This is a genomic window from Pseudomonas sp. WS 5078, from assembly GCF_012985745.1.
In the GTDB taxonomy this organism is placed as follows: domain Bacteria; phylum Pseudomonadota; class Gammaproteobacteria; order Pseudomonadales; family Pseudomonadaceae; genus Aquipseudomonas; species Aquipseudomonas lundensis_A.
Map to the genome: position 1 here is coordinate 341242 of NZ_JAAQWX010000002.1, position 115343 is coordinate 456584.

General features: G+C 58.5%; 100 protein-coding genes, 1 pseudogene and 1 riboswitch (2 of these 102 only partly in view). Of the genes and pseudogenes, 51 read left to right on the plus strand and 50 right to left on the minus strand.

What is annotated here, in order from left to right; genetic code table 11:
* Together HBN68_RS04800 and HBN68_RS04805 are read right to left on the minus strand one after the other, a co-directional pair.
* On the minus strand, positions 1-779 hold the 5' portion of the coding sequence (locus HBN68_RS04800) for a PQQ-dependent sugar dehydrogenase (protein ID WP_169962929.1). The gene continues 364 nt to the left of window position 1, outside the view; 779 of the gene's 1143 nt are visible here — the first part of the coding sequence; its start codon is at positions 777-779; its stop codon lies beyond the left edge, outside the window.
* Positions 780-797: 18 nt separating this feature from the next.
* A complete protein-coding gene (locus HBN68_RS04805; RefSeq protein ID WP_169962930.1) occupies positions 798-1133 on the minus strand; it encodes a hypothetical protein in 336 nt (111 codons plus the stop codon).
* Positions 1134-1423: 290 nt separating this feature from the next.
* On the opposite strand from HBN68_RS04805, the gene HBN68_RS04810 reads away from it, so the two are divergent.
* Positions 1424-3898, plus strand: a complete 2475-nt coding sequence (locus HBN68_RS04810; RefSeq protein WP_169962931.1) for an autotransporter outer membrane beta-barrel domain-containing protein — start codon at positions 1424-1426, stop codon at positions 3896-3898.
* On the opposite strand, the gene HBN68_RS04815 is transcribed toward HBN68_RS04810, so the two are convergent.
* The 5 genes from HBN68_RS04815 to HBN68_RS04835 all read right to left on the minus strand — a co-directional run bounded on the left by HBN68_RS04815 (position 3881) and on the right by HBN68_RS04835 (position 7103).
* On the minus strand, positions 3881-4417 hold the full coding sequence (locus tag HBN68_RS04815; protein ID WP_047274694.1) for a hypothetical protein: 537 nt from the start codon (positions 4415-4417) through the stop codon (positions 3881-3883). The genes HBN68_RS04810 and HBN68_RS04815 overlap by 18 nt on opposite strands.
* A 191-nt stretch (positions 4418-4608) precedes the next feature.
* Positions 4609-4926 carry an acid-activated periplasmic chaperone HdeA gene (gene hdeA / locus HBN68_RS04820; RefSeq protein ID WP_094994480.1) on the minus strand — a complete coding sequence of 106 codons (318 nt, stop codon included), beginning with the start codon at positions 4924-4926 and terminating at the stop codon, positions 4609-4611.
* Positions 4927-5245: 319 nt separating this feature from the next.
* Positions 5246-6283 (minus strand): zinc-dependent alcohol dehydrogenase family protein, encoded by a 1038-nt coding sequence (locus HBN68_RS04825; protein ID WP_169962932.1) that lies wholly within the window; start codon positions 6281-6283, stop codon positions 5246-5248.
* A gap of 147 nt (positions 6284-6430) precedes the next feature.
* Positions 6431-6802 carry a hypothetical protein gene (locus tag HBN68_RS04830; RefSeq protein WP_262373428.1) on the minus strand — a complete coding sequence of 124 codons (372 nt, stop codon included), beginning with the start codon at positions 6800-6802 and terminating at the stop codon, positions 6431-6433.
* A 25-nt stretch (positions 6803-6827) separates the two neighbouring features.
* Positions 6828-7103 carry a DUF2798 domain-containing protein gene (locus tag HBN68_RS04835; RefSeq protein ID WP_094994482.1) on the minus strand — a complete coding sequence of 92 codons (276 nt, stop codon included), beginning with the start codon at positions 7101-7103 and terminating at the stop codon, positions 6828-6830.
* 129 nt (positions 7104-7232) lie between these two features.
* Between HBN68_RS04835 and HBN68_RS04840 the strand changes: the two genes are divergently transcribed.
* The 4 genes and pseudogenes from HBN68_RS04840 (at position 7233) to HBN68_RS04850 (ending at position 12182) form a co-directional block, all read left to right on the plus strand.
* On the plus strand, positions 7233-8165 hold the full coding sequence (locus HBN68_RS04840) for a LysR family transcriptional regulator (RefSeq protein WP_094994483.1): 933 nt from the start codon (positions 7233-7235) through the stop codon (positions 8163-8165).
* 149 nt (positions 8166-8314) lie between these two features.
* Positions 8315-10123: a GGDEF and EAL domain-containing protein gene (locus tag HBN68_RS04845; RefSeq protein WP_169962933.1), complete on the plus strand. Its 1809-nt coding sequence runs from the start codon at positions 8315-8317 to the stop codon at positions 10121-10123.
* Between the two features lie 256 nt (positions 10124-10379).
* Positions 10380-10575: pseudogene (locus HBN68_RS22110) on the plus strand (site-specific integrase); the annotation flags it as partial.
* Between the two features lie 20 nt (positions 10576-10595).
* Positions 10596-12182, plus strand: coding sequence for an ABC-F family ATPase (locus tag HBN68_RS04850; protein ID WP_094994485.1), 1587 nt, complete (start codon positions 10596-10598; stop codon positions 12180-12182).
* A 93-nt stretch (positions 12183-12275) separates the two neighbouring features.
* On the opposite strand, the gene HBN68_RS04855 is transcribed toward HBN68_RS04850, so the two are convergent.
* Both HBN68_RS04855 and HBN68_RS04860 read right to left on the minus strand, forming a co-directional pair.
* Positions 12276-13307, minus strand: coding sequence for a dienelactone hydrolase (locus tag HBN68_RS04855; RefSeq protein ID WP_169962934.1), 1032 nt, complete (start codon positions 13305-13307; stop codon positions 12276-12278).
* A 173-nt stretch (positions 13308-13480) separates the two neighbouring features.
* Positions 13481-14092, minus strand: a complete 612-nt coding sequence (locus HBN68_RS04860; RefSeq protein WP_094994487.1) for an FMN-dependent NADH-azoreductase — start codon at positions 14090-14092, stop codon at positions 13481-13483.
* A gap of 127 nt (positions 14093-14219) precedes the next feature.
* Here HBN68_RS04860 and HBN68_RS04865 point away from each other — a divergent pair, with 127 nt between their 5' ends.
* Entirely contained in the window at positions 14220-15128 is a 909-nt protein-coding gene (locus HBN68_RS04865; RefSeq protein WP_169962935.1) for a LysR substrate-binding domain-containing protein, read from the plus strand.
* On the plus strand, positions 15125-15484 hold the full coding sequence (locus HBN68_RS04870; protein WP_249275387.1) for an MmcQ/YjbR family DNA-binding protein: 360 nt from the start codon (positions 15125-15127) through the stop codon (positions 15482-15484). The genes HBN68_RS04865 and HBN68_RS04870 overlap by 4 nt, the downstream gene beginning before the upstream one ends.
* A gap of 17 nt (positions 15485-15501) precedes the next feature.
* Here HBN68_RS04870 and HBN68_RS04875 read toward each other — a convergent pair whose 3' ends face one another.
* Complete coding sequence (locus HBN68_RS04875; protein ID WP_094994527.1) at positions 15502-15900, minus strand: DUF1294 domain-containing protein; 399 nt, start codon at positions 15898-15900, stop codon at positions 15502-15504.
* Between the two features lie 35 nt (positions 15901-15935).
* Positions 15936-16766, minus strand: coding sequence for an undecaprenyl-diphosphate phosphatase (locus tag HBN68_RS04880; protein WP_169962937.1), 831 nt, complete (start codon positions 16764-16766; stop codon positions 15936-15938).
* A gap of 290 nt (positions 16767-17056) precedes the next feature.
* Between HBN68_RS04880 and HBN68_RS04885 the strand changes: the two genes are divergently transcribed.
* Positions 17057-18691, plus strand: a complete 1635-nt coding sequence (locus HBN68_RS04885; RefSeq protein ID WP_094994490.1) for a methyl-accepting chemotaxis protein — start codon at positions 17057-17059, stop codon at positions 18689-18691.
* A 70-nt stretch (positions 18692-18761) separates the two neighbouring features.
* On the opposite strand, the gene HBN68_RS04890 is transcribed toward HBN68_RS04885, so the two are convergent.
* The 5 genes from HBN68_RS04890 to HBN68_RS04910 all read right to left on the minus strand — a co-directional run bounded on the left by HBN68_RS04890 (position 18762) and on the right by HBN68_RS04910 (position 25273).
* Positions 18762-20078 (minus strand): TolC family outer membrane protein, encoded by a 1317-nt coding sequence (locus HBN68_RS04890; protein WP_262373449.1) that lies wholly within the window; start codon positions 20076-20078, stop codon positions 18762-18764.
* 61 nt (positions 20079-20139) lie between these two features.
* Entirely contained in the window at positions 20140-21471 is a 1332-nt protein-coding gene (locus tag HBN68_RS04895) for an HlyD family type I secretion periplasmic adaptor subunit (protein ID WP_169962941.1), read from the minus strand.
* Positions 21468-23222, minus strand: coding sequence for a type I secretion system permease/ATPase (locus HBN68_RS04900; RefSeq protein WP_169962943.1), 1755 nt, complete (start codon positions 23220-23222; stop codon positions 21468-21470). Before HBN68_RS04900 ends, HBN68_RS04895 begins: the two co-directional genes overlap by 4 nt.
* Before the next feature lie 154 nt (positions 23223-23376).
* Positions 23377-23772, minus strand: coding sequence for an AprI/Inh family metalloprotease inhibitor (locus HBN68_RS04905; RefSeq protein ID WP_169962945.1), 396 nt, complete (start codon positions 23770-23772; stop codon positions 23377-23379).
* Between the two features lie 58 nt (positions 23773-23830).
* A complete protein-coding gene (locus HBN68_RS04910) occupies positions 23831-25273 on the minus strand; it encodes a serralysin family metalloprotease (protein WP_169962947.1) in 1443 nt (480 codons plus the stop codon).
* A gap of 818 nt (positions 25274-26091) precedes the next feature.
* On the opposite strand from HBN68_RS04910, the gene HBN68_RS04915 reads away from it, so the two are divergent.
* The 5 genes from HBN68_RS04915 to HBN68_RS04935 all read left to right on the plus strand — a co-directional run bounded on the left by HBN68_RS04915 (position 26092) and on the right by HBN68_RS04935 (position 31281).
* Positions 26092-27117, plus strand: a complete 1026-nt coding sequence (locus HBN68_RS04915) for a LacI family DNA-binding transcriptional regulator (RefSeq protein ID WP_169962949.1) — start codon at positions 26092-26094, stop codon at positions 27115-27117.
* A gap of 75 nt (positions 27118-27192) precedes the next feature.
* Positions 27193-27975, plus strand: coding sequence for an AP endonuclease (locus tag HBN68_RS04920; protein ID WP_169962951.1), 783 nt, complete (start codon positions 27193-27195; stop codon positions 27973-27975).
* The gene (locus HBN68_RS04925; RefSeq protein ID WP_169962953.1) at positions 27968-28927 is read left to right on the plus strand and encodes a sugar kinase; all 960 of its coding nucleotides are present in this window, start codon (positions 27968-27970) and stop codon (positions 28925-28927) included. The genes HBN68_RS04920 and HBN68_RS04925 overlap by 8 nt, the downstream gene beginning before the upstream one ends.
* Before the next feature lie 54 nt (positions 28928-28981).
* Positions 28982-30277, plus strand: coding sequence for an MFS transporter (locus HBN68_RS04930; RefSeq protein WP_169962955.1), 1296 nt, complete (start codon positions 28982-28984; stop codon positions 30275-30277).
* A gap of 20 nt (positions 30278-30297) precedes the next feature.
* The gene (locus HBN68_RS04935) at positions 30298-31281 is read left to right on the plus strand and encodes a D-glycerate dehydrogenase (RefSeq protein ID WP_169962957.1); all 984 of its coding nucleotides are present in this window, start codon (positions 30298-30300) and stop codon (positions 31279-31281) included.
* Here HBN68_RS04935 and HBN68_RS04940 read toward each other — a convergent pair whose 3' ends face one another.
* Genes HBN68_RS04940 through HBN68_RS04955 form a run of 4 tightly spaced genes read right to left on the minus strand, consistent with a single transcriptional unit; the run spans position 31282 to position 35057 of the window.
* Positions 31282-32361: a polyamine ABC transporter substrate-binding protein gene (locus tag HBN68_RS04940; RefSeq protein WP_094994499.1), complete on the minus strand. Its 1080-nt coding sequence runs from the start codon at positions 32359-32361 to the stop codon at positions 31282-31284. It lies immediately after the preceding gene.
* A 54-nt stretch (positions 32362-32415) separates the two neighbouring features.
* Positions 32416-32757 (minus strand): cupin domain-containing protein, encoded by a 342-nt coding sequence (locus HBN68_RS04945; RefSeq protein WP_094994500.1) that lies wholly within the window; start codon positions 32755-32757, stop codon positions 32416-32418.
* 26 nt (positions 32758-32783) lie between these two features.
* Positions 32784-34190, minus strand: coding sequence for an FAD-dependent oxidoreductase (locus HBN68_RS04950; protein ID WP_169962959.1), 1407 nt, complete (start codon positions 34188-34190; stop codon positions 32784-32786).
* A 48-nt stretch (positions 34191-34238) separates the two neighbouring features.
* Complete coding sequence (locus tag HBN68_RS04955; RefSeq protein ID WP_094994502.1) at positions 34239-35057, minus strand: nuclear transport factor 2 family protein; 819 nt, start codon at positions 35055-35057, stop codon at positions 34239-34241.
* A 258-nt stretch (positions 35058-35315) separates the two neighbouring features.
* Between HBN68_RS04955 and HBN68_RS04960 the strand changes: the two genes are divergently transcribed.
* Positions 35316-35594: a DUF1652 domain-containing protein gene (locus tag HBN68_RS04960; protein WP_094994503.1), complete on the plus strand. Its 279-nt coding sequence runs from the start codon at positions 35316-35318 to the stop codon at positions 35592-35594.
* Positions 35595-35737: 143 nt separating this feature from the next.
* Here the strand turns inward: HBN68_RS04960 and pssA are convergent, their stop codons facing one another.
* Both pssA and HBN68_RS04970 read right to left on the minus strand, forming a co-directional pair.
* Positions 35738-37081, minus strand: a complete 1344-nt coding sequence (pssA, locus tag HBN68_RS04965) for a CDP-diacylglycerol--serine O-phosphatidyltransferase (RefSeq protein WP_094994504.1) — start codon at positions 37079-37081, stop codon at positions 35738-35740.
* Positions 37082-37168: 87 nt separating this feature from the next.
* Positions 37169-38305: a glycerate kinase gene (locus HBN68_RS04970; protein ID WP_169962961.1), complete on the minus strand. Its 1137-nt coding sequence runs from the start codon at positions 38303-38305 to the stop codon at positions 37169-37171.
* Positions 38306-38501: 196 nt separating this feature from the next.
* On the opposite strand from HBN68_RS04970, the gene HBN68_RS04975 reads away from it, so the two are divergent.
* Positions 38502-39557 (plus strand): tetratricopeptide repeat protein, encoded by a 1056-nt coding sequence (locus HBN68_RS04975; RefSeq protein ID WP_169962963.1) that lies wholly within the window; start codon positions 38502-38504, stop codon positions 39555-39557.
* Between the two features lie 171 nt (positions 39558-39728).
* A complete protein-coding gene (locus HBN68_RS04980; protein WP_169962965.1) occupies positions 39729-41402 on the plus strand; it encodes a response regulator in 1674 nt (557 codons plus the stop codon).
* A gap of 22 nt (positions 41403-41424) precedes the next feature.
* Here HBN68_RS04980 and HBN68_RS04985 read toward each other — a convergent pair whose 3' ends face one another.
* The 5 genes from HBN68_RS04985 to HBN68_RS05005 all read right to left on the minus strand — a co-directional run bounded on the left by HBN68_RS04985 (position 41425) and on the right by HBN68_RS05005 (position 47976).
* On the minus strand, positions 41425-41802 hold the full coding sequence (locus HBN68_RS04985) for a response regulator (protein ID WP_047274461.1): 378 nt from the start codon (positions 41800-41802) through the stop codon (positions 41425-41427).
* Between the two features lie 68 nt (positions 41803-41870).
* Entirely contained in the window at positions 41871-43067 is a 1197-nt protein-coding gene (locus tag HBN68_RS04990) for a hybrid sensor histidine kinase/response regulator (protein ID WP_169962967.1), read from the minus strand.
* On the minus strand, positions 43061-43663 hold the full coding sequence (locus HBN68_RS04995) for a chemotaxis protein CheB (protein WP_094994509.1): 603 nt from the start codon (positions 43661-43663) through the stop codon (positions 43061-43063). Before HBN68_RS04995 ends, HBN68_RS04990 begins: the two co-directional genes overlap by 7 nt.
* A complete protein-coding gene (locus HBN68_RS05000) occupies positions 43663-44478 on the minus strand; it encodes a protein-glutamate O-methyltransferase CheR (protein WP_169962969.1) in 816 nt (271 codons plus the stop codon). The genes HBN68_RS04995 and HBN68_RS05000 overlap by 1 nt, the downstream gene beginning before the upstream one ends.
* Positions 44479-47976 carry a response regulator gene (locus HBN68_RS05005; RefSeq protein WP_169962971.1) on the minus strand — a complete coding sequence of 1166 codons (3498 nt, stop codon included), beginning with the start codon at positions 47974-47976 and terminating at the stop codon, positions 44479-44481.
* A gap of 257 nt (positions 47977-48233) precedes the next feature.
* Between HBN68_RS05005 and HBN68_RS05010 the strand changes: the two genes are divergently transcribed.
* The 5 genes from HBN68_RS05010 to cobM all read left to right on the plus strand — a co-directional run bounded on the left by HBN68_RS05010 (position 48234) and on the right by cobM (position 51072).
* On the plus strand, positions 48234-48593 hold the full coding sequence (locus HBN68_RS05010) for a response regulator (RefSeq protein ID WP_094994512.1): 360 nt from the start codon (positions 48234-48236) through the stop codon (positions 48591-48593).
* Positions 48594-48628: 35 nt separating this feature from the next.
* Positions 48629-48844: riboswitch (cobalamin riboswitch) on the plus strand.
* A 94-nt stretch (positions 48845-48938) separates the two neighbouring features.
* Positions 48939-49127 carry a CbtB-domain containing protein gene (locus tag HBN68_RS05015; protein ID WP_094994513.1) on the plus strand — a complete coding sequence of 63 codons (189 nt, stop codon included), beginning with the start codon at positions 48939-48941 and terminating at the stop codon, positions 49125-49127.
* A gap of 11 nt (positions 49128-49138) precedes the next feature.
* Positions 49139-49840, plus strand: a complete 702-nt coding sequence (locus HBN68_RS05020) for a CbtA family protein (RefSeq protein ID WP_094994514.1) — start codon at positions 49139-49141, stop codon at positions 49838-49840.
* Complete coding sequence (locus HBN68_RS05025; RefSeq protein ID WP_094994515.1) at positions 49837-50250, plus strand: cobalamin biosynthesis protein; 414 nt, start codon at positions 49837-49839, stop codon at positions 50248-50250. The genes HBN68_RS05020 and HBN68_RS05025 overlap by 4 nt, the downstream gene beginning before the upstream one ends.
* Positions 50251-50325: 75 nt before the next feature.
* Entirely contained in the window at positions 50326-51072 is a 747-nt protein-coding gene (cobM, locus tag HBN68_RS05030; RefSeq protein WP_094994516.1) for a precorrin-4 C(11)-methyltransferase, read from the plus strand.
* 94 nt (positions 51073-51166) lie between these two features.
* Here the strand turns inward: cobM and nfuA are convergent, their stop codons facing one another.
* A complete protein-coding gene (gene nfuA / locus HBN68_RS05035) occupies positions 51167-51751 on the minus strand; it encodes a Fe-S biogenesis protein NfuA (protein WP_094994517.1) in 585 nt (194 codons plus the stop codon).
* 110 nt (positions 51752-51861) lie between these two features.
* On the minus strand, positions 51862-54159 hold the full coding sequence (locus HBN68_RS05040) for a fatty acid cis/trans isomerase (protein ID WP_169962973.1): 2298 nt from the start codon (positions 54157-54159) through the stop codon (positions 51862-51864).
* Positions 54160-54312: 153 nt separating this feature from the next.
* Between HBN68_RS05040 and metH the strand changes: the two genes are divergently transcribed.
* Together metH and HBN68_RS05050 are read left to right on the plus strand one after the other, a co-directional pair.
* Positions 54313-58023 (plus strand): methionine synthase, encoded by a 3711-nt coding sequence (gene metH / locus HBN68_RS05045; protein WP_169962975.1) that lies wholly within the window; start codon positions 54313-54315, stop codon positions 58021-58023.
* Positions 58024-58186: 163 nt separating this feature from the next.
* Positions 58187-58408 (plus strand): DUF2970 domain-containing protein, encoded by a 222-nt coding sequence (locus HBN68_RS05050; RefSeq protein WP_094994520.1) that lies wholly within the window; start codon positions 58187-58189, stop codon positions 58406-58408.
* On the opposite strand, the gene HBN68_RS05055 is transcribed toward HBN68_RS05050, so the two are convergent.
* Positions 58396-59487 carry an ABC transporter substrate-binding protein gene (locus HBN68_RS05055; RefSeq protein ID WP_094994521.1) on the minus strand — a complete coding sequence of 364 codons (1092 nt, stop codon included), beginning with the start codon at positions 59485-59487 and terminating at the stop codon, positions 58396-58398. The genes HBN68_RS05050 and HBN68_RS05055 overlap by 13 nt on opposite strands.
* 482 nt (positions 59488-59969) lie before the next feature.
* Here HBN68_RS05055 and HBN68_RS05060 point away from each other — a divergent pair, with 482 nt between their 5' ends.
* Together HBN68_RS05060 and HBN68_RS05065 are read left to right on the plus strand one after the other, a co-directional pair.
* Positions 59970-61628, plus strand: a complete 1659-nt coding sequence (locus HBN68_RS05060; protein WP_094994522.1) for a nitrite/sulfite reductase — start codon at positions 59970-59972, stop codon at positions 61626-61628.
* A complete protein-coding gene (locus HBN68_RS05065; protein WP_169962977.1) occupies positions 61612-62106 on the plus strand; it encodes a DUF934 domain-containing protein in 495 nt (164 codons plus the stop codon). The genes HBN68_RS05060 and HBN68_RS05065 overlap by 17 nt, the downstream gene beginning before the upstream one ends.
* 50 nt (positions 62107-62156) lie before the next feature.
* Here the strand turns inward: HBN68_RS05065 and HBN68_RS05070 are convergent, their stop codons facing one another.
* Together HBN68_RS05070 and sohB are read right to left on the minus strand one after the other, a co-directional pair.
* Positions 62157-67274 (minus strand): NEL-type E3 ubiquitin ligase domain-containing protein, encoded by a 5118-nt coding sequence (locus tag HBN68_RS05070; RefSeq protein ID WP_169962979.1) that lies wholly within the window; start codon positions 67272-67274, stop codon positions 62157-62159.
* Between the two features lie 169 nt (positions 67275-67443).
* Entirely contained in the window at positions 67444-68466 is a 1023-nt protein-coding gene (sohB, locus tag HBN68_RS05075) for a protease SohB (RefSeq protein ID WP_094992877.1), read from the minus strand.
* 206 nt (positions 68467-68672) lie between these two features.
* Between sohB and HBN68_RS05080 the strand changes: the two genes are divergently transcribed.
* The 5 genes from HBN68_RS05080 (at position 68673) to HBN68_RS05100 (ending at position 73018) form a co-directional block, all read left to right on the plus strand.
* Entirely contained in the window at positions 68673-69386 is a 714-nt protein-coding gene (locus tag HBN68_RS05080) for a histidine phosphatase family protein (protein ID WP_169962981.1), read from the plus strand.
* A 55-nt stretch (positions 69387-69441) separates the two neighbouring features.
* Positions 69442-69756 carry an SCP2 sterol-binding domain-containing protein gene (locus tag HBN68_RS05085; protein WP_047274420.1) on the plus strand — a complete coding sequence of 105 codons (315 nt, stop codon included), beginning with the start codon at positions 69442-69444 and terminating at the stop codon, positions 69754-69756.
* Positions 69757-69956: 200 nt separating this feature from the next.
* Positions 69957-71024 (plus strand): phosphotransferase family protein, encoded by a 1068-nt coding sequence (locus tag HBN68_RS05090; RefSeq protein WP_094992879.1) that lies wholly within the window; start codon positions 69957-69959, stop codon positions 71022-71024.
* Between the two features lie 23 nt (positions 71025-71047).
* Positions 71048-71815 carry an SDR family oxidoreductase gene (locus tag HBN68_RS05095; protein ID WP_094992880.1) on the plus strand — a complete coding sequence of 256 codons (768 nt, stop codon included), beginning with the start codon at positions 71048-71050 and terminating at the stop codon, positions 71813-71815.
* A 93-nt stretch (positions 71816-71908) separates the two neighbouring features.
* On the plus strand, positions 71909-73018 hold the full coding sequence (locus HBN68_RS05100) for a Gfo/Idh/MocA family oxidoreductase (RefSeq protein ID WP_169962983.1): 1110 nt from the start codon (positions 71909-71911) through the stop codon (positions 73016-73018).
* Here HBN68_RS05100 and HBN68_RS05105 read toward each other — a convergent pair.
* The 14 genes from HBN68_RS05105 to HBN68_RS05170 all read right to left on the minus strand — a co-directional run bounded on the left by HBN68_RS05105 (position 73015) and on the right by HBN68_RS05170 (position 87959).
* Complete coding sequence (locus HBN68_RS05105; protein WP_094992882.1) at positions 73015-74088, minus strand: nitronate monooxygenase; 1074 nt, start codon at positions 74086-74088, stop codon at positions 73015-73017. The genes HBN68_RS05100 and HBN68_RS05105 overlap by 4 nt on opposite strands.
* The gene (locus tag HBN68_RS05110) at positions 74088-74990 is read right to left on the minus strand and encodes an enoyl-CoA hydratase (protein WP_094992883.1); all 903 of its coding nucleotides are present in this window, start codon (positions 74988-74990) and stop codon (positions 74088-74090) included. The genes HBN68_RS05105 and HBN68_RS05110 overlap by 1 nt, the downstream gene beginning before the upstream one ends.
* Before the next feature lie 17 nt (positions 74991-75007).
* Entirely contained in the window at positions 75008-75805 is a 798-nt protein-coding gene (locus tag HBN68_RS05115; RefSeq protein WP_094992884.1) for a ketoacid CoA transferase, read from the minus strand.
* Positions 75806-75816: 11 nt separating this feature from the next.
* Entirely contained in the window at positions 75817-76692 is an 876-nt protein-coding gene (locus HBN68_RS05120) for a CoA-transferase (protein WP_094992885.1), read from the minus strand.
* Positions 76693-76702: 10 nt separating this feature from the next.
* Entirely contained in the window at positions 76703-77593 is an 891-nt protein-coding gene (locus HBN68_RS05125) for a VOC family protein (RefSeq protein WP_169962985.1), read from the minus strand.
* A gap of 153 nt (positions 77594-77746) precedes the next feature.
* On the minus strand, positions 77747-78691 hold the full coding sequence (locus HBN68_RS05130; RefSeq protein WP_169962987.1) for an OB-fold domain-containing protein: 945 nt from the start codon (positions 78689-78691) through the stop codon (positions 77747-77749).
* A gap of 5 nt (positions 78692-78696) precedes the next feature.
* Positions 78697-79908, minus strand: coding sequence for a thiolase family protein (locus tag HBN68_RS05135; protein WP_169962989.1), 1212 nt, complete (start codon positions 79906-79908; stop codon positions 78697-78699).
* Positions 79909-79981: 73 nt separating this feature from the next.
* On the minus strand, positions 79982-81652 hold the full coding sequence (locus HBN68_RS05140; RefSeq protein WP_094992889.1) for a DUF1302 family protein: 1671 nt from the start codon (positions 81650-81652) through the stop codon (positions 79982-79984).
* Between the two features lie 81 nt (positions 81653-81733).
* Positions 81734-82819 (minus strand): MBL fold metallo-hydrolase, encoded by a 1086-nt coding sequence (locus tag HBN68_RS05145; protein ID WP_094992890.1) that lies wholly within the window; start codon positions 82817-82819, stop codon positions 81734-81736.
* A complete protein-coding gene (locus HBN68_RS05150; protein WP_169962991.1) occupies positions 82812-84674 on the minus strand; it encodes a long-chain-acyl-CoA synthetase in 1863 nt (620 codons plus the stop codon). Before HBN68_RS05150 ends, HBN68_RS05145 begins: the two co-directional genes overlap by 8 nt.
* The gene (locus HBN68_RS05155; protein WP_094992892.1) at positions 84671-85744 is read right to left on the minus strand and encodes an alkene reductase; all 1074 of its coding nucleotides are present in this window, start codon (positions 85742-85744) and stop codon (positions 84671-84673) included. Before HBN68_RS05155 ends, HBN68_RS05150 begins: the two co-directional genes overlap by 4 nt.
* A gap of 9 nt (positions 85745-85753) precedes the next feature.
* Entirely contained in the window at positions 85754-86383 is a 630-nt protein-coding gene (locus HBN68_RS05160) for a nuclear transport factor 2 family protein (RefSeq protein ID WP_169962993.1), read from the minus strand.
* Between the two features lie 46 nt (positions 86384-86429).
* Positions 86430-87203 (minus strand): SDR family NAD(P)-dependent oxidoreductase, encoded by a 774-nt coding sequence (locus HBN68_RS05165; RefSeq protein WP_094992894.1) that lies wholly within the window; start codon positions 87201-87203, stop codon positions 86430-86432.
* Between the two features lie 21 nt (positions 87204-87224).
* Complete coding sequence (locus tag HBN68_RS05170) at positions 87225-87959, minus strand: 3-oxoacyl-ACP reductase family protein (RefSeq protein WP_169962995.1); 735 nt, start codon at positions 87957-87959, stop codon at positions 87225-87227.
* A gap of 310 nt (positions 87960-88269) precedes the next feature.
* Here HBN68_RS05170 and HBN68_RS05175 point away from each other — a divergent pair, with 310 nt between their 5' ends.
* The 20 genes from HBN68_RS05175 to HBN68_RS05270 all read left to right on the plus strand — a co-directional run bounded on the left by HBN68_RS05175 (position 88270) and on the right by HBN68_RS05270 (position 109153).
* Positions 88270-89601 (plus strand): MFS transporter, encoded by a 1332-nt coding sequence (locus tag HBN68_RS05175; protein WP_169962997.1) that lies wholly within the window; start codon positions 88270-88272, stop codon positions 89599-89601.
* Positions 89602-89618: 17 nt separating this feature from the next.
* Positions 89619-90446: an alpha/beta hydrolase gene (locus HBN68_RS05180; protein WP_094992897.1), complete on the plus strand. Its 828-nt coding sequence runs from the start codon at positions 89619-89621 to the stop codon at positions 90444-90446.
* A gap of 26 nt (positions 90447-90472) precedes the next feature.
* The gene (locus HBN68_RS05185; RefSeq protein WP_094992898.1) at positions 90473-92602 is read left to right on the plus strand and encodes an FAD-dependent oxidoreductase; all 2130 of its coding nucleotides are present in this window, start codon (positions 90473-90475) and stop codon (positions 92600-92602) included.
* Positions 92603-92664: 62 nt separating this feature from the next.
* Positions 92665-93018, plus strand: a complete 354-nt coding sequence (locus tag HBN68_RS05190) for a VOC family protein (RefSeq protein ID WP_094992899.1) — start codon at positions 92665-92667, stop codon at positions 93016-93018.
* 595 nt (positions 93019-93613) lie between these two features.
* Complete coding sequence (gene arnC / locus HBN68_RS05195) at positions 93614-94627, plus strand: undecaprenyl-phosphate 4-deoxy-4-formamido-L-arabinose transferase (protein WP_094992900.1); 1014 nt, start codon at positions 93614-93616, stop codon at positions 94625-94627.
* The gene (arnA, locus tag HBN68_RS05200) at positions 94624-96615 is read left to right on the plus strand and encodes a bifunctional UDP-4-amino-4-deoxy-L-arabinose formyltransferase/UDP-glucuronic acid oxidase ArnA (RefSeq protein WP_169962999.1); all 1992 of its coding nucleotides are present in this window, start codon (positions 94624-94626) and stop codon (positions 96613-96615) included. Before arnC ends, arnA begins: the two co-directional genes overlap by 4 nt.
* On the plus strand, positions 96615-97499 hold the full coding sequence (gene arnD / locus HBN68_RS05205; RefSeq protein ID WP_094992902.1) for a 4-deoxy-4-formamido-L-arabinose-phosphoundecaprenol deformylase: 885 nt from the start codon (positions 96615-96617) through the stop codon (positions 97497-97499). Before arnA ends, arnD begins: the two co-directional genes overlap by 1 nt.
* Complete coding sequence (gene arnT, locus HBN68_RS05210; protein WP_169963001.1) at positions 97496-99148, plus strand: lipid IV(A) 4-amino-4-deoxy-L-arabinosyltransferase; 1653 nt, start codon at positions 97496-97498, stop codon at positions 99146-99148. The genes arnD and arnT overlap by 4 nt, the downstream gene beginning before the upstream one ends.
* Positions 99145-99489: a 4-amino-4-deoxy-L-arabinose-phosphoundecaprenol flippase subunit ArnE gene (gene arnE / locus HBN68_RS05215; RefSeq protein WP_169963003.1), complete on the plus strand. Its 345-nt coding sequence runs from the start codon at positions 99145-99147 to the stop codon at positions 99487-99489. The genes arnT and arnE overlap by 4 nt, the downstream gene beginning before the upstream one ends.
* A complete protein-coding gene (gene arnF / locus HBN68_RS05220; RefSeq protein WP_094992905.1) occupies positions 99486-99893 on the plus strand; it encodes a 4-amino-4-deoxy-L-arabinose-phosphoundecaprenol flippase subunit ArnF in 408 nt (135 codons plus the stop codon). The genes arnE and arnF overlap by 4 nt, the downstream gene beginning before the upstream one ends.
* On the plus strand, positions 99890-101263 hold the full coding sequence (locus tag HBN68_RS05225; protein WP_094992906.1) for a UDP-glucose/GDP-mannose dehydrogenase family protein: 1374 nt from the start codon (positions 99890-99892) through the stop codon (positions 101261-101263). The genes arnF and HBN68_RS05225 overlap by 4 nt, the downstream gene beginning before the upstream one ends.
* A 74-nt stretch (positions 101264-101337) precedes the next feature.
* The gene (locus tag HBN68_RS05230; protein WP_169963005.1) at positions 101338-102945 is read left to right on the plus strand and encodes a glycosyltransferase family 39 protein; all 1608 of its coding nucleotides are present in this window, start codon (positions 101338-101340) and stop codon (positions 102943-102945) included.
* A 70-nt stretch (positions 102946-103015) separates the two neighbouring features.
* Positions 103016-103579, plus strand: a complete 564-nt coding sequence (pnuC, locus tag HBN68_RS05235; protein ID WP_094992908.1) for a nicotinamide riboside transporter PnuC — start codon at positions 103016-103018, stop codon at positions 103577-103579.
* Complete coding sequence (locus HBN68_RS05240; protein WP_094992909.1) at positions 103576-104100, plus strand: AAA family ATPase; 525 nt, start codon at positions 103576-103578, stop codon at positions 104098-104100. Before pnuC ends, HBN68_RS05240 begins: the two co-directional genes overlap by 4 nt.
* A 324-nt stretch (positions 104101-104424) precedes the next feature.
* A complete protein-coding gene (locus HBN68_RS05245) occupies positions 104425-104886 on the plus strand; it encodes a hypothetical protein (RefSeq protein ID WP_094992910.1) in 462 nt (153 codons plus the stop codon).
* Between the two features lies 1 nt (position 104887).
* Positions 104888-105451, plus strand: coding sequence for an adhesin (locus HBN68_RS05250; protein WP_094992911.1), 564 nt, complete (start codon positions 104888-104890; stop codon positions 105449-105451).
* A 67-nt stretch (positions 105452-105518) separates the two neighbouring features.
* Positions 105519-106280: a heme utilization protein gene (locus tag HBN68_RS05255; protein WP_169963007.1), complete on the plus strand. Its 762-nt coding sequence runs from the start codon at positions 105519-105521 to the stop codon at positions 106278-106280.
* Positions 106281-106340: 60 nt separating this feature from the next.
* The gene (locus HBN68_RS05260) at positions 106341-107021 is read left to right on the plus strand and encodes a C39 family peptidase (protein WP_094992913.1); all 681 of its coding nucleotides are present in this window, start codon (positions 106341-106343) and stop codon (positions 107019-107021) included.
* Between the two features lie 46 nt (positions 107022-107067).
* The gene (locus HBN68_RS05265; protein ID WP_094992914.1) at positions 107068-107814 is read left to right on the plus strand and encodes a hypothetical protein; all 747 of its coding nucleotides are present in this window, start codon (positions 107068-107070) and stop codon (positions 107812-107814) included.
* Between the two features lie 46 nt (positions 107815-107860).
* The gene (locus HBN68_RS05270; protein ID WP_169963009.1) at positions 107861-109153 is read left to right on the plus strand and encodes a hypothetical protein; all 1293 of its coding nucleotides are present in this window, start codon (positions 107861-107863) and stop codon (positions 109151-109153) included.
* Positions 109154-109215: 62 nt separating this feature from the next.
* Here the strand turns inward: HBN68_RS05270 and HBN68_RS05275 are convergent, their stop codons facing one another.
* On the minus strand, positions 109216-110541 hold the full coding sequence (locus tag HBN68_RS05275; RefSeq protein WP_094992916.1) for a sigma-54 dependent transcriptional regulator: 1326 nt from the start codon (positions 110539-110541) through the stop codon (positions 109216-109218).
* A 344-nt stretch (positions 110542-110885) separates the two neighbouring features.
* Between HBN68_RS05275 and HBN68_RS05280 the strand changes: the two genes are divergently transcribed.
* A complete protein-coding gene (locus HBN68_RS05280; RefSeq protein WP_094992917.1) occupies positions 110886-111152 on the plus strand; it encodes a hypothetical protein in 267 nt (88 codons plus the stop codon).
* An 85-nt stretch (positions 111153-111237) separates the two neighbouring features.
* Here the strand turns inward: HBN68_RS05280 and HBN68_RS05285 are convergent, their stop codons facing one another.
* The 3 genes from HBN68_RS05285 to cobN form a co-directional block, all read right to left on the minus strand.
* On the minus strand, positions 111238-111792 hold the full coding sequence (locus HBN68_RS05285; RefSeq protein WP_346010200.1) for a VWA domain-containing protein: 555 nt from the start codon (positions 111790-111792) through the stop codon (positions 111238-111240).
* 110 nt (positions 111793-111902) lie between these two features.
* On the minus strand, positions 111903-112910 hold the full coding sequence (locus HBN68_RS05290; protein WP_094993004.1) for an AAA family ATPase: 1008 nt from the start codon (positions 112908-112910) through the stop codon (positions 111903-111905).
* 13 nt (positions 112911-112923) lie between these two features.
* A protein-coding gene (gene cobN / locus HBN68_RS05295; protein ID WP_169963011.1) for a cobaltochelatase subunit CobN crosses the window boundary here: on the minus strand, positions 112924-115343 show its 3' portion. Its footprint extends 1351 nt past the window's final position; 2420 of the gene's 3771 nt are visible here — the last part of the coding sequence; its start codon lies off the right edge, out of view; the stop codon is at positions 112924-112926.

Here is a 115343-nt window from a genome sequence, read left to right on the forward strand (position 1 = left end):
TAATTGTTGCCGCGTTCGATCAGGTTGATTTCGTCCCCGCCTTTTGGCCCATGCTCATGGGTCCACAACGTGCCGGTCCAAGGGTTTAACGCAGCACCCTGTGGGTTGCGATGCCCATAAGACCAGATCTGCGGGCGTACATTGGCCTGGCCTACAAACGGATTGTCATCCGGCACACGCCCGTCCGGATAAATACGCACGACTTTGCCTTGCAGCTTGTCGAGGTCTTGGGCTGTCGGACGCTGATTGTTTTCGCCCAATGCGATGAACAGGTAGCCGTCCCGATCAAACACCAACCGAGAGCCGAAATGGTTACCCGTTGATAGTTTGGGTTCCTGTCGGAAGATCACCTGAAAATTGCTCAATTTCGTCAAGTCGTCCGACAACCGCCCTCGGCCCGCCACGGTGCCCGCCGTACCGCCGTCACCCCCACCTTCGGCGTACGTCACGTAGACCATTCGGTCTGTGCGAAAGTCAGGTGATAGCGCGACGTCCATTAAGCCGCCCTGCCCCTTCGCCCATACCTCGGGCACGCCTCCCAACGGCGCAGACAATTGACCATCAGGGCTGACAACCCGCAGATTGCCAGGCCTTTCGGTCACCAGAATGCCCTGTTTTTCCGGCAAGAATGCCAATGCCCACGGATGACTGAGCCCCCCGACGACTTTGTCGACAGTGACAACGCCTTCTTCAGAGGTGAAATTTCGGGCGTGGGCCATCATCGCTGCGGTGAGTAATGATGTGGCACACAGCGCTGCCAGCAGGGTTTTCCTCAGCATCTGTCGCTCCTTGGGTGATTAACGCGCGTTTTGCCGTTGCAGTGACGGCGCCGTGGGCTTGAGTGTCGCGGGCGGTGTCGTGGGGCGCGGATATCCGTTGCGGATCTGGCCATTTTCAAGGGTAGGTACGGACGGCGCTGGCAAGGTAGTGGCTCCGCGCACGGGGGGAGCGCTGGAGGTGCTGCCCTGGCGGCTATTGGGGTTGATACGGCGCAAGGTGTTGTCAACTGGCGGGGGGCTGGTGACGATCGTGTTCTGCGCCAAAGCCGCATCAACAACCCGTGGCTCGGCGTGTGCCGTTACGCCACAACTGACCAGCATCTGCAAAAGACCACAGTAAATGATGGGTTTCATGGTGCGTTCCTTATGCCGTATTCAGTCACCGTTGGATCGCATTTGGGTCAGCGGGTTCGCTTTAAAACGTCGGAATTATTGCGCTTCCCCTGAGTACCTCTGATGCGCAGTGACGGATTGCGGACCTCAATCACCTAGCCTGTCAGTAAACAACGCGAGAAAAATCGCCACAAGCTGTCACTTTTGACAGCTTATCCGGGGGTTTCATTGGGTTTATAACCACATCTACTTCGACCGGCCGCCGTGACGGCGCATGTAGATGGATCCATTAAATACTCAGGAGGGTGCCCATGACCCGCAGTCGTACGTGCCAACTGTTCGCCTTTTCGGTGCTGAGCCTTGCCTTGCACGACGCCCACGCTGCCTGCAGCTTCAGTCCGACACCGGGCGATGACAGCTATGTATGTGACAGCGACAGTGCGCCATCCTTGATCGACTTGTCTGGGAATAACGCCCTGACCCTGCCCGCCAACAGTTCCGGCACTATCAATGGCCCCGTCACGTTTGGAGCGGGCGCTGATCGCATCACTGTCCACGGCGGCTTGATCACCGGGGCCGTCATTCAGGGCGATGGCATTGACGATTTTGTGATGACGGGCGGGCAGGTCCAGTCGCTGGCACAGGGTGATGGGCGGGACACATTCCTGATGACCGGCGGCACCATCGTGGGCGCTTTCGAAGATGGGGATGTGGCAAAAATGACGGGCGGGAGTATCGGCCGGGTTGACATGAAACTGGACAACAACATCTTCGACATGTCGGGCGGAAACATCACCGGCAACCTGGTCACAGCATTTGGCAGAGACACCATCATCCTGTCCGGTGGCAGCATTGGCGGCAATATCAGTGTCAGCGGTGGGGATGATTCCGTCACGGTCACCGGCGGCACGGTGGGAGGGGAAATCCGGCTAAGCGTTGGCGACGACCGCTTTGTCTGGCGCGACGCAGGGACCCTCAAGGGCGCTGTGCTGATGGGCGACGGCAACGACACGGCGGTGTTGGGCAACCTCACCGAAACACTCTTGTCTTCCACCCCGGCCATCGATGGCGGGCCGGGGGCAGACAAGCTGAGCGTCGAAAACAGCAGCCCTGAAAGCGGCGCACGTTATATCAACTGGGAAACCATCAACCTCGCACAGACTTCTAGCCTGACACTCAACGACACCCTGACGCTGGGCGACAGCACCACGGGGACTGGCGTTCTCACCCTCGATGCCACCAGCCGGATCGGCTCCAGCCCAGGCGTAATTAACGCCTATGCCAGCGGGCAAAAAGTCAGTGTGAATAACGCCGGGTTGATTGACCTCACCTCCAGCGGTACGTCGGTGACCGATCAGTTGACCATCGCAGGCAACTACACGGGCGACGGCGCGCGACTCAACCTGCAAAGCGTTTTGGCTGGCGACAACGCCCCCTCGGACAGGCTGATCGTTTCCACGGGCACTATCAGCGGCACCACCTCAATAAACGTGACCAATGCCGGCGGTATGGGCGCGCTGACGACTCAAAACGGTATTCAAGTGGTTGAAGCCAATCAGGGTGCCGTCAGCAGTGCAGGCGCGTTTACATTGGGCCGCCCCCTTTCGGCAGGCGCCTATCAGTATTACCTGTTCAAAGGCGGGGTGACGGCGGGCAGTGAAAACAGTTGGTACCTGCGCTCCAGCGTGGTGGCACCGTCAGCGGTCGCAGCTGTGCCGCAACAGCCAACGCCAGAACAACCCACCCCCCAACAACCCCTGCCCGTGCCTCCTCCAACCCCCGCGATGGGCACCCCGCCCCTGCCGGTTGCGGCACCCGGTGAAAGCATCGTCTTGTACCGGCAGGAAGTGCCGCTGTATGCCGTGGTGCCCCCTGTGGCTGCTTTATTGGCCCAAACTACGCTGGGCACGTTTCATGAGCGTCAGGGTGATCAGAACCTGCTGAGGGAGGACGGTGCCCTGCCCGGCGGATGGGTGCGTGCCTTTGGTAACTCAATGCGCCAGAGCTGGTCAGGTACTGTTACACCCAGTTTCGACGGCTCAATCAATGGCTATCAGGTCGGTCATGACCTTTATGGCTATAGCCATGCCAACGGCTACCGGCAGCGCGCTGGCCTGTTCGTCAGCCATGCACGACTAGACGGCGATGTTCGAGGGTTCAATCTGGGCTTTAAGGACAACAAGGCCGGCGATGTTCGACTGGACGGCGACAGCCTTGGCGCTTACTGGACATTGATCGGTCCGCAGTCCGCCTACCTAGACGTAGTGGCCTTGGGTACCCGTTTTGATGGACGCAGCCGTTCAGAACGAGGCGTCAAACTGGATCTGGACGGCCATGGTGTCAGTCTGTCGGTAGAAGCCGGTTACCCCCTCGCCCTTACTGATCGCTGGAAAATCGAACCTCAAGCTCAAATCATCGGCCAACGGGTGAAGATGGACAGCGCGCAAGATGGCATTTCAAACGTGGGTTTCGACACCCAGGACTATCTGAAAGGCCGTGTAGGCGCACGTCTAAAAGGCGCTTATGAAATCGCCAACGTGCCCGTCGAACCTTACGTACGCACCAACCTGTGGCGCAGCTTCGGCGGCAATGACACCACCCGTTACGACGCGCAACCGGTAACCCGCACGGACCACACCTCCAGCACCATGGACATTGGTGCTGGCATCGTCGCCCGGCTTCATCCCGGCGTCAGCGTGTATGCAAGTACCGATTACAGCGCCAACATCGACAGCCGTAACCAAGAAGGACTCAGCGGGTCCCTGGGTTTACGGGTGAGTTGGTGAATCAACGTGGCGGTAATCCTCGGGGCCGATTTCAATCACCGTGGATTGCTTGGCCTCGTCAAGCAGCGCCTGACGACAGACTTGATAGCAATCCTCAATGTGGTCGTTGCCGACCATTTTCATGACCCCAAAGCTGATGGTAGCTGCCACGGCCTGTCCAACCAAGGGAATGAAGCGAGTGATGGACTTGGTGGCGACTTTGACGCCCATCTTGCGCAGCAGCGACATCACCAGGGTCCGGCTGACAAACTTGCCGATAATCTCGCTGCCGATGCCCGAAGCCGCTACGACGATCAGTCGTTTGGAGCGCGTATCCAGTTGCTCGATTTGCTGGGGTGTAAGCCCGAACTTGCTGTTAATGGCGGGTAGCATTTCCACCAGCAAAGCCACATCGGTGCCGATGTCGAGCCCGGGGATGGGGACGGCCGCAGCACCCGCAGAGACCGCAGAGCGCTTGGTGACCATGGACTTGCATTCGTCCCGAATGCGATCAAGCTCGGCCAATGACCTGATTAACATAAGATTCCCCTGACAAATAAAAACGCATGCGGGCAGTCTACTACGGGCTGAACCCGCTGAAGACCGGCTGCAAGGATGTAGAACGTCAGCAGCCAGAGAAATTCAAAGAAGATTGAGTGCGCGGGGCGCGAATGCTACGGGCAGGCACAAGAGGGAAAGCCTGTACTCACAGCAAGTACAGGCCGGGACTGTTACATGTCTTTTTTAACTTTCGACCATTCTTCCTTGAGTTTTTGCACGAAGCTGGCTTTCTTGTCCTTCTCGCAAGCCGTGACGATCAGTGGGGTAATTTTCTCGACACCTGCAACGTCGAGCACTGCATCTTCAACCTTGCCGGACTTATTGACTGCTTCGCCCAACCCCACTGCGGTGGGTCGGAAGCTTTCATCAACGGCCAGGAAACTTTCACACGTCCACTGAGAGACAGGTTGTTTGGTATCAGCAGCCTGCGCCAGTGTCGACAGTGCAACCAAGCTTGCAGTACCGAGAATCAGGAGGTGCTTTTTCATATGAATAATTCCCTATTATCAAATTGGCAATGACGTTAGTTCCGCCGCATGGAACATAGTTGTGGTTGGGGAACCTGTCAAAAAAACGCGTCACAAAACCCGCCTTCTAACACTGTTTTGAATTAAATAAGCGCTGTAAATCAACAAGTTAAAGAAATAACCAAAACTGTATAAATCACGTCTTTCATCTGACTTGGCCGGACTTTTCGAAAGCGCACACATGCCATGCCGTGAGCCTGATTTACACAGGCTCACGGCGCTGCCTCATTCACCCAAACAGCCCTGCTTATTAACGGCAACAGGCACCTGAAGGTTTAAATTATTGCGAAAGAATGACTTTCATGGCTTTTTCCTTGGCGGCGTTACCGAAGACTTCGTAGGCGTGAAGAATGTCGTTAAGTGCAAAGCGGTGAGTAATCAGTTTCCCCGCGTCAACTTTGCCGGACTGCACCGTTTTCATCAGCAGTGGTGTGGTGTTGGTATTCACCAGTCCCGTTGAAATAGTGATGTTCTGAATCCATAACTTTTCAAGGTGCAACTCAACACTTTTACCGTGCACCCCGACATTGGCTATATTGCCTCCCGGCGCGATCACTGACTGACACGTGTCAAAAGATGCCGGGATGCCGACAGCCTCGATGGCGACATCCACCCCCACCCCGCCGGTCAATTCAAAAATCCGCTCAACGGCGTTTTCCGTCTTGATATCGATGACGTGGGTTGCGCCAAACCGCTTGGCCACTTCAAGGCGGTTACTGTCTGCGTCGACCATGATTAATTGGCCGGGGGAGTAAAACTGGGCCGTTAATAACGCTGCCATGCCCACTGGGCCCGCCCCGACAATCACCACGCTGTCGCCCGGTTTGACCTTGCCAGCGAGCACGCCGATTTCAAAGCCGGTCGGCAGAATGTCACTCAACATCACCAGCGCTTCTTCATCGGCGCCTTCAGGCACGGGATACAGGCTGTTATCGGCATGGGGGATTCGCACGTATTCGGCCTGCGTGCCGTCGATCAGGTGCCCGAGGATCCAGCCACCGTCGGCGCAATGGGAATACATCTGACGCCGGCAGTTCGGGCAACTGCCGCAGGACGTTACACAGGAAATCAGCACATGGTCGCCGGGTTTGAAATTACGGATGGCCGGACCAACGGCTTCGACTACCCCGACCCCTTCATGCCCGAGCACGCGGCCGGGGGTCACTGCCGGCACATCGCCTTTAAGGATGTGCAGGTCTGTGCCGCAGATGGTGGTGTGCAAAATTCGCACAATGGCGTCGGTGGGTTTATCGATAACGGGCTTGGGGATGTCGGCCCAGGCTTTTTCGCCGGGGCCTTGATAGGTGAGCGCTTTCATAGTGGCTTTCCTTTATCCGAATTGAAATCTGTTGCACCCGTCCTGACGGGCAGGAGGACCGGGTGCCCAAACGTCATGCGGACCAGTAAAGCAGTCTTTGGCCGTTATGCCGTTGCCGCAGGTCATAAAACCTTGGCGCCATAGCGATCAACGCTGTGGCGACACCGAAAAGTCTGTTTCGCCTCTGGCATCCGAGCGCATCTCAACCGTGTAGGCCTTGGACACCCCGCACCCGGTCACGTCCCAGGTTTCGCTGGCGCGCTCCACTGCCCCTGATGGCAATTGATGGATCCCTGTAATGGAGGTGTTTACCGCGTCAATAGAGCGGCATTGCGTCATGGCCGAAAATAGCAGCTCGACGTTTTTCATCACATCCTGGCGCAGCACTGGATCGGTAACGGATTGCCCGGAAAATTGCGGATTATGGGCACAGCCTGTTAAAGCAACCGCCGCGAAAGCGCAATGAAGGATGGCGAAGCGATGTTTGCCCTGCATGTTCACTCCTTGAAACGGCTCCATGCCGTGCGTCAAGCAATAGCACATATCAGCGCTGGGGATGAACCGTGAGGGCCACCAACTTCCCCACCACGGGGCGAACCACCAGAATGCACAGGAAGGCCACGGGCATGGCCAATCGATACGCGTGCAAAGCATTACTAAGGTAGTTCGGCCCTATTCCGGAATTGGCCGCCGTAATCACCAACGACATCAAGAACGCCATGATAGACGACATGTAAAAGGCGAACACGTACGGCGTGGCGCGAGCCGTCAACCGTGAGGGTTTAAACATAAGGGTGTAGGAGCGGGATTTTGAATTCATGGTGTGCCTCTGAGGATTCTGTACCGGAGCAGTGACGCACCTTACCAACACACCCGCCTGTTCAGTAGACGGCCTGGCGTGCATGCTTTATAAACAAAAACTTACGAATCGATACGCAGGGATGTGCACATGAACCTGTTGGCTGCCATCGACAGCTTTATCAAAGTGGTTGAGACAGGCTCGGTGGTAGGCGCAGCCAAGCGACTGGGCGTGAGCGCTGCTGCCGTGAGTCAAACCCTCAATCGGCTTGAAGCCCACCTCGGCACACGGCTTTTGCAGCGCACCACCCGCAGCATGGCGCTGACCGAACGTGGTGCACTGTATTACGCAAAGGTGCAGCGCATTGCCTTTGATCTTGAGTCGGCTCAAGCCGCTATCACCCAGGCTGACGAAGACTTACAAGGACGTCTGTGCGTTGCCTCTACATCGGCGTTCGGCCGCCATGTATTGGCCCCGCTGATTGCAGAGTTCGCCACCCGCTACCCGCGCCTTACCCTCGAACTGTGCACCACGGACGGCAAAATCAATCACATTCAAAGCGGTTTTGACGTGAGCCTGCGCATCAGGCCCCAACTGGAAGATGGCATCGTGGCGCGCAAGTTGGTCTGCGTTCCGTTTATTGTGTGCGCGGCCCCGGCCTATCTGGAGCGTGCAGGCTGGCCAGAGTCGTTCAATGCGCTGGCCCATCATGCCTGCCTGGGTTTTCGGTATCCCCTGGACGGGCGTTTTCTGCGCTGGGGATTTTTCAGCGAGGGTCAGCATCAGTACGCAGCACTAAATATCACGGCCATCAGTGACGACATTGATGCACTCGCTCAAATGGCCATTCACGGCGCTGGCATTGCGCGCCTCGCTGAATTCGTGGCCAGACCTTACATCGACGCTGGCCAGTTGATCCCGTTGCTGCAACGCACGCATGCCCCCAGCGAGTCCTACGCCGAGCCATTGGACATTTATGCCTGCGTGCAAAGTCGAGAAGCCATGACCCCTAAAGTCAGGGCCTTTCTGAGCTACCTGGATGAAGCCCTCACACACCGATGGCCGTCACTTACAGCGCCCTGACGGGCAACCACTGGATGACGCGAGAACGGCAGCCGCCACTGTCCCTTGCGCCCAGCCAACGGCGCGTTGTTGACAAAAGTCATCGCCTTTGCTCTGGGGTCACGGTAATTTATGAACCTTGTACAAGTCGCGGGTACGGAGCGAACGTGATGGATGAGCATGCAGGGCTGGATCCGTATGAACTCAGGCGTCTCAGGCGTGTAGCCGAGCTTTGTCCTCCTCAGGAAGCGGCAGACGAGGTGTTCGACAAAATAGTCGCCATGACCTCTGCTTACTTCCACGTGCCCATTGCATTGATCTCCATCGTAGAAGAACACCGGCAATGGTTCAGGGCGTATGTCGGGCTCGACAGGCGCGAAACCCCGCGAGACTTGTCTTTTTGTGCCCATACCCTTACGCACAACACGCTCTTTGAGGTCCTCGATGCCACTCAAGATCCCCGTTTCGACGCTAACGAGCTGGTCTCAGGCAGCCCATATATTCGTTATTACGCCAGCGCCCCGCTGATAACGGCTGAAGGGTTTAACCTGGGAAGCCTTTGCATTATCGACACGTGCCCCCGAGCGCCAATGAGCTCGGCCCAGAAGGCCATGTTGTTGGATTTTGCAGAGCTGACCATGATGCGAATTCTGAGCGTCCGTTCGCGCAATTTTGTTGATCAACCCACCGGGCTCTTCAATCGCCTGCGCTTTGAAGAAGATATTCGGCAATCCATCGCCAGTGATAAAAAGTGCCAGGTGTATTCAGTCGACGTGATCGCCCCCCAATCACTCAACGATGTGGTCAAAGCGCTGGGGTATAGCTTTGCGCAGGACCTGATACTGGCCATCAAAGCACGGTTGCAACACCTCATACCGGCCGGCACGCTGCTTTATAAAATTAGCCCGACCCGTTTCGGTTTCATTCTTGGCCAACACACCTGCATAGACAGTGTGTGCCAAAAAATCATTGACGACTTCAAAACGCCAGTTGAGTGCCAGCATATCCCCATCCTGATGCAAATCGGGATGGGGGTGCTGCCCATCGTTGACGCATCGCAAAAAGATCAAGACTGGTTACGGCTCGTTGTCAGTGCTGCGGATCTTGCCAGGGACCAGAACACAGGCTGGTCGCTCTATGAGCCTAAACTGGACGCAGCGCAACGCCGTGCTTTCATGATTTTGAGCTCGCTTAATGAAGCCCTTTGTAGCGATCATCAACTCAGCCTGGTGTATCACCCAAAAATAAAACTGCCCGATTTGGCCTGTGACAGTGTTGAAGCCCTCATAAGGTGGAACCATCCCACGCTAGGCGCGATCGGTCCTGCGGAGTTCATTGCGCTGGCTGAAAAGACCGCTTTGATGCAGTCCATCACTTTTTGGGTTTTAGACGCACTCATCCAGCAAGCACGCGCATGGGCGTCTGAAGGTTTACAGATACGCATTGCGATGAACGTGACGGTGAGCGACTTACAAGACACCAAGTTTGTCGACACGATAGAAGACGCCATCACAACAGGACGCCTCGCGCCCCACATGATCGAGCTGGAACTGACTGAAAGCATTTTGATGTCAAAACCCGCGTCCGTCATGCACGAACTGGAGCGCGCGCGAACGTTGGGCCTGCACATCGCCATTGATGACTTTGGCACGGGCTACAGCAATTGGGCGTACCTGCGAAAACTGCCTGCGCAGACGGTCAAACTTGACCAGTCGCTGGTCAGGACACTTCTGACCAGCCCTCAAGACCGACGCTTGGTTAAAACACTGATCGAGCTGGCCAAAGGATTGAATTACCGCGTGGTGGCTGAAGGCGTTGAAAATCACGATATTTTGCGCCTGATCACCGAGTGGGGTTGCTCAGAAGCTCAGGGGTATTTGATCACCCACCCCCTAACCGCCAGTGAACTTGCACAGTGGTTAGGCCAGGGAGGATTCAACCCCAGCCATGCCCTAGCCGTGCGGGCCAGCCCCGGTTGAACCGGGCGCAGCACGAAATCGGTGGGTAATAAACACGCGCTGAAGTGTCAGGCTTTCAAGCCCTGCGCGCCCTACCAATAAACCCCTAAACTGCCACGGCATCAGAAGGCTGAACGGGACACAACAGGCGTGCCAATGCTTATCCCCTGTTCAGCCACCTTCCCCCGTTGTAAAACCTGAACGATCGCGTTTTCCAGGCAATCAACGATTGCCCCTTGAAAACTGGGTCTTGCGCGACCGGCCGCAGTGCATCTGGCGTCCCACCTATGCGACAATGCGCGGCATGTCTGGCATGAAACCCCGCATTCATTTCTCAGCAGCTTGGCCACAGTGTCCCAATGTTGCTGTCGACTTATGCGCGTTGGATCGACTCAAGCCCCGACCGGCGTGAGCCTGAGTCACTCCAAATGGGTACCACTTGTTGGGCCCCAGCCCAAATACGCGCTCTCTAAGCTATTGATAGGTAAAGTAATTGATCTCCACAGCTAACATCACGATGCAATTCGGCGCCAAGCCGCTTTTCGAGAACGTTTCAGTCAAGTTCGGCGCAGGCAACCGTTATGGTTTGATCGGTGCCAATGGTTGCGGCAAGTCCACTTTCATGAAAATCCTCGGTGGCGATCTTGAACCGTCGGGCGGCCAGGTGATGCTCGAGCCGAATGTGCGCCTGGGTAAGTTGCGTCAGGATCAGTTCGCGTACGAAGAATTCACCGTGATCGATACCGTGATCATGGGCCACGAAGAGCTGTGGAAGGTCAAGGCTGAGCGTGACCGTATCTACTCGCTGCCTGAGATGACTGAAGAAGACGGCATGGCGGTCGCGGAACTCGAAACCGAGTTTGCTGAAATGGACGGTTACACCGCTGAATCCCGTGCGGGCGAATTGCTGCTCGGTCTGGGCATTGGCATCGAACAGCACAACGGTCCGATGAGCGAAGTCTCGCCGGGCTGGAAACTGCGCGTTTTGTTGGCTCAGGCACTGTTTTCCGATCCCGAAGTGCTGCTGCTCGACGAACCGACCAACCACCTGGACATCAACACCATCCGCTGGCTGGAAAACGTGCTTACCCAGCGCAACAGCCTGATGATCATCATCTCCCACGATAGACACTTCCTGAACAGTGTTTGTACCCATATGGCCGACCTGGATTACGGCGAGCTGCGCCTGTTCCCGGGCAACTACGATGAGTACATGACGGTTGCCACGCAGTCCCGTGAGCAACTGCTGTCGGACAACGCCAAGAAGAAAGCCCAGATCAACGAACTGCAATCGTTCGTGAGCCGCTTCTCGGCCAACGCCTCCAAAGCCAAGCAGGCAACCTCCCGTGCCAAGCAGATCGACAAGATCCAGCTGGCCGAGGTCAAGCCTTCCAGCCGTGTGAGCCCGTTTATCCGCTTTGAGCAGACCAAAAAGCTGCACCGTCAGGCGGTCATCGTTGAGCACATGGCCAAAGGCTTTGACGGCAAAACGCTGTTCAAAGATTTCAGTTTCACCATTGAAGCCGGCGAGCGCGTCGCGATCATTGGGCCGAACGGTATTGGTAAAACCACGCTGCTGCGCACACTGGTTAACGAACTTACTCCGGATGCGGGCACTGTGAAGTGGACCGAAGCCGCTGAGTTGGGTTACTACGCCCAGGACCATGCCCACGACTTTGAAGATGACATGACCCTGTTCGACTGGATGGGTCAGTGGACACAAGGCGAGCAAATGGTGCGTGGCACCTTGGGCCGCATGCTGTTCTCCAACGACGAGATCCTCAAGTCGGTCAAAGTGATTTCCGGTGGTGAGCAAGGCCGCATGCTGTTCGGCAAGCTGATCCTGCAAAAGCCTAACGTTCTGGTGATGGACGAGCCGACCAACCACTTGGACATGGAATCCATCGAAGCCTTGAACCTCGCCCTGGAAAACTACCCGGGTACGCTGGTCTTCGTCAGCCACGACCGTGAGTTCGTGTCCTCGCTGGCCACGCGCATTATCGAGCTAAGCCCAAGCGGCGTGATCGATTTCAGCGGTACATACGATGACTACCTGCGCAGCCAGGGTGTGGTGTTCTGATTTCAGGCCTCCCCTGATTGAACCGCGTCGTGCAGAAAACCCGTCCCCGTGACGGGTTTTCTACGTCTGAGGCCCTCGCGGACGCTCACCTCATCACGGGTCTGCCGTGCGCAATCCAGTGTGGGAGCGGCTCCTTAATGACTGGCGAAAAAAACGCCCGGCTTCATAGATAAGATCACGGTGAACGTCTTCGCGGTCGACACCCTCGGCATCGGTACACAAACCGGGCATGGTCGCCATCTGCTCATCCGTGCAGGGCGCCATAAACACAAAGTGCCCGGCGCCCGGTATGATTTTGAACTCGGGCGCAGTGGGTAATTTACGGGCAAGCGCATCAGAATTTTTGTCCGGAAAGACCAGTTTGTCGCCATCCCCGCTGTAAAGCAGCACGGGCACATGGACCTCGGACAGGGTGTCTCTCCCGAACATCAAGCTCAGCGGTGCCAGCAACAACAGCGCCTGAACGCGAGCATCCGCCACCGGAACAAGATCATCCCGGTCTGCAATCAATTCACCCTGCCTGGTACACGCATCGCGATCCCCCGGCCGTTCCTGGCAATAGCGCCGTAGACGCTCCAGATCAGGCTGCGCACCGCCCAGGATCAGCGCCGTCTCCCCCCCGGCTGAATAGCCAATCACCCCGACTTCATCAGGCACTGCATACCGCGACAGGCGCCTGTCACGCAGCGTCGCGTCGATCGCGGCGGATATCTGCATCGGCCTGCCATACAAGTTACTCAACGTGCCCAGGCGGCTGTGGTCCTTATAGTTGTCACCGGGGTGCAGCACCGCCACCACGACAAACCCTTTGCGCGCCAATGCCGTGGCCACGTCATGCAACGCCAGCGGCGTACCGGTGTTGCCATGGGAGAGCATCAACAATGGATAACGGCCCGTCGCTATGCGGGCGTTTTGGGTTGCATCAATTTGATAAGTGCCAATCCTGCTGCGCCCTTCTTTACCCGTTGATGGATAGAAGGCGATGGCATGCATCGGCCGTTCATCCAGCGGATCGAGAAACGTAAGTCGATGAAACCCGACACTCCAGTGGAGGGACGGCTCGGCCTGCACCGCCCAAGGGCTGCAAAACAAGAAAAGCATGAGAAGTGCACGCGCACGCACCATGATCGCTCACCGTTGAAGGCGTTTCGCCGGTATGCCTCAGGCCTGAACCCGAGTAGGTGTGGAATGCACGGTTCAGGCCAGGCTTTTGGCTCAACATGCAAAAAACTCCGTACCCGGGCCATTTGCTGACAGCCAGAATACAGAGTTTAGGGGGTGGCGCCGTGCCCGAAAGCTTACGCTGCGCTGAACAAGTCTTCAGTAATGTGCGCCTGAGCATCGTTCATGGCTTTGTTGCGAACGTCATCGCCATACGCCAGCCCGTGGGCACGAACGAACTGAACATCGGTGATGCCCATAAAACCGAGCATGACCTTCAAGTAGTCTTCATGCGCAAGCCCGGTAGGCTGACCGGCGTGCAAACCGCCAGAAGTCGACACCACAATCACTTTTTTATTGCCGCACAGGCCTTCAGGGCCGGCGTCGGTGTAGCGAAATGTCTGACCGGCGACAGCGATGCGGTCAATCCATGCCTTGAGTTGGGTCGGAATAGTGAAGTTGTACATGGGCGCTGCAATGACCACGGCATCAGCGGCCAGAAACTGTGTCAGGGTATCGGCGCTCAGTTGCGCTTCGTGCGACTGCGCAGCATCGCGAAGTTCAGCCGGAGTACCGGCAGCCACCAGCGTAGCGGCTGAAAAGTGCCCGATGGCTTCGGCCGCCAGGTCGCGATAGCTCACTTCAATGCTCGGATCAGCCGCTTTCCAGGCATTGACCACGGCGCGACTCAGCTGTCGCGAAGCCGAGTTGTCGCCCAAGATGCTCGAATCGATATGCAAAACGTTCATGATGATCTCCAGAGGTGAGGACCGCCGCCCGGCGATCAAGTGGTGTGGATGCTACCCATGAAAGCAATCGACGATAAGTCGCGCCTCATGCGATAGTTCGTCCCACCTGTAGGACAGTGAGCACTTCATGCAAGACCTGAACGATCTGTATTACTTCGCCAAAGTGGTGGAAGCCGGTGGATTTGCTGCGGCGGGACGCGTATTGGGGATTCCGAAATCCCGGTTGTCGAGGCGCGTGGCCGAACTTGAAGAACGCCTTGGCGCGCGCCTGCTGCAACGCACCACCCGTCAGCTCAAGCTGACAGCCGTAGGAGAGCGTTACCTGCGCCACTGTCAGGCGATGCTGCTGGAAGCGGAAATGGCAGACGAAGCTGTGGCCAGCATGTCCAGCGAACCGCGTGGCCCGCTGCGGGTTTCATGCCCTGTCGGGCTTGCCCATGAGTTCATGCCTGAAGTCATCAGCTCCTTTTTACACACCTATCCTCATGTGCAGCTAGAAATGATGCTGCTCAACCGCCGTGTGGACCTGATCACAGAGGGCATTGACGTGGCCCTGCGTGTGCGTGAGCTGGGGGACGAAGACCCGCTGCTGGCCACCCGCCGTCTGCGCCAGGCGCAAACCGTGATGGTCGCCAGCCCTGCATTTGCCCGGCAATGGCCAATCGAACACCCGGACGACTTGAAGGCAATACCCGTGCTGGGCGCGCTTGAAGCCGACCGCATGGTCCACTTGCGCATGCTCGATGAGCTGGGCAGCCGCTGTGACCTGGTACTGGAGGCGCGCTTGGGCATTGATGATTTTATCGTGCGCAAAGCCTGCACCCTGTCGGGCCTGGGCTTTACCGTACTGCCCATGATGTATTGCGAGCAGGAGTTGCAATCCGGCCAACTTGTACAGCTACTGCCCAACTGGTCATTACCGGGGGGTTGGTTACATGCCGTCTACCCGCATCGTCGTGGGGTGATGCCCGCCGTTCGCGCCTGGATGGAACACTTGGTTGAATCGTTCGAACGCTGTGGAGATAAGCTGCTATGAGCACCGACAGGATGAACAGGGAAGAGATTGCTGATTTTTGCCGTGGCTTGCCTGGTGTCAAGGAAGACATCAAGTGGGGAGGTGTGCAGGTGTTCTACGTTGACCAGAGCAAGATGTTTGCGCTGTTCAACCTGAATAAGGACGGGCTGTCGTTCAAGGTCGATCACACATTGTTTCTGGGCTATGTCGATCGGCCCGGCATACGCCCCTCCCCGTATTTGGCACGGGCGTACTGGATCAACATGCAGCCCCCCTACCCCATGGGCGCCGAGGAACTGCAAGACGCGCTGCGCCGCTCCCACCAACTGGTGGTGGCCAAACTGCCGAAAAAGCGCCAGATCGGGTTACTGCTCTGACGCGTTTTCATTCGGAGCTAAAGGTCCAGCAGGGTCATTTTCAAAAACAGCACATCGATCCAGATCGCCTGATGCACTGCCACAATCAGCCAGAACCAGAGTTGAAAGGAGACCTTGCGCGTCTTGTGCCGCAACAGTTGCTGCGCCACACACGCGCCGGGCCAGCCACCCAACAGTTCAACGCCGTGCAATACCTTCTCCGGTGTGCGCCACTGGCCGGCTTTGGCCTGCTGCTTGTCATACCAGTACAACCCGAAGGCCAGCATACTCATGACCAGATAAATCAGTAACGGTACGCGGCTGACACCGGTAACGAATAACGTTGCCGCGCCGCCCACCGGCAAGGCGCACAGCGCTGCAAAGAGGACCAGTTTTACCTTCAACCCACGGATCGGGCCGTTGCCACGCTCAGGCATGCCCACGTATTCGCGACGCTCTCGGACTGATTTGTTCACGCAGAAGCCGCCGTCCAGTTAATCCAGCCAAACTGCCAGGTGGCGAGAATCAACATCCCGAACGCGATGCGGTACCAGGCAAATGCCGCGTAACTGTGGTTGGAAATAAACTTCAACAACGCACGCACAGCAATCATTGCGAACACAAAAGAGGTCACAAAGCCAATCGCGAACACGGGCACGTCGTCAGGCTGAAACAAATGGCGGTATTTGTAACCCGAGTACACCGCCGCGCCGACCATCGTCGGCATTGCCAGAAAGAATGAAAACTCTGTGGCCGCCTTGCGCGATAACCCGAACAGCAAGCCGCCAATAATCGTAGAACCCGACCGCGAGGTGCCGGGGATCATGGCCAGACACTGCGCAAAACCGATCTTCACCGCGTCTTTCCACGTCATGTCATCGACCGTTTCGGCGTGAATAACGTGCGGGCGACGTTCGGCCCAGAGCATGATCACCCCGCCAATCACCAGCGCCGCAGCCACAGTGATGGGGTTGAACAGGTACTCGTGAATCGTGTCGGCAAAGATGATGCCCAGCACCACAGCAGGCAACACAGCGATCATCAGGTTGACGGTAAAGCGGCGTGCATTGGGTTGGGTGGGCAACCCGGTGATGACATCCAGAATTTTGCGCCGGAACTCCCAGACCACGGCCAGGATGGCACCGAGCTGAATGATGATGTTGAACGCCATGGCTCGCTCACCACCGAAATTGAGCAAGTCTGCGACGATGATCTGGTGGCCTGTACTGGAGATTGGCAAAAATTCCGTCAGGCCTTCTACCACGCCGAGTATCAACGCCTGTGCGGCAGTCCAAAGATCCATTGTTCCCCCATAAAGCCCCGCATCGTGCCGGGCTGATTATTGAAAAGTAAGTGTCTGCAACCGCTGCCGCGGGGTGGGTTACAACTGTGGATTTTCGCCAGTGCGATGTGAAAAAAGTGTCGGAAATCAAGAAACTTACAGGTTTTCCCGTTTCGGCCGAGATCCTATCAGACACATTCGCTTTTCGCTGCTATGACATTAGACCCAAGTCGCATGGGCCGAGTCGTTAAAGCATGCTTGGATGCCAGTCAGTGTCGACTACAAGAAGAAAAACAAGGAGTGACCGTTCTATGAATACCTTACGCAAGTTGTCTATCAGCCGTCGGTTGTGGCTGATTTTGCTCGTGGCCATGGCCATGCTTCTGGCGTTGGGTTTGTTGATGCTCAAGCAGATCCATGACGACCTCTATCAGGGCAAAGTGCAGAAGACCCAACACGTCGTACAGACCGCCAGCGGCATCCTGAACTACTACCATGGGCTCGAAACCGCTGGCAGCCTGAGCCGCGACGCCGCTCAGCAGCAGGCGTTAGGTGTCATCAGCCAATTGCGTTACGACCACGACGACTACTTCTGGATCAACGACCTGCGGCCTTACATGGTCATGCACCCCACCAACCCCAAGCTCGATGGCAAAGACCTCACCGCGATCAAGGACCCGGACGGCTTTGCGATTTTCAGCGAGATGGCGTCACTGGCTAAAGCCAAAGGCGCGGGCATGGTGGATTACCGCTGGCCTAAACCGGGCTCTGAAGCCCCGGTGCAGAAAACCTCCTACGTGCAATTGTTTGAACCTTGGGGCTGGGTCCTCGGCTCCGGTGTGTACATCGATGACATGCAGGCCGAGTTCTGGGGCCAGGTCTGGAAAGCCTGCGGGGTCGGGCTGGGCATTGCGCTGATCATGGCCGTGCTGGTAACTGTGATCGCCCGCAGTATCGTGCGCCCTCTGGATGAAGCCGTTCAGGCCATGGCCAACATTGCCAGCGGCGAGAGCGACCTGACCCGCAGCCTGGACACCCATGGTCAGGATGAAGTCACCGCACTGGCTCAACACTTCAACGGGTTTGTTGCCAAATTGCGCAATGTGGTGAGTCATTTGCAGTCAACGGCTACGGCGCTGGATCAGTCGTCCACACAAATGGGACACGATGCCAGCGAGGCCCAGCAGCGTAGCCTGCAACAGGCCTTGCAGATGGATCAGGTCGCCACGGCGATCAACGAAGTCACTTATGCCGTGCAGGATGTGGCCAAAAACGCAGAGCATGCGGCCAGTGAAATGCGCGGGGCGCAGGATCAGGCCCAACAGGGCCAGCACAACATTGACAGCAGCTTGCAGCAAATCGACGACCTGTCCGGCACGATCAATCAGGCCGTGGACGTGATCCGAACGCTGGCCTCGCAAACCAGTGACATCAGCACAGTGCTGGAAGTGATCCGCTCGATTGCCGAGCAAACCAACCTGCTGGCCCTGAACGCGGCCATTGAAGCCGCGCGTGCGGGTGAGCAGGGTCGCGGTTTTGCGGTGGTGGCGGACGAAGTGCGTTTGCTGGCGCAGCGCACACAAAAGTCGACCGCCGATATTCAGGCCATGATCGAGGGGCTGCAAAAGCACTCTGAAGCGGCCGTCAACGTCATCGCCAGCAGCAGCCGTGCGTCTCAATTGACCATCGAACAAGCGACGCAGGCCGGGCAAAGCTTGAGCAGTATCGGTCAGGCGCTTAACAACCTGAACGGCCTTAACGCGTCGATTGCCAGTGCAACGCTGCAACAAGCCCATGTGGTAGAAGACATCAACCAAAACGTGACACAAGCTGCGGGCTTGTCGCAAAGCACTGCGCAGGCAGCCGAGCAATCAAGTATCGCCAGCCTGCACCTCAAGGAGCTGAGCGTGCAACTGGGTCAGTTATTGCGCCAGTTCAAGGTGTAGACACCAGCGCGGCGCAGGGTGTCCCTGCGCCGCTTTCCACACGCGTTGGCCCTTGAGCCGCTCATCGTCATTAGTGCGCCTGCCGCATGTCCCCACGGGGCACAAAGGCCTCATCGACCCGTGCCAGGTCCTGCTCACGCAAGGTGCCCGCGTAAAAATGCAATTTGGTCCACGCCAGCAAGTAGTCATAGCGCGTCTGCGCCAGATCGCGTCGCGTGCTGTAAAGCTGCTGCTCTGCGTTCAGGGCATCGAGGTTGACCCGCTCTCCCCCAAGAATGCTTTGCCGGGTTGAGACCACGAGTGCCTCGGCCGAGGTCAGGGCTTTCTGATACGCCCGTAATTTGCTGACCCCCGACTGACACGCGTTGAACTGGCGCCGCAACTCGATCAGCGTCTCCCGGGTTTTACCTTCCAGCTCGTATTCGACCTGGGACAGGTTGCTGCTGGCTTGACGCACGGACGCCGATACACCACCGCCTGAATACAGGGGCAGGCTAATTTCAATGCCAATGGTGTTGGTGTCATAGCGCTGGTTGTACGTGTTGCCGCTTTCAGACTCCATTTTGCGCACGCTGGCGTAGGCATTGAGTTTTGGCAAGTGTCCGGCACGGTTGCGTTCAACCTCGTAACGCGCAACGTCCAGTGCTTCGCGCTGGGAGGCCAGCACGGGGTTATTGGCCAGCGCTATGTCGTGCCAAGTCGAAAACTGAGCGGGCTCCAGCGCGAAGGTGCTGAAGCTGTGGGCTAAAGGGGTTAACTGATCGATGTCCACGGTTGGCTGACCAATCAGGGCGCCCAGCTCGCGCAACGCAGCGTCCTGCTCATCCTGAGCCTGAATTTCTTCGGCGGTGGCCAGTTCGTAGCGTGATTCTGCTTCAAGAATGTCGGTACGAGTGCCTTCACCCTGTCGAAACATGTGCTCGTTTTGTCGGAATTGTTGCTCGTAGGCTTTTTTCTTTGCGCGAGCATTCTCGATTTGGTCCTGCGCAAACAAAGCCTGGGTGTAGTGGGTCAAGACGCGCACCAAAAGTGCCTGACTCTTGCTGCGAAACGTCTCGTTGGCGAACAGCGATTGCGCGACCCCCTTGCGGTAGTTGGCGTAAGCCTCGTAGTCAATCAAGGGCTGCTGGAGCATGAACGTCGAACCATAGCTGTTGTAGTTGCGGTCCTCGTGGCGGTTGCCCTTGTCATTAAAGTACGTGGCTTTGGAGTTGTTACGCCCCTTATTGTAGTTGTACGACAACTTGGGCAGCAGCCCCGCGCGACCGATGATGCGGTTTTCCAGCCCAGCGTCGCGTTCCTGAATCGCCCCGAGAAACTCGGGATCGTTGCGCAACGCTTGTTCATACACCTGAAACGGACCCATTGCCTGCGCGCTGGCAACCATTGCCGCCCATAACGCCCACCCCAGGCACACTTTTGAAGCTGCTTTCATACGTCGCAATTTCCTATCGCTCAGTCAACGCAGAACCTGCGCGATCCAACAGTGGTTTGAACAGGTAATTGAGCAGCGAACGCTCGCCCGTGCGTACAAACATTTCAGCCGGCATGCCAGGTTTGATCACCAGGCCGTTGAGTTTTTCCAGCGCCTGGTTGCTCACTGAACTGCGCAGCACGTAATACGGCATGCCGGTTTTCTCATCCAGCAACTGGTCGGCCGAGACCAGGCTGACTTCGCCCGAGACCCGGGGCGTACTGCTCTGATTGAATGCGGTGAACAGAATGTCCACCGGCAGCTCACTGCCCACCCGATCCACCAGATTCACTGGCAGGCGCCCTTCGACTTCCAGCCGCGTCCCTTGAGGCACGATTTCCAGCAAGGTTTCACCGGCACGGACCACCGCGCCTTCGGTATGCACCCCCAAATTCACCGCAATACCGTCAGCCGGCGCGGTAATTTCACTGTGCTGAAGGTCAAACCCGGCGGACGCCAATTGCTGTTCAAGGGTCAGGCTCTTGAGCTGCGCGTCGGCCAGTTGGGTGCGAACTTCCTTTTGATATTCGTCGATGTGTTGCGCCAGTTTGAGACGCGACTCAAGGATGCCTTGCTCGATGCGCCCGCTTTCCCCGGTGTTTTGCGCCATGTCTTGTTGTACTTGTGACAACTGACGTTCGTACTCCATCAGGCGGTTGCGCGGGATGTAGCCGTTTTCAGCCAGCGGCCGCAGGTTGATCAACTGCTGACGCAGGGAGTCGGCTTGGGCTGCCAGATCTCCCCGCGCACGGCGCATGCCGGCTAATTGTTGGGTGGCGCCTTCGATGCTGGCCTTGAGCCCGGACTGTTCGCGGGCGAAGGCTTCGCGACGGCTACTGAACAGCTGCTGCTGACCTTCCAGCACCAGCGCCAGCCGTGGGTCCGGGTCGCGGCTCAACTCGGGCGGGAAACTCACATGCTGCAAGTTGTCACGCTCACTTTGCCAACGTGCCGTGCTGGCCCACGCCATGCGGTACTGCGCGCGTAACGATTGCACATCGGCTTCGACCTGGGTCCGGTCCAGCCGAAACAGCGGTTCACCCTGATGCACCGCCTGGCCCTCGCGCACCAGAATTTGACTGACCACGCCCGCGCCCAATGACTGGACGGCCTTGCGTTTACCTGACACCACGACTGTGCCCTGCACCGGGATACCTTCATCCAGCGGCGCAAGGCTGGCCCAGGCAAAGAAACTGCCGGCGCCGACCAGGGTCAGGATCCAGCCCATGCGCACGTAAAACCCGGCGCCACGTTCCGCTGGTTGCGGCTGTTGTTGATTGTTCATGGTGCGTGCGTCCTTGCTCATGCGCCGCTGCTGCGCGCTTGTGCCTGATTCGGGGGTTGGATGCTGGTGGCGGCAGCCTGTTGTTGCTGAGCGCCAGTCAGAGCCTTGAGCACCTCGGCGCTCGGCCCGAACACCTGCGTGCGGCCTTCGTTGAGCACCAGCAATTTGTCGGCCTGCGCCAACGACGCAGAACGATGCGTCACCAGCACCACGGTGCAGCCTTGCGCCTTGAGCTGGGCAATGGCACGGGTCAGCGCCGCGTCGCCCACGGCATCCAGGTTGGAATTGGGTTCATCGAGCACCACCAGACGCGGACCGCCATACAACGCGCGGGCCAGCGCCACCCGCTGCTTCTGGCCGCCGGACAAGCCGCTGCCGTCGTCTCCCAGCAGGGTGTCGTAGCCTTGCGGCAGGCGCAGGATCATCTCGTGCACCCCGGCTTGCTGTGCGGCCGCCACCACCTGTTGCGGGTCGGCGTCACGGAACCGCGCAATGTTGTCAGCGATGGAGCCGCTGAACAGTTCAATGTCTTGGGGCAAATAGCCGATATAGGGCCCCAGCTGGTCGCGGTTCCATTGGTGGATATCCGCGCCGTCCAGACGCACCGTGCCCGCCAGGGTCGGCCATACACCGACGAGCACCCGGGCCAGTGTCGACTTGCCGGAACCCGAGGCCCCGAGCACACCCAACACCTCGCCCGCCTGCAGACTGAAACTGACCTGATGCAAGGTCGGCAGGCGGACGCCGGGAGGCGCCGCGCTGACCTGTTCAAAACTCAGGTGCCCGTTGGGCGCAGGCAACGCCATGTTCTCTTGCACAGCGGGATGCTCGCGCAACAAATTGTCCAGCCGCTGATAGGCCAGCTTGGCGGAACTCCACTGTTTCCAGACCGCAATCAGTTGATCGATAGGGCTAAGCACACGGCCCATGAGAATTGAACCGGCGATCATCATGCCTGCGCTTATGTCGCCTTGAATCACCAACAAAGCCCCCAGCCCCAACACCAGCGATTGCAGGCACAAGCGCAAGGTTTTACTCACCGAGCCAATGACTGCGCCCGTGTCGCTGGCGTTGTTCTGCTCGGTCAGGAAACGTGAGTGCACGTTGAACCAACGTTTGCGTAAAACACCCAGCATGCCCATCGCCTGAATGGTCTCGGCATTGTGCAGATGGCTGGTGGCCAACTGACTGGATTGTTGCGAATACACGCTGGCCTGGCTGAGAGACTTACGGGTCATGACTTCATTGACACAGGCCAGCGCGATCAACACGGCTGCACCCGCCGTGGCGAACACACCCAGCCAGGTGTTGAACAGATAGATGACAAACAGGTACACCGGAAACCACGGCGCATCGAAAAAAGCGAATAATGCCGGGCCGGTGACAAATTGACGAATCAGGGTCAGGTCGCCCAACGCCTGACCGGCATGGGCCTGACCGCTGAACAGGTTGCGCTCAAACGCTGCACGGTATACCTGCTGGTTGAAACGGCGTTCCAATTGGCTGCCGATGCGTATCACGATAAAACTGCGAACGGTTTCCAGCGTGCCGATAAAGATAAAAAAACCCACCACCATCAAGGACAGCATCGCCAGCGTGGTGGTGTTCTGTGATGACAACACCCGGTCATACACCTGAAGCATATAAATAGAAGGCACGAGCATCAGGATATTAATCAGGGCCGTAAAACACCCGACACTGATGAGAATTTTTTTATAGTCGGCCAATACATGTATCAGGGGCGCGACGGGACTGCTTTTCAGCCGCTTCATGAATCTTCCTTGATCAATAAACCACGTCCACAGGCACGGGCGAGTGTCTGTCAGCAGCCCTCGTTGCCGCTCACTGTTTTTATGTGTTCAAGCCTGATCCGGTCTTTACAGGAATAACTGATCCGGCCTGAATAACTTCATTCGCGTGATCGCATTAATTCACACTTTGTAAGTGCGCCCTTTTCATTATCAGGGTCTTTGCACCGTCCACTGCACCTTCGTAGCGACCCGCTTCACGCAACGCCAAGAACAATGACTGTGTTCCGTCCTTTGCGATTAACAAGATGCCGTCAGGCGTGGGCGACCAGGTGGTCGGCGTTCGGCCCAACCAGGCATGTAAACAACGCGCCTGCGCACTGAAGGTGCGGTCTTTTTTCAATTTAACCGTGCACGCGTCCTGCTCGGCCCCTTGCAGATAAAACGTCCAATTGCCCGCCACTTGCGCGGGGCTTAATAACATCAGCGAACTGGCCATGGCGCTCTCTGTGGTTGTAAACAGCACTGCAACTACGCAGGCCATTGCTTTTATGAAGCGGTTTGCAGTGTTCATGAGACCTCGGCGTAGTGCCAGAAGGCAGCGCTTGCGCGCTGCCCGTTTACCGACAGCCTTACGCAACGATGTCGTAAGTTGCCACCTGCCCGACCGTGGTAATCAGGAAGTCGGCTACGCCGTGCCCGCTAAAGTCCACCTGCAGCGAGCCGGCATTGCTGGCCTGGTTATAGCTGACGACCGCATCACCCGCCTGACCGGTGAACGCATTGACGAAATTCAAACCACTGAGATGAGTAATCCCTGTGAGATCGATTTTGTCGAGACCGGTCTGGAAATCCATGAGGGTGTCGGCCGCCTTAGGGGTCGAATCAGACACTTCACGGTACACAAACGTGTCCGAACCGCTGCCGCCCCACAGCTTGTCAGCCCCGCCACCGCCGTAGAGGATGTCGTTGCCGGCACCGCCCTTGAGGATGTTGGAGACGGCGTTGCCCAGCAACAAGTCGTTGCCCGAACCGCCAATGGCGTTTTCGATGGTCACACCTTGAGCGATGGATACGTTACCGGTCATGCCGCCAACGTCAGAGAACGAACCTGCGGCCAGGTTGATTTTCTGATTCTGGCTGAAACCCGAGAAGTCCAGGGTGTCATTCCCACCGCCATCCCACACCGAAAAAATCAGCTTGTCAGTGGCCGATGTGGCGCTGTAGTAGTCGCGGTCAGCCGTGGCGTTGAACCCGTAAACGGTGTCACCGGCGCGGGTTTCCATGTTCGCGCCGTACAGCTTTTGCACCGCGGCAATGTCATCGAGCAGTGGCGCCGAGGCGTAGGCACCTTCACCGGTCTTGGTGAACACTTGGCCGGTGTTCTTCTCACTCCAATAGCTCATCACGCTGTAAGCACGGGTATCTTCGCCATACACAGCATCGCGGTAGCTGGGGTTGCCATTACCCGCGTTGTAGTCGCCAGGGTGTGACAGGCCCAGGGTGTGGCCGATCTCGTGGGTCAGGGTCTGGCGACCGTAGTTGCCTTCACCCGGAGTTTTATTGACCTCGTAGTCCTTGTTGATCAAGTACCACGACTCGCCTTTGCGCGAGCTGTTCGGCAGGTAGGCAAACGCAGCCCCACCGTTACTGGCGCTGAAGTTGGCGAAGGTCATGTGACCATCGTCACCCCGGGCGGCAGGACCTTCAGTGAAGGTCACTTTGGCCACATCGGCCCATGATTCCAGCGACAGCTTGGCCTGTTCTTTTTGCAACGCGGAAAACGTACTGAATGTACCCAAACCGCGGGAGGCATAGCCCGGAGGTGGAGACGTGAGGAAGGTGTACGACAGATTGATCACACCGTCACCATTGAGGTCGTACCAGCTGGCGCCACTGCGGGTCAGTTGGTCAGCGGCTTGATCGACCGTAAACGATGGTTTGCCATTGACCAGGTGATTACCGCGGTCATAGAAATGACTGAAATTATCCACCTGGGTGAAGGCAGAACTGGTGCCGTTGGCCGCAAACGTCTGGTTGACGGACAGCGCTGCTTTCTCTTTAAGTTTCGACATGTAAACAGTTCCTTGTTTAGCAGTAGAAAAGTTTTAAACAGACAGAGACGATCCCATGGCGAGATCGTCCTATCACTCGCCGTATAATGGCCGGGCGAAATTGACACACTTCGAAATATTCAGTCCAGCACTTTTTTGACGTCAATTAACGACCTTTCTGTAAGTAGCCGAAAACATTGAGTGTTTTGCTGAAAGGTTTTTCCTTAAACATGCAAAGACTATGGCTATATTCGCAGTAGGAATATCACTACAAACAAAATGATGCATTAAAGTTCATGGTATGACCAACCGGTCACTTCAGGTTTATATAAACTTTTCGTCCACTCGTTCGTCTTACAAAGTTGGCCAGACGTTAACCCGCAACCGTGTAAGTGTTTGCCGATCAAAAGTCACTCGTCATATCACAACACACTCCCGGACGGAGTAAACGCTCGGGTGGCCATCCTGAACTCCACGCGTCGCTTTCTTATATACGTCGCTTATTTGAAAGTTTCAGACGCATCCACTGTTAACGATCCTCCACACATCTGGCCAATGTCAGCCCTGCATTTCATCAATAACTGTAAGCCGTCATTTAAATGCGATTAAGCCCGCCTGTTGGCCATTGACTGACGTGCGACGGCCAAGGAACTGATGCAGAACGGGTTGACTGAAGACGATGTGAGCCGTAGTCGCTTTGCCGTCACATGACGTGACCCGCCGACGCGTTCTCCTACAAACGGCACTTGACGATCAGAGGTGATTTGAGTTTTCCTGAAACCGGTTTCAGGCCCAGTGCCGAGATCGCCTGCGATAACACCAATAAAAGGTTTCAGGCCGTGAACAGTTTTTCAGCCGCTCAACGCTCCCGTGTCACCATGCTTGATGTTGCCCTGCACGCCGGGGTGTCCAAGGCCAGCGTTTCCCGCTTCATCGGCGAGGACCGTGCATTGCTCTCCGAAGCCACCGCGCAACGGATCGAGCGCTCGATCGAGGCGCTGGGCTACCGTCCCAATCAAATGGCGCGCGGCCTGAAACGCGGGCGTACGCGCCTGATCGGCATGCTGGTCGCGGACATTCGTAACCCCTACTCCATCGCGGTCATGCACGGCGTCGAAACCGCCTGCCGTGAGCACGGTTACAACCTGGTGGTATGCAACACCGACCGCAGTGATGAGCAGGAAAGCCAGCACCTGGCCGCTCTGCGGGCTTACAACATCGAAGGTCTGATTCTTAACACCCTTGGTCATCAGCCTGACGTTCTGCAGGCGCTGCACCAGGAAATGCCCATCGTACTCATCGACCGTAAGGTCGAGCAGTTGTATGCGGATCTGGTGGGGCTCGATAACGCCGGAGCCGTGCGCACCGCGCTAGAGCACCTGCAAGCGCAAGGTTACCGCGACCTGCTAATGGTCAGCGAACCGGTTGATGGCACCAGCTCGCGTCTGGAGCGCATCGCCAGTTTTAATGCGCAACTCAACGACCGCCCTTCACTGCAAGGCACGCGGGTGGAAACCGGCCCCCATCTGCAGTCTCGCATCCAACACTTTCTGGAGACCCCCGGCAGTGGCCCCAAGGCGCTGTTTTGCGCCAATGGCGTGGCCGCGCTGGCAGCCACTCAGGTGCTGCGTGACTTGAACCGCCATCTGTTTGAAGACATTGGCCTGATTGCTTTGGATGACCTTGACTGGTTCCCGTTGGTGGGCACCGGCATTAGCGCCTTGGCGCAACCGACCCAAGCCATCGGCGCCAGCGCCTTTGAGTGCCTGCTAAAGCGCTTGCGGGGCGACACCGCAGAACCTCTAGTCCTGGATTTTCCTGCGCAACTCATCGTGCGTGGCTCTACCCGACGCATTAACCCCTGACAGTTGTGCCATGACGCAATCCGATTGGCAGTCCTTAACGAATAAAAATGAAACCGGTTTCAGAGGTTAATAACAATGAACACATTCCCCGTTTCCATCAGCCTGTCGAGCTACGGAGCTGACCTGGTTCGCCAGCGTGGCCAAGGCAGTTTTATTGACTTACTGGCCAATGCCGGTGCCCGGCGCATTGAGCTGCGCGAAGAACTGCTGACCGACGAAGACCCGGCGTCCTTCGCTGCAGCGGTGGTGAGACAGGGGATGGAATGCGTGTACTCATCGCCGCTCGAACTGTGGGAGGCAGGACAATCTCGGCCTAATCCTCAATTGCTGGCGACCTTGCGCAAGGCCCATGCGTTCGGTGCGGCCTGGCTTAAGGTCTCTCTTGGCTACTACACCGAACATTGCGATTTGTCGAACCTGGCAGCCTGCCTGAGCCAGCAATCGGTCAACCTGTTGGTGGAGAACGACCAAACGTCCCAGGGCGGACGTATCGAGCCTCTGCTGCGCTTCTTCGACGCAGTGGATCAACTGCAAGCCCCCATCAGCATGACCTTTGATATCGGCAACTGGCAGTGGCAGGACCAGTCCGCCAGTACCGCTGCCCGCTTACTGGGCCGTCATGTCACCTATTTGCACTGCAAAGGCGTCGCCCGGCGTCCGGATGGCAAGTTGATTGCTACGCCGCCAACGGCCACCGACCTGCAGATGTGGGAGCAATTTCTACCGCATATGCAGCCCGGGCTGACGCGCGCGGTGGAATACCCCCTGCAGGGCAGTGACCTGCAATGGCTGACGAAAGTCCATGTCGACACACTCGCTACGCTAGGCGCAGCGCAACGGGAGCTGAGCCATGTCTAAAGTCGATGTGTTGTCGTTTGGTGAAACCATGGCCATGTGGGTGGCTGAAGAGACCGGCGATCTGGCGCAAGTCGAACACTTTCACAAGCGTATTGCCGGGGCCGACAGTAACGTCGCCATCGGGCTGGCGCGACTGGGGTTCAATGTGGCGTGGCTCAGCCGGGTAGGCGCTGACTCGCTTGGGCGGTTTGTGCGTGCCACCTTGCAAGCCGAAGGCCTGAATTGCCAGCATGTGGAAACCGACCCGCAGCACCCGACGGGCTTTCAGCTGAAGTCCCGGGTGGACGATGGCAGTGATCCGCAAGTGGAATACTTTCGCCGCGGCTCGGCGGCCAGTCATTTGAACCGCAGCGCCATCACCGCGCAACTGCTCAGCGCAGGCCACTTGCACGCCACGGGCATTCCCCCTGCCCTGTCAGCCAGTTGCCGCGAATTGTCGTTCGCGCTGATGCAATCGATGCGCGCGGCCGGGCGCACGGTGTCGTTCGACCCCAACCTGCGCCCGTCTCTGTGGGCCAGCGAACAGCAGATGATCCGCGACATCAATGCCCTCGCCGCCCATGCCGACTGGGTGTTGCCGGGCTTGAGTGAAGGCCGCTTGCTCACCGGTCGCGATGACCCGGCAGACATTGCCCGGTTTTATCTGGATCAAGGCGCAGAGGCGGTCATCATCAAGCTGGGCCCTAAAGGTGCCTATTACCGCACCATGGACACCGAAGGCTTCGTGCCAGCAGTGCCGGTGGACGTGGTGATCGATACCGTCGGCGCCGGCGATGGTTTTGCAGTGGGCGTGATCAGTGCCCTGCTGGAAAACCTCGGCTTTGAACAGGCGGTGCAACGTGGCAACTGGATTGGCAGCCGCGCCGTGCAAAGCCGTGGCGACATGGAAGGACTGCCGACCCGCGCCGAGTTGGAGGGCCGTGGCCTGACCGAATCTGTATTACCTGCCTAACGTGCTGCACCCGTGACCTGCTGCGACAAAAACAACAAGCTCAGGAGCTACGCCATGCAATCGCTAACACTCGCTGCCCGCCGGTGGTGGTACATCATGCCGATCGTATTCATCACCTACAGCCTGGCCTATCTGGACCGCGCCAATTACGGGTTTGCCGCCGCCTCCGGGATGGCCGAAGACCTGCACATCACCCCCGGCCTGTCGTCGTTGCTGGGGGCGCTGTTTTTCCTCGGTTATTTCTTTTTTCAGGTGCCGGGGGCCATTTACGCGCAGAAGAACAGCGTCAAAAAGTTGATTTTTGTCAGCTTGATCCTCTGGGGCGGACTCGCCACGCTCACAGGTGTTGTGTCCAACGCCTACAGCCTGATCGCCATTCGCTTCATGCTCGGTGTGGTGGAAGCCGCCGTCATGCCCGCCATGCTGGTCTATCTGTGCCACTGGTTTACCCGCGCCGAACGCTCCCGGGCCAATACGTTTCTGATTCTCGGCAATCCGGTGACCATGCTCTGGATGTCAGTGGTGTCAGGCTACTTGGTGCAGCATTACAGCTGGCGCTGGATGTTCATCGTCGAAGGTTTGCCCGCAGTAATCTGGGCGTTCATCTGGTGGCGACTGGCCGATGACCGCCCTGGCGAAGCCAAGTGGCTCAGCACTCAGGAAAAACAGGACCTGCAAAGCGCGCTCGATGCCGAGCAAGTCGGCATGACCCCGGTGAAGAACTACGCCGCGGCCTTCCGCTCGCCCAAAGTCATCCTGCTGGCCTTGCAGTTCTTCTGCTGGAGCATCGGCGTCTACGGGTTTGTCCTGTGGCTGCCGTCGATTCTCAAGCAAGGCGCGCACATGGACATGATCGAAGCGGGCTGGCTTTCGGCCCTGCCGTATCTGGCCGCCGTCATCGCCATGCTCGGCGTGTCGTGGGGGTCGGACAAACTGCAAAAACGTAAGCGTTTTGTCTGGCCGCCGCTGTTGATTGCCTCTTTTGCGTTCTACGGTTCCTACGCATTGGGTGCAGAGCACTTCTGGTTGTCCTACACGCTGCTGGTGATTGCCGGGGCATGCATGTACGCACCCTACGGCCCTTTCTTCGCGATCATCCCGGAAATCCTGCCATCCAACGTAGCGGGCGGGGCCATGGCCCTGATTAACAGCATGGGCGCGCTCGGGTCTTTTTCCGGCTCCTACCTGGTGGGTTACCTGAACAGCGAAACCGGCTCACCGGGGGCGTCTTACCTGTTGATGAGCGGCGCGCTGCTGATCTCGGTCGTGCTGACGTTAATGCTGAAACCCACGGCCAAAGACCCACTCGCGCCGACAGTCAGCGCCACGTCGCGTCTGGCTCATTCTTGAATTTAACGTTGGTGATTACTTTGAAAAAACATGTCGTGCTCTACAAAACGCTGTCCGCGCCCTTGATGCAGCGCCTGCAAGATCGCGCCGAGGTCACGCTGATTGAACGGCTGGACGCTCAAGGGCTGGACCAATTGCGCGCCGCTTTACCCCAGGCTCACGGGTTACTGGGGGCCAGCCTGAAACTGGACGCGCACTTACTGGCCCTGGCGCCCAGGCTTGAAGCCATTGCCAGTGTGTCCGTGGGGATCGACAACTACGACCTGGACTACCTCAACGCGCGCCACATTCTGTTGACCAACACCCCGGACGTGTTGACCGAAACCACAGCCGATACGGGGTTTGCACTGATTCTGGCCAGTGCCCGCCGCGTGGTGGAGCTGGCAATTCGTGTGCGCAATGGGCAATGGCAAAAAAACATTGGGCCGGAACATTTCGGCACCGACGTGCATGGCAAAACCCTGGGCATCATCGGCATGGGCCGCATTGGCGAGGCGTTGGCACAGCGGGGACATTTTGGCTTCGGCATGCCGGTGATCTACCACAGTCACTCGCCAAAACCGGCTGTCGAGGCTCGATTTGGCGCCCGCTACCGCAGCCTCAATGCGCTGCTGCACGAGGCGGACTTCATTTGCCTGACGCTGCCACTGACCGCAGAAACCCAGGGCCTGATCGGCGCAGAGCAATTCGCACTGATGCGTCCAGACAGTATTTTTATCAATATTTCACGGGGCAAAGTGGTTGATGAAGCCGCGCTCATCCACGCATTGCAACGGGGACAGATTCGTGGCGCCGGGCTGGATGTGTTTGAGCGCGAACCGTTGGACCCAACTTCGCCTTTACTGACGCTGGAGAACGTTGTGGCCACCCCGCATATCGGGTCGGCCACCATTGAAACCCGTGAAGCCATGGCCCGCTGCGCCGTGGACAACCTGCTGGCAGCTTTGGACGGGCTGCGCCCGCCCAATTTGGTCAACCCGAGCGCATTGCAACCGGCTCGCTGATCATCCCCCAGCCTTGATCCGGGTCCACAGGCGTGTGCGCACCCGGTCAATGTTGAGCGGCATGGCTTCCAGGGCAAACAGCGTTTGCAGCATTTGCGGCGTCGGGTACACCGTGGTGTCAGCCTTGATCTCGGGGTTGACCAGCGCATCGGCCTGCAGGTTACCGTTGGCGTAATGCACGTAATTGCTGATGCCCGCCATTACGTCCGGCTGCAGCAGGTAATTCATGAAGCGGTAGGCCGCTTTTTCATCCGGCGCATCGGCGGGCATGGCCACCATGTCAAACCAGATGGCAGCGCCTTCTCGTGGGATCGAATAGCCGATATCGACGCCATTGTTGGCTTCTTTGGCGCGGGTTTGGGCTTGCAGGATGTCCCCGGAAAACCCCACGGCAACGCAGATATTGCCGTTGGCCAGATCGCTGGTGTACTTGGAGGAATGGAAGTAGCTGATATAAGGACGGACCTTCATCAGCATGGCTTGGGCCTTTTTATAGTCCTGCGCGCTTTTGCTGTGGTGGGGCAGCCCCAAGTAGTTAAGCGCAGCCGGTAAGACTTCCGGGCCATTGTCTAGAATCGCCACCCCGCACGTGCTGAGTTTTTCCATGTTTTCGGGCTTGAAGATCAAATCCCACGAGTCAACAGGCGCGTTGTCGCCCAACACGGCCTTGACCTTCGCGACGTTGTAGCCGATCCCCGTACTGCCCCACAAGTAAGGGAAACCGTGTTCATTGCCGGGGTCATTGACTTGCAGCGCCTTGAGCAACGCCGGGTTAAGGTTCTTCCAGTTCGGTAATTGGTCCTTATCGAGCTTTTTCAGCGCCCCGCCTTGGATCTGACGCGCCATAAAGTGGTTGGACGGAAACACCACGTCATAGCCGGACTTACCCGTCATCAACTTGCCGTCCAATGTTTCATTGCTGTCGTACACGTCATAGCTAAATGCAATGCCTGTCTCACGCGAGAAGTTTTTCAGTGTGTCGGGGGCGATGTAGTCAGACCAGTTGTAAATTTTTACAGTCTCGGCCGCCTGGCACAGCGAGCCAGCCACTATCAGGGGCAACAGGGCGATGCGGATCATGATTCGATTCCTTGCGTATTGTGTGTCGCTGTTTTTATGGGCAGGGTTCGGTGATCAAAGGATCAAAACATACGTTTTGCGCACGGTCTGCTGAATGTCCCAGACCCCCGTGCTGTTGGCAGGCAACATCAAGGCATCGCCCGCTTCTATGTGAATAATTTCCCCGCCATCGGGAGTGAACGTGCAGCGTCCTTGAATGAAGTGACAGAACTCTTGCGCCACGATTTGCCGCCGCCAGCGTCCTGGCGTGCAGGCCCAGATCCCGGTTTCAACGCCGTCGGTGCGCTCGACACACGTCACCGAGGTCTCGGCCACCGGGGTGCCAAGGGGCACGGCCACAGGTGAGGATGCATGCAACGCAACGTGGGCGGTGTTTTTGAAGTGAGTGATGCTCATGGATATATCCTGATGGGGCCTAAGGGTTACTGCATAAAACCTTCCATCACACTGGCCAGGCCACTGGCGAACCTGCGCCGCCAAGGGGCTGCCTCAGGGTTGGCGAGCGTCTGGTCTTCGTAGACAAAACTGCGGATAACGGCGTTGTAACCCAGCCAGCGGCAAGGCTCGGGTTCCCATGCCTTGAGCGCGCCAAGGCCGCCAGCGGTCAGCACCCAGGGCTGCTGCACTTCAAGGGTGTCACGCTGCAAGATCAGGTCCGCGAGGGTGCGCCCGCCCAAATGGCTCGCGCCCACGCCCTCCCCGCCGTAACCACCGGACAACGCGATGCCGTGTTGCCGGTCACAGAGCATGTGCGGTTGAAAACGCCGCGCCATGCCCAGGTTGCCACCCCATACGTGGCTGATGTGCACATCCTTGAGCGCCGGAAAAAGCTCCGCGAAAAGGTAACGGCGCACGTCGATTTCGCCCTGACTGAGGTTAAAGTCATGACGCAAACGACCACCAAACTGATAGCCGCCCCGGGCGCCAAATACCAAGCGGTTGTCTTGGGTGCGTTGCCCGTAGGTCACTTGACGACTGTTTTCGCTGAAGGCCTGACCTGCCGACAACCCGATCTCATCCCAGACCGCCTCGGGCAGGGGGGCCGTGGCGACGATCAGGCTCTGCACTGGCAATTGATAACGCCCCAACGGCGCCAGCGTGTTGGCGAAGCCTTCCACTGCCGGAACGACCCAGCGCGCCTTGACCTGTGCCTTGGCGGTGCGCACACGGCCGGGTTGCCACCCCGTCACCGGGCTTTGCTCGAAGATCTTCACGCCCATGCGCTCAACGGCACGGGCCAATCCGCGCACCAGTTTGGCGGGCTGAATCGTGGCTATGTGCGGCGTAAAAATCGCCCCGTAGGGGCTCGCAATGCGCAGTTGCTGCGCCAGCTCAGCCGGATCCAGCCAACGGTAGTCCCCGTCACTCAGGCCCTGAGCGTGAAGTTTCGTCAAATAGTGACGCAGGGTAACTTCCTGTTCCCGATAGCGTGCGGCACAGAACAGTGCCCCGCCTTTGCGGTAATGGCAGTCGATGCCTTCGCGCTCAATGACCTGGTTGACTTCATCAGGAATGCCATGCAGCAAGGCGTAAGACTGGCGTCGCTGCTCGATGGACAGGTTGGCAAGCAAGCGGTCTTCGCCCAACAGGTTGCCCATCAGCCAACCGCCGTTGCGCCCGGAAGCACCGAAGCCAGCCGTTTGCGCTTCGACAATGGCAATACTCAGTTCAGGTGCGTGGCGCTTGAGGTAATACGCGGTCCACAAGCCGGTGTACCCGGCCCCCACAATCACCACGTCTACGTCCAGATCGTGCTCGAGCGATGGGCGTGCTGTCAGGTCGTCCGCGAGTTGGTCCATCCACAAACTGATTGAGCGCCAAGCTGGCATTGCGGTCTCCACACTGTCTTCAGAATGGAGCGATCCTAGCGCCTGATCTCAAACCGAGTCTTGCGCGCGTGCCCGCAAAGAAATTTGCCGCGCATAAGCCTTGGGTGATTGCCCGGTGTGCTGGCGAAAACAACTGTAGAACGCCGACAGCGAGTTAAAGCCCGCAGCAAAGGCCACCTCATCCACTTTAAGCGGCGAATCGGCGGCGGCCATCGCGGTCAGCACGTGGCGCAGACGTGCCTGATTCACATAGCGATAGAAGCTTTGTCCCAGCACCTGATTGAGCAAATACGACATCTGGTTGCGCGTATAGCCACAGGCTTTGGCGACGTGTTGCAGGTCCAGTGCTGGGTCAAGGTAAGGCTGCTGGCGATCAAAGTAGGTTTGCAGGTCCCGGGCCATGAAACTCAACTGCCGCGCAGACAGGCCAAGACGACTGACCGCAGGTCTGATGGGGGTTTGCCCGGTAGCGTGTTGAGGGGATTCATGCACCAGCGAAGCGTATTCATGGACCTGCCAGATCAACCCGTCGCGCACCGTGATGGCTTCACTGGCCCTGAAGGACACCAGCCCCTGGCTGCCACGCAGCGTGATGCGGTACTGGATGAATGCCGTATTGCCATCCAGGCGAATACGGTCACTGTGCTCCAGCGCCTCATCCGCTTCGCGTGGCATGGAGAGGTGAACGTAGTCACGCAACTCCTTAAAGCCCATCACCCGGTTCTGGAAAAAATCGTGGTAAACGACCGAGGGGTGATACAGCGCCATGACCCCGTCAAGATCGCGGTGTTTCCAGCACAGGTGGTAACGCATTACCGTCTCGCCCGTGGCGCGGGTCTGCTCGGGGCCGTCATCTGGGGCAAACATGGCAAGGCTCACTGAAATAAAACACAGAGTGCCGAGTTTATGAACGGGCTTCAATGGTCAAGCACAGCCGCGCAGAACACGGCTAAAACGCTTCACTGCATGATTTACATCAAATCCCGGTGAATCAATGTGCCCGCTGGGCACAAAAACCTTATCGTGGCGGGCGCACGGTGCTAGGTTTGAACACGAAACGCTCGCAAATACACACGGTCGGGGCAATTGGCGACCGTACAAACACTGAGCAAAAGGAAGCGCTCGATGAATCCGGTGAGCAATACCGCGAAAGTTACCTTTCCCAACGCGTGTCAGTTGATGCGCTGGCATTTCCATCCCATGGGCTTCGAAGCCACCATGGACGCCCCGCGCAGCATGATCGCGCGTCTGTTTGACCGGGCCAGCGGCGAGACCGTCATCGCCATCGCTGGCATCCCGTGCGCCACCGTCATGACCACCACGGAAGTGGCACGCATCATTCAGTGCGTCGAAGACGAGCTAGAAAGCTTCGTCCCGCCGCTGGCATGGCAAGCATTGGCCTGATTCAAGCCCCTGTGTGACACGCTTTCGCGAACGTATCTGTTCGCGAACCAGCGCTTTTACTCTCCCCATCCGAACACATATGCCGTCCTTGCACCGCAGCGCTTATGGGCGATCCGGGCAAGGGCCTGGGCGTGCACGAGCGATCAGAGAATCCGGTAGAGCAGCCGCTCGATCCGCACACGGCTAACCCGGCGCAGGAACTTGGCCACTGCTGGCGGGTAATCGGTAAGGGTTTCCAACTGCTTGAACGAATCAATACGCGTGGTATGGGCGAAGATCGCGTCCAGTTCTTTGCGGCGCGGTTCGAGCAACTCGCGGCGTGGATCATCGATCAATAAGCCATTTTCAAGGTCCAGCCTGAACGCACGCGGATTCAGGTTATTGCCGGTGAGCAAGGTGTAGCGATCATCCACCCACATACCCTTGAGGTGGTAAGTGTTGTCGCCGTCGCGCCACAGGTGCAGGTTCAACAAGCCGCTGTCGATCATGGCCTGGTGGCTCTTGGCAAAGCGGCGCAAGCTCAGTTCATACAAATACGGCAACGCCGCAATCACCTTGAAGGGCTCGCTGGGCGGGATGTAAAAGTCGTTGGCCGTCTTGTCGCCCACCACGATATCGATGCGCACGCCGCGCTCCAGCGCGCGATTGATTTCGCGGGTCACGGGCAACGGCAGATTGAAATACGGCGTGCAAATGGTCAGTTGCTGTTGGCTACTGGCGATCAGTTCACAGATCACCCGGCTCAACGGGTTGTTTTTGCCTACGCCCAATAAAGGGCTTACGGACAAACCAAAGTGGCCGACAGTGCCTTGACTGGTGTCGTAGCTGGCTTTTTTCAGGCGACTTCGCAAGTCACCGATGGCCGAGCGCAGGCTGCGCGTGCTCGGTAAAGTCGGCAGGTCCAGACGATGCACCGCCTTGGTTTCAATCAAGTCGTGCTGGATAAAGCGCTGCATCGAATCGGCCAGCGGCTTGTTGTTGAGCACGTGATAGCGATCGAAACGGTACTTGTCGAACTTATGCAGGTAAACGTTATTGAGACTGGCACCGCTGTAGATCACACAGTCATCGATGATGAAGCCCTTGAGGTGCAGCACACCGAACAACTCGCGGGTTTGGACGGGCACACCGTAAATGGGCACCCGGGTCTCATGGGCTTGCGTCTGGGCCTGGTACCAGGCGGCATTACCGGGCTGTTTGCCCGCGCCAATCAGCCCGCGCTGGGCACGCAGCCAATCCACCATGACCACGATTTCAAGTTCGGGACGGGCCGCTTTGGCGGCGTGCAAGGCATCGAGGATTTCCTGACCGGCTTCGTCCTGTTGCAAGTACAACGCCACCAGCGTGATGCGCTGACGGGCATTGGCGATGTGCTCCAGCAGGCAACGACGAAAATCGGCCGCACCGGGCAAAATGCTGAAGGCATCGGCGGACAACGGAAAGCTGCGCAACTTGGGCAGCAGAGAGCGTTTGAAGAGCGACGGCATAGGGCTCGCTAAGGGTCGAATGCGAATAACCGCGAAGCTTACACGATTCTGTGTTTCAACCAGTAACCTCGCATTCAGCCCCGCACCTTATTGGCGACCCAGGCTCCACAAGCGCGCAATGTCCCGCGCCCGATCAGTCAATAACTGCGACGCATGGGCGCAGGCGTACTCCAGTGTCATAGGGCCACTGGCCACGGCAAACGCGGCATGAATACCGTGCGCGTACAACGCCTGATACCCCTCCCCCAATGTCCCGGCCAACACCACAACAGGTACGCCATTGCTGCGGGCGATGCGCGCAACCCCGAAAGGTGTTTTACCGCGCAGGGTTTGCGCGTCAAAGCGGCCCTCGCCCGTAATCACTAGCGCAGCGCCTTGCACCGCCTCATTCAGGCCGACCAGCTCGGCGACCACGTCAACACCGGCCCGAAACTGCGCGCCAAAAAACGCTTTGGCAGCGAACCCCAGACCGCCCGCAGCCCCTGACCCCGGCTCGTCACGCACGTCGTTGGGCAGCACCTCGGCGCAGTGGTCGGCAAAATACCCCAACGCTTGATCCAATTGCTGCACCTGGGCCGGGGATGCCCCTTTTTGCGGCCCGAAAATCGCTGAAGCCCCGTGCTCACCACACAAAGGATTGTTAACGTCCGCGGCGATTTCAAAGCGCACGTCGGCCAGGCGTGGGTCCAGCCCTTGCAGATCGATGCGTGCCACCTGCGCCAGCGCCAGACCGCCTCGCGGCAGCTCACGGCCTTGTGCATCAAACAGCCCCAACCCCAGCGCCTGCAAGGCCCCCGCACCGGCATCATTGGTTGCACTGCCGCCAATGGCCAAGATAATGCGTTGGGCGCCCGCCTCCAGCGCGGCTTTGATCAGTTCACCCGTGCCATAGGTGCTACTGACGCAGGCATTGCGCTGTTCAAGCGCCACCAACTGCAAACCGCTGGCTTGCGCCATTTCGATAATCGCGGTGCGGCTTTCCGGCAACCAGCCCCAGTTGGCATGAGCCGGCTCGCCCAGTGGCCCTTGCACCTGATGACAGCGCAACTGGCCATTACCGGCCGCCACAATGGCATCGACCGTGCCCTCGCCGCCATCGGCCATGGGGCATTTGATCAACTGCGCATCGGGGAGCACGTCGGCCAGACCGGCAGCAATCGCCTCAGCGACTTTTTCGGCACTCAGGCTGTCTTTGAACGAGTCAGGGGCAATGACGATTTTCATTGGGCGAATCTCCAGTTCTTATGTCAACCATGCTGCCAGTATCGGCGTGCAAACACGCCAGGCCGCTGCACAAGGGATTACGGGCTTTGTTGTACATTTTCACAAGCCGGGCGCCTTGAACCGGACAAGGGTTTGACTCGCACGCTGCACTGGCCGAAGCTGGTGTTCACTACGCACGCCTGCTTCTGGAATTTGCATGCTAAAGCCCCACCGCTACTTGTTGCTCAGCCTAGCTTCTGCCGTCGTTGCAACCTGCCTATGGGTCTGGATGCGCCCTGCGGCGACCGTCACCACAACAAGCGTCAATCACAGTTACACGCAAGCCCTGGAGCAAGCACACAATGGCGAGCCTGGCGCTGCCCGTGTGCTCTACCAGCAATTGGCCCGCACCGATTTGTCTGACATCCGCCGCGCCAGCCTGCACGCCGAACTGCCCAACTATCCCAGCCCGCAAGCCCTGAAACTGGCCGATGCCGACTTGCATAACCCTTCCGCACTGGTACGCGAAGCGGCCATCCAGAGCATTGTCGGGCTGGTGCCGGGGGCGCAACGCACGCTGCTGCTTGGCCCGATCCTGGATGATCCGGAGCAAAGCGTACGGTTTGCCGCCGCCAACGCCTTGTTGGGCCTGTCCCCGGACGAGCAAGGGCTGTATTTCGGCCCGCTGCAGCAAGTGATTGACGAATATGAACGCACGCTCAAAACACAGCCTGAGAGTGCGCAGGCACAAGGGCAGCTTGCACGTTTGTACTTGCACGAAGGTCAGTTGGACGAGGCGCAGGCCGCACTGGAAAAAGTCACCCGCCTTGAGCCGGACAACCTGAAAGCCGTGGTCGCACGCGTGGACCTGCTGGATAAACGCGGCCAGAGCGACCGCGCACGCGAGTTGCTGGCCCAGCAGCTTGAGGCCCACCCCGACTCGGCTTACTTGCAACATGCACTGGGCATCTGGCTGCACAATCACGGGCAAACCGAATACGCACTGCTCGGGTTGGCCAAAGCCGTCGAACTCGAACCTGACAACAGCGACTATCGCTACAAGCTGGCCGTTGCCCTGCACGACTTGAACCAACTCGAAGCGGCGCAGCGCCAGCTTGAAGAGCTGCTGCAACGCCAACCCGCCAATCGCAAGGCACGGGTGCTGTTGATCCGTTATTGGAAGGAGTCGGGGCAATTGCAAAACGTGCAGGTGCTGCTCGCCCAACTTGAACAGCAAAACCCCGATGACCCGGCTTTGCAGCAGGGGTTATGACCCCTCTTATAACGCCCGACACCGTTTTATCAACCTCATTTGCACTTCAAATAGATGCATTTGAATATAAATTTCAAAACGTTGAACCGCCACGGTAGCGCAGGGTCAAGACCATATAGCCGCTCAAATGCGGGTAATTTATGAGTCGAGTATCAAGAGGCGGGAAATTCTGTGATTGCATTGGGACCCACCGAGGAGCGCGCCCTGATTCTCACGTGCCCCGGGCTGGAAAGGTCGGTTGATGTGCAGCAACTGACCTCAGGCGGCGTAAACAGTGTTGAACTGGCGTGCATGGACCACCTCCACCCGGCCTTGGAACAAGGTGCGGGATTGTTGATTTTCGAGGCCAACTCCCAACAGCTCGATGCGTTCGAGCAACTGCGTAATGTGCTGGTGAGACAACCCGATTGGTCGGACCTGCCGATCATCGTACTGACCGCTGAACCTCAATGGCCTGATGTTCAAATGACCCGCCTGAGCGAGCAACTGGGTCATGCCCTGTTCGTCGCCTCGCCCTGGTCAGCGGCACAGTTACTGTGCCTGTCTAAAAACGCCTTGCGCACACGCAAACAGCAATACGCCGCCAGAGACAGCGCACGCGCCCTGACCGAACGTGAAGTATTTATTAAGAACACGCTGCAACAGATTGATTTAGAAGTAGAGAATCGCGTCAAAAAAGCACTGCAGCACAACGATGACATACGCCATGCGCAAAAAATGGAAGCCGTCGGACAACTCACCGGAGGCATTGCCCACGACTTGAATAACATGCTGGCCGGGATCATCGGCAGTATGGAGCTGCTGCGGCGCAAGGTGGCCCGGGGCAAACTCGATGATCTGGATCGTCTTATCGACATGGGCGTCAACTCTGCCAATCGTGCTGCGGGGCTCACACATCGATTGTTGGCGTTCTCGCGCCGCCAGTCACTGGACTCCAAACCCACCATGATCAGCGAGTGGCTGCTGGCACAACGGGCCCTGCTGGAGCAAAACCTCGCTCCGGCCACCCGGCTCACCCTTGAAGCCGATGACAACCTGTGGATCGCTGACGTTGACCCGCAGCAATTGGAAAACGCATTGCTGCACCTGGTGTCCAATGCCCGCGATGCCATGCCCGAAGACGGTCACCTCACCCTCAAGACCTATAACCTGCAGGTCGATACCGCTTTCAGTGAAGCTAACGGGCATTTCACGCCCGGTGATTACATTGTGCTTAGCGCATCTGACAATGGCTGCGGCATGCAAGAAAGCACGCTTAAACGCGCCTTCGACCCGTTTTTCACCACTAAACCCATCGGCCAGGGCACCGGCTTGGGACTGTCGATGATTTACGGGTTCTGCAAACAGTCACGCGGCCATGTACGCATCAATAGCCATGAACGCAGCGGCACCACTGTGGAACTGTTCTTGCCTCGCTGTAACGGCAGCAGCGCAGAGCTGAGCGCCCAAGGCCTGTCACAGGCAGAAACCGCAGCCAATGCCGAAAAAACCCTGCTGGTGGTTGAAGATGACAACGCCGTGCGCAATCTGGTGATCGAAGTGCTGCGTGAACAAGGCTACACGGTGCTCAGCGCCGAGGATGCGAACGCTGCCCTGCCGATTATCGAATCGGCGCAAGCCATTGATTTGTTGATCAGCGATGTGGGGCTACCGGGCATGAACGGCCGCCAACTGGCTGAGATCAGTCGTCAGGCACGCCCGGATCTGCGCGTGCTGTTCATCACCGGTTACGCACAGCATGCGACTGCGCGTGGCGGCTTTCTGGATGAAGGCATGCAGTTGATAACCAAGCCCTTCACCTTTGACCTGCTGACGGCCAAGGTGAATGAGATGTTGCAGGTCTGAATCCGCTTTAATTAAAGAGGATTCAGACCAACTGGTTCTGAATGATTTCTTTGAGCTTATCCAGATCGAACGGCTTGCCCAAAATGGGCGCCTTGCGCGTAATGGGGCTATCAGTCTCGCGTATTTCCTGCGGGTAGCCGCTGATAAAAATCACTTTAAGATCCGGCCGAAGCTTTACCGCAGGCTCAGCGATCTGTACCCCGGAAATACCGCCCGGCAACCGGAAATCCGTGACCATCAGGTCCAGGTGCGGCTTGCTGGCCAGAATTTCAAAGGCTTGTTCACCGTTTTCAGCCTGTAATACGCGATAGCCTTCACCTGACAAATAGGCGGACAAGACCATCAGGATCGAAGGGTCATCTTCGACAATCAGAACCACATCTTGTGCATCTTCACTCATGGGGGAAACCTTAATTGCTGCAAATGCTGCCAATACGACCATGGGGTCGGCCATAGGTTGCGGCTAATTTACGCGTTTTGCGCCAATGGCAGGCTGACCCGGAATACAGCACCCTCACCCAAGGCACTTTGTACGGTGATTTTGCCGCCATGGGCCGCCACAATCTGCTCAGAGATGAACAACCCAAGCCCCAGCCCAGCCACTGCGTGCTTGGCTGAAACCCGCTCAAACTGCTGAAAGATGCGTTGCTGGTTCTCTTCGCTGATGCCAATGCCCTGATCGCGGACTTCCACGATAGCGTTTTGGCCTTCGACATAAACTGAAACATCAATCGGGCTCTTGGCCCCATAGCGCAACGCATTGGTCAGCAGATTCGACACGACCTGCTCAATCCGGAACTCATCCCAAAGACCGACGACCGGACAGTCGACACGAAGATTGACACTCGACTGGGCCGCGCTGATTTGAGGCGCAAAGGTTTCCACCAGCGTACTCACCAGACGCGACAAATCGAACTGGCTTGGGCGGATCGACAATTTGCCGGTGCGAATGCGCGACACGTCGAGCATGTCTTCAATCAGGCGAATCAAGCTCTGGATCTGGCGCTCATCGCGCTCCACCATGGCCTGCATCTTGTCCAGAGTGAACGCCGCTGCGTTATCGCGGGCCAGGTGCATCTTGCGCAACTGGGTTTCCAGGATCAGCCCGTTCAGAGGCGTTCGCACTTCATGGGAGACGATGGACATAAAGTCGTCGCGCATGCGCACAGCGTGTTCAAGTTCGCCTTGCGTGACCTGCAACTGTGCCAACAGGACTTCCTGTTCCCGACGACTTTGCTCAAGGGCTTCAACTTGCTGCTTGACCGCTTTTCGCTGCCGATACAGATCAACGAACACATTGACCTTGCTCTTGACCGCGTGAATATCCAGCGGCTTGTGCAAGAAATCCACTGCGCCGCTTTCATAGCCCTTAAAGGCGTAATTCATTTCACGCCCTGCGGCGCTGACAAAAACAATCGGGATGTTTTTAGTCTTCTCGGTACCGCGCATCATTTCAGCCAGCTCAAAGCCGTTCATGCCAGGCATCTGCACGTCCAGAATGGCCAGCGCAAACTCATGTTGCAGCAGCAACGAAAGCGCTTCGTCAGCGGACAAAGCCTTATAGACCGTGCGGTCTTCACGCTTGATCAACGCTTCCAGTGCCAACAGGTTTTCTGGCAGATCATCGACGATCAGCAGCTTGGCTTGAATATCACTTACTAGCATTCGATTCGTTCCAGCTCGACAAGCAGACGGCCGATGCCGCGCAAAGGGAGGATGTAGTCCGGTTTCATGCGATCCAGAGCCGCTTGCGGCATGGTAGAAACCAAGGCTTCTTCAGGGTCTTGAATGATGGTCAAACCGCCCGACTGCTTGACCGTGGCAATACCCTGAGCACCGTCCTGATTGGCGCCAGTCAGTAAAATCGCAGCCAGACGCTGTTGATACACGTCTGCCGCGGACTCAAACAAATAATCAATGGAAGGCCGCGAATAGTGCACGCGTGCTTCCTGACTCAACGAAAAACTGTAATCGTGCTCAACCGACAGGTGATAGCCGGGCGACGCAAAATAGAGCGTGCCAGGTTCAATCGTGTCCTTGTCGGCCGCTTCTTTGACCTTGATTGCCAAACGACGTGCAAACACGTCAGCCAACTGGCTACGGCGCTCGTCCGGCAAGTGCAGCACCACAATGATCGGCAAACGAAAGCCCGGCTTTAAACCCGCAAAAATCGTCAATAAGGCTTCGACACCCCCCGCCGATGCGCCCACCACGACGGCGTCAACCGGCGGCAGGCCAACGTACTCAACCGGCTCGTTCATCATAGCTTGCGGTAAATCCGCTCTTGCTTGAGCACGGGGGTGAATTGCTTGCTGTAGTCGGAGAAGTCCAGCGTCTCTTTGCTGCCCAGCATCAAAAAGCCGCGATGGCACAGCGATTCGTGAAACAACCCGAATGCCCGATTTTGCAAATTTTTATTGAAATAAATCAGCACGTTACGGCACGAAATCAAGTGAGTTTCCGAGAATACGCTGTCGGTCGCCAGGCTGTGGTCAGCGAACGTCACGTTCTCGCGCAGGCTCTTGTCGAAAATCGCGTAGTCATACGCTGCCGTGTAATACGTTGAAAAGTCACGCTGGCCACCGGCCTTATGGTAGTTGTCGGTGTAGCCCCGAATGTTTTCCAGGGAGAAAATCCCCTGTTTGGCCTTTTCCAGCGAACGCGGGTTGATATCGGTGGCATAGATGATCGTGCGATCAAGCAGCCCCTCTTCGCGCAGCAGGATGGCCATGGAGTAAACCTCTTCGCCCGTGCTGCACCCCGCGATCCAGATTTTCAGTGAAGGGTAGGTTCTGAGGATCGGCACCACTTCCTGACGGATCGCCAAAAAATGCTCGGGGTCACGAAACATTTCACTGACCGGGATCGTCATGTACTGCAATAACTGCATGAACGCGGTGGGGTCGTGCAGCACCCGTTCCTGCAACGCCGAGATGGTATTGCAATCGAATTGGCGCATGGCGTGATGCACCCGGCGCTTGACCGAAGCGCCGGAGTAATCACGAAAGTCATAGCTGTATTTGAGATAGATCGCTTCAATCAGCAGACGTATTTCAATATCGGTGTTTCGCGGCACTTAAATACGTTCCATTTTGGGCAACCAGACACGAATCAGCGAAAACAGGCGATCCAGGTCAATCGGCTTGGCCAGGTAGTCATTGGACCCGGCTTGCAGGCAGCGTTCCTGATCGTCTTTCATGGCCTTGGCCGTGACAGCAATGATCGGCAGCTTGCGCCAGCGCGGGTTTTTGCGAATTTCAACAGTGGCTTCGTAACCATCCATCTCGGGCATCATGACGTCCATGAGCACCAGATCGATGTCCTCCACTTCATTCAAGCGCTCAATCGCCTCACGGCCATTTCGGCCGATGATCACAATGGCGCCCTTATGCTCCAGTGCACTGGTGAGTGCAAAGATATTTCGGACATCGTCGTCGACCAGCAAAATTTTGCGCCCTTCAAACACTTTGTCGCGGCTGCGCGCGGTCTTGAGCATTGTCTGGCGTTCATGGGACAACTGGGATTCGACTTTGTGCAGAAATAAAGTCACTTCATCAAGCAGACGCTCGGGCGAGCGGGCACCCTTGATGATGATCGAGCGCGAGTATTTGCGCAGCTCGGCCTCTTCATCACGGGTCAGGTTACGCCCGGTGTACACAATGACCGGCGGGAACGAACAAATATCTTCGGTGGACATGCGCTTGAGCAGATCACCGCCGAGCATGTCCGGTAACTTGAGGTCGATGATCATGCAGTCGTAAATGTTCGAGCGCAGCAAATCCAGCGCTTCCTGTGCATACCCTACTGCGGTGATCTCGATGTCATCGTCGCCGATCAGGCGAGCAATGCTGTCGCGTTGTAAATCGTCGTCCTCTACCAGCAACACCCGTTTAACTTTCTGCGTGAGCTTGGCTTCAAGGCGTGCGAATACGTCTTTGAGCTCTTCGCGGGTGGTGGGCTTGACGGCATACCCCACGGCCCCCATGTGCATGGCCGCTTCGACCCGGTCCTCGACTGAAATCACGTGCACCGGAATGTGCCGGGTAGACGCCTGCTCCTTGAGGCGTTGCAACACCGTCAGGCCGGAGTGGTCGGGCAAGCGCATGTCGAGCAGGATCGCATCAGGGATGAACTCGGCTGCAAGGCTGAAGCCTTCGTCGGCACCATGGGCCACCAGGCACTGATAGCCCAACTCATGCGCCAGATCGAAGAGGATGCGCGCAAAATTTGGCTCATCTTCAATCACCAGAATGCAACGCGTGGTGAAGGGTGCCTTTTCGCGATCATCCATAAAGCGCGGAATCTCGACGTGCGGGACGCTTGCCACGGGTGGCGCGACGGGGGGCGTCACGGCAGTCAGGGTTTTGACCGACTCGGCCACCAGGGCGGGTGCATACGGCTCATCGTGCTCAACAAACTGTTCAGGCAGAGTCAGCGTGAAAATACTGCCCTGCCCCGGCTCGCTGGTCACGCTGATGGAGCCTCCCAGCAAGTTGGCCAGATCGCGGGAAATGGACAGCCCCAACCCCGTTCCGCCATAGCGGCGGTTGGTGGTGCCGTCGGCCTGGCGGAACGCTTCAAAAATGCTTTCCTGCTGCTCGGCCGCAATGCCGATGCCGGAATCACGCACGGTGAAGGCAATGCCTTCGCTCGGTTGACGCGACACCGTAAGGCTCACTTGGCCTTTTTCGGTGAACTTGATCGCATTGGACAGCAGGTTTTTCAGAATCTGCTCCAGTCGCTGACGGTCTGTGAAGATCATCTGCGGGGTACCGGGTTGCAGTTCGACCTGGAAATCCAGCGCCTTTTCCCCGGCCAGCGGTTGGAACATGCTTCGCAGACCGTCCACCAAACGCGGGACGCTGGTGTTTTCAGGGCGCACTTCGAGCTTGCCGGCTTCGACCTTCGAAATATCCAGAATGTCGTTAATCAAGTTGAGCAAGTCATTGCCCGCCGAGTAGATCGACTCGGCAAATTTCACTTGTTCGGCGGTCAGGTTTTCATGCGGATTTTCCGACAGCAATTTGGCCAGAATCAGCGAGCTATTGAGCGGTGTGCGCAGCTCGTGCGACATGTTGGCCAGGAACTCGGACTTGTACTTGCTGGAGCGCTGCAACTCTTCGGCACGCTCCTCCAATTGCACCTGAGCATGATTCAACTCGGTGTTTTTCTGGTCCATTGCGTCGCGCTGGGCTGCGAGTGCCAATGCCTGATCGGCTAACTGCTCGTTGGTCTGCTCCAGTTCGGCTTGCTGGGTTTCCAAGTGCGTCTGAGATTCCTTGAGGATGCGCGACTGCTCTTCCAGCTCTTCATTCGCGGTTTTGAGTTCTTCTTGCTGCACCTGCAACTCTTCATTGAGTTGCTGGGTTTCAGCCAGCACTTCTTGCAAGCGCTGACGGTAGCGTGCCGCTTCAATCGAGGTGCCAATGTTGTCGGCAATCAACTCGAACAACTCGATGTCGCGCTCAGTCAACGGCCGCAAAAAGCCCAGCTCGATCACGCCATTTACCCGGTCATCGTCACTGGTAGGCACGACCAGCACGCTGCGTGGGCTGCCTTCGCCGAGCCCGGAACTGACCTTGAAGTAACCCTCGGGGACATTGTCCAGACGAATCAATTTATCTTGCTGCGCCGCCTGGCCCACAATCCCTTCGTCGTTGTGAATCAGTTGATCCTGCAACTCGTGCTCGCGGGAAAAACCATAACTGGCCACACGCTTGAGGCCGCCATGGTCTTCACGCACGTAAACTGCTGCGACCACTGAGCCCAAGTACTGAGCGCAGAATTGCAAAATGTTGCGACCCAGCATGTTAAGGGTCAGACGCCCCAACACCTGTTCTGCAAGCTCGGTCTGCCCGTTGCGCAGCCAGGCCTGCTGCTCAAGGCGTTGCGCACTCCTGACCTGCGCTTCGAGGGTATCGCTGTAGCTTTTTGACAGATTGACCAGGTCACGACGCCCGATATACGCCAGGAAGCCGCTCAGACCCAATACGAAAAGCAAGTACAGGCCGATGACCAGAAACGTTGTGCGGCTCACGTCATCATTGCGGTCGACACGCAGCTGTTGCTCCATGGCAATGAATTCGTCGAATTCCTTGCGCACCTGATCGGTCAGACGCTTGCCGCGCCCAGACTGCACTGCGCCCCGGTAATCACCATTACTGCGGCGCAGGTCTATCATCGCTTGAGCGTACTGACTCCAGTCATTTTGCAGCGCTTCAAGACGTTTGAGGCGGTCCACCTGCTGCGGGTTGTCGCTGACCAGCTCCTGCAAACCCCGCAGTTGTGCAAGGACTTGGGGCCTGGCGACTTCGTACGGGTCCAGAAAATGCTCGTCGCCAGTAATCAGGTAGCCGCGCATGCCGGTTTCAAGGTCAACGGTGAGCTTGATCGCCTCGTTCGCGTTATTGATAACGCGATCGGTGTGCTGCAACCACTGTATGACCGATAGCAGATAGCTGATCATCACCACAAACAAGACGGCGCTGAGCACGCCGACACCCAAGGGCAAACCGACGTTGCGACTCAGGAGTTTGCGAAAGCTTTGCTCATCAACCGATGCAGGTGCATTCATTTTTCTGGCCCGTGAACAGTGTAAAAAACCGTAAGTTTGCCGGATTACCGAGCAAACAATCTATTTTCTTCCTCAAATAAGTACATATTCGTACAAAGAGCTGCACTGAAAAGCTACATACAGCTATCCTTGCACACCTTGTACGAAGGAGTTTTTCGTACAACGACGGGAACTTGTGCGCGGTTGCAGCTTACTGATAGTGCAAGCCGATGCTTTTTGGCCTTCACCCGCATTCACATTTTTTCGGGATACCCACTATGTCTGCAACACCCTCCACCATCCTCGTTGTTGAAGACGATGCCATTGTTCGCATGCTGATTGTGGATGTGCTGGAAGAACTCGAATTCAATGTACTGGAAGCTGATGGCAGTGAATGTGCACTGACCTATATAGGCGATGCGAAGCAAGTCATTGATCTGCTGATGACCGATGTCGGACTTCCGGGGATGGATGGCCGAGAACTGGCTAAACAGGCGCAGACATTACGCCCCTCATTGCCAATTCTGTTCGCCAGCGGCTATGCCGAGAGCATAGATACCGTGGGCAACACCTCGGTGATCGCCAAGCCCTTTTCGATCGATCAGTTGCGCGACAAGGTCAAGAGCCTTCTTGCCTGAGACGTGAATTGACGCGTCCACCGCTGTCATGCTCTCCTACACATCTTGTATCAGGTGCCCTTCACAGGGTGAAACGGGAAACCGGTGCGTCAGGCGTTCATCGCCTTGATCAGTCCGGTGCTGCCCCCGCAACGGTAAACAAGCGGAACATCGAAGCCACTGTGCTCATGCATGGGAAGGTGATGTTCGCAGGTTCAGATGACTTGAACCCCTTGTGAGCCCGGAGACCGGCCTGCTCATATCGAATAACAAACCCGCGGTGGGCGGGCGCTGTTAAACCCTGCGAGCACCGTTCGCGGGGTTTTCTTGCGCTTTTTCGCCCGCTGCTCACCAGAGGGAAGCGCCATGTCAGTCAGCACCAGCCGTACACAATCCGCAGCCACCACCGCCACTCACAGCCAGCGTATCGTAGCGGCTGTCGGCGCAACCGTGCTTGGGGCGTTTCTCGTTTACTTCGCGGGCTTTTCCCATATTGACGCGGTGCACAATGCCGCACACGACACGCGTCACAGCGCTGCCTTCCCGTGCCATTGAGAGGCGAGCCCATGATGAAGCGCATCATTCAAACCGCCGGTTTTACCGGTTTGCTGGCTGCCCTGTTATTGACGCTGTTGCAAAGCTTTTGGGTGGCGCCACTGATCCTTGAAGCAGAAACCTTCGAGACGCCTGCTGCGGGTCACACGCATGAACACGCTGACTCCGCCCTGCCCGGCCACACCCATGCCGCTGAAGCCTGGGAACCCGAGGATGGCTGGCAGCGCCTAGTGTCGACCACCGGTGCCAATTTGGTGGTCGCCGTGGGATTCGCGTTGATGCTCGCAGGCCTCTACACACTGCGAACGCCGACCCGTACCTCTCAAGGGGTGCTGTGGGGGCTGGCTGGGTATGCCACATTTTGTCTCGCCCCGACACTGGGACTGCCGCCGGAACTACCCGGCACGGCTGCGGCTGATTTGCTGCAACGCCAGATCTGGTGGGTCAGTACCGCCGCCTCGACAGCCGTTGCGATTGCACTCGTGGTATTTGGCAGGCACTGGGCGCTAAAAGTGCTTGGGGTGGTGATTCTGGTCATGCCTCATGTCATGGGCGCGCCACAGCCGCTGGTCCACGCCAGCCTGGCACCGCAAGCACTTGAAACGCAGTTCAAGGTGGCTTCGCAATTGACCAACGCTGCCTTTTGGCTGGCGCTGGGGGTTATCAGCGCGTGGTTGTTCCGGCGCAAGACTGATGGCCAGTACGCTGCATGACGCCGCCGCCCACCCCGCAAACCCTCGTAGCCGGGCTGGGCTGTCGGCGCGGCTGCAGTGCTGAAGAACTGTTGACGCTCATGAATGAGTCTCTGAACCATGCCGGGATCGCGCTCAGTGCAATACGGGCCTTGGCCAGTATTGATTCAAAACGGGACGAGCCCGGCCTGATCCAGTTGGCGCAGCAGTTGAAACTGCCCTTCGAGGTATTCAGTGCACAGCAGCTTGCCGTGTTTGCCCCCCGGCTCAGTCACCAGTCACCGGTCTCGTACGCCCACACGGGCTGTTTTGGGGTGGCTGAAAGTGCTGCACTGGCCCTCTGCGAGCGAGTGACCGGTCAACGCGCGACGCTGCGGGTCACTCGCCAAACCTCTGATAACGCGACGTTTGCGTTAGCGACCGGGCTGTAATCAGGCGATACTCCACCGCCTCACTATGAGCGTTGTTCAAGCGGCGCTCTGTTTTGTATCGTTCAAGAGACTGCCATGACTGTTTATTTCATCGGGGCCGGCCCCGGCGATCCAGAGCTGATCACGGTCAAAGGCCAGCGCTTGATCCGCAGCTGTCCGGTGATCATTTATGCCGGTTCACTGGTGCCCGCCGCAGTACTGGAAGGCCATCAGGCCGAACGGGTGATTAATAGCGCCCAGTTGCATCTGGAACAAATCATCGCGCACATCACCGCTGCCGACGCTCAAGGCCAGGACGTGGCCCGCGTGCATTCAGGCGACCCCAGCCTGTATGGGGCAATCGGCGAGCAAATCCGCTGCCTGCGGGCGCTGGGCATTGCGTTTGAAATCATCCCAGGGGTCACGGCGACCGCCGCCTGCGCCGCTCTGCTGGAAGCCGAACTGACGTTGCCAGACATCTCGCAGACGGTGATTCTGACCCGATACGCGGAAAAAACCGTGATGCCTGCAGGCGAAGAGCTGGCGAGTCTGGCCAGCCATAAAGCAACCATGGCCATTCACCTGGGGGTTAAAAACCTGGACAGCATCGTGGCCGAGTTGACCCCACATTACGGCAGTGACTGCCCGATTGCGGTGATCCACCGTGCCAGTTGGCCTGATCAAGATGCAGTCACCGGCACCCTCGCTGACATTGTGCAGCGGGTTCAGGCCAAAGGGTTCCGGCGCACGGCATTGATTCTGGTCGGTCGTGTGCTGGCCAACGACAGCTTCAGCGAGTCTTCGCTTTACCGGGCTGGGCACGCGCACGTGTATCGCCCCTGACAGTCGCCCCGCGTAAAACACAGGCATAAAAAAACGGTGCTCACGGGGCACCGTTTTTTATGCTGCTCGCAGCGAACACCTTGCGACTGTTAACTCAGTAGTAGGCGTTTTCTTTCTGCGAGTGATCGGTCACGTCACGCACACCCTTGAGCTCGGGAATACGCTCCAGCAACGTGCGTTCGATACCTTCGCGCAGCGTCACGTCGGCCTGGCCGCATCCCTGACAACCGCCGCCGAACTTGAGGACCGCAATACCGTCTTCAACCACTTCAATCAGGCTGACCTGACCGCCGTGACTGGCCAGGCCGGGATTGATCTCGGTTTGCAGGTAGTAATTGATGCGCTCGTTGATCGGGCTGTCAGCGTTGACCATGGGCACTTTGGCGTTGGGCGCCTTGATGGTCAGTTGGCCGCCCATGCGATCGGTCGCGTAGTCCACCACGGCGTCTTCAAGAAACGGCTCGCTGACCGAATCGATCCAGGCGGTGAAGCTTTTCAGGCCCAGGGCGGTATCTTCAGGTTTGACTTCGTCTGGCTTGCAATACGCAATGCAGGTTTCAGCGTATTGCGTACCCGGTTGGGTGATGAAGACGCGGATGCCGATACCCGTGGTGTTCTGCTTGGACAGCAGATCAGCCAGGTAATCGTGGGCGGCGTCGGTAATCGTTATGGCGCTCATGGAATCTCCTCGCAGACATGGGGCGCAGTTTACGCCAATCGGCGCGCCTGACAAAGTCCTAGTATTTTTGTCAGGAAAGCCACACCCCATGTGGGTGAAACAAATGACCCTTACAGGTTCTCGTAGCGGTTCATGTCCAGCACGCCGGCCTCTACCGGATCGGTTTCGTTGATGTATTCGCCGATGTCATGAAAGTACGCCCAAAACTGCGGATGACTGCGGCGAATCCCCCAGCGCTGGACGATGGCATCAAACGAGGCTTGATCCTGGCTTTTCTCCATCGCAACGACAAACGCCTCAACCTCACCGGCCGGGATGTTGAACATGAAGTTCGGATAACTGCTAAGCACACCCGGGTAGATCGTCAGCGTGTCCAGCCCAGGCTGCAGGCGATATTCCTCACCCAGCATAAACGCCACATTGGTGTGCGCGCGGTTGCGCAACAGGCTGTACATCTCACGCGTGCCATCAGCACTTTCGATGCGCAGCATACTGGCTTCGGGCAGTCGATTGATAACGGGCAACCCGGCTGCGGGGCGCGACGTCAGGCGGCTGAGCGATTGCTCCGCATACTGGAAGGCCTGAGCAATGTTGGGCCGCGAACAGTAGGCTCCCGAACAACGGTTAATCGGGTCAGGCCGTGCGTTGAGGGTTCCGGTGCGCTCAATCAGCTTGAGGGCAAAATCGCGTTTCGGGTCTGCCGGGTCGAGCTTCATGCCCGTCGCAGTGCCGGTGTCGATCTTCCGATAATCCATCCACATCTTGAGCTTGCCACTGTTCTGATACCAGTCGCCCAAAATGGCCCCACGCGAATCAGCTGGCATCAGACGCAGGAAGTTAACCTCGGCGCCGTTACGGATCAGGTCAAAGTACAGGCGCGTCTGCGCCTGGTGCGAGACGTTACCGAACACATCAAAGTTGACCGCCAGTTGATAGTAGGTGCGTTCCAATAGCGGGTAGTCGAAAAGCCACAAGGTCTGCGGGACTTCACCGATCAACCCTTTGCTGACACTGGCACTGTCGAAGTGACGGAAGATGGTCAGCAGCGCGTTGTCATTTCCTGCCCACAAGGTCGACCAGCTAGGCGGCGGCATTTCAGCGTATGCACTTTGGCGCAACTCTTCATACTCGTTACGTTTGTCGCGGTAGTTGTGCCACAGCGAGATGATGCTGCCCACGTCGTCGATCTGACCTGGCATCGCCAGCAACGGCGTGGCTTTGCCGCGGTAAACGGCGTCAGTCACGTAGCGATCACGGGCAGGTTCCTGGAACACGGCCCAGAAGTTGTCGCGAATCACGTCCGTGGCAATCTGGCCGCGGCAGACAGGCCCGCGAATAAAGGTGCGCACAAAGTATTCGGCGTTATCCAGCATGAACTGGTAACGGGCGACGGCAGGGATGGCTTCAAAGGTCTCGAACGGGTTGGCACGCCCTCGTGGCCCATACCCCGGTAGCTTGGCCGCATGCCAGTCACCGCTGTAAAACAGTTGTTTGACCCGCTCCAGCTTGCGCTGCCCCATAGGGTAGGTGATGTGTGTTTTGTGAACGATCACCCCCTGGACCGGCATGATCCGGTAATAAAAAGTGGTGCCCGGGTCGTCGTTGGGGCGCCGCGTAGCGATCAGGTCAATCGGCTGCCCGCTTGGCGTGCGCGAACGCACCCACTGGAAGTAATGCCCCGGCACGCCGTTGTCGAAATAGGCATGGGCCAGGAACAAATGCTCATACAACCAGCGAGCGACCAGGGCTTCGGTGGAGCCCGGGCGATTGAGCAACTCTTCCCATTCAGCGATCTGAGTGGCTTCAATTGCCGTCGGCTGAATGGCATGTTGATCGACCGGCGCGCCCTGCGCCAACCAGGTCTGCACCGTTATGTATTGCTGATCGGTCAGGCCAGTGACGGCTAACGGCATGCCTTCCTTGGGATGTTTTTGCGCGTAATTGTTGAACTCGCCGGGTGCCGGGCAACTGTTTTCACGGTTGAGCCCCAGCACGATCTCTTCAGGCAGTTTGGCGTTTGGCGTCAACGGAGCGCTGTGGCCCAGTTCCAGCATGCGCGCCATGAGTGCCGCTTGTGCGCCCTGGGCGTCCAGCACGGAGTAAAAACCTTTGTTGCGCCACTCTTGCGGGCCCTTGGCGTCGTAGAAAATCCGTGTTGGCGCAACAGCAGTGGTCCGATCACCCTGATAGACAGGTACTTTGCTCGCCCCCCGGGTTGCGCCCTCCGCGCTCCCCAGGTTGAGCTGGCAGGCCGCATCGTTACAGGCGTGGCAAGCGACGCACTTTTCGGTAAGGATCGGCTGGATATCCCGGGTGTATGAAATAGCCGGGCTAACGAGCGGGGTTTGGCCCAACGCTGTACTGCACACCACCAGCGTCACGGCGCCGGTGAGTAGGCGAAAAAACATGTGCCATTGTCCTGATATTAAAAATTGTCGCGATTCTACCCGTCGAAGACTCGCCTCAACATGAATGAAATTCATGAAAAATGGCGAACGATCAAATCCCACGCAGGTTTGTTATGCTTTGCCATCTTTTGCATGGCTCTAACAGGTAGTCCTATGTCTGACCGCAGCGCTCGTCTCCAAGCACTTCAGCACGCCCTCAAAGAGCGCATTCTGATTCTCGATGGCGGCATGGGCACTATGATCCAAAGCTACCGTCTAGAGGAACACGACTATCGTGGCACACGCTTTGCCGACTGGCCGAGTGACGTAAAGGGCAATAACGACCTGCTGGTCATCACTCGCCCGGATGTCATCGGTTCGATTGAGAAAGCGTACCTGGATGCCGGTGCCGACATTCTCGAAACCAACACCTTCAACGCCACTCAAGTCTCCCAGGCTGACTACGGCATGCAGGCACTTGCCTACGAACTCAACGTAGAAGGTGCTCGGCTGGCGCGCAAGGTGGCCGATGCCAAAACGCTTGAAACGCCGGACAAACCGCGTTTCGTGGCGGGCGTGTTGGGCCCGACCAGCCGTACTTGCTCGTTGTCGCCGGATGTCAACAACCCCGGCTACCGCAACGTGACCTTCGATGAATTGGTCGAAAACTACACCGAGGCCACCAAGGGCCTGATCGAGGGTGGCGCGGACCTGATCCTGATCGAGACCATTTTCGACACGCTTAACGCCAAGGCAGCAATCTTTGCCGTGCAAGGCGTGTTCGAAACGCTGGGCATCGAGTTGCCGATCATGATTTCCGGCACCATTACCGACGCCTCCGGCCGTACCCTGTCTGGCCAGACCACCGAAGCCTTCTGGAACTCGGTGAGTCACGCCAAGCCGATTTCGGTGGGCTTGAACTGCGCGCTGGGTGCCAGCGAGTTGCGCCCGTACCTTGAAGAGCTGTCGAACAAAGCCAGCACCTACGTCTCGGCACACCCTAACGCCGGTCTGCCGAATGAGTTCGGGGAATACGACGAACTGCCCGCGCAGACGGCCAAGGTGATTGAAGAGTTCGCCCAAAGCGGCTTTTTGAACATTGTCGGCGGCTGCTGCGGCACCACGCCGGGCCATATCGAGGCCATCGCCAAGGCAGTGGCCGGTTATGCACCGCGCCAGATCCCCGACATTCCCAAGGCGTGCCGACTGTCAGGCCTTGAGCCGTTTACCATTGACCGCAGCTCGCTGTTCGTCAACGTAGGCGAACGCACCAACATCACCGGTTCGGCGCGCTTTGCCCGGCTGATCCGTGAAGACAACTACACCGAAGCCCTGGAAGTGGCCCTGCAACAAGTTGAAGCCGGTGCTCAAATCATCGACATCAACATGGACGAAGGCATGCTGGATTCGAAGAAGGCCATGGTGACCTTCCTCAACCTCATCGCTGGCGAACCGGACATCTCCCGCGTGCCGATCATGATTGACTCTTCCAAATGGGAGGTCATCGAAGCAGGGCTCAAGTGCATTCAGGGCAAAGGCATCGTCAACTCGATCAGCATGAAAGAAGGCGTCGAGCAGTTTATTCACCACGCCAAACTGTGTAAGCGCTATGGCGCAGCGGTGGTGGTGATGGCGTTCGACGAAGCCGGCCAGGCCGACACCGAAGCGCGCAAGAAAGAAATCTGCAAACGCTCCTACGACATTCTGGTGAATGATGTTGGCTTCCCGCCGGAAGACATCATCTTCGACCCGAACATCTTCGCCGTGGCCACCGGCATTGAAGAGCACAACAACTACGCAGTGGACTTCATCAACGCCTGCGCCTACATCCGTGACGAACTGCCGTATGCCCTGACGTCGGGGGGCGTGTCGAACGTGTCCTTCTCGTTCCGCGGCAACAACCCGGTACGCGAGGCGATCCATTCGGTGTTCCTGCTGTACGCCATTCGGGCGGGCCTGACCATGGGCATCGTCAATGCCGGGCAACTGGAAATCTACGACCAGATCCCGACCGAACTGCGTGACGCCGTTGAAGACGTCGTGCTCAACCGCACCCCTGACGCCACCGACAACCTGCTGGCAATCGCGGACAAGTACAAAGGCGACGGCAGTGTCAAAGAAGCCGAAACCGAAGAGTGGCGCGGCTGGGACGTCAACAAGCGGCTTGAGCATGCATTGGTTAAAGGCATCACCACCCACATTGTCGAGGACACCGAAGAGTCGCGCCTGTCATTCAAGCGTCCGATTGAGGTCATCGAAGGCCCGCTGATGTCGGGCATGAACATCGTTGGCGACCTGTTCGGTGCAGGCAAAATGTTCCTGCCGCAGGTGGTCAAGTCTGCCCGCGTCATGAAACAGGCCGTGGCGCACCTGATCCCGTTCATTGAACTGGAGAAAGGCGACAAACCGGAAGCCAAGGGCAAGATCCTGATGGCCACCGTCAAGGGTGATGTGCACGACATTGGCAAGAACATCGTCGGCGTGGTGCTGGGCTGCAACGGCTATGACATCGTCGACCTCGGCGTGATGGTGCCTGCCGAGAAAATCCTGCAAGTGGCCAAAGAGCAAAAGTGCGACATCATCGGTTTGTCCGGCCTGATCACACCGTCGCTGGATGAAATGGTCCACGTCGCGCGTGAAATGCAACGTCAGGACTTCCACTTGCCCCTGATGATCGGCGGCGCGACCACCTCCAAGGCGCACACTGCGGTCAAGATCGAACCCAAGTACCAGAACGACGCCGTGATTTATGTCACCGACGCCTCCCGTGCCGTGGGTGTGGCCACGCAGTTGCTGTCCAAAGAACTGAAAGCCGGCTTCGTCAGCAAGACCCGCGACGAGTACATCGAGGTCCGCGAGCGCACCGCCAACCGCAGTGCGCGCACCGAGCGCCTGAGCTATGCCGCGTCCATAGCCAAAAAGCCGCAGTTCGACTGGGCCGGATACCAGCCGGTGAAACCGACGTTTACCGGCGCCAAGGTATTGGACAACATCGACCTCAAGGTGCTTGCCGAATACATCGACTGGACACCGTTCTTCATTTCCTGGGATCTGGCAGGTAAATTCCCGCGCATTCTGACAGACGAGGTCGTGGGCGAAGCCGCCACCGCGCTGTACGCCGATGCTCAGGAAATGCTCAAGAAACTGATCGATGAAAAACTCATCAGCGCCCGTGCCGTCTTCGGCTTCTGGCCGGCCAATCAGGTTAACGATGATGACCTGGAGTTGTATGACGAAAACGGCCAGCCATTGGCCACACTGCACCACTTGCGCCAGCAAATCATCAAGACCGATGGCAAGCCCAACTTCTCCTTGGCCGACTTTGTGGCGCCTAAAGACAGTGGCGTGACCGATTACGTGGGCGGCTTTATCACCACGGCGGGGATTGGCGCAGAAGAAGTGGCCAAGGCTTATCAGGACGCTGGCGACGACTACAACTCAATCATGGTCAAGGCCTTGGCCGACCGTCTGGCCGAAGCATGCGCCGAATGGTTGCACCAGCAGGTACGCACGAATTACTGGGGGTATGCCAAGGACGAAGAACTGAGCAACGACGCGCTGATCAAAGAGCAATACAGCGGTATCCGCCCTGCCCCTGGCTACCCGGCTTGCCCGGATCACACGGAAAAGGCCACGTTGTTCAAATTGCTTGATCCTGAAGCCGAAGAAATGCGGGCGGGCAAAAGCGGCGTGTTCCTGACGGAGCACTACGCCATGTTCCCGGCTGCGGCCGTCAGCGGCTGGTACTTCGCACACCCGCAGGCGCAATACTTTGCCGTGGGCAAGGTCGACAAGGACCAGATCGACAGTTACACCGCGCGTAAAGGTCAGGACCTGGCCGTTACGGAACGCTGGTTGGCGCCGAACCTGGGTTACGACAACTGAAGCTGAAAAGCCTCCCGCGGGTCTCGGTGTTGCCACTTATACAGTGGCAACACCGCGGCTGAGTGTCTGAGCGCTCCTGTAACACATGCGTATCGCGCCCTCGCCTGTCGAGGTTTGACTATCCTCAAGACAGTGACCTTCCTCTCTGGAGCTTGAGGTGCTTATGAACGATCCGCAAAAGCCACCGTCCTTTTGGCAAGTGCTGCACAGCGTGATGGCTGCCGCATTTGGCGTACAAAGCTCGAAAAACAGGGCTCGCGATTTCACCCAGGGCAAACCCGGTCAGTTCCTGCTACTGGGTTTGCTGTTCACCGGCGTGTTCGCACTGACACTTTTCGGGATCGTCAAACTGGTGCTGATGATTGCCGGGGTTCAGGGCAACTGAAGCAAGGTGTCGAGGGTAAACGGGTACTGATAAGACGGCGGCTTGCCTTGGGCCGAGAATGCCGTGAACGGCAAATCATAATGGCGACTGCGGGTAATGTTCAGCAGGGTCGTGGCTTGCTTGGCATCGAGCAATCGCAGTAACGGCACCTGCCGGTCCCGACCGCCAAACCGGGTGAAATCAACCCCTTTGGAGGCGTCATTGAGCAAGACCATTGCCCACCCCCCGAGCGTAAAGTGCCCGGCAACCAGCACACTCAATCGCCCGTCGATACGTGCCTGCAGCGCAGGTATTGAGTTATTGACTGCGCTGAACAGCAGGTCACGACCGGGTTTGCGCCCTGTTTCTTCAGCTGCCCGCATGGCCCCGAACGCCATTTCATCATTGGCGCTCCACACCAGCGCCGTGTCGGGGTAGCGTTTGAACAACTGTTGAGCCTGCTCATACGCGCGCTGCTCGTTCCACTCGCCATACACCATCTGTCGCAAGCGCACGTGAGGATGTTCATTCAGCGCCCGCTGCATGCCCTTTTCCCGCCAACGGGAAGCCGGGGTGTTTTTGACCCCTGAAAAAGCCAGCAGGTCCACCGTTTGACCCGGCGCTATAGGCCCATGCTGACGAATCAGCTCGCTCAGCATCAGATAACCGCCCTCTTCATCATTGGTCACCATGCTGCCAAGCCAGCCTGAATAGCGGGCGCCATCTGTTTCCATTAACTGGGCCTGCTCCTGGGTCAGACCATTGTTGACCATGAACAGCTTCACGCCGCTGCCGTGGGACAGGCGCAAGATTTGCGGGGCAACGTATTGTTCATTAACGAAGACCAGGTAATCGGGCCTGTGGGGGCCTTGTAAAGCTGCCCGCGCTTGCTCGATGGCTTTTTGTGGGGATCGCTGTGCGTATTGGACCTCAAGCTGCATGCCCAGGCTGTTGGCTGCCGCTTGCATAAAGTCAGAATAACTGACCCAAAAGGTCTCATCCGCAAGACCGGGGTTGATAAACAGCACGTTGGCGCCCTGCACCGCCATGGAAAATGGCAGGGTCAGGATGATCAGGCATTGACTGAAAGCTTTGAGCATTGACACCTGTCCCAGGAAATTGAGCCTCATCATAACTGGCACAATACCATCAGGCATCTGGCTAACGCTGCTGTTTCAGTGCGGCCAGAAAAGCCACAACGTCAGTTACCTGCGCGCGAAGCTTTAATTATTGGTGACTCACCCAAAACACCGCAGTGCCCACCACCAAAATGATCATGAAAAGAATGGCCCATGCATCAACCTTGCTATCACTTTTACGTGCCTTGACTGGAGTGCTCATCGCATCGCCTTTTTTCAGTTTTATGGGTGAATGCTTGAAGACGTCCTGTCAGTTAAGTCCAGCAATCCCCACAAGACAAGTAAGTGATTGAGAATCAGCCTCTTATAGTCTTTTTGGTTCTTTCCATATGCTTAAACAGCACTTTTGCGCATAACTACAAACTGGTATCGTTCCTCGCTCCGTGGGGAGTGCGCGGCCGTGCGCGCAGATAAGCTGTTAGCAGCCTGAGAACAGGACCTATATGTACGTATATGACGAGTACGATCAGCGGATCATTGAGGACCGCGTCAAGCAGTTCCGTGATCAGACCCGACGCTACCTGGCAGGTGAGCTGAGCGAAGAAGAATTCCGCCCCCTGCGCCTGCAAAATGGCCTGTATGTTCAGCGTTTTGCCCCGATGCTGCGGGTTGCAGTGCCCTATGGCCAACTGACTTCGCGCCAGGCGCGGATGATGGCCAAGATTGCCCGGGACTACGACAAGGGCTATGCCCACATCAGTACCCGCCAGAACGTGCAGTTCAACTGGCCTGCGCTGGAAGACGTGCCGGATATTCTGGAAGAACTGGCCACTGTGCAGATGCACGCCATCCAGACCAGCGGCAACTGCCTGCGTAACGTGACCACCGACCAGTTTGCCGGCGTTGCCGCCGACGAGTTGATCGACTCCCGCCCGTGGTGTGAAATCGTGCGTCAGTGGACGACTTTCCACCCGGAATTCGCCTACTTGCCGCGCAAGTTCAAGATCGCAATCAACGGGTCAGCTTCTGACCGCGCCGCCATTGAAGTACACGATATCGGCCTTGAGCCCGTGTTCAATGAAGCCGGTGAATTGGGCTTCCGTGTACTGGTTGGTGGCGGCTTGGGCCGTACCCCGGTGGTAGGCGCATTCATTAATGAATTTCTACCGTGGCAAGACTTGCTGAGCTACCTTGAGTCCATCCTGCGGGTTTACAACCGCTATGGCCGTCGGGACAACAAGTACAAGGCGCGCATCAAGATTCTGGTCAAAGCCCTCACCCCTGAAGTCTTTGCGCAACGCGTCGAGGCCGAAATGGTGCACCTGCGGGGTGGCTCGACCACGCTGACCGAAGCCGAAGTTCACCGTATCGCCAAGCATTTCGTCGACCCGGACTACAAAGATTTGCCAGATTTCAGCGCCGAACTGGCTGAACTCGACAAGCAGCATCCCGGTTTTGCCCGCTGGCGTACCCGCAATACCCTCGCCCATAAAAAGCCGGGTTATGTGGCTGTCACGCTGTCGCTCAAACCTACTGGCGTTGCGCCGGGTGATGTGACTGACAAGCAGTGGGACGCCATTGCTGACATGGCCGACCGCTACAGCTTCGGCCAACTGCGCACCTCTCACGAACAAAACATCATTCTGGCCGATGTCGAAGAGCGCCAGTTGTTCACCATGTGGGGCGAGTTGCGCGAGCACGGTTTTGCCACACCGAATATCGGCCTGCTGACCGACATGATTTGCTGCCCCGGCGGCGATTTCTGCTCGCTGGCCAACGCCAAATCCATCCCGATTGCCGAATCCATCCAGCGCCGCTTTGAGGACCTGGACTACCTGTTCGACATCGGTGAGCTGGACCTCAACATCTCAGGTTGCATGAACGCCTGTGGTCACCACCACGTCGGCCACATCGGCATCCTGGGTGTTGATAAAAAAGGCGCCGAGTTTTATCAGGTGTCGCTGGGGGGCAGTGCCAGCCGTGATGCCAGCCTGGGTAAAATCCTCGGCCCTTCGTTCGCTCAGGACGACATGCCGGATGTAATTGAAAAGCTGATCGACGTCTACGTTGAAAAACGGACCGAAGACGAGCGCTTCATCGACACCTATCAACGTATTGGCATCGATCCCTTCAAGGAGCGCGTCTATGCAGCGAATCATTAAGAACAACGAAGTTATCGACGAAACCTGGCACTTGCTGCCCAAGGACGCAAGCTTCGATGGCATCCCCAACTGCGATGATCTGATCGTGCCGCTGGCCCTGTGGCGCGAGCATGCTCATGCACTTAAAGCCCGTGATGGCGGTTTGGGCGTGTGGCTGGACAGCGACGAAGAGGCAGAAGAAATCGGCGAAGACGTGGACAGCTTTCAGGTCATTGCCCTGAACTTCCCTGCCTTCACCGATGGCCGCAGCTACTCCAATGCTCGCTTGCTGCGCGATCGCTATGGTTATACAGGTGAATTGCGAGCCATCGGGGATGTGTTACGTGATCAGCTTTTCTACCTGCACCGCTGTGGCTTCAATGCATTCGCCATACGGGCCGATAAAGACCCCTATGAAGCACTGCAAGGCCTGAAAGACTTTAGCGTCACCTATCAAGCGTCCGCTGACGAACCTCAGCCTCTTTTCCGGCGGCGCTGATTCTGTACTGGCTCCAGGGGTGTGAATGACCTGGAGCCAGCCTCAGACCCTCATTCCGGGGCAGGCTGCAGAACCACCTTGAATTGCGGATTCTCCGTGATCTCTTCCTCGGTCAGGCGTGTCACCAACTCCAGTCTGGCGTGCTCGCGCTCAGTAACAACCGCCTCCACTTGCGCCATGTAGTCGTGATCTGACATCGACTCGCGTGCGGCGAACAGTGCGCCCATACGTTCGTCTTGAACCTCATCGGATCGAATGAAGGCGTCCGGGTATTTAAAACGTAAAAAATTTTGCCAGTAGTCTCGTGCAATCAACGATGCCTTCAAGGCATCGGGGGTTTCCTGGTCAATGACATAGCGCTTGCCTGCTTCGAGCTCTGCTGGGGTTACACGGGCCACGTTCTCAAAAATCATGCTGTGCGGCCTTGATGGCAACCCCAAGGCTTGCGCCAAGTGCACCTGGTAATACATCTGCACCTGCAACTGATCGATGAGCGCAAGGTGATTACGCAGCCAGCGAGGGCTGAGTATTTCCGCCAACTCAAGCGCTTCAGGAGTGCCCAACCGATAGGCAATGCCTTGACACTCTTGCGCCGACATTTCACTCAAAGGACTTTCAGCGAAATTCGGGCTCACCGCATCGATCAGCCGCTGTAAACGCTGCACGGCAGACACGGGTTGCGCACTGATATGAGCAATACGTTGCGCAATCACTGTGTCCACATGAGCATTGAGCGTTTCCATGCGAAATAACCCGCGGGTTAATTCCATCAATTGCTCTTCGGTGTTAAGGCCGTTCTCAGCGTTGTAGATTTGAAATCGCAGTTCCAGGTCAGCAAAGACCATGGCAATCCCGTCTACGCAGGTTCTGGGGTGGCTGCTTATTTCAAACAGCCGGACACGCAAGCCGTAGCTTTCGTGCATGGCATTGATCAGCGTCCACACGCGCCCACTTAAGTCCTCATAGTTATGGATGAACTGAGCTGATTCACTTAAATCTTCAAGCACCCGAAAAAAATCTTCTGCATTGTCTTCAGCGCGCAACGCATTCCAGACCGCTGTCTGCTCTGCAGACGGGATGCTGGCCCAATGCAGGATGCCGCCATGGGTAGTGACATGCTGGCGCGAGACCCAAATGCCAAAGTTTATGCCCTGCTCCTGTCGATATAGATAGAGACGACGCAGCGAATCCGTATCAAGCGGGTTATCGTGCAAGAACGTCACGTTATTGATCGCATTGCGCTCAGGCGATAACACTTCGGGAGGAACATGACTGATCGCGTTATCGCGTAGATCGACAACTTGTAAACGGGTCAGTCTTTCAAGCCCTTCAGGCCACTGCTCGATCCCCGTGTACCGCATGTGTAAATGTTCAAGTTCAGCCAGTTGCCCCACTGACAGTCGCCTGCCTAAGGTGTTACCTGTCAGGTTCAAGGACTGTAACTTGGTTAGCTTTGTCAAGGTTTCTTGCGTGGCCGCGGTCAACAGGATCCGGTTGCCCTGAAGGTTTAATGTGCGCAATTCTGTCATCTCGCCAACCGTGGGAGGCAATTCAGAGAACGCATTGTTTCTGAGCATCAAAACCCTTAGTTGCTTGAACTTTTTCAGAAACGCTTCTGACAACCGAGAAGTGGTCGAATGGCTCAGGTTCAGCGTATGAATATGTGGAAAATCCGCGCTCAACTCCGGCAAGGTATCAACAGGCCAGGCATCGAGGTCCAGTTCATACCCCTGAAAGCCTGCTATCCGGCTACTGGGTGATTGGCGGCGCCAAGCGCGGATCACCGCCCTGCGCATGGATTTTTTAACCTGGATGGACAGCTTGAATCTGGGCCGGTCTGCGGGCGTGCACCAGACGTCTGAGGCGACCCATGCGTCCAGTTCCGTGCGCAGGTTATCCAGCTCTGCCTTAAGACCGACCAACGCTCTGGCGAGTTGTGCAGCGTTCATCTTTAAACGCACCAAAAAATGTCCGGCTTCCGCGTCAGTCATCAGGGGGTACAGCTCAATTAACTGATCCTTGAGTATCAGGGGGCTGCTTTCAGGCAATAACCGACCGGCGCGACCACCCAGCGGATACCCCAAGCGCCCGTCCGCAAGCCTTAAAGGTGACTTTATCCAAGGTTTTATGGTGTGCATTCCCAAGGCCTTTGCACTTTGGGAACGCTGTTGAACAGCGATCGTCGCCAGGTTGGCTACAAACGCCTCATAGGTATCAGAGGGTAGCCTTAATGCCGATCGCTCCGTTTCGGATAACGTGTGGTAAAGGCATTTTAATAAAGAGGTATTGGTGAACGATTGTGGTCTGCCAAAACCAAAGTATTCGTACACATTGCCGTTTTTGAAGATTTCGCGCGTGCGCACATGAGGGCTGGAACCGCGGCCAAAACTGGCGAGTTCTTGATCGGTGATCTTATGACGCACGATCACTCGAAGTGCCGGAGGCCAACCGGGCATCAATGCCGAAATGTGCGATGCAATCTTCAAAGAATCTTCAGTCACATGCGATTCAAATAATAAGCCTTCAATGGCCCGACTGATGCGTACCGACTGAACATAATGCCGAGCCTCCTCCAACACCACCAACGGCAAGTGATTACTGCGCTGGATCAAACCCAGGTGTTCAGCACTTAGATGGCCGACCAACTCTTCAATCACGGTGGCCGGTAAGCTGGGGAACTGTTTTTTTATCAGTGTGCCAATAGCAGAAACTTGCTCAGTTTCAGTGTAAAGACTGAGCAGCAATGATTGTTGAGTGGTCTGCGCATAGGCACCTAATGTTTGAGCCAGCACCTCAACCTGCTCTTGCTCTGCGACGACCTCCCGGCCTAGCAATTGAGTGATCTGATTTTGCGACAGGCAATCCAGGGTTACTTTCAACAAATCTCTATGGGCAATTTGTGCTTCGGTGACTTGCAGCCTCGGTATCCTTGAGACCAGATCGTTTCCATACTCCCTGAAGAGCACGCCATTATTCTCCACAACACGTAACACCCGATCAGTCGGCCAGCCCGGCAACTGCGTCAGCAACCTCAACTGCAAGTCCGCGTCTGCATCAAATCGGCTGTTGCCATTCTTCATCCTGGCTACGAATGTTTCTATTTTTTCAATCAGGGTGGCACGCTTGATGCCGTCCACCCATAACGCGGGGGTGGGAAGATGCTCCAGCACGACGTGCCGTAACTGCGCATCCGACAGGCCTGAGAGGGTCATGACTTTATCCAGGGTCTGCGCGAATAACGCTTGAGCGTCTGGCCCCATGCGTTTAAGTAACTGTGCACGTTCCCAATGCAGCGGTTTATCCAGTTCGTGGGTCCAGATACCCGTGTTGTTATGGCTCAACTTGACCTTGTAGGCCCCTGCGTCTGTCGGGTGCTTCAAATAATACGTACGTGTCTGTGTGTCTGTCCCTACGCCATACACTTGATCATCGAGGGTAATAAAGAGCTGGCCGTCTTTTTTATAAATACCGCCCTGGTCAGGTGTCATGCCCTGCAGGGAAGTATGTTTGAATTCATACCCAGTAATATCAGGCTTCCATAACTTGCTGACACCCTGCTCCACCTTCACCGGAATCATGGCTTCCACATGGGCCGCAGGCGTCAACGCCTTGACCGCGCCCCATGTCCCCGCCTGCAACGCTACGTTTTGTGCAACATCAAACAGGTAATTGACGGCGCTCATCCTGTCATCGTTTTCCCAGGCCTGGATGCCCTTATACACTTCCTCGCCTAACTCAATGACACTCACCGCCAACAGGACCTGACCCACTATGGGCACAAACCCCAGCGCCAGACCCAAGAGGCTCATGCCCAGGTTCAGGTACATGGCCTGACGCTCAAGACGGGTCTGTTTGTCTTCATCTTCCGTTGAAACCACTAGCAGGCTGGCGTCGTCTTTTATTTGCGCCAACTGTTGTAACCAGGCCACTTCAAATGGGTTTTCAGCTTTGGGGTTGTATTGCGAGAGGGTAAATAAAGCCGGTTCATAAATAATCGGTGGCCGTCTCAACAGTAACGAGTCCCACCTGGCGTGTTTGATATGGGTACGTCGTATAAACTCGGCCCGATGGCGCAACGGTACACGCTGGACAAAATAGTCGGCAAAGCGCGGGTTTTTCAACCACTCACGCAAGTGGGCCTGGAACGCAGCAAAGGTTTCAAACTCATAAAAGCAACGGCCTGGCGCCTGCGGCAAATACACCACACACGGCTGAACGTGGGTTCGAGCTTTACGTTTGGGCAGAAATACCATCACCCCCGTCACTTCAAATTCAAGGATCTGGAACGTGGCGCAGCTGGCAGCCCCGGTCGTGAAGACAGAGGGTTGTGCGACCAGCAGGTCGTCCATAAAACGATAGGCGTCAGGGCTCAAATACCCTTTCATGAAAGCAAGGTGCAGAGCGCAGGCAAACTCGTACCGGATATTTTCAGTGAATGCCTCTTTGATTTGAAACGCTCTGGACCGTGGATCGCTGTTCGGCCACTCATTCTCGACAGGGGTTAATTGCCTGTCGAGGTGCAGTTGATATTGAAGTCCCAAGTTAAGATCACGGCAAATCTGGGCAAATTTTTCCGGCGTCAAAGTGCTGTTGGGAACCTCCGCCTTGTCGGGTCCCAATGAATAAATACAGGAACCCGCATCAAAGCCGCCAACGGCCGTCTCGGAATGTTCAAAGTTCTGCATGGCCGCTTGCAATAAATTAAGGTGAGACGTACTGGCGACCAAATTAAGTTCCAGGGACTCTGGAATCATTGACTCAGGCAATAAGGTACGGGCGGCCGAATCCACCAGTTTGATGTGCTGGCGGGCAATAAAAATCAATAAGTTATTAACCAGGTGAACCTGCTTTAACGCATTACTCTTGACGTCAAGCCTTCCCCAGCCATATGCCGCCAATGCCATTTTTAAGAGCGGTTCGCAGAATTGTTCTATCGGCTGAACATTGACCACTATCTGCGACGTTATTTTCTGCGATTCATGCAGGCGCGACATGCTCTCTTTCAACACATTGCGCAGTGATTCCGGAGCGCGCAAAAACCAACGTGGTAACAACGTAGCAACAAGGGCTTCATATTTATTATTGACCGGGGCTTGGGCCAGAACGTTTGCCGTGTGCGTCACCTGCCTTACAGCGTTGGAAGGGTTATAGCCATTTAAGGGTGCCATGAATAAAGCCCGTCTTCTAAGGAGAAGACCAGCTTAATCTCGGGCGTTAAAATCCATGGACTACATAGTTACGACCTGCTGCAGGTGAGGACAGTCCCTTTCCCAGTGCATACAACACGTGGGTCAGGAAGTCTGCTGCACACTGACGCGCAGCAGACTTGATGCACACTTACCAAAAACGTTTTTGCGTCACACGTGACCATAATGAATCAACGACCCGCTCGACTGAGGAACTGGCTGCCAGCCCGACACGTTCTTGCAGACTTTTGCGTTGGGCAAAATGCAAGTGATAGAGCTGCGCGCCTTTGGCGCGTTCAGACAAATACTCATCGCTGGTTTTCAATTCGTCGACCAGGCGCTTTTCAACGGCTGCAACCCCCAGCCATACCTCACCTGTGGCAACTTCATCGATTGCCAATTGCGGGCGATACTGCGCGACGAAGTTCTTGAACAATTGATGGGTGATATCCAAATCCTGCTGAAACTTTTCACGCCCTTTTTCAGTGTTTTCGCCAAAGACAGTCAACGTGCGCTTGTATTCGCCAGCGGTCAGTACTTCGTAATCAATGTCATGTTTTTTTAGCAGCCGATTGACGTTAGGTAACTGTGCGACCACACCGATCGAACCCAGGATGGCGAAAGGTGCGCTGATAATTTTCGCCCCAATGCAAGCCATCATGTAGCCGCCACTGGCGGCCACTTTATCGATACACACGGTCAACGGAATGCCCGCCTGACGAATCCGCGCCAACTGGGAAGACGCCAGACCATAGCTGTGTACCATGCCGCCGCCACTTTCCAGCCGCAGCACCACCTCATCGGCCGGGGTAGCCAGGGTCAGCAACGCGGTGATCTCGTGGCGCAGGCTTTCAGTGGCAGAGGCCTTGATATCGCCATCGAAGTCGAGGACGAACACACGCGGCTTCTCATCGGGCTGTTTCTTCAACTTCTTGTCGGCCTTGCTGCTCTCCTTGCGCAACGTTTTCAACTGATCCTTGGTCAACAGTGACTGTTCCAGACGCTCGCGCAAACCTTTGTAAAAATCGTTCAACCGGGTGACCTGCAATTGACCCGTCAACCGGCGACGTCCCTTGCTGCGCAAGGCCGCCAACGTGACCAGCACGACCACGATTGCAACCACTAATGTCACGGTTTTAGCCAGAAAGCTGGCGTAATCGGCAAGAAATTCCACAGACACTCCTTCAAACGATGCCACCCTGGACGTCCGGGTGGCGTAATGACGACCAGCATACCGGCGCCAACCTGCAGCTGCCAGCCGTGAAACACCGCGTGGACACGTGCCGGACGCAATTCAAACAAGCGTATGTTTTTTCATTGACAGCTTCCCGCCTTGCTCCTAACCTCGCCTGACTTTCAACGTACCGGGACAAAGCGGACGTGGGCAGCATCTATCTAATAAGACATGGCCAAGCCTCTTTCGGCGCTGATAACTACGACGTGTTGTCGCCACTGGGTGTGCGCCAGGCACAAATCGTCGGTCAGCACCTGGTTGACCTGGGCCTGCGCTTTGACCGTTGCCTGTCCGGCGACCTATCCCGCCAGCAAGACACCGCCCGCCACGCCCTGCAGCAACTCAGCGCAGCCGGGCTATCCGCCCCCGCACTGGAAGTTGACCCGGCGTTCAATGAGTTCGATGCGTTCGGCGTGCTCAGTGCGCTGCTACCCGGTTTGTTGCCGGATGAGCCCGATGCCGTTGCAGCGATGACCCATGCGGCCGAAGACCCGGCCGAGTTCCAGCGGATTTTTGATCTGATTGTGGCGCGCTGGCTCAGCGGAACCTGGGACACCCCGGAGCTCGAAAGCTGGCTGGCCTTTGTCGAGCGCGTACAAGGCGGGCTCAACCGGTTGCTGGAGCACGCCGAGGCCGGGCAGCACAACATTGCCGTGTTCACTTCCGGCGGCACCATCACCGCCCTGCTCCACGTACTGACCCGAATTCCCGCCAACGAGGCCTTCAAGCTCACTTGGCACATTGCGAATACCTCGCTCAGCCGCCTCACGTTTCAAGGCCGCGAGGTCACACTGGCTTCCTTTAACAGTCACCTGCATTTGCAACTGTTGAAGACGCCGTCACTCATCACCTATCGTTGAGCGCCGGCAACCGCGACCTACGGGTCGCCGTAACCCACCACAAAAGGATCGAACCATGACGTCTGTAGCTGATGCCGTTCAAGCAATGAAAGCCAAATTCAACCCAGCCGCTGCTGCCGGTCTGGACCTGGTATTCGGCTTTCGCATTGATGACACCAAGAACTTCTCGCTGATCGTCAAAGACAGCACCTGCGAACTGAAGGAAGGCGAAAACCCGGACGCACAAGTCACCCTGGTGATGGACGGCGAAACCCTGGAAGGCATCGTTAGCGGCGAAACCGACGGCATGCAAGCGTTCATGGGCGGCAAACTGCGCGCTGAAGGCGACATGATGCTGGCAATGAAGCTGAGCGAACTGTTCCCGAGCTAAGTTTCGCGCACGACAAAAAACCGAAGCCCACGCAGCTTCGGTTTTTTTTGGCCGCAAGGTTGGGGCTGCGCGCTATCAGACACGCTGATTGGCCATTAACACCCACGTCTATTAAGGCCGTTCACGACTTGTTGTCGGTCGGCAGGCTCATTAGATTAGCGAATGTTGTCAGGCCGCAAATATAAGCAGAAGAGATAGCTATGGCGCTCACCGACTCGTCCACCCGTATCCGTTCTGGCGAAGAACTTAACGCCAGCCAGATTGACCCGTTTCTCAAGGCCCATATTCCCGGGTTGAGCGGCGAGCCCACCGTCAGCCAGTTTCCCGGTGGCGCGTCCAACCTGACGTACCTGATCGAATACCCGGGCATGGAGCTGGTGCTGCGGCGTCCACCGTTCGGTCACAAGGCCAAGTCCGCCCATGATATGGGCCGGGAGTTCCGCATTCTCAATCACCTCAAGGATGCCTTCCCCTATTGCCCCAAAGCCTATGCCCATTGCACCGACGCGTCGCTGATCGGCAGTGAGTTCTATGTCATGCAACGGGTCAAAGGGATCATCTTGCGCGCGCAGCTGCCCCCAGAACTCAACCTCACGGCCGGCCAGACCGGCACGCTGTGCCGCAGCTTCATCGACACCCTGGTCGAGCTGCACAAGGTGGATTACACCGCTTGCGGCCTGGCTGACTTGGGCAAGCCTGAAGGCTACGTGCAACGCCAGATCAGCGGCTGGTGCGACCGTTATGACAAGGCGCTGACCCCGGATGCGCCGCACTGGGAAACCGTCAAGGCGTGGCTCAAGGCCCACCTGCCGCCGGATCACCCGACGCCTGCCATCGTTCACAACGACTACCGCTTCGACAACGTCATTCTCGACCCGCATAACCCGATGCAGATCATTGGCGTGCTGGATTGGGAACTCACCACCCTCGGCGACCCGCTGATGGACTTGGGCAACACCCTCGCCTACTGGATCGAAGCCAACGATCCCCCTGCGCTGCAACGCATGCGACGTCAACCCAGCCATGCGCCGGGGATGTTGACGCGCCGTGAGTTCGTCGATTACTACGCAGAACGCTCAGGCATTCAGATCGACAACTACGATTTCTACTACACCTACGGGTTATTCCGTCTGGCGGGCATCGTGCAACAAATCTATTACCGCTTCTACCACGGCCAGACACAGGACAAACGCTTTGCCCAGTTCGTCCACATGAACGCCTTGCTGGAACACATGAGCCTCAAGGTCATCGACCAGTCCAGCCTTTAAGCCCATTCGCACGAGGATTCCGCATGACCCGCACGCCACTGTTCGACCTTGATGGCAAAATCGCATTTGTGTCCGGCGCCAGCCGCGGTATCGGGGAGGCCATTGCTCACCTGCTGGCCCGCCAGGGGGCTCACGTTATTGTTTCCAGCCGCAAACTGGAGGGTTGCCAGCCCGTGGCCGACGCGATCATTGCCGCCGGTGGCAAAGCAATGGCCATGGCCTGCCACATCGGTGAGATGGAGCAGATCCACCAGGCCTTCGCACGCATCCGTGAAGACTTCGGTCGCCTCGACATTCTGGTCAACAACGCAGCAACCAACCCGCAGTTTTGTCACGTGCTGGACACCGACCTGAGTGCCTTCCAGAAAACCGTTGACGTGAACATACGCGGCTATTTCTTTATGTCGGTCGAAGCCGGCAAATTGATGCGCGAACACGGCGGCGGCAGCATCATCAACGTCGCCTCCATCAATGGCGTCTCGCCGGGTGCGTTTCAGGGCGTGTACTCGATGACCAAAGCGGCTGTCATCAATATGACCAAAGTGTTTGCCAAGGAATGCGCGCCCTTTGGCATTCGCTGCAATGCATTGCTGCCCGGTTTGACTGACACCAAATTCGCCTCGGCGCTGGTCAAGAACGACGCGATCCTAAAGGGTGTTTTGCAACAGATACCCCTCAACCGTGTGGCCAACCCGGAAGAAATGGCCGGCGCTGTCCTGTACCTGGCCAGCGATGCATCGACCTACACCACAGGTGTTTCGCTGAATGTTGATGGCGGGTTCTTGTCCTGACACCCGCCGGCAATTTAATTCCACTTATTGCATTTTCAGAAATTTAATTCCATAAAGGCATTTCCTCACAATAAAAATCCAAAGGAAGTTGCCATGCGTTCACTTGGAATAGGCCTGATCGGTACCGGCTTTATGGGACGCGCCCATGCGCTGGCGTTTCGCAATGTCAGCGCCGCGTTTGAATTGCCGGTGCAACTGCGCCTGGCTGCGCTGGCCGATGCAGACGCCGAACGGGCACAACACTGCGCATCGGCCTGGGGGTTTGAACGCGCCCACTGTGACTGGCAGCAGTTAATCAGCGACCCCAAGGTTGATCTGGTGGCCATCACCACCCCCAACCACTTGCATTTCCCGATGGCCATGGCGGCCCTTGCAGCCGGCAAGGCCGTGTACTGCGAAAAGCCTTTGGCCGTCAGTCTGCAACAGGCCGATGACATGCGTCAGGCCGCCCGTGCCGCAGGCGTGGTCACGCGGGTCGGTTACAACTATCAGCACAACCCGATGCTGGTGCTGGCACACGACATGATCGAACGGGGTGAGTTGGGGCGGCTTATCAGTTTTGAGGGTGAGTTCAGCGAAGATTTCATGGCCGACCCGGCCTCGCCCTGGTCATGGCGCTGCGAAGCCGAACATGCGGGGGGAGCGTTGGCGGATCTGGGCAGCCACTTACTGGCCCTCGCGCGCTACCTGATGGGCGATATTGAAGCGGTGTGTGCTGACAGCCAGACCGTACACCCGCTGCGCCCCGCCAGTGCTGTCGATACCCGGCCCAGACCGATCCATGTCGATGACCAGACCCACGCCTTGCTGCGCTTTCGCAATGGCGCGCGTGGCACCTTCAGCAGCAGTTGGCTCAAGCACGGCTATAAAAACCATCTGAGCTTCGAGATCAGCGGCACCCTGGGCACTCTCAGGTTCGATCAGGAGCGCCTGAACGAACTGCACGTGTGCCTGCACGGACGAACAGGCTTCGAACGTATCCTGGCAGGCCCCTCACTGCCGGGCTATGCCGCTTTCAGCCCGGCGGCCGGGCATCAATTGGGCTACAACGAGCTAAAAACCCTCGAAGCCCACGCCGTGATTCAAGCCTGCGCGGGCTTGCCCGCCGCCGGCCCGGATTTCGAAGAAGCCTGGCACGTGGAGTGCCTGGCCGCCGCCATCCGCACCGCAGCCCACGAACAGCGCTGGGTGCGGATCGGCTAGCGGTTATACGGTGTGCTGACGGCCCTCAAACACCGCTCAGCCTCCTGCACCATCTCTTCAATCACCTGCTGGCAGCTTTTCAGCTCGCCAATCGCAGCCGCCACTTGGCCGCTGGGCAATATGCCTTCGTCCGGCACGCCGTCAACCATCGAACGCTGCAATAGCACCGGCTGGTTGGCGGCCATCACGGTTTGCGACAACGCGCCCGGATCTTCTTTGACCGACTGGGCAAAGACCCCGAGCATATGCCGCAGGCTCATGCCGGTCTGTTGCTTCCACTGCCAGGCGCTGCCCAACGCGATGCGCAAACGGCCAAACGCACTGGCACGTTCCAGGCGATTGATAAAAGCATTTTCAATCATCCGGTGACGCATGCCATCCACGGCAGTGGTGACCCGAATCTGCTGGGGGTCGTTGACCTTGATGTAACGCTCCAGGGTCGCAACCGGCGTCGGGGATTCACGGGTCATCAGGAACCGCGTACCCATGGCAACCCCCGCCGCACCGCAGGCCAGCGCACTGGCGAGGCCGCGCCCGGTGGAATAGCCGCCCGCAGCAATCACCGGCACTTGCACCGCATCCAGCACTTGTGGCAACAGGATGGTGCTCGGTACGCCACCAGTATGGCCGCCGCCCTCACCGCCCTGCACGGTGACCATGTCGGCGCCCAGTTCCACGGCTTTAATTGCATGCTTGAGGGCACCCACCGTGGGAATGCACAACACCCCGGCGCGTTTGAAACGTTCAATGGTCTGCCGGTCCGGCCCGCGCCCATAACTTACCGCACGCAGCCGATATTCAATGGCCAGGTCAACACATTGCGCCGCATTGTCCTGAAACATATGAAAATTGAGCCCGAAGTTGCTGCCGCCCGTGGCCTCAATCACCCGTTGGATTTCGCCCTCGAGCTGATCGGCGGCAATCGTCGCCCCCGCTAAAAAACCAAAAGCGCCGGCGCGGGTACTGGCGATCACCAAATTGGCGTCCGCCACCCAGCCCATCGCCGTTTGCACCACCGGGTAACGGCAGCCCAGTGCCTGGGTCAATGGGGTGCTCAGGTAATCGCTCATCAACGCTCCCCCGCAGCCGCTTTGTTAGCCTCGGCCATGGCCTTGGCATCAAAACCGCCCAGTTTGTCACCGGAAAGCAACTCATTATGACTATGGGCAAAGTGATGCCAGGCGAACACCGCGTCCATGGCCGTGCGCTTACCCTGCAAATCTTCGACATGATTGATCGCCTGCTTGGTCAGTGCCAGCCCCATGCGCGGCTGGCGGGCAATGGCAGTGGCCAGCGCATACGTCCCGGCCTCCAGTGCTTCGCGGCTGAACAGCCGATTGACCATGCCCATTTGATAGGCCCGTTCAGCGCTCATGCGGTCCCCTGTAAACAGGAACTCCTTGGCAATCCGCGGGTTGAGTTCATACGGATGGGCGAAATATTCCACCCCCGGGATCCCCATGCGCACCACCGGGTCCTGAAAAAAGGCATCGTCACTGGCCACGATCAAGTCGCAGACCCAGGCCAGCATCAGCCCGCCCGCGATGCAGGCACCTTGCACCATGGCGATTGTCGGCTTGGGCAATTCGCGCCAGCGCCGGCACATGCCCAGGTACACCTCTTGCTCGCGGGCATACAAATACTCCCCGCCGGGCTTGTTGGTGTGATCCCACCACAGGTGCGCACGCTCGAAGGGCTTATTGATGTCACGCCCCGGCGTACCGATGTCGTGGCCGGCCGAAAAGTGCTTGCCATTGGCCCGCAGCACGATGACCTTGACCGCGTCATCGTTCACCGCACGCCTGAACGCATCGTCCAGCGCGTAAGTCATTTGCGAGTTCTGCGCGTTGTTCACCGTCGGCCGGTTGAGGGTCACACTGGCCACGCCCTCCACCACCGCGTACAACACCGGTTCATCGGTTTCATACACAGCGCCATCAGCGCGCTGCACAAATTCACTGTCGCTGCTCATGAGAAATGTCCTTGGCGTCAGGCCTGACGGATGCCGGGCGGGTTGCCCTTGAGCGCAGCTGCGCGGTAGTCATGGGGGTCAAGTCGGCGGATCAGCGCCAACTGCTGCGCAGTGGGTGCCACGGTGGGCTGCAGGTCTGCCGCTTTGAGCAACGGGAAGCCGGTGTTCGCTTGCACCTGTTCAAAACTCACGCCCGGGTGCAGCGAACGCACTTGCGCCGCCCGCTCTGGCCCGCCGAAATCCATGACGCACAAATCGGTGACGACCAGACGGACATCCATCAGGTCACGGCGCATCCCCGGCTCCCAGCGTTCATCGTTGAAGCCCACGCCGGACACCATGTCCACTTCACCCGCCACAAATGCCCGGGTGTTATGCGCAGGGATAAAGAACGAGTTGAGGTGGTTGATGCTGTTACCGGGCAAGCCGCGAACGCCGAGCATCGCCACTTTGGGCTTGTGGTAATCACCGATACACGACAGGTTGGTTTGGCCCCAACGGTCCACTTGCGTCGGACCGATCATGGCATGGCGACGGCCGCCCCAGACGCATTCGAATACCCGCTCAAACGACAGATAACCCGAGTAGCGCGGTTCGTAATCCCCCCGTGGTCCCAAGGGAATAGGCTCTTCCACCAGGAACGCTTCACTGTCGGTCATCAACAGTTCAGGGCTGTGGGTCATTTTGGCCAGGCTGGCAGCCAGACGCGGGATAACGCCGAGGCCCGAGGCAATCACCTCGCCGTTGCCGCGCCAGGCGTCAGACGCGGCCACGATCAGCAGTTCAGCCAGGGAAAATTCGCAATCAGCAGACATATTCATGCTCCTCAAAACACTGGCAGCGGCAATGCGCTCAGCCGATCAACACCGCCATTGCTGGCTTGATACGCGCTTTCGCCGGGGGTCACGAACTCGGCGACATACGCGGCCCAGCCGCCGTCTTCGGCAGCACTGGCGCTGTAGCGCTTCAAATGGCTCAGGTCCCAGCCGTAATCGGACGGGCACGAAGTCGGATGCGCCCCAAACGGCGCATGCACCACGCCCGTGACCAAATAGCGTTCAAAGGTGTTAAAGCGCGCTTGCTGAGCATCCAGGCTCAAACGGTCTTCCAGGCGTTCGCAGGACACAAAGCATTGTTTGGCCGCACGGGCATACAAGTGGTCAAAGTACGGGTCGGGGCCGGTCACCAACGTGTTGCCCAGCCGGTCGGCCACATTGACATGCAAAAACGCGATATCGAGATTCAGGGCAGGCATGGCCAGCAACACCTCGCCATCGTCGTAGGGCGATTGCACCTGTTTGATCTCGGGGTTGAACCGCGTGACATCAGTGGCCAGACCGCAACGGGTCGGCAAAAACGGCAGGCGCATGCCCGCTGCACGCAGCCCCCATTGCAACATGCCTTCATCGAGTTCCATCAGTTGCAGCCCACCGGCTTCGCGTGCCTTGCGAAAGTGGGCTTCCAGCGGGATGGCATCCAGCGTGGCAAAACCGAACACCAACTTCTTGACCTTGCCTGCGGCGCAGAGCATGCCGACTTCAGGGCCGCCATAGGCGACCACGGTCAGGTCCTTGACGTCCGAACGCAAGATTTCACGCACGATGGCCATTGGCTTGCGCCGCGGGCCCCAACCGCCGAACCCGATGGTCATGCCATCGCGTAATTGGCCGACCACGTCGGCCGCTGTCATTTGCTTGTTCATCTAACGCTCCTTACTGCTGGCCGACAGAAAAGTCGTGCCCCCAGAGGCTGACCCGGGTGAATTCGAATGCGCTGTGCGCCTGCCAGTCCACCAGCAGGCCGCCATAGCCGTATTCGAGATCGAAACCCGACGGGGTTTTCATATAAAAAGAGGTCATCCGGTCATTCAGGTGCTGTCCCAACGTGGCCGACAGCGGCACGTCATGGGCCAGGCGCCGGTCGTGGGCGCGGCCCACTTCGGTCATGTTGTCGACCTCGACCATGACGTGCACACAGCCCGAAGGGACCGGGTACTCCGCCAGCGCCAAACTGTGATGACGGCTGTTTTTGCAATGCAAAAAGTGAATCCGGATCGGCGGCGCCGAAGGGTCGGGCCGGAAGTTGAAAATGTCCGACAGCTCAAACCCGAGCACGTCCTTGGCAAACGCCAGGGTCGCGTCGAAGTTCGGCGCGGGCAGCACGGTGTGGCCCAGCCCCATGTCGCCGGTGATAAAGCGCGGTACGCCTTGGGGCGAAACAAAAGGCTGGCAATCGGAACGATGGCCCCAGCTTAATTCGTGGCGATTGCCCGATGGGTCGGTGACGTGGACCAGCGCTTGAACACCCCGTTGTTCACACTGCTCGGCGCTGCCCTGACGCCAACTGATATCGGCCTGATTGAGGGTGTCGATGGCGGCGTTGAAGGCCGCTTCGTTGCCCAGTTCCCAGCCCGACGCCAGGTAGCGTGCCTCGTCACCGGGCACGATCAGCATGCGAAACGGGCGTTCGTCCATCTTCACGTACAGCCCGCCCGAGGGGGCTGGCGTCACCATCATGCCCAGCACATCCTCGGCATAACGCTGCCACGCAACGGGATCGGGGGACTGTGCAACGAAGTAGCTCAAACCGCGAATGTCGATCATGCCTGCTCCTCAACGCCTGTCTGTATTGGCTGAGGGCAGTATGGGAAGGAAGGTGGCGGGGATCATCGTCCGTTGAGACTAACGGGCGCAGAGGTTGTCGTGGTTGCCCGGCACTCACACTTTGCGCCGGACAACCGCGACGGTACGAAGGGCTTACATGTACAGAATCACCAACTCGTTGATGACCGATGGCCGCTCGTTGCCCAGCACGTGGGTGTTGAGTTCAAGGGTCAGCTGGGTGCCACTTTTCACCTTCTCCACCTTCTTGACCCGCGCACGTGCATGAATGGTAGCCCCGGCGGGCACCGGCGACGGGAAGCGCAACCGGTCCGATCCGTAATTGACCATGTTGCTAAACCCGGTGATCTCGTATCCCAGGTTCAGTTGCATCCGCGATTGCAGGATCTGCACCAGTGCACCGTGGGCAATGGTGCCACCGAACGGGCTCTGTTTGCGCGCCCGTTCCGGGTCGGTGTGAATCCAGTAATCATCGCCGGACAACTGCGCAAAAGCGTCAATCAGTGCCTGATCGACGACCACCTGATTGCTCCACGGGCTGAACGTTTCGCTGACCAGCGCCTGCAAGGCCGCGTCATCGCTCAGGGCGATCTGGCGCACCGCGACCCGGGCCGGTTCCACAGGTGCGGGCTGCTCGGCGCCAGGCCGCTGCTTGAGCCCGTTGGCATCCTTTTGCACGCCGGTAAAGCGCAACAGGCGATTGCCCTTGGCGTCCACCTCTGCAAACACCGGTTTGAGGCGCATGCCGATTTTGACATCGGTCTCCTCAAGCCCCACCAGGTTGGTGTTGATGCGTACGCCTTGATCCAGCTCGACCACGGCCAGTATCTGCGGCATTTCATCCGCGAAGTCCGGCAAGGTCGGGATGCGCGTCACGGTAAAGCTGTAGAGGGTTGCCTCGCCGCTGACTTCACGCCAGCTCAAGTCGTGGGCCAGGCACGCCGGGCAATGCCGACGCGGGTAAAACACCCACTGGCCGCACGGGTTGCACTGTTGTATCAAGACGCGCTCGGCTTTCAGACCCTCCCAGAACGGCGCAGAGATTTCGGTCGGCACGGGCATTGGTTTGTTATTGGACATTGGATTCATGCTCCCTGAAGTATCAGCGCGCCCTGCTCGCTCATCACACCGCCGGTGCCTGAGACGTAGACGGTGTCACAGCGTTTGAGTTGTCGCTCGCCCGCCTCGCCGGCGATTTGCGTGACCGCCTCGATCACCTGGCTCATGCCGCCCGCCGACCCGGCCTGACCGAAACTCAACTGGCCGCCGTGGGTGTTCATGGGGAAGTCGCCACGCCAGGTCAAATCATGTTCGCGCACAAAGTTCATGCCCTCGCCTTTGCCGCAGAAGCCGGCATCTTCGAGGGTCAGCAGCGCCGTGATGGTGTAACAGTCGTAGATTTGCGCGGCGTCCACGTCCTGGGGTTTAAGCCCGGCCATGGTGAACGCCCGCTGCGATGCCGGGCCGATGGGGGTGTGGACCATGTCTTGAGCGTAGGACGGGGACTTGAAGGCCAGGTGTTCGCCAAATCCGGTGATAAACGAAGGCCGCTTGCGAGCCCGGGCCGCCACTTCTTTGGAGGCAATAATCATCGCGGCGCCACCGGCCACCGGCATCACGATCTCCAGTACGTGCAGCGGGTCGGCTACCTTTTTGCTCGCCAGCACCTGTTCGATGGTCAGCGGCTGGCCATAAAACATGGCCTGCGGGTTGTATTGCGCATTGGTACGTTGGTCCACGGCGATCTTCGCCAACGCCCGCGGGTCGTAACCGTATTGCGCGGCATAGCGCTGGGCGATCATGGCGTAACCGGTGTTTTGCCCCATATGGCCATAGGGCAAATCAAACTCCGCTTCCGGTGCGCCAAATGCTGTGCTGTGGCCGCCAAAGCGCATGGCCCGGGCCATCCAGCTTGGGTCTTCGTCCGGGCCCATGGGCGCCATGCGCGCCGGGAGCACGCACAGCACCGCCTGACACAATCCCAGTTCAATGGCAGCGGCGGCGCGCCACACCATGCCTACCGAGGTGCAGCCGCCCAAATCCACCACTTCAGCGAAGTTAAGCTTGAGCCCCAAATACTCGGCCGCCATGGCGGGCACGAACACTGACGCTTCATGAAACTGCGGACCGTTGATCACCAGCCCGTCGAGATCACTGGCCTGTAGCCCGGCGTCACGCAAGGCCTGGGCTGCCAGATCCGCCACTTGCTCCAGATGGAACATGCGCGGGGCCGTGGCGTATTTTTCCGGTTTGTACTGCGCGCTGCCGACAATGGCCGCATGACCTTTAAGACCCATGGGTTTCTCTCTTTATGTCGAATGCATGGCCCTGCCCCCGATGCGCGGTGCAGCGAGGACAGGGACGAAAGGCTCAGAACGTGTATTTCATTGAGAACGTTGCGTAGTCACGGTCTGCCAGCGGCCGCTTGATCGGGTCCGGCTCCCCCAAGTACGCGATGTATTTGAAGGCCACTTCCAGATTGCTCAAATACTTGAACGTGGTGCCCGCGCTCAGGCGTCGATCCCCCGCCACCCCGGCAATGGTCCCGGACATCGGTGCGGCGCCGCTGAACACATCGGAGTAAATGAACGGCACTTCCAGGTCCCAGCCGGTGAACACGCCCGGATAACTGAAAGAGGCACCCACGGTGTAGGCGCTGGACGAGCGTGTGCGCCAGGCCGACCCGGTTTTGTAGGTGTAGTCATTGGATGGCTGCACAGCCCCCGCATAGCGCGGGTCAAGCGGCAGGCCCAGCAGGTTCGGCGCGCCCGACACATCGTCCACGTCATCCACACGCACGGTGACGATTTCCCCGGTCAGGGTGGTTTGGCTGGCCCACGGGCGGTCCCCCAGAATGCGCATCGCCGAGACTTGCAGTTGCTGGCCCTTGCCCCGTGTCGGCACAGGCCCCAGCCCGGTGTTGACCATCACGGGCGCGCCGTCGCGGTACGACCATTCTGCGCCAACCTGCGTGTCACCAATCTTGGTGGTGGCGCTGATCCCGGTCAGTTTGATGTCTTCAAAATATTTAATGCGATAACCGTTGCTGGTGTAGGCGTACTGGCCGTTGTTGATCGGCAGCGGGTCATAGCCGATCAGCGCGGTGGCCGGGTTTTTGTCGTGGTAAACCACATGGAACAGCGACATTTCCAGTTCCGGCAGTGGCCGGAAACGGATCTGCGCACCCCATTGACCGCTGTCGCGCGGATCGTCCGTGCCGTTGTACGGCACCTTGGCGCCGCCGGCGCCATACAGGAACTCACGGCCCGGCCCGATTACGTCAGAGGTCGACAGGTAGCTGCCCACCGGGGGCAACTCGGTGCCTTTCCACTCGTACTGCACATAGCCGCCGAGGGTGACGACGGGGTTGATCCGGTACGATGCCGAAACCTGCCCGACCGGCAGCAGCACTTCCTTGACCTCTACCCCCGGTTGCGCTGCTTTGACCGCGTCGGACGGGTTCTGTACGCCATTCACGCCAGGGTAGTACAGGCTTTCGCCCCAGGATTCGATGTGCCGCCCGGCCTTGACGTCAAGCATGGTGTCGTTTTCAAACCGCCAGCCGCCGAACACATAAGCATCCAGCAGGCGCGTGCGGCCGCCGCTGTAGGTGCGCGTGTCGCTGGTGAAGGTGTCATTGCTCCCGTATTTGTTTACCGTATTCGGGGAGTCGTTGTCGTTGCTGCGGTGATACACGTCGTCATAGAAGGTGCTGGCCCGCACCACCGCGCCGTAGTTGTCTTTGCGCAGAATCATTTCGCCCAGTGCCCCCAGCCGGTTGGTGGTCAGGCTGTGCTGGTCGAAGTTGCGGTTCGGGTCATCCGCGTTGATGCCCATCAAGCGGTCGCTGGGCTTACCCAGGCGCATGCCGATGCCATAACTGGTGGTGACCGACCAATCCAGAGTCGCGCCGTTATCAAACTCGATGGTCTCACCGGCCCACAGCGGGCCGGCGAACAACGCAACGGCGGCGGCCAGGCCCGTGACCTGAACCGTGTGCGGGCGCAGCCCCGGACATTTATTGTTGTTTTTATTAATCACACTGCCTCTCCTGATTCGCGACACGCTGGCCGCATCGATGGGTTCAAGCGTCATTGCGTTGGTTGGCGCATAAGGCCCCGCTCAGCGCAGCACAAGCGGGTTGAACGTCGAGTCTCCTGTCCGGGCACGCCGGTAACGGTGCAATCCTCCCTGTTCTTCACGTACAAGCTTGCCTTGGGCCATCAGGTAGTTGGCGTGCGCCAGCGTCTCGCCCAAGGCCATCAACTCGTCAAAACGGCCCGACAGTTTTTTGAACAGCACGCCCATCATCTCCAGCCCCGAACACGGCTGAGCGCAGGCATCAAGCAACTGCTGCAAATGGTTGTGGTGGTGGTCGCGCAACTGATCGAGCCGCGCATGCAGGTTGAAAAAAGGCCGTTCGTGAGCCGGCAGGACCAACACGCTGTCGGGGATCACCCGCAAACGCTCGATGGAATCCAGCCAGTCCTGCAAGGGGTTGGCGGCGGGCTCAGTCACATGCACCGCCACGGTCGAGGTGATGCGCGGCAACACCTGATCTCCGGAAATCAGCAAGCCGTCCTGCGCGCTGTACAGGCAGGCATGTTCGGGAGAATGGCCGTTGCCCATCACCACTTGCCAATGGCGCCCGCCGATCACCAGTTCACTGCCGTGTCGCAACCGGACAAACCCGGCCGCAACCTGCGGGCGGAAATGCTCGCTTTGAATCAGCGGTAACAAGGCGGCCGTTTGCTCGGCACTGAAACCGGCCTTTTGATAAAAATCGAGAAACGCCCAGTCCGGGGTTGTGGCCCTGGGCGGGCCGTGGTGCAAGGCGTCGAACTCGCCCAGGGTCATCAGCACCGGGCAGCGGAAACGCTCGGCCAGCCACCCCACCACGCCTGTGTGATCGCTGTGAAAATGTGTGCAGATCACCGCCTTGAGTGGCAGACCTGCCATCACGTCGACAAACACCTGCTCCCATACCTCACGGCACTGCGCGGTGTTAAGCCCGGTATCCACGGCCACCCAGCCCTCACCGTGGCGCAGCAAATACAGGTTGATATGGTCCAGCCCGAACGGCAGCGGCATGCGCAACCAAAGCACGCCTTCGGCCACCTCCAGCACATGCCCGCTGGCCGGGGGCTGCGGCCACGGGTAACGCAGACCGTCACGCCATGCATGCCCTTGCGCGTCGATGTCACTCATGATCGCTGCTCACGAAAGGCGGCAAACCCGCCCGCGCCAGCACCTCCAGCGAATACGGCTGATACGTGCCGCTGCTGTCGTCGCGCACAAACAAAGGGTCGGCAAACAGGCACGGCGCATAGCCCTGGCGCTGCAGATCGACCTTGCGCAGCTTGAAGGTGGTGGTCAGGTCCGCCGCCGCCGACACACGCACAAACACGGGCGCGGCATAACGCGGCAAGCGCGCTTCAGTCAGGTCGTAAAACGCCTGCGGATCAAAACAATGCCCGTCCTGCATCAGAATGGCGGCCATGCCTGCCCGCCCTTCGTGCTCCGGCACCTGCACCCCGTAGACGTTGATTAACTCAAGCCCCGGCAAATCGCTCAGGGTGTCCGCCACTTCCAGCGTCGACACGTTTTCACTTTTCCAGCGGAACGTGTCGCCAATGCGGTCGACGAAATAGAAATAGCCGTGCTCGTCATAACGCAACAGATCGCCCGAGCTCCAGTACGCGTCACCTTTGTGAAACACATCGCGGCGAATCTTGCTTTCAGTGGCTTGCTCGCTGGTGTAACCCTCAAAACGCCCGCCGCCGATGTGCGGATGGTTGACGATAAACCCTATCGCCTCGCCCACTTCGCCCGGTCCGCACGCTTGATAGAAACCCTGTTCGTCACGCGGGTGGGTGTCACTTTCAACGTCATAGCGCACCAGCCGCAAATTGGTGCGGCTCCAGTCAGGCACCCGGCCGCATGAGCCCACGTAATTGTCGACATTGATCAGGTTGGCGTTGGCTTCCGTGGAACCCCAGCCTTCGAACACCTGAATCGGCCCGAAGCGCTCAATCCATCGCTGCCAGGAGTCAGCTGTCAGGCCAGCGCCGAGCATGTAGCGCAAGCTGTGTTCGCGCTCGCCTGCCACCACCGGCTGGTTGAGCAGGTAACGGCAGATTTCACCGATGTACTGAAAAGTGGTGATGTTGTATTGACGCACGTCGCGCCAGAACTCACGCACGCTGAACTTGCGCCGCACCACAATGCTCGCCCCCGCCCGCAGGGCGGTGGACGTCACGGAGGTGGCGGCCGCGCCGTGGTACAACGGCAGACAGCAATAAAACACGTCCTCACAGGTGGCGCCGAGGGTCACTTCCATCACGTCCCCCGATGATAACCAGCGCATATGGCTGTAACGCGCCGCCTTCGGCAGGCCGGTGGTGCCCGAGGTGAAAATCAGCAACGTGGTGCTCTCGGCCGGGATGCTGGCGCGGCAGTCACGCGCGAAAGCCGTACGCGGCGCTCGCTCCAGTTGCTCGGCTATGCTCACATCGACACAGGCCGGTAATGCCAAATCACAGGGGTTTTCCGGGTCGCGGATCAACCACCACGGCACGTCCGGCAAGCCTTCGGTGCTCAAGACATTGCCCAGGCATTCTTCGCCCACAACCACCGCCTTGGCCGCGGTGGATTCCAGCGCATGCACCAAAGGTTTGCCGCTGACCTGGGTGTTGATGAACGCTGCCACTGCGCCGAGCTTGACCAGCCCGAACCAGCTGAAGAAAAACGCAGGGCGGTTTTCCATGGCAATCGCGCACACATCACCGGGGCGCAGACCATTGTCATAAAACACATGCGCCATGCGATTGGCTTCGGCATCGACCTGCGCGTAGGTGAAGGTCTTGCCGCCGTAGATCAAAAAAGTCCGCTCTGGAAACCGCTGCGCCTGGGCTTCGAGGCGATCGGCAAGGGTGTACAAGTCCGACGGTTTGATCTGTGCGCTGGCCGCGGAACGGCGGTCGAGCAACGCCTGAGTCTGTTCGCGCGGCACCGGCTGTTGAGGGGTGGCAAGGGGCGCATTGATGCGAGTCATGTCATTCATTGCGTCACCGCCTCGGCACACGGGTAATCGCTGTAGCCTTCCGGGCCGGGGGAATACAGGGTTTTGCGCTCGAAACGTGCCAGTGGCAGGCCGTTGCGCAAGCGATGCACCAGGTCCGGGTTGGCAATGAAGTGCCGCGCAAACGACACCGCGTCGCCCTGCCCTGCGCGCAGAGCTGCCTCGGCGGCGGGGCCGTCAAAGCCGTCGTTGAGGATCAACCCGCTGCTGCAATGACGTTGCGCCAGGGCAAAGGCATCCAGCTCCGGCAAGGGCGAGCGCATGATGTGCACATAGGCCAGGTCCAGCGGTTCAGCGGCTTTGCACAAGGCCTGGGCAGTGGCCAGGGGATCGTCATCGCTGATGTCATTGAACGGGTTGCCCGGACACAAGCGCAGTCCCACACGCCCGGCCCCGATCGCTGAGGCCATGGCCGCCAGCACGTCGCCCGGGAAGCGCACGCGATTTTCCACACTGCCGCCGTAGTGATCTTCGCGCAGGTTGCTGCCCGAGGCCATGAACTGCATCGGCAGGTAGCCACTGGTGCAATGCAACTCGACACCATCAAACCCGGCTTCGCGGGCATTCAGGGCGGCCTGCCGGTATTGCTCGATCACCTGCGCAATGTCCTGCAACGACAACGCCTGCGGCTCGTCGGTGTCGACCAGCCCGGCCACATCGGTGAACAATTGGGTGCGCGCTCGCAACGCGGAGGGCGCCACGGTGGCAGCCCCGGCGGGTTTGTTGTGCGCACTCGCAGCCCGGCCGACGTGCATCAGTTGCAACACTATCAGGCCGCCTTCGGCGTGCACGGCCTCGGTGACGGCTTTCCAGGCCGCTACCTGTTGCGCGGTGTAAATCGCCGGGGTGCGGCAATAGCCCAGCCCACTGGCCGAGGGCGCAGTGCCTTCGGCAATGATCAGCCCGGCAGACGCGCGTTGGCGGTAATACTCCACCATCTCAGGCGTCGGTACACCGTTGGCATCGGCGCGGCTGCGGGTCATCGGCGCCATCACGATACGGTTGGCCAACTGCAAATCACCCAGACGCACAGGCTCAAACAAAATGCTCATGGCAGCTCCTCAGCGCACGCGAATCGACGGTGCGCCAGCCCCACGGCGCAGGGTGGCAAGAAAGTGTTCCAGGGGCGCGGCAGCGGCCACTTCAGGCAACTGATCCTTGTCCGGGCGCTTGGCCCAAAAATCGTTCCAGGACGGAAACAGATCATGGAAGGTGCCCGCGTAGGGTTCGCGTCCCGGCCAGCGCATTTTTTGCGAGCCGATCGGCGGCTTGTTCAAGTCACTGGCGTACCAGTAACACGGCAAGCGTCGACGAAAATACCAGCGTCCCTGCACCCGCTCGTAGTCATCCCAATACAGCATTTGCATGGTTACCCACTCGGGGCCGGTTTCATGCTCGTTCTTGGAATACACCACGCCAATCGCATGATCGGCATCGGTGAACTCAATCAGGTGCTGGCCCAGATGGTGGGAGGTGCCCTGAAACTGATGGCGCAGCGTGTCGTCGACCCACGCCTTGAGGTGCGCCCGCCCGGTTTTCTCGCGCCCGACGCGGATGTCTTCGGCAAACAGATTGACGTGCGCATCGAGGTCGCGCATGTCCAGCGATAAGGCGTATTTGCCAGCCAGTTGACGAATTTCTTCGATCGACTCAAGCCGGTCGAGACGGGCGAGCAAGGCGTTCTGTTCCATAAGCGGTGTCCTTAAAACGATCTTTAAAAGCGGTCGCCCGGTCGGGCTATTCCAGAACCGTGTACAGCTCGCTGCTGCGCCCGCCATCCACTGGCAAACTGGCGCCGGTGATGTACGAGGCCTCGTCGCTGGCCAGGAACAAAATGGCGTTGGCCACTTCTCGGGGCTGGCCAACGCGCTTGAGCGGAATCAGCTTTTCGGTGTTGTGACGGGTTTTGTCGTCCGTCAGCATGCCGCCGGTGGCCGGCGTCTCGACCACGCCCGGAATCACCACGTTGCAGCGAATGTTGTGGCTGGCGCCTTCACTGGCCGCTGCACGGCTAAAGTTGATGACCGCAGCCTTGGCAGCGGAATACCCGGCCATCCACGGCGTGCCGAACACCCCGCAGATCGACGCAATGTTGATGATCGAGCCGCTGCCCTGCGCGCGCATCAGCACCATGGCCGTGCGCGTGCCCCAAAACGTACCGTCCACTGTGGTGGAAAAATTAGTGTGCCAATCGGCAGTCGAGGTGCTGTCAATCGCGCCCCAGCTGTAGGCCATTGCGTTGTTGACCAGAATGTCCAGCCGCCCGTTGCGTTCGGCCGCAGCACTGATCGCCGCGACAAACGCCGCTTCCTGACTCACATCCGCCACCGCGCATTCAGCGCGGCCGCCGGCGTCACGCACCTGCGCCGCCACTGCTTCCAGCGGTTCGATCCGGCGCCCGCAGAGCACGACCAACGCGCCCTCCTCGGCAAACCGCAACGCAGTAGCCGCGCCAATGCCAGAACCTGCGCCGGTGATAAATGCAACCTTGCCTTGTAAACGACTGCCCATGACCTGCTCCTCGATACGCTGTTAGATAAAGGCCATGCCGCCGTTGACGGCGAGGTTTTGCCCGGTGATAAAACTGGCGTCATCACTGGCCAGAAAGGCTGCTACCCGGGCGATTTCATCGGTTTCGCCCATGCGCCCCAGGGGGATGGCGTTGAGCATGCTTTGCATCCAGTCGTCCGGGATGTCGGCCATCATTGGGGTGTTGGTCGGGCCAGGGACGATGGTGTTGACGCGAATGCCCTGACCGGCCAGTTCACGGGCCATGCTGCGGGTCAGGCCCATCACGCCAGCCTTGGCCGCGCAGTAGTGGCTCGGGCCATCGCCCGTGATGGCGGCGGTGCTGGAGATATTGATAACCACGCCCGGCGTTGCCGCCGTGAGCATCAGCTTCACCGCCTCACGGCTGCAGAAAAACGGGCCGGTCAAGTTCACGCCAATCACGCGCTGCCAATGCTCATCGGGGGTGTCGGCGAAAGCATCGATAGAGCCGATACCGGCGTTGTTCACCAGCACATCAAAACGCCCGAACCGGGCAAACACCGCCGCCATGGCGGTGGCGACCGAATCGCTGTCTGCCACGTTGCAACCCACGGCCATGGCGTTGTCGCCCAGCCCTTCGATGGTCTGGCGCGCTGCCTCCAGGTTGATGTCCGCTGCCACCACATGGGCGCCCTGTTCGGCAAAATGCCGCACGATGGCACGCCCCATGCCTTGGCCTGCACCGGTTACAAACGCCACTTTGTTGATTAGCTTCATACGCTTCTCCCGCTTGCCAGATTGCTGCCCGACTGCAGCGTGTGACGGCTGACGGCGGGATACAGGAGCAATCATTGACTGCAGGGAACGGCTGAACATCGTCCGATGGGACTAAACCGGATATCGAGGCGCTGACGATGACGTGACAGGGTTCGCAGCCTTGGGCGACGCCAACTGGCAAAGTTGTGGGGCATGCCCCACAGACACGCAATTGGCACAGGCGCGACACGTGGTCTGAACGGACGATGCTGTTTTCGACCCGCCTGTGAAATAACCCTTCCCACTAGAACAAAAATCGGGAGTACCCGCCGTGAGCACACCCTTGCGCCCCACCTGGCGAACGCATTACGCATTAGGCGTACTGGCCGCCATTTATGTTTTCAACTACATCGACCGCTTGCTGATGGCGATTTTGATCGAACCGGTGAAAGCCGAATTCGGCATCTCCGACACCGGCATCGGCCTGCTGTCAGGCGTTACCTTTGCGGTGTTTTACACCCTGTTCGGCTTCCCCCTCGGACGTCTGTCTGATCGGGTCGGGCGTAAATCAGTGATTGCCTTCAGTTGCATCGCCTGGAGTGTGATGACGATGTTCTGCGGCCTGGCGGCCAGTTTCAGCATGCTGGTGTTGGCACGAATCGGGGTCGCCATTGGCGAAGCCGGTGGCACTGCGCCGTCGATGGCCATGGTGTCGGACTTGTACCCGCCGGAACGCCGTTCCACCGCGCTTTCAGTGCTCATGCTCGGCTCCAGCCTCGGGGCAATTTTCGGCCTCGGACTCGGCGGCTGGATCGCTCAACATTACGGCTGGCGCAATGCGTTTGTGATCATCGGCGCCCCGGGTATTTTTCTCGGTTTGTTGCTGTTGCTCACCGTGCGGGCGCCTAAACCCGCACAGCTGGTCAAACCCGCCGACGTGATCCAGGACCATTGGGCCGTGACCCTGCGCCAGTTGTTTGAAATGCCCTCGTTTGTGTGGATTGTGCTCACCGGCGGCTCGGCGGCCATCGCGGGTTATGCCATCGGCACCTGGAGCCCGAGCTTTTTGATTCGCTCCCATGGCCTTAGCCTGCAAGACGCCGGTCTGCTGGCCGGTGTGGCGGGCGGTGCGGGCGCCACGCTCGGCACCCTGACCTGCGGTGTGTTGTGCGACCGCCTGGCACGCCGCGACAAGGGGTGGCAAATCGGGGTGCCACTGTTGGGCACACTCATCAGCATTCCCTTCGCGCTGGCGTATTTCCTGTGGCCAACCGGCACTGCGTTTTATGTCGGCAACACCCCCGTGCCCACCGCGTTTTTGTTTTATTCGGTGTTCAGCTTCTTCGGCACATGGTGGGCAACCCCTTGCTTGGGCGCCATATCGCATTTGTTCCCGGCCACGCGACTGGCACAGGCGACGTCGATTTTTGTGATGGCCATGACCCTGTTGGGGGTCGGTGTCGGGCCGTTGCTGATCGGCATGCTCAGTGACGGTTTTGCACACCGTCTGGGCAACGAAGGGCTGCGTTATGCCCTCGCCTCTTGTGTGTCGTTGCTGGTCCTGGCGTCGGTGTTCCTGGCCCTGGCCTTGCCTCGCTACCGCAACCAATTGATCCATCCGACCCCGGCGGCCGCGCCTTTGGCCAAAACGGTCACCGCCTGATTACTGGAGATTGAGTCATGACTGAACAAGACCTGCCCCTGCCGATTGGGCATTTCGTCACGCTGGACAGTGGCCTGCGCCTGCACTTTCTGGATGAGGGCAGCGGCCCGGTGGTGCTGTGGCTGCATGGCAGCGGGCCTGGGGCCAGCGGTTTCAGCAATTTCAAAGGCAATTACCCAGCCTTCGCCGCCGCAGGTTTTCGCAATCTGGTCGTGGACCTGCCCGGCTTTGGCCGGTCCGACAAACCGGAAGACGCACAGTACAACCTGGATTTTTTTGTCACAGCCATGACTGGCTTTCTCACGGCAGTCGGGGTCAAACGCGCCACCTTGCTGGGTAATTCCCTGGGCGGCGCGATTGCCCTCGGGCTGGCACTGGCCGAACCGCAACGGGTGGAAAAGCTGATCCTGATGGCGCCCGGCGGCGTTGAAGAGCGGGAAACCTACTTCAAGATGATCGGTATCCAGCGCATGGTCGAGCTGTACAACGCTGGCCCGCTGGGCATCGAGCAAATGCGGCGCATCATGAGCCTGCAACTGTTCGACAGCTCGCAGCTGGATGACACGTTGCTGGCCGAACGCGTAGCAGTGGCCGTGCATCAGCCGCGCAACCTGTTCACCACGATGATGGTGCCGAACATGACCGAGCGTCTCGAAGAACTGCAGGTGCCGATTTTAGGCTTCTGGGGCACTGACGATAACTTCAACCCGGCCAGCGGCGCCTTGAAGGTGCTCCAGCATGCGCCCCATGCACGCTTCATCCTGCTTAACCGCTGTGGCCATTGGGTGCAGGTTGAACATCGGACGTTGTTCAACACCACGTGCCTGGCGTTTTTGAACGAATAATCACACCTGCTTGGGCTGACATGACAATGACAACATTCCCTCAGTTACTGGCACCCGGCCGCATCGGTTCACTCACGCTGCGTAACCGCATCATCATGGCGCCCATGGGCTCCAATTTCGCTGAAGCCGATGGCCATTGCGGCGAACGCATTCAGGCCTATTACGAAGCCCGGGCCCGTGGCGGCGCCGGGTTGTTGATCATGGGCGTGTGTTCGGTGGCCTTTCCCGCCGGGACTGCCGAGCCGTTTCAGGTCGGTGTGTCCAGCGATGAATTCCTGCCGGGGCTGAGCCGTCTCGCGGAACGGGTTCACCAGCACGGTGCCAAGATCGCCATGCAACTGCAACACGCAGGCAAGACTTCGGTGCGGGACATGGCCGAAGGTCGCCAGCTGTGGGTGCCTTCGGTGCCACCGGTGCTGCAAAGCGACATGATGGCCGCCCTCACCCCGGAAGAATTGGCCAACTTCGTCAGTTCCATGAAACGGCGCGCCGAAGGCTCACCGATCCGGGTCATGGACCGGGCCGACATCGCGCAAATGACCGAGTGGTTCGCCAGCGCCGCCGAGCGCGCTCAACGCGCGGGCTTCGACGGTGTGGAACTGCATGCGGCACACGGCTACATCATCGCCGGGTTCCTCTCCGCGTATTACAACCAGCGTGACGATGAGTACGGCGGCTCGCTGGAAAACCGGGCGCGGCTGTTGCTCGAGATCATCGCCGCCGTGCGCGCCAGAGTCGGCGCCGACTTTGCACTGTGGTTGCGTCTGGATGCCCAGGAGCTGCACACCCCAGGCGGCATTGATCTGGAGGACGCCAAGGCGGTGGCACGTCTGGCTGAAGCGGCAGGCGTGGACGCGGTGAGTGTGTCTGCCAGCGCACGCATCACCAGCGGTGAAGTGTTTACCGAGGCACCGCTGGTGCATCAGCCGGGCGGCTTTATGGAATGGACCGCCGCGCTCAAGCGCAGCGTCAATGTGCCGGTGATAGCCGTCGGGCGCCTCGAACCCGAAGCCGCCGAAGCCGCATTGAAGCGTGCCGACTGCGATTTCATTGCCATGGCCCGCAAACTGCTTGCCGATCCCGAGCTGCCCAACAAGTTGCTCAACAATCAACAATCCACCATCCGCCCATGCATTTATTGTTATGTGTGCGTGAGCCAGATCTTCGTCAACGAGCGGGTCAAATGTGCGGTCAACCCCATGACAGGGCATGAGTTCGAGTACGTCATTACGCCGTGTGAACAGCCGAAACATATCGTGGTGATCGGCGCGGGCCCGGCCGGTATGGAAGCCGCACGGGTGGCCAGTATGCGCGGGCACCGCGTGACCCTGCTTGAACGCAGCGATCGCCTGGGCGGCACGCTGTTTTTCGCGGGGCTGGCGTACGCCGAGAACGCACGCTTGCTGGATAACCTGCGTGTGCAGGTTGAGCAATCAGCGATTGATGTTCGGCTTGGCACCGAAGCCTCGCCTGCCCTGCTGCGGGATCTGGCTGCCGATCAGGTGCTGGTGGCCGTCGGGGCCGAGCGCGCTGCGCCGTCGATTCCCGGCGCCGATCAGGACCATGTATGGAGCGGCGATGAGTTGCGCCGACTGATGACCGGTGACCGGGCTGATGAAATTGCCAAGCGCAAACTCTCCTTCACTCAACGCACGCTGATGAAAGCGGGCAGTCTGGCGGGCGTAACCGACAGCAGCGAAGCCATGCAGAAACTGTCACGGGTGTGGATGCCGCTGGGCAAACGGGTCACCATCATCGGCGGCGGTCTGGTGGGCCTGGAGTTGGCGGAATTCCTGCTCGCCCGCGGTCGACAGGTGTGCGTGCTGGAAAGCGGCAGCCATTTGGGCAGGGAGCTGGCCATCGTGCGGCGCTGGCGCGTGTTGCATGAGATACGCGCCCATGGCGGTGAGCTGATCACCGGGGCCAGCGTGACATCGATTGACGCAAGCGCGGTCCACTATCGTTTGGCTGATGGCCAGTTGGGGACAAGCCCTGGCGACTCAGTGGTACTGGCGATGGGTGCTCAACCTGACACTCGCCTGCTCGACGCGTTGACCCGGGCCGGGTTGCAGGCGCGCAGCATCGGCGATTGCCACAGCATTGGCTACATCGAAGGCGCGATCCGCGCGGGTCATCAAGCCGGGCGCGAAGCCTGAGGACTGACTGCGGCGAGTACTTTTGTGCTTCACTCTCTGGCGCCCACCTCAAGGAGAGAACCATGGACACAGATGCTCGCCAGCACGCCATCGACAATATCGAATTCAATGTCAGCGATATTCAACGCAGCAAAGCGTTCTATGGCACAGCACTGGGCTGGACCTTCACGGATTTCGGCCCTACCTATTGCGAATTCAGCGATGGCCGGCTCAAAGGCGGTTTCACCACGGGAGAAGCGGTTCGCCCGGGGGGACCGCTGATCATTGTGTACACCCATGACCTGCTGCAAACCCAGCGCGACATCATTGCCGCGGGAGGGACCGTGACCCGACCGGTTTTTGATTTCCCCGGCGGGCGGCGGTTTCACTTCAGCGATCCGGATGGTTATGAGTTGGCCGTCTGGACCCAAACATGATGCATGCATCCCCGGCAGGCGGTGACTGGCATCCTCCGTTGCTGTCCAGGCACCCCCGGCAAACGTTCGTGACTCCACATTCACAGGCCTAAACCCTGCGCGGCAATCCCTGCATGAACTAAAACCCCGGCAACAGCGTCAATGGCTGTGGCCGGCGCCATCTGACTGGTGATTAACGCGATTAAATGCATGTTGGCATTAATGACTTAGTTGTTTGGTTAGTTAGCTTGCTTAGCGAATTAACCGACCTTTAATTGCCAGGCAGTGACCTTCAGAAGAAAGCTGCAGATTGCAAGCTAATTAACTTACAGGGCGCTAACTACTTTCCTGAATAGCACCTGTCAGGTTGCTGAAAAACATGCCGTGTTGATCTGTCTTTCATAGGTTTTTCACAAAAGTGCGTTTAACGTATGCGCTGTCGTGGCGAGCCAGTTACCAGAGTTCGTAGGCAAATCATGTAGATAACCGACTTCGGCGTCTTTACCTTTGCCAACAATAGGCTTTAATCCCTGTGGGCGTAATTCTGCAGTGCGCCTGTGTGTGTCGGGTTAAGACCTGTCGTCTTGTGCCATTGAAACTGACTGGAACGAATACTTTGAAACCCTACCCCATCCAGTGTGTGTCGATCGTCATTCCGGTCTACAACGAAGAACAAAGTTTGCCCGAGTTGCTGCGGCGCACCGAAGCCGCCTGTGCCCAGCTGACGCAACCCTATGAGATTGTGCTGGTGGACGATGGCAGTCGCGATGAGTCGGCCAGCATCCTGCAAGAAGCCGCAGAGCGCGAAGGCAGCCCGGTGGTGGCGGTTATTTTGAACCGTAACTACGGGCAGCACGCTGCAATCATGGCCGGTTTCGAACATTCCAGGGGCGATGTCGTCATCACTCTGGACGCTGACCTGCAAAACCCGCCGGAAGAAATCCCGCGCCTGGTGGCCCAGGCCGCATTGGGCTACGACGTGGTCGGTACCGTGCGCAATAACCGTCAGGACTCCGCCTGGCGCCGTTGGCCTTCACGCCTGATCAACCTTGCCGTGCAGCGCTCCACCGGGGTCGCCATGAGCGACTACGGCTGCATGTTGCGCGCCTATCGCCGCACCATCGTCGACGCCATGCTGGCGTGCCGCGAACGCAGCACCTTCATCCCGATTCTGGCCAACAGCTTCGCGCGGCACACCACCGAAGTGCTGGTCGAGCATGCCGAGCGCGAGCACGGCGACTCCAAGTACAGCCCCATGCGCCTGATCAACCTGATGTTCGATCTGGTGACCTGCATGACCACCACGCCGTTGCGCCTGCTGAGCATCATCGGCTTCAGCATGGCCCTGCTGGGCGGCCTGTTCGCGATCCTGCTGATCGTATTGCGCCTGATCTTCGGCGCCACGTGGGCCGGAGACGGTACCTTCGTTCTGTTCGCGGTGTTGTTTGTGTTCACCGGCGGGCAATTTATTGGCATGGGCCTGCTGGGTGAATACCTGGGCCGCATGTACAGCGATGTGCGGGCACGCCCACGTTTCTTTATCGAAAAAATCGTGCGCGCCGCACCTGCCAGCGCTGACGTTTCGACCACGCCTTCTTCTATTCCTACCTCGACACAGGTCCAATCATGAGTTTGAAAGCCGTAGTTTTCGCCTATCACGATATTGGCTGCACTGGCATTGAAGCCCTGCTCAACGCCGGTTATGAAATCGCAGCGGTGTTCACCCATGCTGACGACCCGAAGGAAAACAATTTTTACGGTTCAGTTGCTCAGTTGTGTGCACGCAAGGGTATCCCGGTGCATGCGCCGGAAGACGCCAACCACCCCTTGTGGGTCGAGCGCATTCGCAAACTGAACGCCGATTACATTTTCTCGTTCTACTACCGCCATTTGCTGGGCGAGGAATTGCTCGCCAGCGTCAGTAAAGGCGCCTTCAACCTGCACGGTTCGCTGTTGCCGCGCTACCGTGGCCGCGCGCCCGCTAACTGGGTGCTGGTCAACGGCGAGACCGAGACCGGCGTAACCTTGCACCGCATGGTCAAACGCGCGGATGCCGGCGCCATTGTGGCCCAGCAACGGGTCAGCATCGAACGCTCCGACACCGCGCTGAGCCTGCACGCCAAACTGCGCGAAAGCGCGGCAACCTTGTTGGCCGAAACCTTGCCACTGCTGCCTGAAGGCAAGCTGACCGAGACCCCGCAAGACGAATCCAAAGCCACCTACTTCGGGCGTCGCACCGCCGCTGACGGCCTGTTGCAATGGGCGCGCCCGGCAGAAGAATTGTTCAATCTGGTGCGGGCAGTCACCCAACCGTATCCGGGCGCGTTCTGCGCAGTGGGCGAGCACAAACTGATTGTCTGGGCCGCCGAGGTAATGCCCGGCAATGAAGGTCTGGCACCGGGCCACGTCATCAGCTGTGAGCCGCTGCGTATCGCGTGCGGCAAAGACTCGCTGGTCATCACCGCCGGGCAGCGCAACGCCGACGGCCTGTACTTGAGCGGCCCGCAACTGGCCCGAGAACTGGGTCTGGTGGACGGCTCGCGGCTGCGCGGCAGTGGGTCCGGGCGCCCTGCCCGCCGTACCCGCGTGCTGATCCTCGGGGTTAATGGTTTTATCGGCAACCACCTGTCCGAGCGCCTGCTGCAGGACGACCGCTACGAAGTGTACGGTCTGGACATCGGCTCCGACGCCATTGACCGCCTGCGCAGCCACCCGAACTTCCATTTTGTGGAAGGTGACATCAGCATCCACACCGAGTGGATCGAGTACCACATCAAAAAATGCGACGTGGTACTGCCGCTGGTCGCCATTGCCACGCCGATTGAGTACACCCGTAACCCGCTGCGCGTGTTCGAACTGGACTTCGAAGAAAACCTCAAGCTCGTCCGCTACTGCGTCAAGTACAACAAGCGTGTGATCTTCCCGTCGACGTCCGAAGTGTACGGCATGTGCCAGGACAAGAATTTCGACGAAGACACCTCCAACCTGATCGTCGGCCCGATTAACAAGCAGCGCTGGATCTACTCCGTTTCCAAGCAGTTGCTGGACCGCGTGATTTGGGCCTATGGCCAGAAAGGCCTGAAATTCACCCTGTTCCGTCCGTTCAACTGGATGGGCCCACGTCTGGACCGTCTGGATTCGGCACGGGTGGGCAGCTCGCGCGCCATTACCCAACTGATCCTGCATCTGGTGGAAGGCACGCCAATCCGCCTGGTGGATGGCGGTGAACAAAAGCGTTGCTTCACCGACGTGGCCGATGGCATCGAAGCATTGGCACGCATCATTGAGAACCGCGACGGCAAATGCGACGGCCAGATCATCAACATTGGCAACCCGGAAAACGAAGCCAGCATCCGTCAACTGGGCGAAGAGTTGCTGCGTCAGTTCGAAGCACACCCGCTGCGCGATAACTTCCCGCCCTTCGCCGGTTTCCGCGACGTCGAAAGCCAGTCGTTCTACGGCACCGGTTACCAGGACGTCAGCCACCGCAAACCGAGCGTTGAAAACGCCCGTCGCCTGATCGACTGGACGCCGACCACCGAGCTGAGCGAAACCATTGGCAAGACTCTGGACTTCTTCCTGCGTGAAGCCATGGTAGAAATCGCGGAAAAACGCTAATGCAAGCAGGCCTGCGTATCGACGTCGACACGTACCGCGGAACCCGTGAAGGGGTTCCGCAACTGCTCGAACTGCTGGATGAAGCTCAGATCAAAGCCACGTTTTTCTTCAGCGTGGGGCCGGACAACATGGGCCGCCATTTGTGGCGGCTGATAAAGCCCCAATTCTTTTGGAAAATGCTGCGTTCCAAAGCCGCCAGCCTGTATGGCTGGGACATTTTGCTGGCGGGTACGGCGTGGCCGGGCAAGCCGATTGGCAAGGATCTGGGGCATTTGATGCGCCAGGCCCTGGCCGCAGGCCATGAAGTGGGCCTGCACGCGTGGGATCATCACGCCTGGCAAGCCAACGCCGGGCGCTGGTCGCAAGCGCAATTGATCGAGCAGATCCGTCGAGGGGTCGACACCCTGAGCGACATCACCGGGCAAGCAGTCGAGTGTTCGGCTGCCGCTGGCTGGCGCGCAGATGAGCGTGTGGTTGAGGCCAAGCAGGCCTTTGGTTTTCGTTACAACAGTGATTGCCGCGGGCACAGCCTGTTCCGGCCACGACTGGCCGATGGCCAGCTGGGCGCGCCGCAAATCCCTGTCGATTTACCCACCTTCGATGAAGTGGTGGGTCCGCACCTGAGTGCGGCTGACTTCAACGCCTACATTCTTGATCGCTTCAGCCCACAAAAGCTGAACGCGTACACCATTCATGCAGAAGTAGAAGGGATTCTTATGGCAAACGACTTCCGGCAGCTGCTGGCACAAGCCCGCGCCCGCGGTATTCATTTTCAGCCTTTGCGCGATCTGTTACCCGCCGATCTCGACAGTATTGCGGCCGGGCAACTGAGCCGTGGCGTGCTGGAAGGCCGTGAAGGCTGGCTGGGAGTGCAACAGCCATGACGATGAATCGCTGGGCTATCCCGTTGTTGATGTTGGCTTTTGTCGCGTTCTACCTGCTGCCGCTGGGCACCCACGGTTTGTGGATCCCGGATGAAACACGTTACGCGCAGATCGGCCAGCAGATCCTCATTGATGGCAATTGGGTCACACCGCACTTCATGGACCTGCGCTACTTCGAAAAACCGATTGCCGGTTACTGGATGATCGCCATCGGGCAGGCCATTTTTGGCGAAAACCTGTTTGGCGTGCGCATTGCCTCCGCGCTAGCCACTGGCCTGAGCGTGTTGCTGACATACCTCGTGGCACGGCGCTTGTGGAATGACCCGCGCAAGAGCGTTGCCTGCGCGCTGGTGTACATGACCTTCGGCCTGATTGCCGGTCAGGCGGGCTACTCCAACCTCGACCCGCAGTTCACCTTTTGGGTCAACCTGAGTATCGTTGCATTGTGGTTTGCGGTGGACAGCCGCACCGTGCGCGAGCGGACCATCAGTTGGGCTGTATTGGGTTTCGCCTGCGGCATGGGCTTCATGACCAAAGGTTTTCTGGCCTTTTTACTGCCGGTGCTGATCGCCCTGCCCTACATGGTTTGGCAGAAGCGCTTTCTGGAAATGGTCAAATACGGCCTGCTGGCCATGTTGGTCGCCGCCCTGGTGTCGCTGCCATGGGTGCTGGCGGTGCATGCACAGGAACCTGACTACTGGCGCTTCTTCTTTTGGCATGAACATATTCGTCGCTTCGCCGGTGAAGACGCGCAACACGGCCGCCCGTGGTGGTTCTACCTGCCGCTGTTGGTGATTTCCAGCTTGCCGTGGGCCGCGTTGTTGCCTGTGACCTTCAAAGATGCCTGGCACAACAGGCGCAACGCCAAGGTAGTGTTTGTACTGTTGTGGATGCTGCTGCCACTGGCCCTGTTCAGCCTGAGCAAAGGCAAACTGCCGACCTACATCATGCCGTGCATGCTGCCGTTAGCCTTGCTGCTGGGTTACGCACTGATGCAACGCGTGGAGCACGCTCAAACCGGCGCCTTGCGCACCAATGCACTGGTTAACGTGTTGCTGGCTGGCGTGGCACTGGCGGCGTTGATCTATTTCCAGATCAAAACACCTTTCTACGACAACGAACCGCTGCACATGACCCTGTTGGTGATCGTGCTGCTGACCTGGATCGTCGCCGGTGCCGTGCAACTGTGGCGCCCGCTGACGCTGTGGGCAGCCCCGGCCCTGAGCATGGGTGTGCTGGTTCTGTTGCTGCCGGCGGCCATGCCCAGCAGCGTGGTGCATAACAAAATGCCGGACCAGTTCGTCCTTGAGCACCTTCAAGAGTTGGCGCCTGCCACGTCGCTGCTCAGCAACGACCTGGGCGCGGCCTCGGCGCTGGCCTGGCGCCTGCGCCGTCCGGATGTGACGTTGTACAACACCCAGGGCGAAGTGAAATACGGCCTGACCTACGACGACGCTCAAGGCAAAAGCATCGGCCTGGCCGAGGTCGGTCCATGGCTGACTGCTGCGCGCCTGAAAGGCCCGGTGGGCGTGGTGATGCGGGTGAAAAGCAGCGATGAGAGCCATGAAATGGACATGCTGCCCAAAGATGCCAAGCGCTACGACGAAGGCAACATGGTGATTCTGATCTTCCCGCAGAGCGCGCCATGACCCTTGCGTTATTGCTCATGGCCTGTGTGCTGACCTGCGCCGGGCAGATCGCACAGAAATATGCGGTCGAAAGCTGGCGTGGGGTGGATGTGGGCATGGCGGGCATGCTGCGCTCGCCCTGGTTGTGGCTTGCGTTGCTGTGCCTCGGGCTGGGTCTGCTGGTGTGGTTGCTGGTCCTGCAACGGCTGGAGGTCGGGGTGGCCTATCCGATGCTCAGCCTGAACTTTGTGCTGATTACGCTGGTGGCGCGCTACCTGTTCAAAGAACCCATCGACCTGCGCCACTGGTGTGGCGTGGGGCTGGTGATCGCCGGTGTGGCGCTGCTGGGGCAACACGCATGAGTCTGCGCCGTGGATTCACCTTTGCCATCGCCAGTGTGTTGCTGGTCAGCAGCGCCCAACTGGGTATGCGCTGGAGCATGACCCGCTTGCCTGAGCCGGCCCAATGGCTGAGCGCACTCAGTCAGGGGGATGTTTGGCTACCGGCGCTGGCCGTGGTGTGCGGCGCAATTGTGGCGTACGCACTGTCAATGCTGTGCTGGTTAATGGCCCTGCGCGATTTACCGCTGGGCCGGGCTTATTCGTTACTGAGCATCAGCTACGCCCTGGTGTATGTGTTGGCCGCCAGCCTGCCGATGTTCCATGAAAGCTTCACGCTTTCAAAAACGCTGGGCGTAACGCTGGTCATTTTCGGCGTGCTCACGATCAACTCTCGACGTACCCCAAGTTCCAGGAACTGCGCATGAAAATCAGTGTATTCGGTAGTGGTTATGTAGGCCTGGTGCAGGCGACGGTGTTGGCGGAAGTCGGTCACGATGTGATCTGCATGGACATCGACCACAACAAGGTTGAGCTGTTGCAGCAAGGTCATGTCAGCATCTTTGAACCGGGGCTCAGCGCACTGGTGCGCGAGAACCTCGACAGCAAGCGCCTGCGCTTCACCAGCGATGAAAAGCTGGCAGTGGAACACGGTCAGGTCCTGTTCATTGCGGTAGGCACCCCGCCCAGTGAAGACGGATCGGCTGACTTGAGCGCTGTGTTTGCCGTGGGCGATGCAGTGGCCCGTCACCGTGAAGAACCTGTGATTTTGGTGGAGAAATCCACGGTCCCGGTGGGCACTGGCGACGCGTTGACCCTGCACATCAATAACGCCTTGAAACAGGCTGGCCGCACGCTGCCATTTGACGTGGTGTCCAACCCCGAGTTTCTTAAGGAAGGCTCGGCGGTCTCCGATTGCCGACGCCCGGACCGCATCATCATCGGCTGCGAACGCGAGCCAGTGCGCGAGGTCATGCGGGACCTGTACGCCCCGTTCAACCGCAACCATGACCGCATCATGTTTATGGACCTGCGCAGTGCGGAGCTGACCAAATACGCCGCCAACTGCATGCTGGCCACCAAGATCAGCTTCATCAATCAGATCGCCGAGTTGGCCGAACACCTGGGGGCCGACATTGAAGCCGTGCGCCTGGGCATTGGTGCCGATACGCGCATTGGCTATCACTTCATCTACCCTGGCTGCGGCTATGGCGGCTCCTGTTTCCCTAAAGACATGCGCGCGCTGATCCACAGCGCCAAGCAGGCCAACTGCTCAAGCGATTTGCTGCAGGCCGTGGAGGCCATCAACGAGCGGCAAAAGCACAAGCTATTCGAGCGCATCAACGCGTTTTTCAACGGTGACCTCAAGGGTAAAACCTTTGCCCTGTGGGGGCTGGCCTTCAAGCCCAATACCGACGACATGCGCGACGCCCCGAGCCGCGTGCTGATGCAAGCGTTGTGGGCGGCGGGCGCGCACGTTCGCGCCTTCGACCCGGAAGCCATGCAGGAAACCCAACGTCTGTACGGGGACGAGCCGCGTCTGAGCCTGATGGGCACGCCTGAATCCACCCTGACCGGTGCCGATGCACTGATCGTGTGCACCGAGTGGCAGCAATTCAAGGCACCGGACTTTGACCTGATCAAACAGCGCCTGAAAACCCCGGTGATTTTTGACGGCCGCAACCTGTACGACGGCGAGCGGCTGGCCAAAGCCGGTTTGCAATACTTCCCGATGGGCCGTGGTGAATCCTGCAACTTGCCGGTATCGCCCTCAATGCCTCTAGCGGCAAGCGTTTAAAGCGTTCGCAGCGCCGCCATTGGTAACAGTGGCGGCGTTTTTTTGTGCATTTTTTCAGGTACAGGAAACTCCGCATGCCTGCCCATTCATCCCGTCTGGCTTTACACACGCAACGCAGGCAGTCCTTGATTCTGGGCGCCCTGGCGCTGCTGCTCTTTGTGTTGGGGGAGCACAATCAGGCAGCGATCGGCTTTGATTCGCGCTTTATTCTGTTCGCCAAGGAAATGCTGCGCCACGGGCCAAGCTTCTTTCCCACCACCTATGGCCAGCCCTATCCCGACTACAGCGCCACCTCGACCCTTTTCATCTGGTTACTGTCGGCCCCCTTCGGTCAGGTCACGAGCCTTACGGCGTGGTTGCCCACTGCGCTTGCCAGCGCCGTGATCGTAATGCTGACCTGGCGCCTGGTGGCGCCTCATTCACGTCAGTGGGCACTGATGAGCGTCGCTTTGCTAGTGCTGAGCATGACGTTTATCACCGAAACCCGCGCCGTTTCGCTGGACCAAATGCTGGCCGCTGTGAGCCTCGGGGTCTTTTATCTGGCCTACGCCCACGACCACTTGGCAGCCCCCCGTCGACACGCGGGTTTGCTGGCGTTGTTGGTTCTGGGGTTTGCCATCCGCGGCCCCATCGGCCTGGTCATTCCTGCTGGCATGCTCTGCGTTTATTACGTACTCAGCGGCCAATGGCGGCGGATGCTGACCACTGGCCTGCAGGCACTGGCCTTGCTCGTGGCATGCATCGGGGTCTTGCTGGCGCTGGCATGGGTCAGCGGCGGTGAAACCTTCGTCCGTGAAGTGATTCGCATGCAAGTGACCGGGCGCATGGACGGCACTGAAGGCGCCAGCAGTGTGCTGTATTACTTCACCAGCTCCATCGGCAACTATGCGCTGGCATACCCGTTGGCGGCGCTGGTGCTGCTTACCCTTGCGCTGACCGGGCGCACACAGACCGGTGCGGCCTTGACGCTGGTCAAGTACTGCGCGGGTGCCGGGTTGATCGTGATGATCGGCCTGTCGATCCCCCAAGCCAAAAAAGCCCGTTACCTGCTGCCCATGTTGCCCATGGCGGCGATCATTGCGGCCTACCCTTTTCAAGTGACGCAGGGGCGCGCATTTATGTTGTTGCGCGGCGTCACACTGGGCCTGTTCCTGCTCATGCCGGGGATGTTGATGGCGGGATTGGTCCTAGCCCGTCAACGCCTGGGAGAGCAATTACCAGAATTGACCACCGCCCTGGCCGTGCTCGGCCTGTTGCAGTTAGTGGCGGTGGGGGCGCTGTTCAAAGCGCAATGGCGCACCACCCTACTGGCTTTCTGCGCAGTACTGGCTGTGTGGTCGACCTTCATCATGGTCTACGAACCCTTCGAACGGCGTGTGTACGACACACGCGAATTCACCCATGAGGCCATGCGCCTGATCGATCAAACACCCCTGCCATTGGTAGTGCACGGCATGGGCAAGGATGCCAAAGCCATCAAGTTCATGGTCAATGTTGACCGTGACGTGCAGCCCCTTTTCACTCAAACCCCGGCGCAATTGGAAGCCCTCAACGGGCAGGCGTGGATCATCATGGACCGCACCGACTATCAGGGCCTGCAAGGCACACTGCTGGGCAACACGGTCCCGGTACTCAGCGCACGCTTTGACAAAAATGAGGTGGTGCTGCTGAAAAAACCCTGACGGATCAAGTGCCCCAAAGGACTCTGCTGCGGTTACAATCCCCGGCTTTTCCCCACGCCAAGGAACCTCCATGTCAGGGCTTGAACTGTTTGCCGCTGCGCTCGGTGTCATCGCCGTCTGGTTGACAGTCAAACAGAACCCTTGGTGCTGGCCGATCGGGCTGGTCATGGTGCTGCTCTACAGCTGGATCTTCTTCGAAGTGAAGCTGTATTCGGACATGCTCCTGCAGGTGATTTACGCCGCGTTGCAACTGTATGGCTGGTGGCAATGGACCCGCGCCGGGACGCAACATCAAGGGCGTCAGGTCACGGCGCTCACGACCCGTCAGGTCTTGACCGGTTTGGCCATCGGCGCTGTGGGCAGCCTCGCGCTCGGCGCAGCCATGGCCCACTGGACCGACGCGGCACAACCCTGGCTGGATGCCGCGCTGACCGCCTTCAGTCTGGTTGCCCAACTGTGGATGGCGCAAAAACGCTTGCAGTGCTGGGCGTTGTGGTTCGTGGTGGATGTGATATTCGTCGGCCTTTTTGTCTACAAGGGTTTGTACCTGACCGCCGGGCTCTACGCGCTGTTCACGGTGATCGCGATTCAGGGGTGGCGCGACTGGCGTGTCGACCCGGCGTTGCGCACATGAAGGTCGTGGTATTGGCGGGTCCGGAATCCAGCGGCAAGAGCTGGCTGTCCGCGCAGTTGCATCAACACTTCGGTGGCTTGCTGGTGGGCGAATACGTCCGTCACTTCATGGACGTTCACCCACGGGACACCTGCCTGGCCGATATCCCGGCCATCGCCCGCGGGCAATTGGCTTGGGAGGACGCCGCCCGTGCGCAACAGCCCGATTTGCTGATCCTCGACACCCATTTACTGAGCAATATGTTGTGGAGCACCACCTTGTTCGGCGCTTGCCCGGATTGGCTGGAGCCTGAGCTGTTGAGCCGCCATTACGATTTGCATCTGTTGCTGTCCCCCGATGATGTGGAGTGGACCCCCGACGGCCTGCGCTGCCAACCCAGCCTGGCCGAACGCCAACATTTCTTCGAGCAAAGCCGGGACTGGCTGGAACGCCATGCCCAGCCCCTGCGCATTATTCGGGGGAACTGGCAGGACCGACAGGCATGCGCGCTGCACGCCGTCAGTCAGTTACTGGCCACTTGATACTGCTTTTCAAAGAAAAGTGTCCGCTGCTGATACACCCCGATGGCGCGTAACCCGTGCACATCAAGGGGATCAGGGTCGCGGCGGGCGTGCTGTAACACCCTCGTTACACAGCCCTTAAAGCCTTAAATACCCTGTTGTGCCCCTGCTTCGATACCTGATTCGCTCACTGGCGCGTATCACGGTTGAAACAGCTCAGCGGTCGTGAACCTGCGATTCAACTGTAACGCTTTGATTTTAAAGCCCCTTTCAAAAGTGGCACAGCTTCTGCTCTCTCCTTCTCAACGCTGATCAGGGCCAGCGCATTGAAGAAGGAACGCTGTCATGGGGACTTCACGCACATTACTCACTCGTCATCTGCTTACGGCGTTCAGCCTGAGTGCAGTACTTGTGTGCGTAAGCGCCCAGGCTGATGGCACCGGCGAAATTGTGATTACGCGCCATGTTTACCCTCGCGCCGTCGGCAGCATTGTCCCGCCTCCTGATCCACACCCCACCACCGTCAATGCCAACCCAGGCGCTCAAATCACGGCAGTCACTTCACAACATGAACTGGGCGACGGTGATTTTGCCCGCGTCAGCACCGGGTCGAGCATTACCCGTGTCATCAACACCGGGACCAACAACCTGCCGGGTATGGTCAGCCAGGGCGGCAGTTTGCCCGGCTTGAGCGGCAGTGGCCGTACGGGGGGTGGCGGGGGCTCAATGGGCAGTCTGGGCGGCCAGATCAATCGCAGCATTGAGCAAGGCATGCGCCCCCTCAGCTCGATGGGCGGGGGTCAATAACATGAAAATCAGCATTCTGGTGCTCACCCTGCTGGCCTCCACTCAGGTGCTGGCTGACAACAACCAGGCCGACATCAGCGCCTCGGGTGCGCACTACACCGGCAACCTGATGATCAATCAGGCGGCGGGCAACCAACAGCAGCAGGTCAACAGCCGCGCCATTGCCATCGGTCATCAGGTTCAGACATCGGCCGGGATAACGCAGCAACTGTCCGGCTCAGCCGACCCGGCCATGAATGCTCGGGCCAGTATTGGCGGGGACTCATTCAGCCGGGGCAGCGGCATCCTGGGGGTTAACCAGTCTGCAGGTGCCAACAATCAAATGGTCAATGCTGTGCGGGTGGGTGTCAGTGCCATCGCGCAAAGCATGGACGACAACGCCCTTTCCCAACAGAACGTGGCGTTGCAACCGAACTCGGGAGCGGGATCACTCAACACGGGCAGCCGCCAGGTCGTCACCAGCGATCAGGCCTTCACCGGCAGCCGCGGAGTGGTTCAAGTCAACCAGAGTGCAGGGGTGGGGAACCGCATGGCTAACACCCTGAATCTACGGGTCACTCAGTGACTTGGTTAACACGCAGTGCATTAAAAACGCCAACACCTACTTAACCGATGAAGCACGGAGAATCACCATGAAACCAACAATGGCTCTTAAACCACTGGTCTTCGCTCTGGCTGCACTGATGGCCGTCGCTGCCCAGGCTGACAGCGGTCGCCCAGGCCCTACCCCAACCCCGACAGCCACCAATGGCGCCAGCGCCGTGGTTGCCGATGTGCAGGTCAGTCATGACAACAACATCGCCAACAACGGCACACTCAACGGTGCCAAGGTCAATGACTCGATCAAAAATACCAACGGCAACATCGGCGTAAACGCCGCGTCCGGCGCGGGCAACCAGCAGGATAACGCCACCGCCATTGCCAACAATGACCAAAACTTTGTGCTCGGCACCGCGGCTGCTTTGACCAGCGCCAGTCAGACCAGCAACTACAACAAAGTGAACAACCACGGTACCCAGAACGGCGCCACACTCAACGATTCGGTGCGCAACACCTCCGGCAACGTTGGCGTAAACGTCACCGCTGGCGACCTGAACCAACAGAAAAACAACCTGGCGATCGCCGTGTCGGGCGGCAATCTGGCAACCGCCGGTGCCGGGGCGACTCAAACCTCAAATAACCTGACCGTGGTCAACGACCTCAGCTCGGTCAGCACCCACACGCCATGGAGCGGTGGTTCTAGCAGCGCCCGCGTACCGGTGAGCAACAATTCCAACGTCAATGACTCCATCAAATACACCTCCGGCAACGTGGGTGCCAACGTTTCTGCCGGGGTGGGCAACCAGCAGAGCAATTCACTGTCCATCAGCAGTGTCGGCAAAACCGCCATGTAACATGGCGTACTGAAGGGCCTCTGAATCAGAGGCCCTTTCTTCGTGTGAGGTGGCTCCATCATGTTGCGAATCGCGCTCGCCCTGTTGCTTGGGTTAACCGGTATGGTGCAGGCCGCGCAGATGCCAGTCGCTGCCTTGCCAGGAGGCAACCTGATTTTTAAACCGGTACAAAGTATTCGAGAACGACGCTTCAGCGATCTGGTGGAACAAAAAACCGATTTCAGCTGTGGTGCCGCAGCGTTGGCCACTATCTTGCGTCAGGCCTACTGGCTGGATGTGGATGAAGACCACGTGATCAAGGGCATGCTGGTCAATGCCAACGAAGACCTGGTCCGTACCCAGGGTTTTTCGATGCTGGACATGAAGCACTACATCGAAAGTATCGGCATGCGCGCGCGGGGGTATCGCATCCCGGCCCAGAGCCTGCAAAACATCAATGTCCCGGTGGTCGTGCTGTTGGACATCCGGGGCTACAAGCATTTTGTGGTCCTGCAACGGGCTCAAGACAACTGGGTGTACATCGGCGACCCGGTGTTGGGCCACAAGCGGTATAGCCAGGAAGATTTTGTTAAAGGCTGGAACGGTATTGTGTTTGCCGTCATTGGTCCCGGTTATGACAAAACCAATGCACTTCGCACCCCACCGGTTCCGCTTTCGGCCAAGAACACGCTGGATGCGTTCAGCCCGGTCAAAGATGCCGAGTTGCTGGACTTCGGCTTTATCCAGAGTGACTTTTTTTAACGGCACACACTCACCATGGCGGGCAGGATGCTCCCGGGAGCAGCACATGAACATCCACTATTGGCTGGCGCTTAGTTGCCTGGCGACGTGCCTGCAAGTGCACGCAGAAACGCCATTCAAACCGATCGAGTTGAAAGATCAGGAACTGTCAGAGTTGCGCGGACGTTTTGTCATGCCCGGGCGCATTATCAGTTTCGGTCTGGTCATGAGTAGCACCTGGACGAATGCGCAAGGCACAACGATTGGGGCCAGTACGAGCCTGCAATTGCAAAATTCGGTCAAACCGCAGTTTTATGTGTCCACCTATTCGCAGCAAGGCACCCAGCAAGCCGGCAAATCCGATGTGGGCACCGGCACCGTGCTGGGGGGGGCCGGCCTGGGCAGTGGCCAGGGGGTGGTGCAGAGCGTGCGGGCCGCCGGTGATAACAACAGCGCGCTCAACAACGTCGACATCACCATCAGCCAATCCGGTCAAACACCGGCGATCAACCAACAAGGCAGTGTGTTGACGACCAATAACCCGGTTTTATTAAGCAACACGGCCGGTAGCGTCAGTGTGACGATGAACAGCGGAGCTATTCAAATGGCTATCGCTGCCAACAACAATCAGGGCAACTCGTTGCAACAAATCGCTCAAGGCGGCGTGTTACAGAACACTACGTTATTGGGCGGCGGCAATGCCGTGAATAACATGACTCAATTGAATATGGTACTGGGCAACAAACTGCCCAGTACCGACGGACTTAATTCAAACCTCAATCAACTAAAAGCCCTTCGTGCTGCAGGATATTGAACTAGGCTGTCCCACAACTTTATGGACTCCCCGGACGGCTTATTTCATGCATCGATCGTTTACCTTTCGCGCAGTTGTATGTATGAGCGCACTGCTTCCCTCCACGCTGTTACAGGCGGCCTCGGAGGTTGATGTAGAAACGTTAAAACAAGAATTAATGGAGTTGCGCCAGCGTTACGATCAGCAGCAAAAAGCGTTGGCAGTGCTTGAGCAGCGAGTGCGCCAAGTCGAAGAGCAACCGGCGGTCCCGGCCCCGAAAAGGTTGGTGAAATCCCCGGCCGATCTCAAGCGCGGACAAACCGTTGCCCAATCAAGTGGTGGTGCCGCGGGCGGCGCCAGTGGCAGCTCTTACGGCGAGTCGCTAAAGGACGACTCGGCCCCTGCGCAAAGTGTGACCAACCTGTACGACGAAGCCAGCGGCTTCTTTGGCGGCGGCAAGTTCAGTGTCGAAACCGGGGTCACGTATTCGCGCTATGACACCCGCCAACTCACGCTCAATGGCTTTCTGGCGCTGGACTCCATCTTGCTGGGCAACCTGAACCTGGACCGTATCAAAGCCGATAACTGGACCCTGGACCTGACGGCACGCTACAACCTCGACAATCGCTGGCAGTTCGATGTCAACGTGCCTGTGGTGTATCGGGAATCGACCTACCAGTCCGGCGGCGCCAATGGCGGCGATGCGTCGGCAGCGTCCGACAGAACTGTCACCCGTGATCCCACCCTTGGCGACGTCAACGTCGGCGTGGCGTACAAATTCCTCGACGAATCGCCCAACACCCCTGATGCCGTATTCTCGGTCAGGGTCAAGGCACCGACCGGCAAGGATCCGTTCGGTATCAAGCTGGTCACCGACGGGCAGAACAACAACATCATCTACCCCGAAAGCTTGCCCACGGGTAATGGGGTGTGGTCCATCACACCGGGCATTTCGCTGGTCAAGACCTTCGACCCGGCGGTGCTGTTCGGCTCCCTTTCCTACACCTACAACCTGGAAGATTCGTTCAGTGACATCGGTAGCACCGCCGGTCAGTCTCAGCCCGGCAGCGTCAAACTCGGCGACAGTTACCAGATTGGTGCGGGCGTGGCCTTTGCGCTGAACGAAAAGATGAGCATGTCGTTCTCGGTGTCTGACCTGATCCAGAGCAAGAGCAAAATCAAATACAAGGGTCAAGACTGGCAAACCCTGACCACCAGCGACGCCAACGCCGGGTACTTCAACGTCGGTATGACCATTGCCGCCACTGACAACCTGACCATCGTGCCCAACCTCTCGATCGGTCTGACCGAAGATGCGCCCGATTTCACGTTCAGCCTGAAATTCCCTTACTACTTTTAACGTCGCCAACGGAAAAGGCCCGCTGCGGGTGAACGCAGCGGGCCTGTTCTTTTCACCCCGCCCTAGCGGATTTGATGCTTGTGCAACAAACGGTAAAACGTTGGCCGTGACACGCCCAGTACTTTGGCCGCCAGGCTGAGGTTGTTGCTGTGGCGCTGCAGCACATCACACAACGCCTGACGTTCAGCACGGTCCTTATAGTCTTCCAGTGTGCCCATGGTCAGGCTGGGCGCCTGCCGGGTCTCAAGTCCAAGATCACACGGCTCTATCTGACGACCTTCAGCCAACACCAAGCCGCGGCGAACCCGATTGGCCAGCTCTCGGACATTGCCCGGCCAGTCGTGATTGCCCATGGCCACTAGGGCTTGCTCGCTGAAGGTACGCGGTCGTCGCCCGGTTTCCTGGCTGTAAAACCGTGCAAAGTGGTTGGCCAGCATGGCCATGTCACCATGACGTTCACGCAAGGGTGCGGTGAGGACCTGCAACACGTTGAGCCGGTAATACAAATCCTCGCGAAAACGCCCGTTGATGATCGCCGCTTCCAGGTCCACATGCGTCGCCGCCAACACCCGCACATCCACCGGGATCGGCTGGCTACCGCCCACCCGTTCAATGTGTTTTTCCTGCAAGAAGCGCAGCAAGTTGGCCTGGAGTTCAAGGGGCAGATCGCCAATTTCATCCAGAAACAATGTCCCGCCGTGGGCCGCTTCGATACGCCCGACCTTGCGTTGATGGGCGCCGGTGAACGCGCCCTTTTCATGGCCAAACAGCTCCGACTGGATCAGGTGTTCCGGGATCGCTCCGCAGTTGATTGCCACAAATGGCCGGGCGTGGCGCTGGGACTGGCGGTGCAAGGTTCGGGCGACCAATTCTTTGCCCGTGCCGCTCTCGCCCCGGATCAAGACCGGCGACTCAGTGGGAGCCAGTTTGCCCAACAGTTTGCGCAGGTCCCGGATCGCGCGGCTTTCCCCCAGCAACTCGTGCCCGGCGCTTTCAATCGGGTCCGTACTACGGCCCCGTAAGCGCGCCATGCCAAATGCACGGCCCAACGTGACCTGAACCCGCGACACGTCAAAAGGCAGGGTATGAAAATCAAAAAACCACTCGCAGACAAAATCACCCACGGTCTTCATTTGCAACGTGTCAGGGCTGAGCACGGCAATCCACTCTGTCCCGCTGCGGCTAATCATGTCTTTGACCGCTTCGGGCCGTTCCAGATGAAAAGGTTGTAACCGGATAAGACCGACGTCACATGAGCGATCAATGACAGCGTCCAGGTTGCAACTGTCCACATCCCAGCCAATGTTACGCAGCCCGGGCACTATCTGATGACAATCATCACAAGGATCAACCACTAACAAACGGCGGGATGCGGACAATGCGAGCATGACTGTTCCTTGGCGCCAAAATATTAAAAGATTAGTAAAAACAGTAAGTTGAGGAGATTGCTCATAACGTTAGCCTTACTTTTGCCCGCGCTTGTACTGTTTTCTTATAAGCCTAATATCAAACGGAACTTTGCCCACTCATAGTCACAGACACGCAACGTAAATCCGTGTCTTTGAACGCAACTAAACGCTGATCCAGATCAGTGAAATGAAAAACCGTTAAAAAAAAGCACAAATGGGTGTGACCTGCGTGGGGGCATCGGTCATCAGTACAAGTAACCAACCGCACGGTAAGCCCAGCCGACGGTTAATCACGTGATGGGCCTATTTGAGAGACGACCCCTATGAACGCCCCGCTCCGTTTCAACGAAGCACTTTTGATTGCCGGCCACGCATTTCAACCTTTCCAGTGCGTGGCGTGGGCTGCACAGGACGGCCATGGCGAACTGAGCCTGACCGTGATTGACCGCACCAGCACCCGCATTGGCCGCAAACAGATCCCGCGCAGTGCCTGCGCCGATGCCGCACAGCTCGCAAGCCTGCTGGCACAAGCCCGCGCCGAGCTGAGCGAAGAAGGCTACGCGTTGCAGCCTTGGGTAATGCCGGCTTAATCAGCCCGCGTATATGTGTGTTGCGCAACGAGGCTGCGACAAGGTGACAAGACAGGTCACCTGATCGCAGCCTCGCGTTTTTTAGCTACAGGGTTTGAAGTTCATCCAGGTGCCGGTAATCGATGTGCAGATCGCTGGCGATTTGCCGGGCCCTGCCCAGGCGAATCGGTCCGCGTTCCATGTCGATCAACAGGCCCGGGCATTCTAGTGTTGGCTGCGTGCGCCATGCCTTGAGCCGCCCATCAGTGAGCAACAACACGCGTTGCTCCTCCAGCGGGAAACGCCGGCGCCGGGTTTTGAGCCACTCACTGGCTTGACTCACCGCTTCCAGTAACGGCGTACCGCCCCCCGCGCCCAATCCTTGCAGCCAGTGTTCCAACCCTTTGGCTGCTTTGATGCCGCTGACGTGCCACTGCGGACCCAAACCGCTGGCCGTCATCACGGCCACCCGTGCACGTTGCCGATAGGCATCCTCGAACACTTCGGCCAGCACGCCTTTGGCGTCCGTCAGTGCGTGATGACGCCGGGTCGAAGCCGAAGCATCCACGATCACCAGCCACACCTGTGGTGCCGTGCTGCGCCGGTTTTTGAAGGCCAGGTCGTTGCGTTGCCGCGGCCGCCCCTGCAACAACGTCTGCACCCAATCCACCCCCCCACAAGGCGCTGCACGGCTGGCGCCTTGCTTACCGCTGTCCAGGGTACCCGGCCGGGGTCTGGCATCCGCCCCCACCGTTGCACGAGGGCGGATGCCTAAGGCTTTTTTGGCCAGCTCGGCACTTCACGGCGCACACCCGTGGCCTGTGGCTGAACCGGCAACTGGCCCCACAACCCCTGCCCCGCGTCCGCCGCCGTGCCTGGAGAAGGCTCGGGGGGTGGCGGTTGATCCGGCGTGGGGCCTTGCGGCGATTGCTGGCGACGACGGTGGCGCAGGGCAAACTCGGCCACGGCGTCGATGTCCTGTGTCTCAATACGGTTGGCGCCACGCCACGCGGCATGAGCACGGGCGGCACGCAGCCAGACCAGATCAGCGCGCAGGCCGTCAACGCCCGCCGCAAAGCAGCGTTGCGTGATGGTCGCCAGCGAGGCATCATCCAGCGCAATAGCGCCAAGCAGCGCACGTGCGTGCTGACAGCGCGCGCGCAAGGCCTCCTGGCTGGCTCGCCAGTGCGCGCAGAACCCCTGCGGATCGGCATCAAAGTCCAGACGCCGACGAATGATTTCGCCGCGTTCGACGGGCAGTGGCTGGCCGCTCATGGCGACGTTGAGACCGAAGCGGTCGAGCAATTGGGGCCGTAGCTCGCCTTCCTCGGGGTTCATGGTGCCAATCAGCACAAAACGTGACGGGTGACGATGGGAAATCCCGTCGCGCTCCACGACGTTGATACCGCTGGCGGCCACGTCCAGCAGCACGTCCACCAAATGGTCGGCCAGCAGGTTCACTTCATCGACATACAACACCCCGCCATCCGCTTTGGCCAGCACGCCCGGTGAAAACTGCGCCTTGCCCTGTCCCAGTGCCGCATCCAGATCGAGCGTGCCCACCAGTCGCTCTTCGGTGGCGCCCAGCGGCAAGGTGACGAATTGACCGCTGGCAAGCACATCCGCCAGCCCGCGAGCCAGGGTGGACTTGGCCATCCCGCGCGGGCCTTCAATCAACACCCCGCCGATTTTCGGGTCAATCGCCGTCAGGCACAGCGCCAGTTTCAAGTCCTCGGCGCCCACGACCGCAGACAGCGGGAAGTGCGGGGTATCAGTCATGTCAATGTCCACATCAGTCTTCTTCAATGTCCAGCAGCAGGTTTTCCAACGCGTCCCGGTACTCGCCCGGTTCACTCCACAGACCGCGTTGCTGGGCCTCCAGCAGACGCTCGGTCATGTCGCGCAGCGCATGAGGGTTGTGTTGCTGCACAAATTGCCGGGTGTCCGGGTCAAGCAAATAGGCATCGGCCAGCAACGCATATTGATGGTCGTCGATCAGGTGCGTGGTGGCGTCGAACGCGAACAGGTTGTCCAGGGTCGCCGCCATTTCAAACGCGCCTTTATAGCCATGCCGTTTGACGCCCTCAATCCACTTCGGATTGGCCGCACGGGAACGGACCACCCGGTTCAGTTCTTCCTTGAGGGTGCGAATCTTCGGTAAATCCGGTTGGCTGTGATCGCCGTGGTAACTGGCGACTTGCCCGCCACTCAGGCTCTCCACGGCAGCGAGCATGCCCCCCTGGAACTGGTAATAGTCGTTGGAGTCGAGTAAATCGTGCTCGCGATTATCCTGGTTCTGTACCACCGCTTGCAGCTGGCTGAGGCGCTGGGCGAACGGGCCGCGGGCCGCGGTGCCCTCATCGGCGCCGCCATAGGCATAGCCGCCCCAGTTCAGATAGACCTCGGCCAGATCGTCACGGCTCTGCCACAAACGCCCGTCGATGGCGTTCTGCACACCGGCGCCATAGGCGCCGGGTTTGGCGCCAAACACCCGCCAGCCAGCCTGACGCGCCGCCAGTTCCGGGGCCAGCCCTTCGCGCTCCAACTGCGCGCGTTCCTGGCGCACTTTGGCCGCCAGCGGGTTCACGTCATCCGGCTCGTCCAGTGCTGCCACAGCCTGCACGGCCGCATCGAAGAGGCGAATAAGGTTGGCAAACGCATCGCGGAAGAACCCCGACACCCTCAGCGTGACATCCACCCGCGGCCGGTCGAGCAGGCTCACCGGCAGGATTTCAAAGTCGTCCACGCGCTGACTGCCAGTGGCCCACACCGGGCGCACGCCCATCAGCGCCATGGCTTGGGCGATATCGTCGCCACCGGTGCGCATGGTGGCCGTGCCCCAGACGGACAACCCCAGTTGTCGCAGATGATCACCGTGATCCTGCAAGTGGCGCTCAAGGATCAAATTGGCGGATTGGAAACCGATGCGCCACGCGGTGGTGGTCGGCAGGTTGCGCACGTCCACCGAGAAAAAATTGCGCCCTGTGGGCAGTACATCCAGCCGCCCGCGACTCGGTGCCCCACTGGGCCCGGCTGGCACGAAGCGACCCTGGAGCGCGTCGAGCATGCCCTGCATCTCGGCGGGGCCGCAGGCGTCGAGCCGGGGTGCAACCACCTGCAGCAAGGCGTCAAAAATGCTCCGCACCTCGGCCCATTGATCGTCGCAGGGCAGTGCCAATGTGCCTGCCAGCGCGTGTTCGATCAGCCCGGCGGCATACAGCTCAAGGCGCTCGCGGGTGTCGCCAGCGGTGCGCCACAGGGCATCGCTGACGGCCAACAATGGCGCCGGGCGTCGCGCGGTCCAGGGTTCGGCCAGCGCACAATCGAGCGGATCGAAACCCAGGCCGAACGCCTTGGACAGCGCCCGTAACACACTGGATTGCGCACCGCGCCCGTCGCCACGGGGTATGCGCAGCAGCGCCAGCAGCGTATCAATGCGTAAACGGCCCTCGGGCGACTCGCCAAAAATATGCAGCCCGTCGCGTATCTGCGACTCTTTCAGGTCACACAAGTACGTGTCCAGACGCGGCAGCCAGATGGCCGCATCGGCGTCGCTATCGAGCTTTTCGTCCAGCTCCAGTTCGCGGTCGATATGGGTTTCGCGCACCAGTTTGAGAATGTCGCGCTGTAACTCTCGCGCCCTGCGCGGGTCCAGCAACTGCGCTTCGTAATATTCGTCCGCCAGCAGCTCGAGGTCGCGCAACGGACCATAGGTTTCGGCGCGGGTCAGCGGTGGCATGAGGTGGTCGATGATCACCGCCTGTGTGCGACGCTTGGCCTGTGCGCCTTCGCCCGGGTCATTCACGATGAACGGGTAAATATTGGGCAACGGGCCCAGCAAAGCGTCTGGCCAGCATTCATCTGACAACCCCACGCCTTTACCCGGCAACCACTCCAGATTGCCGTGTTTGCCCACGTGCACGACAGCATGCGCGCCATAGGTGTGCCGCAGCCAGAAGTAGAACGCCAGATAGCCATGGGGCGGCACCAGATCCGGGTCGTGATAAACAGCGCTGGCATCCACTTGATAGCCTCGGGCGGGCTGGATCCCAACAAAGGTCAGGCCTAAGCGCAGGCCTGCAATCATCAGTCGGCCGCCGCGAAACATCGGGTCATTTTCCGGTCGTCCCCAGCGCGCCAGCACGGCTTGTTGATTAGCGGGCGGCAGCGCCCTGAACTGCGCCGCGTATTCGTCCAGACCCAGGCTTTGGT

Bases quoted from the DNA above. Each gene is read 5' to 3' on its own strand.
- HBN68_RS04805 (WP_169962930.1), bottom strand. From the start codon at position 1,133: ATGAAACCCATCATTTACTGTGGTCTTTTGCAGATGCTGGTCAGTTGT.
- HBN68_RS04810 (WP_169962931.1), top strand. From the start codon at position 1,424: ATGACCCGCAGTCGTACGTGCCAACTGTTCGCCTTTTCGGTGCTGAGC.
- HBN68_RS04815 (WP_047274694.1), bottom strand. From the start codon at position 4,417: ATGTTAATCAGGTCATTGGCCGAGCTTGATCGCATTCGGGACGAATGC.
- hdeA (WP_094994480.1), bottom strand. From the start codon at position 4,926: ATGAAAAAGCACCTCCTGATTCTCGGTACTGCAAGCTTGGTTGCACTG.
- HBN68_RS04825 (WP_169962932.1), bottom strand. From the start codon at position 6,283: ATGAAAGCGCTCACCTATCAAGGCCCCGGCGAAAAAGCCTGGGCCGAC.
- HBN68_RS04830 (WP_262373428.1), bottom strand. From the start codon at position 6,802: ATGGAGCCGTTTCAAGGAGTGAACATGCAGGGCAAACATCGCTTCGCC.
- HBN68_RS04835 (WP_094994482.1), bottom strand. From the start codon at position 7,103: ATGAATTCAAAATCCCGCTCCTACACCCTTATGTTTAAACCCTCACGG.
- HBN68_RS04840 (WP_094994483.1), top strand. From the start codon at position 7,233: ATGAACCTGTTGGCTGCCATCGACAGCTTTATCAAAGTGGTTGAGACA.
- HBN68_RS04845 (WP_169962933.1), top strand. From the start codon at position 8,315: ATGGATGAGCATGCAGGGCTGGATCCGTATGAACTCAGGCGTCTCAGG.
- HBN68_RS04855 (WP_169962934.1), bottom strand. From the start codon at position 13,307: ATGGTGCGTGCGCGTGCACTTCTCATGCTTTTCTTGTTTTGCAGCCCT.
- HBN68_RS04860 (WP_094994487.1), bottom strand. From the start codon at position 14,092: ATGAACGTTTTGCATATCGATTCGAGCATCTTGGGCGACAACTCGGCT.
- HBN68_RS04865 (WP_169962935.1), top strand. From the start codon at position 14,220: ATGCAAGACCTGAACGATCTGTATTACTTCGCCAAAGTGGTGGAAGCC.
- HBN68_RS04870 (WP_249275387.1), top strand. From the start codon at position 15,125: ATGAGCACCGACAGGATGAACAGGGAAGAGATTGCTGATTTTTGCCGT.
- HBN68_RS04875 (WP_094994527.1), bottom strand. From the start codon at position 15,900: ATGCCTGAGCGTGGCAACGGCCCGATCCGTGGGTTGAAGGTAAAACTG.
- HBN68_RS04880 (WP_169962937.1), bottom strand. From the start codon at position 16,766: ATGGATCTTTGGACTGCCGCACAGGCGTTGATACTCGGCGTGGTAGAA.
- HBN68_RS04885 (WP_094994490.1), top strand. From the start codon at position 17,057: ATGAATACCTTACGCAAGTTGTCTATCAGCCGTCGGTTGTGGCTGATT.
- HBN68_RS04890 (WP_262373449.1), bottom strand. From the start codon at position 20,078: ATGGTTGCCAGCGCGCAGGCAATGGGTCCGTTTCAGGTGTATGAACAA.
- HBN68_RS04895 (WP_169962941.1), bottom strand. From the start codon at position 21,471: ATGAGCAAGGACGCACGCACCATGAACAATCAACAACAGCCGCAACCA.
- HBN68_RS04900 (WP_169962943.1), bottom strand. From the start codon at position 23,222: ATGAAGCGGCTGAAAAGCAGTCCCGTCGCGCCCCTGATACATGTATTG.
- HBN68_RS04905 (WP_169962945.1), bottom strand. From the start codon at position 23,772: ATGAACACTGCAAACCGCTTCATAAAAGCAATGGCCTGCGTAGTTGCA.
- HBN68_RS04910 (WP_169962947.1), bottom strand. From the start codon at position 25,273: ATGTCGAAACTTAAAGAGAAAGCAGCGCTGTCCGTCAACCAGACGTTT.
- HBN68_RS04920 (WP_169962951.1), top strand. From the start codon at position 27,193: ATGAACACATTCCCCGTTTCCATCAGCCTGTCGAGCTACGGAGCTGAC.
- HBN68_RS04925 (WP_169962953.1), top strand. From the start codon at position 27,968: ATGTCTAAAGTCGATGTGTTGTCGTTTGGTGAAACCATGGCCATGTGG.
- HBN68_RS04930 (WP_169962955.1), top strand. From the start codon at position 28,982: ATGCAATCGCTAACACTCGCTGCCCGCCGGTGGTGGTACATCATGCCG.
- HBN68_RS04940 (WP_094994499.1), bottom strand. From the start codon at position 32,361: ATGATCCGCATCGCCCTGTTGCCCCTGATAGTGGCTGGCTCGCTGTGC.
- HBN68_RS04945 (WP_094994500.1), bottom strand. From the start codon at position 32,757: ATGAGCATCACTCACTTCAAAAACACCGCCCACGTTGCGTTGCATGCA.
- HBN68_RS04950 (WP_169962959.1), bottom strand. From the start codon at position 34,190: ATGCCAGCTTGGCGCTCAATCAGTTTGTGGATGGACCAACTCGCGGAC.
- HBN68_RS04955 (WP_094994502.1), bottom strand. From the start codon at position 35,057: ATGTTTGCCCCAGATGACGGCCCCGAGCAGACCCGCGCCACGGGCGAG.
- HBN68_RS04960 (WP_094994503.1), top strand. From the start codon at position 35,316: ATGAATCCGGTGAGCAATACCGCGAAAGTTACCTTTCCCAACGCGTGT.
- pssA (WP_094994504.1), bottom strand. From the start codon at position 37,081: ATGCCGTCGCTCTTCAAACGCTCTCTGCTGCCCAAGTTGCGCAGCTTT.
- HBN68_RS04970 (WP_169962961.1), bottom strand. From the start codon at position 38,305: ATGAAAATCGTCATTGCCCCTGACTCGTTCAAAGACAGCCTGAGTGCC.
- HBN68_RS04975 (WP_169962963.1), top strand. From the start codon at position 38,502: ATGCTAAAGCCCCACCGCTACTTGTTGCTCAGCCTAGCTTCTGCCGTC.
- HBN68_RS04985 (WP_047274461.1), bottom strand. From the start codon at position 41,802: ATGAGTGAAGATGCACAAGATGTGGTTCTGATTGTCGAAGATGACCCT.
- HBN68_RS04990 (WP_169962967.1), bottom strand. From the start codon at position 43,067: ATGCTAGTAAGTGATATTCAAGCCAAGCTGCTGATCGTCGATGATCTG.
- HBN68_RS04995 (WP_094994509.1), bottom strand. From the start codon at position 43,663: ATGAACGAGCCGGTTGAGTACGTTGGCCTGCCGCCGGTTGACGCCGTC.
- HBN68_RS05005 (WP_169962971.1), bottom strand. From the start codon at position 47,976: ATGAATGCACCTGCATCGGTTGATGAGCAAAGCTTTCGCAAACTCCTG.
- HBN68_RS05010 (WP_094994512.1), top strand. From the start codon at position 48,234: ATGTCTGCAACACCCTCCACCATCCTCGTTGTTGAAGACGATGCCATT.
- HBN68_RS05015 (WP_094994513.1), top strand. From the start codon at position 48,939: ATGTCAGTCAGCACCAGCCGTACACAATCCGCAGCCACCACCGCCACT.
- HBN68_RS05020 (WP_094994514.1), top strand. From the start codon at position 49,139: ATGATGAAGCGCATCATTCAAACCGCCGGTTTTACCGGTTTGCTGGCT.
- HBN68_RS05025 (WP_094994515.1), top strand. From the start codon at position 49,837: ATGACGCCGCCGCCCACCCCGCAAACCCTCGTAGCCGGGCTGGGCTGT.
- cobM (WP_094994516.1), top strand. From the start codon at position 50,326: ATGACTGTTTATTTCATCGGGGCCGGCCCCGGCGATCCAGAGCTGATC.
- nfuA (WP_094994517.1), bottom strand. From the start codon at position 51,751: ATGAGCGCCATAACGATTACCGACGCCGCCCACGATTACCTGGCTGAT.
- HBN68_RS05040 (WP_169962973.1), bottom strand. From the start codon at position 54,159: ATGTTTTTTCGCCTACTCACCGGCGCCGTGACGCTGGTGGTGTGCAGT.
- metH (WP_169962975.1), top strand. From the start codon at position 54,313: ATGTCTGACCGCAGCGCTCGTCTCCAAGCACTTCAGCACGCCCTCAAA.
- HBN68_RS05050 (WP_094994520.1), top strand. From the start codon at position 58,187: ATGAACGATCCGCAAAAGCCACCGTCCTTTTGGCAAGTGCTGCACAGC.
- HBN68_RS05055 (WP_094994521.1), bottom strand. From the start codon at position 59,487: ATGCTCAAAGCTTTCAGTCAATGCCTGATCATCCTGACCCTGCCATTT.
- HBN68_RS05060 (WP_094994522.1), top strand. From the start codon at position 59,970: ATGTACGTATATGACGAGTACGATCAGCGGATCATTGAGGACCGCGTC.
- HBN68_RS05065 (WP_169962977.1), top strand. From the start codon at position 61,612: ATGCAGCGAATCATTAAGAACAACGAAGTTATCGACGAAACCTGGCAC.
- HBN68_RS05070 (WP_169962979.1), bottom strand. From the start codon at position 67,274: ATGGCACCCTTAAATGGCTATAACCCTTCCAACGCTGTAAGGCAGGTG.
- HBN68_RS05085 (WP_047274420.1), top strand. From the start codon at position 69,442: ATGACGTCTGTAGCTGATGCCGTTCAAGCAATGAAAGCCAAATTCAAC.
- HBN68_RS05090 (WP_094992879.1), top strand. From the start codon at position 69,957: ATGGCGCTCACCGACTCGTCCACCCGTATCCGTTCTGGCGAAGAACTT.
- HBN68_RS05095 (WP_094992880.1), top strand. From the start codon at position 71,048: ATGACCCGCACGCCACTGTTCGACCTTGATGGCAAAATCGCATTTGTG.
- HBN68_RS05100 (WP_169962983.1), top strand. From the start codon at position 71,909: ATGCGTTCACTTGGAATAGGCCTGATCGGTACCGGCTTTATGGGACGC.
- HBN68_RS05105 (WP_094992882.1), bottom strand. From the start codon at position 74,088: ATGAGCGATTACCTGAGCACCCCATTGACCCAGGCACTGGGCTGCCGT.
- HBN68_RS05110 (WP_094992883.1), bottom strand. From the start codon at position 74,990: ATGAGCAGCGACAGTGAATTTGTGCAGCGCGCTGATGGCGCTGTGTAT.
- HBN68_RS05115 (WP_094992884.1), bottom strand. From the start codon at position 75,805: ATGTCTGCTGATTGCGAATTTTCCCTGGCTGAACTGCTGATCGTGGCC.
- HBN68_RS05120 (WP_094992885.1), bottom strand. From the start codon at position 76,692: ATGAACAAGCAAATGACAGCGGCCGACGTGGTCGGCCAATTACGCGAT.
- HBN68_RS05125 (WP_169962985.1), bottom strand. From the start codon at position 77,593: ATGATCGACATTCGCGGTTTGAGCTACTTCGTTGCACAGTCCCCCGAT.
- HBN68_RS05130 (WP_169962987.1), bottom strand. From the start codon at position 78,691: ATGTCCAATAACAAACCAATGCCCGTGCCGACCGAAATCTCTGCGCCG.
- HBN68_RS05135 (WP_169962989.1), bottom strand. From the start codon at position 79,908: ATGGGTCTTAAAGGTCATGCGGCCATTGTCGGCAGCGCGCAGTACAAA.
- HBN68_RS05145 (WP_094992890.1), bottom strand. From the start codon at position 82,819: ATGAGTGACATCGACGCGCAAGGGCATGCATGGCGTGACGGTCTGCGT.
- HBN68_RS05150 (WP_169962991.1), bottom strand. From the start codon at position 84,674: ATGAATGACATGACTCGCATCAATGCGCCCCTTGCCACCCCTCAACAG.
- HBN68_RS05155 (WP_094992892.1), bottom strand. From the start codon at position 85,744: ATGAGCATTTTGTTTGAGCCTGTGCGTCTGGGTGATTTGCAGTTGGCC.
- HBN68_RS05160 (WP_169962993.1), bottom strand. From the start codon at position 86,383: ATGGAACAGAACGCCTTGCTCGCCCGTCTCGACCGGCTTGAGTCGATC.
- HBN68_RS05165 (WP_094992894.1), bottom strand. From the start codon at position 87,203: ATGGGCAGTCGTTTACAAGGCAAGGTTGCATTTATCACCGGCGCAGGT.
- HBN68_RS05170 (WP_169962995.1), bottom strand. From the start codon at position 87,959: ATGAAGCTAATCAACAAAGTGGCGTTTGTAACCGGTGCAGGCCAAGGC.
- HBN68_RS05180 (WP_094992897.1), top strand. From the start codon at position 89,619: ATGACTGAACAAGACCTGCCCCTGCCGATTGGGCATTTCGTCACGCTG.
- HBN68_RS05185 (WP_094992898.1), top strand. From the start codon at position 90,473: ATGACAACATTCCCTCAGTTACTGGCACCCGGCCGCATCGGTTCACTC.
- HBN68_RS05190 (WP_094992899.1), top strand. From the start codon at position 92,665: ATGGACACAGATGCTCGCCAGCACGCCATCGACAATATCGAATTCAAT.
- arnA (WP_169962999.1), top strand. From the start codon at position 94,624: ATGAGTTTGAAAGCCGTAGTTTTCGCCTATCACGATATTGGCTGCACT.
- arnD (WP_094992902.1), top strand. From the start codon at position 96,615: ATGCAAGCAGGCCTGCGTATCGACGTCGACACGTACCGCGGAACCCGT.
- arnT (WP_169963001.1), top strand. From the start codon at position 97,496: ATGACGATGAATCGCTGGGCTATCCCGTTGTTGATGTTGGCTTTTGTC.
- arnE (WP_169963003.1), top strand. From the start codon at position 99,145: ATGACCCTTGCGTTATTGCTCATGGCCTGTGTGCTGACCTGCGCCGGG.
- arnF (WP_094992905.1), top strand. From the start codon at position 99,486: ATGAGTCTGCGCCGTGGATTCACCTTTGCCATCGCCAGTGTGTTGCTG.
- HBN68_RS05225 (WP_094992906.1), top strand. From the start codon at position 99,890: ATGAAAATCAGTGTATTCGGTAGTGGTTATGTAGGCCTGGTGCAGGCG.
- HBN68_RS05230 (WP_169963005.1), top strand. From the start codon at position 101,338: ATGCCTGCCCATTCATCCCGTCTGGCTTTACACACGCAACGCAGGCAG.
- pnuC (WP_094992908.1), top strand. From the start codon at position 103,016: ATGTCAGGGCTTGAACTGTTTGCCGCTGCGCTCGGTGTCATCGCCGTC.
- HBN68_RS05240 (WP_094992909.1), top strand. From the start codon at position 103,576: ATGAAGGTCGTGGTATTGGCGGGTCCGGAATCCAGCGGCAAGAGCTGG.
- HBN68_RS05245 (WP_094992910.1), top strand. From the start codon at position 104,425: ATGGGGACTTCACGCACATTACTCACTCGTCATCTGCTTACGGCGTTC.
- HBN68_RS05250 (WP_094992911.1), top strand. From the start codon at position 104,888: ATGAAAATCAGCATTCTGGTGCTCACCCTGCTGGCCTCCACTCAGGTG.
- HBN68_RS05255 (WP_169963007.1), top strand. From the start codon at position 105,519: ATGAAACCAACAATGGCTCTTAAACCACTGGTCTTCGCTCTGGCTGCA.
- HBN68_RS05260 (WP_094992913.1), top strand. From the start codon at position 106,341: ATGTTGCGAATCGCGCTCGCCCTGTTGCTTGGGTTAACCGGTATGGTG.
- HBN68_RS05265 (WP_094992914.1), top strand. From the start codon at position 107,068: ATGAACATCCACTATTGGCTGGCGCTTAGTTGCCTGGCGACGTGCCTG.
- HBN68_RS05270 (WP_169963009.1), top strand. From the start codon at position 107,861: ATGCATCGATCGTTTACCTTTCGCGCAGTTGTATGTATGAGCGCACTG.
- HBN68_RS05275 (WP_094992916.1), bottom strand. From the start codon at position 110,541: ATGCTCGCATTGTCCGCATCCCGCCGTTTGTTAGTGGTTGATCCTTGT.
- HBN68_RS05280 (WP_094992917.1), top strand. From the start codon at position 110,886: ATGAACGCCCCGCTCCGTTTCAACGAAGCACTTTTGATTGCCGGCCAC.
- HBN68_RS05290 (WP_094993004.1), bottom strand. From the start codon at position 112,910: ATGACTGATACCCCGCACTTCCCGCTGTCTGCGGTCGTGGGCGCCGAG.